Annotated in this window: 99 protein-coding genes, 7 pseudogenes and 1 CRISPR repeat array (1 of these 107 running past the window's edge); of the genes and pseudogenes, 55 read left to right on the top strand and 51 right to left on the bottom strand. The window is 65.5% G+C overall.

Annotated elements, in window-relative coordinates; translation table 11 throughout:
* The 3 genes in view from ABZ382_RS29500 to ABZ382_RS29490 are tightly spaced (at most 42 nt apart) and all read right to left on the bottom strand, a layout consistent with a single transcriptional unit that may run on beyond the window.
* A protein-coding gene (locus ABZ382_RS29500) for a peptidase (RefSeq protein ID WP_357095539.1) crosses the window boundary here: on the bottom strand, positions 1-977 show its 5' portion. 952 nt of this gene lie to the left of the window's left edge; only the first 977 of its 1,929 coding nucleotides appear in the window; it begins with the start codon at positions 975-977; its stop codon lies beyond the left edge, outside the window.
* Positions 978-1,019: 42 nt separating this feature from the next.
* Positions 1,020-1,958 (bottom strand): M56 family metallopeptidase, encoded by a 939-nt coding sequence (locus ABZ382_RS29495; protein ID WP_357095536.1) that lies wholly within the window; start codon positions 1,956-1,958, stop codon positions 1,020-1,022.
* On the bottom strand, positions 1,955-2,320 hold the full coding sequence (locus tag ABZ382_RS29490; RefSeq protein ID WP_357095533.1) for a BlaI/MecI/CopY family transcriptional regulator: 366 nt from the start codon (positions 2,318-2,320) through the stop codon (positions 1,955-1,957). Before ABZ382_RS29490 ends, ABZ382_RS29495 begins: the two co-directional genes overlap by 4 nt.
* A gap of 114 nt (positions 2,321-2,434) precedes the next feature.
* Between ABZ382_RS29490 and ABZ382_RS29485 the strand changes: the two genes are divergently transcribed.
* Positions 2,435-3,739: a family 1 glycosylhydrolase gene (locus ABZ382_RS29485; RefSeq protein ID WP_357095530.1), complete on the top strand. Its 1,305-nt coding sequence runs from the start codon at positions 2,435-2,437 to the stop codon at positions 3,737-3,739.
* On the opposite strand, the gene ABZ382_RS29480 is transcribed toward ABZ382_RS29485, so the two are convergent.
* From ABZ382_RS29480 to ABZ382_RS29465, 4 genes are all read right to left on the bottom strand, one after another.
* Positions 3,711-4,232: a hypothetical protein gene (locus tag ABZ382_RS29480; RefSeq protein ID WP_357095527.1), complete on the bottom strand. Its 522-nt coding sequence runs from the start codon at positions 4,230-4,232 to the stop codon at positions 3,711-3,713. The two genes, ABZ382_RS29485 and ABZ382_RS29480, sit on opposite strands and share 29 nt — an antisense overlap.
* A 62-nt stretch (positions 4,233-4,294) precedes the next feature.
* Positions 4,295-4,549: a three-helix bundle dimerization domain-containing protein gene (locus tag ABZ382_RS29475; RefSeq protein ID WP_357095524.1), complete on the bottom strand. Its 255-nt coding sequence runs from the start codon at positions 4,547-4,549 to the stop codon at positions 4,295-4,297.
* 297 nt (positions 4,550-4,846) lie between these two features.
* Positions 4,847-5,392: a hypothetical protein gene (locus ABZ382_RS29470; RefSeq protein ID WP_357095521.1), complete on the bottom strand. Its 546-nt coding sequence runs from the start codon at positions 5,390-5,392 to the stop codon at positions 4,847-4,849.
* Between the two features lie 93 nt (positions 5,393-5,485).
* A complete protein-coding gene (locus ABZ382_RS29465) occupies positions 5,486-5,872 on the bottom strand; it encodes a hypothetical protein (protein WP_357095519.1) in 387 nt (128 codons plus the stop codon).
* Positions 5,873-6,292: 420 nt separating this feature from the next.
* Between ABZ382_RS29465 and ABZ382_RS29460 the strand changes: the two genes are divergently transcribed.
* From ABZ382_RS29460 to ABZ382_RS29450, 3 genes are all read left to right on the top strand, one after another.
* The gene (locus ABZ382_RS29460; RefSeq protein ID WP_357095516.1) at positions 6,293-7,516 is read left to right on the top strand and encodes an oxygenase MpaB family protein; all 1,224 of its coding nucleotides are present in this window, start codon (positions 6,293-6,295) and stop codon (positions 7,514-7,516) included.
* A 125-nt stretch (positions 7,517-7,641) separates the two neighbouring features.
* Positions 7,642-8,337: a TetR family transcriptional regulator gene (locus ABZ382_RS29455; RefSeq protein ID WP_357095514.1), complete on the top strand. Its 696-nt coding sequence runs from the start codon at positions 7,642-7,644 to the stop codon at positions 8,335-8,337.
* 30 nt (positions 8,338-8,367) lie between these two features.
* Entirely contained in the window at positions 8,368-9,297 is a 930-nt protein-coding gene (locus ABZ382_RS29450) for a LysR family transcriptional regulator (protein ID WP_357095511.1), read from the top strand.
* Position 9,298: 1 nt separating this feature from the next.
* Here ABZ382_RS29450 and ABZ382_RS29445 read toward each other — a convergent pair whose 3' ends face one another.
* Complete coding sequence (locus ABZ382_RS29445; protein WP_357095509.1) at positions 9,299-10,459, bottom strand: hypothetical protein; 1,161 nt, start codon at positions 10,457-10,459, stop codon at positions 9,299-9,301.
* A gap of 102 nt (positions 10,460-10,561) precedes the next feature.
* Positions 10,562-10,858, bottom strand: a complete 297-nt coding sequence (locus ABZ382_RS29440) for a hypothetical protein (RefSeq protein ID WP_357095506.1) — start codon at positions 10,856-10,858, stop codon at positions 10,562-10,564.
* Positions 10,859-10,982: 124 nt separating this feature from the next.
* On the opposite strand from ABZ382_RS29440, the gene ABZ382_RS29435 reads away from it, so the two are divergent.
* Positions 10,983-12,047 carry a helix-turn-helix transcriptional regulator gene (locus ABZ382_RS29435; RefSeq protein WP_357095503.1) on the top strand — a complete coding sequence of 355 codons (1,065 nt, stop codon included), beginning with the start codon at positions 10,983-10,985 and terminating at the stop codon, positions 12,045-12,047.
* 64 nt (positions 12,048-12,111) lie between these two features.
* Positions 12,112-12,438, top strand: a complete 327-nt coding sequence (locus tag ABZ382_RS29430) for a hypothetical protein (protein WP_357095501.1) — start codon at positions 12,112-12,114, stop codon at positions 12,436-12,438.
* Between the two features lie 7 nt (positions 12,439-12,445).
* On the opposite strand, the gene ABZ382_RS29425 is transcribed toward ABZ382_RS29430, so the two are convergent.
* From ABZ382_RS29425 to ABZ382_RS29405, 5 genes are all read right to left on the bottom strand, one after another.
* Positions 12,446-13,705, bottom strand: a complete 1,260-nt coding sequence (locus ABZ382_RS29425) for a lipase family protein (protein WP_357095498.1) — start codon at positions 13,703-13,705, stop codon at positions 12,446-12,448.
* A 103-nt stretch (positions 13,706-13,808) separates the two neighbouring features.
* Positions 13,809-14,201, bottom strand: a complete 393-nt coding sequence (locus ABZ382_RS29420; protein ID WP_357095495.1) for a nitroreductase/quinone reductase family protein — start codon at positions 14,199-14,201, stop codon at positions 13,809-13,811.
* Between the two features lie 66 nt (positions 14,202-14,267).
* Positions 14,268-15,530 carry a GH25 family lysozyme gene (locus ABZ382_RS29415; protein ID WP_357095493.1) on the bottom strand — a complete coding sequence of 421 codons (1,263 nt, stop codon included), beginning with the start codon at positions 15,528-15,530 and terminating at the stop codon, positions 14,268-14,270.
* A 292-nt stretch (positions 15,531-15,822) separates the two neighbouring features.
* Positions 15,823-16,122, bottom strand: a complete 300-nt coding sequence (locus ABZ382_RS29410; RefSeq protein WP_357095490.1) for a hypothetical protein — start codon at positions 16,120-16,122, stop codon at positions 15,823-15,825.
* The gene (locus ABZ382_RS29405) at positions 16,122-16,694 is read right to left on the bottom strand and encodes an NUDIX domain-containing protein (RefSeq protein ID WP_357095488.1); all 573 of its coding nucleotides are present in this window, start codon (positions 16,692-16,694) and stop codon (positions 16,122-16,124) included. Before ABZ382_RS29405 ends, ABZ382_RS29410 begins: the two co-directional genes overlap by 1 nt.
* A gap of 206 nt (positions 16,695-16,900) precedes the next feature.
* On the opposite strand from ABZ382_RS29405, the gene ABZ382_RS29400 reads away from it, so the two are divergent.
* Positions 16,901-17,587, top strand: coding sequence for a DUF4253 domain-containing protein (locus ABZ382_RS29400; protein WP_357095485.1), 687 nt, complete (start codon positions 16,901-16,903; stop codon positions 17,585-17,587).
* Positions 17,588-17,617: 30 nt separating this feature from the next.
* Here the strand turns inward: ABZ382_RS29400 and ABZ382_RS29395 are convergent, their stop codons facing one another.
* Both ABZ382_RS29395 and ppk2 read right to left on the bottom strand, forming a co-directional pair.
* A complete protein-coding gene (locus ABZ382_RS29395; protein WP_357095482.1) occupies positions 17,618-18,145 on the bottom strand; it encodes an AAA family ATPase in 528 nt (175 codons plus the stop codon).
* A gap of 51 nt (positions 18,146-18,196) precedes the next feature.
* Positions 18,197-19,135: a polyphosphate kinase 2 gene (gene ppk2, locus ABZ382_RS29390; RefSeq protein ID WP_357095479.1), complete on the bottom strand. Its 939-nt coding sequence runs from the start codon at positions 19,133-19,135 to the stop codon at positions 18,197-18,199.
* Positions 19,136-19,302: 167 nt separating this feature from the next.
* Here ppk2 and ABZ382_RS29385 point away from each other — a divergent pair, with 167 nt between their 5' ends.
* Together ABZ382_RS29385 and ABZ382_RS29380 are read left to right on the top strand one after the other, a co-directional pair.
* Positions 19,303-19,881 carry a PadR family transcriptional regulator gene (locus ABZ382_RS29385; protein WP_357095477.1) on the top strand — a complete coding sequence of 193 codons (579 nt, stop codon included), beginning with the start codon at positions 19,303-19,305 and terminating at the stop codon, positions 19,879-19,881.
* Positions 19,881-21,341, top strand: a complete 1,461-nt coding sequence (locus ABZ382_RS29380; RefSeq protein ID WP_357095474.1) for a DHA2 family efflux MFS transporter permease subunit — start codon at positions 19,881-19,883, stop codon at positions 21,339-21,341. The genes ABZ382_RS29385 and ABZ382_RS29380 overlap by 1 nt, the downstream gene beginning before the upstream one ends.
* 65 nt (positions 21,342-21,406) lie before the next feature.
* Here the strand turns inward: ABZ382_RS29380 and ABZ382_RS29375 are convergent, their stop codons facing one another.
* Positions 21,407-22,525, bottom strand: a complete 1,119-nt coding sequence (locus ABZ382_RS29375) for a methyltransferase (RefSeq protein WP_357095471.1) — start codon at positions 22,523-22,525, stop codon at positions 21,407-21,409.
* 640 nt (positions 22,526-23,165) lie between these two features.
* On the opposite strand from ABZ382_RS29375, the gene ABZ382_RS29370 reads away from it, so the two are divergent.
* The 12 genes from ABZ382_RS29370 (at position 23,166) to ABZ382_RS29315 (ending at position 37,093) form a co-directional block, all read left to right on the top strand.
* Positions 23,166-24,311, top strand: coding sequence for a cytochrome P450 (locus ABZ382_RS29370; protein ID WP_357095469.1), 1,146 nt, complete (start codon positions 23,166-23,168; stop codon positions 24,309-24,311).
* 173 nt (positions 24,312-24,484) lie between these two features.
* Positions 24,485-25,486: a polyprenyl synthetase family protein gene (locus tag ABZ382_RS29365; RefSeq protein WP_357095466.1), complete on the top strand. Its 1,002-nt coding sequence runs from the start codon at positions 24,485-24,487 to the stop codon at positions 25,484-25,486.
* 18 nt (positions 25,487-25,504) lie between these two features.
* Complete coding sequence (locus ABZ382_RS29360) at positions 25,505-26,461, top strand: UbiA family prenyltransferase (protein WP_357095464.1); 957 nt, start codon at positions 25,505-25,507, stop codon at positions 26,459-26,461.
* A gap of 52 nt (positions 26,462-26,513) precedes the next feature.
* Positions 26,514-28,223, top strand: coding sequence for a prenyltransferase/squalene oxidase repeat-containing protein (locus ABZ382_RS29355; RefSeq protein ID WP_357095461.1), 1,710 nt, complete (start codon positions 26,514-26,516; stop codon positions 28,221-28,223).
* Positions 28,216-29,487 carry an NAD(P)/FAD-dependent oxidoreductase gene (locus tag ABZ382_RS29350; protein WP_357095458.1) on the top strand — a complete coding sequence of 424 codons (1,272 nt, stop codon included), beginning with the start codon at positions 28,216-28,218 and terminating at the stop codon, positions 29,485-29,487. Before ABZ382_RS29355 ends, ABZ382_RS29350 begins: the two co-directional genes overlap by 8 nt.
* A 25-nt stretch (positions 29,488-29,512) precedes the next feature.
* Entirely contained in the window at positions 29,513-30,475 is a 963-nt protein-coding gene (gene mvk, locus ABZ382_RS29345; protein ID WP_357095456.1) for a mevalonate kinase, read from the top strand.
* Positions 30,472-31,488: a diphosphomevalonate decarboxylase gene (gene mvaD, locus ABZ382_RS29340; RefSeq protein ID WP_357095453.1), complete on the top strand. Its 1,017-nt coding sequence runs from the start codon at positions 30,472-30,474 to the stop codon at positions 31,486-31,488. The genes mvk and mvaD overlap by 4 nt, the downstream gene beginning before the upstream one ends.
* The gene (locus ABZ382_RS29335; protein ID WP_357095450.1) at positions 31,485-32,594 is read left to right on the top strand and encodes a phosphomevalonate kinase; all 1,110 of its coding nucleotides are present in this window, start codon (positions 31,485-31,487) and stop codon (positions 32,592-32,594) included. Before mvaD ends, ABZ382_RS29335 begins: the two co-directional genes overlap by 4 nt.
* The gene (gene fni / locus ABZ382_RS29330) at positions 32,591-33,685 is read left to right on the top strand and encodes a type 2 isopentenyl-diphosphate Delta-isomerase (RefSeq protein WP_357095447.1); all 1,095 of its coding nucleotides are present in this window, start codon (positions 32,591-32,593) and stop codon (positions 33,683-33,685) included. Before ABZ382_RS29335 ends, fni begins: the two co-directional genes overlap by 4 nt.
* Positions 33,686-33,707: 22 nt before the next feature.
* Positions 33,708-34,787, top strand: coding sequence for a hydroxymethylglutaryl-CoA reductase (locus ABZ382_RS29325; protein ID WP_357095768.1), 1,080 nt, complete (start codon positions 33,708-33,710; stop codon positions 34,785-34,787).
* A gap of 5 nt (positions 34,788-34,792) precedes the next feature.
* Positions 34,793-35,959 (top strand): hydroxymethylglutaryl-CoA synthase, encoded by a 1,167-nt coding sequence (locus ABZ382_RS29320; RefSeq protein WP_357095765.1) that lies wholly within the window; start codon positions 34,793-34,795, stop codon positions 35,957-35,959.
* A 129-nt stretch (positions 35,960-36,088) separates the two neighbouring features.
* Positions 36,089-37,093: a ketoacyl-ACP synthase III gene (locus ABZ382_RS29315; protein WP_357095444.1), complete on the top strand. Its 1,005-nt coding sequence runs from the start codon at positions 36,089-36,091 to the stop codon at positions 37,091-37,093.
* 49 nt (positions 37,094-37,142) lie between these two features.
* On the opposite strand, the gene ABZ382_RS29310 is transcribed toward ABZ382_RS29315, so the two are convergent.
* Positions 37,143-38,513, bottom strand: coding sequence for a VWA domain-containing protein (locus ABZ382_RS29310; RefSeq protein ID WP_357095442.1), 1,371 nt, complete (start codon positions 38,511-38,513; stop codon positions 37,143-37,145).
* 27 nt (positions 38,514-38,540) lie between these two features.
* Complete coding sequence (locus ABZ382_RS29305; RefSeq protein ID WP_357095439.1) at positions 38,541-39,254, bottom strand: hypothetical protein; 714 nt, start codon at positions 39,252-39,254, stop codon at positions 38,541-38,543.
* Positions 39,255-40,078: 824 nt separating this feature from the next.
* On the opposite strand from ABZ382_RS29305, the gene ABZ382_RS29300 reads away from it, so the two are divergent.
* Positions 40,079-41,485 (top strand): selenium-binding protein SBP56-related protein, encoded by a 1,407-nt coding sequence (locus ABZ382_RS29300; protein ID WP_357095436.1) that lies wholly within the window; start codon positions 40,079-40,081, stop codon positions 41,483-41,485.
* A gap of 270 nt (positions 41,486-41,755) precedes the next feature.
* On the top strand, positions 41,756-42,358 hold the full coding sequence (locus tag ABZ382_RS29295) for a hypothetical protein (protein WP_357095434.1): 603 nt from the start codon (positions 41,756-41,758) through the stop codon (positions 42,356-42,358).
* Positions 42,359-43,085: 727 nt separating this feature from the next.
* Here ABZ382_RS29295 and ABZ382_RS29290 read toward each other — a convergent pair.
* The 5 genes from ABZ382_RS29290 to ABZ382_RS29270 form a co-directional block, all read right to left on the bottom strand.
* On the bottom strand, positions 43,086-43,457 hold the full coding sequence (locus ABZ382_RS29290; protein ID WP_357095762.1) for a Uma2 family endonuclease: 372 nt from the start codon (positions 43,455-43,457) through the stop codon (positions 43,086-43,088).
* Positions 43,458-44,038: 581 nt separating this feature from the next.
* The gene (locus tag ABZ382_RS29285; protein WP_357095431.1) at positions 44,039-44,245 is read right to left on the bottom strand and encodes a helix-turn-helix domain-containing protein; all 207 of its coding nucleotides are present in this window, start codon (positions 44,243-44,245) and stop codon (positions 44,039-44,041) included.
* A gap of 376 nt (positions 44,246-44,621) precedes the next feature.
* On the bottom strand, positions 44,622-45,044 hold the full coding sequence (locus ABZ382_RS29280) for a pentapeptide repeat-containing protein (protein WP_357095759.1): 423 nt from the start codon (positions 45,042-45,044) through the stop codon (positions 44,622-44,624).
* 521 nt (positions 45,045-45,565) lie between these two features.
* Positions 45,566-49,186 (bottom strand): hypothetical protein, encoded by a 3,621-nt coding sequence (locus tag ABZ382_RS29275; RefSeq protein ID WP_357095428.1) that lies wholly within the window; start codon positions 49,184-49,186, stop codon positions 45,566-45,568.
* Positions 49,187-50,145: 959 nt separating this feature from the next.
* Complete coding sequence (locus ABZ382_RS29270) at positions 50,146-50,364, bottom strand: hypothetical protein (protein WP_357095425.1); 219 nt, start codon at positions 50,362-50,364, stop codon at positions 50,146-50,148.
* Between the two features lie 134 nt (positions 50,365-50,498).
* Between ABZ382_RS29270 and ABZ382_RS29265 the strand changes: the two genes are divergently transcribed.
* A complete protein-coding gene (locus tag ABZ382_RS29265; protein WP_357095423.1) occupies positions 50,499-53,912 on the top strand; it encodes a hypothetical protein in 3,414 nt (1,137 codons plus the stop codon).
* 566 nt (positions 53,913-54,478) lie between these two features.
* Here the strand turns inward: ABZ382_RS29265 and ABZ382_RS29260 are convergent.
* Together ABZ382_RS29260 and ABZ382_RS29255 are read right to left on the bottom strand one after the other, a co-directional pair.
* A pseudogene (locus ABZ382_RS29260) lies at positions 54,479-55,373 on the bottom strand (Tn3 family transposase); the annotation flags it as partial.
* Between the two features lie 228 nt (positions 55,374-55,601).
* Positions 55,602-56,966: a serine/threonine-protein kinase gene (locus ABZ382_RS29255; protein WP_357095420.1), complete on the bottom strand. Its 1,365-nt coding sequence runs from the start codon at positions 56,964-56,966 to the stop codon at positions 55,602-55,604.
* Between the two features lie 384 nt (positions 56,967-57,350).
* Between ABZ382_RS29255 and ABZ382_RS29250 the strand changes: the two genes are divergently transcribed.
* A complete protein-coding gene (locus ABZ382_RS29250) occupies positions 57,351-58,226 on the top strand; it encodes a hypothetical protein (protein ID WP_357095418.1) in 876 nt (291 codons plus the stop codon).
* Between the two features lie 907 nt (positions 58,227-59,133).
* Here the strand turns inward: ABZ382_RS29250 and ABZ382_RS29245 are convergent.
* The 5 genes from ABZ382_RS29245 to ABZ382_RS29225 form a co-directional block, all read right to left on the bottom strand.
* Positions 59,134-59,472 (bottom strand): hypothetical protein, encoded by a 339-nt coding sequence (locus tag ABZ382_RS29245; RefSeq protein WP_357095415.1) that lies wholly within the window; start codon positions 59,470-59,472, stop codon positions 59,134-59,136.
* 147 nt (positions 59,473-59,619) lie between these two features.
* Positions 59,620-62,361, bottom strand: coding sequence for a caspase family protein (locus ABZ382_RS29240; RefSeq protein WP_357095412.1), 2,742 nt, complete (start codon positions 62,359-62,361; stop codon positions 59,620-59,622).
* Positions 62,358-62,723: a hypothetical protein gene (locus ABZ382_RS29235; RefSeq protein ID WP_357095410.1), complete on the bottom strand. Its 366-nt coding sequence runs from the start codon at positions 62,721-62,723 to the stop codon at positions 62,358-62,360. Before ABZ382_RS29235 ends, ABZ382_RS29240 begins: the two co-directional genes overlap by 4 nt.
* A 588-nt stretch (positions 62,724-63,311) precedes the next feature.
* Positions 63,312-63,668: a hypothetical protein gene (locus tag ABZ382_RS29230; RefSeq protein WP_357095407.1), complete on the bottom strand. Its 357-nt coding sequence runs from the start codon at positions 63,666-63,668 to the stop codon at positions 63,312-63,314.
* A gap of 257 nt (positions 63,669-63,925) precedes the next feature.
* Positions 63,926-64,135 carry a hypothetical protein gene (locus ABZ382_RS29225; protein ID WP_357095405.1) on the bottom strand — a complete coding sequence of 70 codons (210 nt, stop codon included), beginning with the start codon at positions 64,133-64,135 and terminating at the stop codon, positions 63,926-63,928.
* Between the two features lie 415 nt (positions 64,136-64,550).
* Between ABZ382_RS29225 and ABZ382_RS29220 the strand changes: the two genes are divergently transcribed.
* Positions 64,551-65,639, top strand: a complete 1,089-nt coding sequence (locus ABZ382_RS29220) for a hypothetical protein (protein WP_357095402.1) — start codon at positions 64,551-64,553, stop codon at positions 65,637-65,639.
* Between the two features lie 40 nt (positions 65,640-65,679).
* A CRISPR array of direct repeats spans positions 65,680-66,134; the repeat unit is 28 nt; unit sequence GTCGGCCCCGCGCCAGCGGGGATGGTCC.
* A gap of 212 nt (positions 66,135-66,346) precedes the next feature.
* Here ABZ382_RS29220 and ABZ382_RS29215 read toward each other — a convergent pair.
* Positions 66,347-66,922, bottom strand: coding sequence for a flavin reductase family protein (locus ABZ382_RS29215; RefSeq protein ID WP_357095399.1), 576 nt, complete (start codon positions 66,920-66,922; stop codon positions 66,347-66,349).
* 950 nt (positions 66,923-67,872) lie between these two features.
* Between ABZ382_RS29215 and ABZ382_RS29210 the strand changes: the two genes are divergently transcribed.
* The 6 genes from ABZ382_RS29210 to ABZ382_RS29185 all read left to right on the top strand — a co-directional run bounded on the left by ABZ382_RS29210 (position 67,873) and on the right by ABZ382_RS29185 (position 76,330).
* Positions 67,873-68,292: a CRISPR-associated endonuclease Cas3'' gene (locus ABZ382_RS29210; RefSeq protein WP_357095397.1), complete on the top strand. Its 420-nt coding sequence runs from the start codon at positions 67,873-67,875 to the stop codon at positions 68,290-68,292.
* A gap of 5 nt (positions 68,293-68,297) precedes the next feature.
* Positions 68,298-69,209, top strand: coding sequence for an HD domain-containing protein (locus ABZ382_RS29205; protein WP_357095395.1), 912 nt, complete (start codon positions 68,298-68,300; stop codon positions 69,207-69,209).
* A 365-nt stretch (positions 69,210-69,574) separates the two neighbouring features.
* Positions 69,575-71,506, top strand: a complete 1,932-nt coding sequence (locus ABZ382_RS29200; protein ID WP_357095393.1) for a WD40 repeat domain-containing protein — start codon at positions 69,575-69,577, stop codon at positions 71,504-71,506.
* 294 nt (positions 71,507-71,800) lie between these two features.
* Positions 71,801-72,670 (top strand): hypothetical protein, encoded by an 870-nt coding sequence (locus ABZ382_RS29195; RefSeq protein ID WP_357095390.1) that lies wholly within the window; start codon positions 71,801-71,803, stop codon positions 72,668-72,670.
* Complete coding sequence (locus tag ABZ382_RS29190; protein WP_357095387.1) at positions 72,660-73,022, top strand: caspase family protein; 363 nt, start codon at positions 72,660-72,662, stop codon at positions 73,020-73,022. The genes ABZ382_RS29195 and ABZ382_RS29190 overlap by 11 nt, the downstream gene beginning before the upstream one ends.
* An 8-nt stretch (positions 73,023-73,030) precedes the next feature.
* Entirely contained in the window at positions 73,031-76,330 is a 3,300-nt protein-coding gene (locus tag ABZ382_RS29185; RefSeq protein ID WP_357095385.1) for a WD40 repeat domain-containing protein, read from the top strand.
* Between the two features lie 463 nt (positions 76,331-76,793).
* On the opposite strand, the gene ABZ382_RS29180 is transcribed toward ABZ382_RS29185, so the two are convergent.
* A complete protein-coding gene (locus tag ABZ382_RS29180; protein ID WP_357095382.1) occupies positions 76,794-76,973 on the bottom strand; it encodes a hypothetical protein in 180 nt (59 codons plus the stop codon).
* A 168-nt stretch (positions 76,974-77,141) separates the two neighbouring features.
* Between ABZ382_RS29180 and ABZ382_RS29175 the strand changes: the two genes are divergently transcribed.
* From ABZ382_RS29175 to ABZ382_RS29165, 3 genes are all read left to right on the top strand, one after another.
* The gene (locus ABZ382_RS29175; protein WP_357095379.1) at positions 77,142-78,134 is read left to right on the top strand and encodes a hypothetical protein; all 993 of its coding nucleotides are present in this window, start codon (positions 77,142-77,144) and stop codon (positions 78,132-78,134) included.
* A 225-nt stretch (positions 78,135-78,359) separates the two neighbouring features.
* A complete protein-coding gene (locus ABZ382_RS29170) occupies positions 78,360-78,560 on the top strand; it encodes a hypothetical protein (RefSeq protein ID WP_357095377.1) in 201 nt (66 codons plus the stop codon).
* A gap of 1,091 nt (positions 78,561-79,651) precedes the next feature.
* Positions 79,652-80,428 carry an RNA polymerase sigma factor gene (locus ABZ382_RS29165; protein ID WP_357095374.1) on the top strand — a complete coding sequence of 259 codons (777 nt, stop codon included), beginning with the start codon at positions 79,652-79,654 and terminating at the stop codon, positions 80,426-80,428.
* A 229-nt stretch (positions 80,429-80,657) separates the two neighbouring features.
* Here ABZ382_RS29165 and ABZ382_RS29160 read toward each other — a convergent pair whose 3' ends face one another.
* Positions 80,658-81,446 carry a PaaX family transcriptional regulator C-terminal domain-containing protein gene (locus ABZ382_RS29160; RefSeq protein ID WP_357095371.1) on the bottom strand — a complete coding sequence of 263 codons (789 nt, stop codon included), beginning with the start codon at positions 81,444-81,446 and terminating at the stop codon, positions 80,658-80,660.
* Positions 81,447-81,547: 101 nt separating this feature from the next.
* Here ABZ382_RS29160 and ABZ382_RS29155 point away from each other — a divergent pair, with 101 nt between their 5' ends.
* Both ABZ382_RS29155 and ABZ382_RS29150 read left to right on the top strand, forming a co-directional pair.
* Complete coding sequence (locus ABZ382_RS29155; RefSeq protein WP_357095368.1) at positions 81,548-81,784, top strand: hypothetical protein; 237 nt, start codon at positions 81,548-81,550, stop codon at positions 81,782-81,784.
* Positions 81,687-82,136, top strand: a pseudogene (locus ABZ382_RS29150) (VOC family protein); the annotation flags it as partial. The gene ABZ382_RS29155 and the pseudogene ABZ382_RS29150, both read left to right, overlap by 98 nt.
* A 221-nt stretch (positions 82,137-82,357) precedes the next feature.
* Here the strand turns inward: ABZ382_RS29150 and ABZ382_RS29145 are convergent.
* On the bottom strand, positions 82,358-83,188 hold the full coding sequence (locus ABZ382_RS29145) for an enoyl-CoA hydratase-related protein (protein WP_357095365.1): 831 nt from the start codon (positions 83,186-83,188) through the stop codon (positions 82,358-82,360).
* A gap of 256 nt (positions 83,189-83,444) precedes the next feature.
* On the opposite strand from ABZ382_RS29145, the gene ABZ382_RS29140 reads away from it, so the two are divergent.
* From ABZ382_RS29140 to ABZ382_RS29125, 4 genes are all read left to right on the top strand, one after another.
* Positions 83,445-84,038, top strand: a complete 594-nt coding sequence (locus tag ABZ382_RS29140) for a TetR family transcriptional regulator (protein ID WP_357095363.1) — start codon at positions 83,445-83,447, stop codon at positions 84,036-84,038.
* 82 nt (positions 84,039-84,120) lie between these two features.
* Complete coding sequence (locus ABZ382_RS29135) at positions 84,121-84,405, top strand: hypothetical protein (RefSeq protein ID WP_357095360.1); 285 nt, start codon at positions 84,121-84,123, stop codon at positions 84,403-84,405.
* Positions 84,402-84,590, top strand: a complete 189-nt coding sequence (locus tag ABZ382_RS29130) for a helix-turn-helix transcriptional regulator (protein WP_357095358.1) — start codon at positions 84,402-84,404, stop codon at positions 84,588-84,590. The genes ABZ382_RS29135 and ABZ382_RS29130 overlap by 4 nt, the downstream gene beginning before the upstream one ends.
* Positions 84,591-84,691: 101 nt before the next feature.
* Positions 84,692-85,624 carry a site-specific integrase gene (locus ABZ382_RS29125; RefSeq protein ID WP_357095356.1) on the top strand — a complete coding sequence of 311 codons (933 nt, stop codon included), beginning with the start codon at positions 84,692-84,694 and terminating at the stop codon, positions 85,622-85,624.
* Positions 85,625-85,805: 181 nt separating this feature from the next.
* Here ABZ382_RS29125 and ABZ382_RS29120 read toward each other — a convergent pair whose 3' ends face one another.
* From ABZ382_RS29120 to ABZ382_RS29110, 3 genes are all read right to left on the bottom strand, one after another.
* Positions 85,806-87,494, bottom strand: a complete 1,689-nt coding sequence (locus ABZ382_RS29120) for an FAD-dependent oxidoreductase (RefSeq protein WP_357095353.1) — start codon at positions 87,492-87,494, stop codon at positions 85,806-85,808.
* The gene (locus ABZ382_RS29115) at positions 87,494-89,656 is read right to left on the bottom strand and encodes a molybdopterin-dependent oxidoreductase (RefSeq protein WP_357095350.1); all 2,163 of its coding nucleotides are present in this window, start codon (positions 89,654-89,656) and stop codon (positions 87,494-87,496) included. Before ABZ382_RS29115 ends, ABZ382_RS29120 begins: the two co-directional genes overlap by 1 nt.
* A gap of 64 nt (positions 89,657-89,720) precedes the next feature.
* On the bottom strand, positions 89,721-90,272 hold the full coding sequence (locus ABZ382_RS29110; RefSeq protein WP_357095348.1) for a DUF4334 domain-containing protein: 552 nt from the start codon (positions 90,270-90,272) through the stop codon (positions 89,721-89,723).
* On the opposite strand from ABZ382_RS29110, the gene ABZ382_RS29105 reads away from it, so the two are divergent.
* Positions 90,271-90,978, top strand: coding sequence for a TetR family transcriptional regulator (locus tag ABZ382_RS29105; protein ID WP_357095345.1), 708 nt, complete (start codon positions 90,271-90,273; stop codon positions 90,976-90,978). The genes ABZ382_RS29110 and ABZ382_RS29105 overlap by 2 nt on opposite strands.
* A 295-nt stretch (positions 90,979-91,273) precedes the next feature.
* Here the strand turns inward: ABZ382_RS29105 and ABZ382_RS29100 are convergent, their stop codons facing one another.
* The 4 genes and pseudogenes from ABZ382_RS29100 to ABZ382_RS29085 all read right to left on the bottom strand — a co-directional run bounded on the left by ABZ382_RS29100 (position 91,274) and on the right by ABZ382_RS29085 (position 94,173).
* Positions 91,274-91,705 carry a Tn3 family transposase gene (locus ABZ382_RS29100; RefSeq protein WP_357095343.1) on the bottom strand — a complete coding sequence of 144 codons (432 nt, stop codon included), beginning with the start codon at positions 91,703-91,705 and terminating at the stop codon, positions 91,274-91,276.
* 232 nt (positions 91,706-91,937) lie between these two features.
* Positions 91,938-92,105, bottom strand: a pseudogene (locus ABZ382_RS29095) (nitronate monooxygenase); the annotation flags it as partial.
* Between the two features lie 238 nt (positions 92,106-92,343).
* A complete protein-coding gene (locus ABZ382_RS29090; protein WP_357095340.1) occupies positions 92,344-93,687 on the bottom strand; it encodes a UbiD family decarboxylase in 1,344 nt (447 codons plus the stop codon).
* Positions 93,688-93,693: 6 nt separating this feature from the next.
* Positions 93,694-94,173: an SCP2 sterol-binding domain-containing protein gene (locus ABZ382_RS29085; RefSeq protein ID WP_357095338.1), complete on the bottom strand. Its 480-nt coding sequence runs from the start codon at positions 94,171-94,173 to the stop codon at positions 93,694-93,696.
* A gap of 123 nt (positions 94,174-94,296) precedes the next feature.
* On the opposite strand from ABZ382_RS29085, the gene ABZ382_RS29080 reads away from it, so the two are divergent.
* Positions 94,297-94,935: a TetR/AcrR family transcriptional regulator gene (locus tag ABZ382_RS29080; RefSeq protein ID WP_357095335.1), complete on the top strand. Its 639-nt coding sequence runs from the start codon at positions 94,297-94,299 to the stop codon at positions 94,933-94,935.
* Positions 94,935-95,531, top strand: coding sequence for a UbiX family flavin prenyltransferase (locus ABZ382_RS29075; protein WP_357095332.1), 597 nt, complete (start codon positions 94,935-94,937; stop codon positions 95,529-95,531). The genes ABZ382_RS29080 and ABZ382_RS29075 overlap by 1 nt, the downstream gene beginning before the upstream one ends.
* An 89-nt stretch (positions 95,532-95,620) precedes the next feature.
* On the opposite strand, the pseudogene ABZ382_RS29070 reads toward ABZ382_RS29075, so the two are convergent.
* The 5 genes and pseudogenes from ABZ382_RS29070 to ABZ382_RS29050 form a co-directional block, all read right to left on the bottom strand.
* Positions 95,621-95,863, bottom strand: a pseudogene (locus ABZ382_RS29070) (LysR family transcriptional regulator); the annotation flags it as partial.
* A 27-nt stretch (positions 95,864-95,890) separates the two neighbouring features.
* The gene (locus tag ABZ382_RS29065; protein WP_357095329.1) at positions 95,891-96,817 is read right to left on the bottom strand and encodes a LysR family transcriptional regulator; all 927 of its coding nucleotides are present in this window, start codon (positions 96,815-96,817) and stop codon (positions 95,891-95,893) included.
* On the bottom strand, positions 96,807-99,212 hold the full coding sequence (locus tag ABZ382_RS29060) for a CoA transferase (protein ID WP_357095326.1): 2,406 nt from the start codon (positions 99,210-99,212) through the stop codon (positions 96,807-96,809). Before ABZ382_RS29060 ends, ABZ382_RS29065 begins: the two co-directional genes overlap by 11 nt.
* A 31-nt stretch (positions 99,213-99,243) precedes the next feature.
* Positions 99,244-100,440: an acyl-CoA dehydrogenase family protein gene (locus ABZ382_RS29055; protein WP_357095324.1), complete on the bottom strand. Its 1,197-nt coding sequence runs from the start codon at positions 100,438-100,440 to the stop codon at positions 99,244-99,246.
* 2 nt (positions 100,441-100,442) lie between these two features.
* The gene (locus ABZ382_RS29050; protein ID WP_357095321.1) at positions 100,443-101,555 is read right to left on the bottom strand and encodes an acyl-CoA dehydrogenase family protein; all 1,113 of its coding nucleotides are present in this window, start codon (positions 101,553-101,555) and stop codon (positions 100,443-100,445) included.
* A gap of 276 nt (positions 101,556-101,831) precedes the next feature.
* Here ABZ382_RS29050 and ABZ382_RS29045 point away from each other — a divergent pair, with 276 nt between their 5' ends.
* The 6 genes from ABZ382_RS29045 to ABZ382_RS29020 all read left to right on the top strand — a co-directional run bounded on the left by ABZ382_RS29045 (position 101,832) and on the right by ABZ382_RS29020 (position 108,670).
* The gene (locus tag ABZ382_RS29045; protein WP_357095318.1) at positions 101,832-103,010 is read left to right on the top strand and encodes a thiolase family protein; all 1,179 of its coding nucleotides are present in this window, start codon (positions 101,832-101,834) and stop codon (positions 103,008-103,010) included.
* 31 nt (positions 103,011-103,041) lie between these two features.
* Positions 103,042-103,449, top strand: a complete 408-nt coding sequence (locus tag ABZ382_RS29040) for an OB-fold domain-containing protein (protein ID WP_357095315.1) — start codon at positions 103,042-103,044, stop codon at positions 103,447-103,449.
* Positions 103,446-104,237 carry a crotonase/enoyl-CoA hydratase family protein gene (locus ABZ382_RS29035; RefSeq protein WP_357095312.1) on the top strand — a complete coding sequence of 264 codons (792 nt, stop codon included), beginning with the start codon at positions 103,446-103,448 and terminating at the stop codon, positions 104,235-104,237. Before ABZ382_RS29040 ends, ABZ382_RS29035 begins: the two co-directional genes overlap by 4 nt.
* Positions 104,234-105,694, top strand: coding sequence for an aldehyde dehydrogenase (locus ABZ382_RS29030; protein ID WP_357095309.1), 1,461 nt, complete (start codon positions 104,234-104,236; stop codon positions 105,692-105,694). The genes ABZ382_RS29035 and ABZ382_RS29030 overlap by 4 nt, the downstream gene beginning before the upstream one ends.
* A gap of 13 nt (positions 105,695-105,707) precedes the next feature.
* Complete coding sequence (locus ABZ382_RS29025; protein ID WP_357095306.1) at positions 105,708-107,252, top strand: long-chain-fatty-acid--CoA ligase; 1,545 nt, start codon at positions 105,708-105,710, stop codon at positions 107,250-107,252.
* Positions 107,253-107,329: 77 nt separating this feature from the next.
* Positions 107,330-108,670: an oxygenase MpaB family protein gene (locus ABZ382_RS29020; RefSeq protein WP_357095304.1), complete on the top strand. Its 1,341-nt coding sequence runs from the start codon at positions 107,330-107,332 to the stop codon at positions 108,668-108,670.
* 140 nt (positions 108,671-108,810) lie between these two features.
* Here ABZ382_RS29020 and ABZ382_RS29015 read toward each other — a convergent pair.
* Positions 108,811-109,203, bottom strand: a pseudogene (locus ABZ382_RS29015) (short chain dehydrogenase); the annotation flags it as partial.
* A gap of 181 nt (positions 109,204-109,384) precedes the next feature.
* Positions 109,385-110,002 (bottom strand): TetR family transcriptional regulator, encoded by a 618-nt coding sequence (locus ABZ382_RS29010; RefSeq protein WP_357095301.1) that lies wholly within the window; start codon positions 110,000-110,002, stop codon positions 109,385-109,387.
* A gap of 84 nt (positions 110,003-110,086) precedes the next feature.
* Between ABZ382_RS29010 and ABZ382_RS29005 the strand changes: the two genes are divergently transcribed.
* Entirely contained in the window at positions 110,087-110,965 is an 879-nt protein-coding gene (locus ABZ382_RS29005) for an oxygenase MpaB family protein (protein WP_357095299.1), read from the top strand.
* Between the two features lie 98 nt (positions 110,966-111,063).
* Here ABZ382_RS29005 and ABZ382_RS29000 read toward each other — a convergent pair.
* Positions 111,064-111,228: pseudogene (locus ABZ382_RS29000) on the bottom strand (AMP-binding protein); the annotation flags it as partial.
* On the opposite strand from ABZ382_RS29000, the gene ABZ382_RS28995 reads away from it, so the two are divergent.
* Positions 111,188-111,553 carry an AMP-binding protein gene (locus ABZ382_RS28995; protein WP_357095296.1) on the top strand — a complete coding sequence of 122 codons (366 nt, stop codon included), beginning with the start codon at positions 111,188-111,190 and terminating at the stop codon, positions 111,551-111,553. The pseudogene ABZ382_RS29000 and the gene ABZ382_RS28995 sit on opposite strands and share 41 nt — an antisense overlap.
* 71 nt (positions 111,554-111,624) lie before the next feature.
* Here the strand turns inward: ABZ382_RS28995 and ABZ382_RS28990 are convergent, their stop codons facing one another.
* Entirely contained in the window at positions 111,625-113,049 is a 1,425-nt protein-coding gene (locus ABZ382_RS28990) for an amidase (protein WP_357095293.1), read from the bottom strand.
* Between the two features lie 293 nt (positions 113,050-113,342).
* Here ABZ382_RS28990 and ABZ382_RS28985 point away from each other — a divergent pair.
* From ABZ382_RS28985 to ABZ382_RS28975, 3 genes and pseudogenes are all read left to right on the top strand, one after another.
* Positions 113,343-113,560: pseudogene (locus tag ABZ382_RS28985) on the top strand (serine dehydratase beta chain); the annotation flags it as partial.
* Between the two features lie 229 nt (positions 113,561-113,789).
* Positions 113,790-114,482, top strand: a complete 693-nt coding sequence (locus ABZ382_RS28980) for a hypothetical protein (protein WP_357095290.1) — start codon at positions 113,790-113,792, stop codon at positions 114,480-114,482.
* Positions 114,483-114,496: 14 nt separating this feature from the next.
* Complete coding sequence (locus tag ABZ382_RS28975; protein ID WP_357095287.1) at positions 114,497-115,237, top strand: hypothetical protein; 741 nt, start codon at positions 114,497-114,499, stop codon at positions 115,235-115,237.
* Positions 115,238-115,343: the final 106 nt, after the last annotated feature.

Below are 115,343 nucleotides of genomic sequence, written 5' to 3'. Positions count from 1 at the left end.
ACCGCGAGCTTGCCCGACGCCGCCACCTGACGCGCCTGCGCGGGATCGGTGACGATGCGGAAGAAGCCCTGACCGGGTCCGCCCGCCTGGGCGTCGATGTAGTCCTGGAGGGCGCGCATGTCCGCGGCCTGGGTGCGCACGGAAGTCATGTCGTCGCACGGGTTCCGGCGATCGGTCATGATCGTGCAGAGCGACTCGTTGTCGACCAGGTCCACGGTCATCACCCGCAGGCCCGCCTTCCAGCTGCGCTGGATGCTGGTCCAGTAGGTGCCCTCGGTGCTGAGCTTGGCGGGTTCGGGCCAGTCCCGGAAGGTCGGCCACCCGGCGGTGTCGGATGTGCGGGGGCCGCCGTAGTCGAGGAAATCGGCGACCAGGCCGTTGGATCCGGTGCGATCGGACGCGCAGTCGGGCAGCGCGTAGGTCACGCCGTAGGGATGCCACGGGCGGCCGCAATGGAAGTCGCCGCCGAGGAATTCGAAGGCGGAGACGTGCACGTGCGCGTCGATGGTGCCGATGATCGAACCGTCCGCGCCGACGCTTCGGCCGGGGGTGCCGGTGGCGCTGTCCTGGGCTTCGGGGAAGTCCGCACAGCCGGTGTCGGGGACGAACGTGGCCGGGGTGCTGGTCTTGGTCGCGGCGTTCGAGAGCGTGAATCCGGTTGTGCCGGAACCCTCCACCTTCCAGACCGCGGTGACGGACGGATTCCTCGCGGGGTGGATCGAGCCCGCCGAGGCGTCGACGACCTCCTTGGTCCGTCCGTACAGCAGGTACTCGCCGAGCGTGGTCGCGTGCATCCGGAACGGTCCCGCCGACTGCGCCAACGGTCCTGCGGGAGTGTCGATGCGGTAGCAGCCGTCGACCAGTGAGTAGCGGGTCTGCGACGGATCGGGGGCGGGCTCAGCGGTCGCGAAACCGGTTCCGGGGCCGAGGGTTCCCGCGGCCAGCAGAACCGTGGCGAGGGCTGGTAGGTACTTCACGCGACGAAAATACTATGCAGCATAGTTTTTCGCGGATGAATCTCAGATCATGATCAGATAGGCGACCGCGGCGATCAATCCGATGGCGACGACCGACACCGCGGGAGCCAGCAGAATCGTCCCGACGACCAGGAGCAGCGCGCGGCGGCGCACGGCGACGCGGGATTCCGGTGGGGCCGAGAGACATTGCAGTCGCAGCTCCAGCGACTCGTCGACCAGGTCCAGCGCGGTGGTCGTGCGGGAGGCGACCGTCCGCAACGCGGCCGCGAGGGCCTGCGGGCCGGCCTCGGCCGCGGCCGCGCGATCGGCGGCGAGCTCGATCAGCGTGGTCATGGCCGCCGGCGCGGCGGCGAACAGCGGGATCCTCGGGAACGCGCGCGCGAAAACCTGGCAGACGCCGAGGATCTGATGATGGAATCCGCGCAGATGCGCGTGCTCGTGGGCGAGTACCGCCCGCCACTGCGCCTCGGTCAGACACCGCGCGAGACCGTCGGTCACCACGACATACCCGCCGCGCCCCGCGACACTGTAGGCCAGCGGCACCGGATGCTCGAGCCACACCAGGTCCGCGCGGGCGACGTCGACGCGGCCCAGCACCTCGACCAGCTCATTGTGCCGGCGGCGCAGGGCCGCTCCGCGTTCCCGATGCCCGAAGGCGATCCGCGCCAGCTGACCGGTGGGCGCCGTGAAGCCGATGGTGGTCACCGGCGCGACCAGCCCCGCCGTCCAGGTGACGACGATCGGTTCGAGTGCGCCCAGGCACGTCAGGGCGCTGCCGACGAAGGTCTCACCCGGTGGATAACCCGGCCACGCCAGCGCGATCAACGCCAGCGCGACATACCCGAGCGCGGCGGCGAACGCGCCCAGCCAGGCCGCCATCCCGATCGCGGGGGCGGCGCTGAAATCGATGCGGGACAGCGCCGCCGGGGTGGCCACCGCGACCGCGCCGGCGGCCACCAGCAGGGCCGCGATCAGAATCACCGGCGGTGCTCGTCGTCGGACAGGCCTTGCCGCAGCGCCTCGACCTCGTGGGCGCTGGCGGTGCGGGCCAGATGCAGGAGCACCGCCGGCGCGTCGGGGCTGGCGTCGAGGATTTCGCGCAGCAGGTCGGTGGTCGCCTCGGCGCGCGTGCGGCTGGGCCGATAGCGGTAGGAGCGCCCGACCTTCTCGCGCAGCAGCCACTGCTTTTCCCACAGGTGGGTCAAGACCGTCAATACCGTGGTGTACGCGGGAACTCGCTGGTCGTCGCTGAGCCGATCGACCACGTCGTGAACCGACAGCGCCTCGGAACTGTCCCACAGCACGGCCATCACCCGGCTCTCGAGTGCGCCCAGTCCTTTCATCACCCTCCTCGGTTCGACGGCCAATCTACTATTCGCCATAGTTTCCCGAGGCGTGATACGCATCCTCTATCGGAACGCCACGGAAACGGCTCTCCGACAGGTACTCTCGATGCGGTGGGACAACGTGTGCTGTTCTCGCTCGTATGTATCGTTCTGGCGGCCTGGGGTGTGGTCGTCACGCCCGGAAAGGCCACCGCCGATTCGTGGTTACCGCCGGTGGGCGGGAATTTCTTCTGGGGCGTTTCCAGCTCCGGATTCCAGAGCGAAGGCTTTGCGCCGGACAGCAATTGGAGCCGTTTCGCCGGGTCCGGTCGCGCCGAGGGATATGGGAACTCCGTCGACTTCCTGCATCGCTACGGCGAGGATATTCAGAATGCGGCCGACTTGGGTGTCGGCGTCTATCGCGTGAGCGTGGAATGGGCGCGCGTGCAACCCAGCCCCGGCGAATGGGATTTCTCCTTCTACGACAGCATGATTGCGCGGATTCGCGGCGCCGGAATGCGGCCGATGATCACCCTCGACCACTGGGTGTTCCCGGGCTGGGCGGTCGATCGCGGCGGCTGGCGCAATCCGGGGATGGTCGAGGACTGGCTCACCAATGCCCGTGCGGTGGTGGACCGTTACGCGAGCGCCGACCCGCTGTGGGTCACCTTCAACGAGCCCCTCGCCTACGTCGGCAAGGAGCAGGAGATCGGCGATATCGGCGCGGGCGACGTGGTGCCCATGATCGATCGGATGATCGCGGCGCACCGCGCGATCTACGACCACATCCACGCCCGGCAGGGCGGCGCGATGGTCACCAGCAATATCGCCTTCACCTCGGTCGGCGCGGACCAGGCCGACGCCTCCTTCATCGACCGGATCGCGGACAAGATCGACTATGTCGGCGTCGACTACTACTACGGCGGATCGCTGAGCAACCCGCCGAATGTGCTCGCGCAGCTCACCAATCAGCCGTCACCCCTCATCCTGGAGCCCGACGGCATCTACTACGCGCTGCGCCGCTACGCCCACCGGTTCCCGGGCCGCCCCCTCTACGTCGTCGAGAACGGCATGCCCACCTACGGCGGATCGGCCACCACCGACGGCATGACCCGCGCCGACAACCTGCGCGACACCGTCTACTGGGTGCAACGCGCCAAGGCCGACGGCATGAACGTCATCGGCTACAACTACTGGAGCATCACCGACAACTACGAGTGGGGCAGTTACGCACCGCGTTTCGGCCTGTACACCGTGGACGTGACCAGCGATCCCGGCCTGTCCCGCCGTCCCACGCCCGCGGTTCCGGCGTTCCGCGACATCGCCCTGTCGGGCGGCGTCCCCACGGGCTACGTACCCACCCGGGCCCCGGCCCTGTGCTCCCTCCAGGACCTGCCCTCCAGCTGCGTCAACCCCGTAGCTGCTCCGGGTCGCTGACCCGGTCCCCGTCGTGGGCGCTCAACTCGTGCCGCATCGTCTGCCGCAGCCGATCCAGGGCCCGGAGGAACGGCTCGTGAACCGCGTGCCACTCCGGTGAACCGGCGGGCCGTCGCCCGACGGTCATGCCGGTCTCGATCAGGGCCTCCCGGATATCGCGCAGCTTCCGATACGCCTCCGCGGCGTCCTCGCGGACCGCCCGGGCCGCCACCAGATCCAGCTCGTATCCCACCGCCACCAAGGAGAAGGACCGGAAGGCCGCGGTCACGGCCTCCCGGTCCAAGGGCGTCGGCTCGTGCAATCCCAACGCCTGCATGGCGGTATCGGTCTGCACGAGTGTGGTCAGGTACTTCACGTAGATCTCACGCTTGGTGTCGCTGAATCGCTGGGACTTCTCCCTGCGCGCCCGCGTCGTATCGATCGCGAGCGTGGTCGCGGCCCCGACGACCGCCCCTCCCAGCGTCCCGACGACCGCCAACCACTCCAATGCCACAACTGCCCCCGGTCGACTGGAATCGGGTGCCGGATCTCGGTCCGGCGCCCTCTCCGAAGAGTCTAGGCCCTGGTGGGGGTACGGAGCAGATCGTCGAGATCCATTGCGGCCGTGGCGTAGTCCATGCGTCGGTGCAGATGGCGTTCGGAGATCCGTTCCACCAGCAGCGGAATGAACTCACGGACACGGTGGCCCTCGAAATCGCGATGGACCCCGTGCACGACCTCCCCGATGAACCGCACCGTCAAATCGGGAAACCGAGCGGCCAACCGCGCGACGAGTTCACTGATCTGCTGTTCTTCGTCGGAATGCGTCATGCCTCCAGCCCTCCTGCATCGCGGTGTTCGATGCCGGCACCCGTACCGCCCTGCGGGTGACCAGCGAAGTGGACAACGGCCCGGAGCCCTGCAGCTCCGGACCGTGCCTCTCGATTGTTACGGCACCCAAACGAGCATTTCTCCCGCAAATCACTATTTGGCACTGGTTGTCAGCGACTAGGCACAGTGAAAGGAGCAAATGTAAGTACATCTGCAACAGTGACTTTCACGCACACTTCGCGCGGAATCGGGAATTTCCTCCGCAATGCCAGAAAAGGGCTGGTTAACGGCTGGTTCCTAGGACCGCTCGGGGTGGTTGGGGCCGATGGTGGGCGAGATTTTCCGCCATTCGTCGGCCCAGTCGGCACTGTGCCGCCGTGCCAGGAACCGGTCGGCGCACCAGGCGAGAAATGCCGTGCCGCAGGCGGTCGCGAGGACAATGAGGACCCCCGTGCTGACCCCTTGGGCCACGGCGTCGGAGTCGGACCGGGGCGGAGTGGTGTCCTGCCCGGTGGCGTCGACCCAGTGCACGACCTTGTCGCCCCGCTCGGCGGTCCCCGGCACGTCGACGAGCGCGATATTGGTCTGGCCGTGGATATTCCACTGCACCATGGCCTGCGGCGCACCGGGTGCCACGCTCTGGCCCGCGGCGCGGGGGAGCCGGATCGGATCGGAGACGACGGTCGCGGTGACCGAGGTCTTGGTCGCGTTGGCGGCGTGGATGCGGGCGGCGGCGGTATCGGCGGTGCGGAACCCGGCGATGACGGCGACCGGGACGCATGCCGCGACCAGCAGCGCCGCGAGCATGCGCCACGTCGCCTGGAATCGATCGGACCGTCGCATCAGCCGGTTCCGGCTCCAGGGAGCCGTCCGGCAGATGCGCCGCACGAGCTTCCGCACGTTGGCGCGTTACCCCGTGGCGGCCGCGCCAAACGGTCAGAAGCTGCCCAGCGGGTCCTGGTTGTCGAAGATGTATTTGTCGCCGTTGTACCAGGTGACGATGACCGAGGAAGCCTCCTCGGGCTCCTGTCGGCAATAGGAGACGCCGGGAAACGGGAGCGACGAGGATTCTCCGCATTGGTAGGCGTAATCGTCGGCGAGTTTCTGTGTCTCGAAGCGCTGGCCGAGGCCGCCGTAGCTGCCGGGGACCCAAATGGAGTCGGGGCCGGTGAACACCCACAGAATGCTGCCGAACAGCCAGGCGTAGAACAGATAGGTGGCGGCGACCGCGCCCGCGCAGAGCACGATGAACCGCCGGGTGCGGCGTCGGCGAGTTTTCTGTTCCCGGAACGGGTAGGAGCCTGAATCGGAACTGTCCATCATGTGGTCCTCCTCAGTCGGAGAGATGACATGTTCAGGCGTGTTGATCAAATCTACCGTGATCTGGTTCGAGAGTCTCCAATGAATTCGAATCGGCTGCCCGCGAGAGTATTTCGAACAGCGGTCGTCCGGCATTAATTCGGACGACCGATTTATTCGATAATCGCCGCGAGATCGGCCGGCCGCCCTACTGGCGCCGAAAACCGCTGAGCGGCAAGGCGACCGGTCCGCTGCTGCCCGCCGACCCCGTGTCGAGGTGGTTGAGCAGGTTCTGGATGACGACGTACGGGTTCATCGGCTGATCCTTCTTCCGGAGATCTACGGCAGGTGGTTGTGACTGCCGTCACGGTGTGGTCTCATCAAGATACACAGATACGCAAACTGTGTCTGTGTATCAGGCCCAATCGAAGAGGATTCACGGCTATGGATGCACACCGTCTGAGCAGGCGCGACGCATTGAGGACAGGAAGCGGCCTACTGGGAGTCGTCGGCGCCATGGCGTTGACACCGCGCACCGTGCGCGCGGAACCCTGGAAGTGGTCGCCCGCCGATTCGGTGGTCGGCGTCGGCGGCGGGGCGGACCCGATGACCGTCTACGACCCCGACGCCGACTCCGTGCTGGCCGACATCATCGACCACGCCGACGTCCCGCAGATCAACCGGCTGCTGGCGACCTGGATCTACAACGATCAACCCCTGCCCGCCGGACTGCCGAAGTCCTTGGCGGACTTCATCGAGGACGCGCGGCAGCTGCCGTCCTGGACCGATCAGGGCAAGCTGGCCAGCTCGTTCGAATTCACCAAGAAGCGGGGGACCTATCTGGGCGTGCTGTACGCGTTCGCCAGCGGCATGATGTCGACGGTCATCCCGCACGAGGCGCGGGCGGTGTACTACTCGCGCGGCGGCTCGCATCTCAAGGAGCGTATCGCCAAGACCGCGAAGTTCGGGTACGACATCGGCACGGTCAACGCCTACGGCGAGGGCGGCGAAATGGTCGTCACCTGCGTGAAGACCCGCATCATCCACGCGTCGGTACGGCATCTGCTGCCGCGGTCGCCGCACTGGCCGTCGGATGTCACGCCGATCAGCCAGGAGGACATGATGGTCACCTGGCACAGTCTCGCCACCACCATCATGCGCACCCTGACCGCGTGGAAACTGCCCATCCCGGCGGCGGAATCGGCTGGCTATCTGCACAGTTGGCAGTTGGCGGCCCACCTGCTCGGGATCCGCGACGAGTACATCCCGTCGACCTGGGACCAGGCCGACGCGCAGGCCGCGCAGCAGCTCGATCCGATCCTCGCCCCGACCGCCGAGGGCACCGATCTGGCGCATCAGCTGCTCAATCTGGGCGCGGATCTCGACCTGACGCTGCTCAGTCACGGCATTCTGGGCGCGTTCACCCGATTCATCATGGGGGACAAGGTCGCCGACTGGCTCGCCATTCCGCGGGAGCCGGTGTGGAGTCCGCTGCTGGAGGTCGCGTGGGGTCCGTATGTCGCGGTCCGGGAGGGCGTGTTGTCGGTGGCTCCGGTGGTCGACGCGCCCTACTGGATGTTCGACGAGTTCCTGCGGCAGTTCGTGCTCTGGTACATGGCCGAGCTGCGGATGCCGCTCAGTATCGAAATCCCGCTGACCAACCGGTGATTCGCCTGCCGATTCGGGGCGGCGGACACTGATGGGGACGGCGAGCCGTGGCTCGCCGTCGCCCACGAGCCTCCCGATCCAAGGAAACAGCTAACGTATCGCTGTATCGGCAACGATGTGGAGACGTGAAACGCGATCAGGAGGACGCCGTGGAACCCGCGCCGCGCGCGAAGGAACTTCCGCTCGGCAAGTCTCTGATCGAACGCGCCTACCTGCAAGCGGTCGAACAGGTCGACGACACCGACAGTATGCGGACCCGCATTCTCGACGCGGCCGACGAGCAGTTCCGGCGCTGGGGTGTGCAGCGGTCGACGATGGAGGATGTCGCGCGGACCGCGGGGGTTTCGCGGATCACCGTCTACCGGCGCTTCAGCACCAAGGAAGAACTGGTGGAACGCGTCATCCTGCGCGAATTCCGCCGGTACTTCGACACCTTCCTGGTGGATATCGCGGCGGCGGCCGATGTCGGGGAGCGGGTGGTCGTCGGGTTCGTCAGCTCGCTGCGCGCGCTGCGCGGCAATCCGCTGATCGGCGCCCTGATCACCGCCGAACCCGACTATTTCGTGAGTTCCCTGGTCGGCGACGGCGGCCGGGCGGTGGCCATGGTGCGGGAATTCGTGGCCCGCCAACTCCGGCAGGAACAGCGGGCGGGCACCATCTCCCCGGATCTGCGGGTCGAGGTGGTCGCCGAACTGATGGTCCGAATCTGCGCTTCCTTCCTGGCGATTCCGAGTCAGGTCGTCGATATCGACGACGACGAGCAACTCGCGACGATCGCTCGCCAATTCCTTCTTCCCATGCTCGACCCGCCGGGTCGGTAGCCCCGTACCGATCGATAGGGACTGACCCGTATGGACCCGCGCGATATCGAACTGCGCGATATCGAGATCTTCTTGACGCTGTCCGAGGAACTGCATTTCGGCCGCACCGCCGAACGGCTGTACCTCTCGCAGGCCCGCGTCAGCCAGGTGATCCGGAAACTCGAAAGCCGCATCGGCGGAAAGCTTTTCGACCGCTCCAGCCGCACCGTCTCGCTGACCCCGATCGGCCGCCGCCTGTTCGAGGACCTACAGGTCAACTATCGCGACCTGTGCGCCAGTCTGGGCCGCGCCGAGCGCTCGGCGCGCTACGGCGACGACGGCCTGCTCCGTATCGGCGTGACCAGCAGCAGCCTCGAGGAAATCCGGCCGCTGCTGGACATCTTCCAGGCCCGCCACCCGAATACGAGCGTGCACATCGAACACGTCCATTTCGGCAATCCCTTCGGCGCGCTGCGCGCGGACGAGATCGACATTCTGATCAGCTGGCTCCCCATCGAGGAACCCGATCTGATCGTCGGCCCGATCCTCTACGAGGAACCGTTCATGCTCCTCGTCGGCGCGAATCACCCCCTGGCCGAACGGGATTCGGCCACCTACGAAGACCTCGCCGACTACGGCGTCTTCGGCGCGGGCACCGACGCCGCCAACCAGCCCCCCGACTACTGGCAGAGCGCCATCACCCCGTTTACCACCCCCTCCGGCCGCGCCATCTCCCGCGTCGCCTACGTCGACAACTTCCAGGACATGATCCTCCAGCTGGCTGCGGGCAAGGCCATCACACCGGTGCACGCCCATGCCAGTCGCCATTACGCCCGCCCCGACGTCACCTATATCCCCATGCCCGATGCCCCACCCGCCCGCTGGGCTCTGGTCTGGCGCCGAGGCGCGGATTCCGACCTCACCCGCAGCCTCGCCGCCATCGCCACCGACTTCGTGAGAAACCGAGCGGCAGACCGCTGACTCAGCGGTGACCACCCGAGTGGTCGTGCGAGCAGGTGTCGGTGCGCCGGCCGTCGGGACTGGTAGCCGCCTGGCCCGCGCCATGACCCTCGAGCGCCGCGAACGGCCCGCACTGGTTCGCGGTGATCCACACATGAACCATCGGATTACCCGCACCGGGATTGATCGAGGCGGGCGGGCAATTGCCCTGGGCATCGGTGACTCCGGCGACCTGCGGGCCACCGTCGCCGGCCTTCCAGCAGAGGTTGTCGTGCACGTGCCACTGCATCAACGCCCCGCCGTAGTCCACCAGATCCGGGTCGTCGATCTTCTTGCCCTTCGCGATGTACATCGCCGACACCAGGGTCCGAGTGTCGCCGTCGACCCGATAGACCAGCGACTCAGGATGTTTGGCGTCGAGGAACAGGTCATCACGAATGTAGGCCGTATTGATGAAGTGCTCGTACCCGGTGACCGAATCGCCGATGGACCGGTAGCCGAGCGCGCCGATGGAACGCACATCGGCGAACGCGGGCAGGTCGTCCAGCGTGCTCCGAATCAACGCGATCGCTCGCTGCTCCTGCGCGGCGGTCACCCCCGGCACCCCGGACACATCGATCGGCTTCGCCGGATCCCACGCCCGCGGCCAAGCATTCCCGGTCCCGTGATCGTGCGAGGTGTGGTCGCCATCCGCATGCGAGTGATCGCCCCCGCCATGACTGTGCACGTGCCCGGCCCCGCCGAGCATCGCCGCCACCGCGAGAACACCCGCGAGTCCCGCGGCCGTCGCAGCCTGCGGTGCGGGAAGGTTCGCCTCCGGTCGTGCCAACGCGACCGCGGCCCCCGCGACCGCGAGCGCGCCCAGCGTCGCACACGTGCCATCCAAGAACTGCGGTGCCTCCGCTACCTCGAGCCCGTCAGGCCACGGCAACCCCGCGAACCGGGTGTACGCCCACACCCCCACGGCGACCAGATTCACCCCGATCACCATGGCCGGAACCGTCTTCCGCGCACTCACGAACGCCACCAGTCCGACCGCGCACTGCGCCGCGGCCAGCACGACCATCATTCGCGCGAGCGTCGCGTGCTCGGTGTGCAACCCGGCCGCGAACAGGTGCAACGCCCCGGCCCCTACCGCCGCCACGCCTCCGAGCAGCAGAAACCCATTGCGCCTACCGGCCATATCCCGGTCTCCTCTCATCCCGCGTGCACACTACGGGGAACAGACCGGCGCTGAACCCTGCCGCTCGTGAGGAATCTCTGTGGAATCCGCATTCCGGTGGGGCTAGGCCCGCAGGATCTGCTGTTCGGCGAGTCCGCGGAGTTCGGGTGCGCCGTGGCCGATCAGGACTCGCTGGGATTGGGGTGTGCGCCAAATACCCTCCAGCACAGTGGCGAACGCGACGGCCCGGTCGCGGCTGTCGAAGTCGAGGTCGACGTAGACCCGGTGGTTGTCGGGTTCGGCCCTGGTGATGCGGTAGGCGAGGACGCCGTTGTCGCGGCGGACCCGGTCGAACTTGTCGAACGCGGTCTTCCAGGCGTCGTAGTCCTCGACCTCGTTGGCGATATGCAGGGTGAACATGGGGCGCTCCTTCCAGGGCATCGGTGACGATGCCTTCAGCGTCCGCTGCGGCGATCGCGCATCCCATCCCGAATTCTGGGGATATCGGGGGCGGAGCCGACGTGGACCCGCCTACCCTGAACTCGTGTTCACACGGGCGGTGATGGCGCGGGAGAACATCGAGCGACTGTGTGACCAGTCCCTTACCGCGAAGGCGCTGCGCGAACAGGTGCTGGCCGAGATCCGGCGCGTTGTTCCCTTCGACGCCCACGTCTGGTTGCTGACCGATCCGGTGACCCGGGTCGGCACCTCGCCGCTCGCCGACATTCCCGGCCTGCGCTGGCCGGATCTGCCGAAGCTCGGGCGGGCGCGTTATCTGACCCAGGTCAACCGCTGGACCGACATGATCGACGCCGACACTCGGGTGAGCGCACTGCAGGCGGCCACCGGGGGAGACCTCGCCGCGTCCCTGATCTGGCGCGAATCGCAGGGCCCGCTCGGGGTGATCGATGTCGCGGCCGCGGTGTTCGCGGATCGGTTCGGCTGCTGGGCCTGGCTGGATTTGTGGCGGTTCCGCCCGGGCCCGCACTTCACCGCCGCCGAGATCCGCTTCCTGGCCACCCTCGCCGAACCGGTCACCGCGGGCCTGCGTCGCGCCCAGGCGCGCACCTTCGTCGCGGGCGGGCCCGCCGATTCGATCGGTCCGGCAGTGGTACTGCTCGGGCCCGATCTCACCGTGCGGGCGCAGACACCGATGGCCGTCGAGACCCTGTTCCGGCTGAATCCTCCCGATGAGCCGATGAGCGCGATCCCGGCCGCTGCCTACAACGTCGCGGCCGCGCTGATCGCCGACGAGGCCGGAATCCCGGTGGGGCCGCCCTGGTCGAGAGTGCATCTGGGACAGGGACGTTGGGTGACCCTGCGCGCGGCCCGCATCGGTCCGGTCGGCGACGGCGCCGGGGACATCACCGTCAGCATCGAAGCCTCGACCCCGGCGGAACGCCGCGAGGTGTTCGCGCTCGCCCACGGGCTGACACCGCGAGAACGCCAGGTCCTCGACGGTCTCACCGCCGGAATGGACTCGCGCGCGCTCGCGCGCCTGCTGGGCGTATCCGAGTACACGGTCAACGATCACGTGAAGGCGGTGCTCGCCAAGACCGGTTCGGCCACCCGGCAGACCTTGTCCTCCCGTATCGCGGGAATCGGCTGAGGCTTGACCGTGGTGTCGCCGGTGAGCGGGTCGAGTGTCCGACGGCCAGTAGTAGATGCCTATCATGAGCGACATGCCGGCCTGGGACTCGATCGACTACAACCTCGGATACTTCCTGCTGTGGCCGTTGTTCGTCGGCTTCCTGGTGGGGGGTTGGATCCGATTCCGTCAGTTGGAACGGGAATCCGCCGCACAGGAGCGGAACCGTTTGCAGGACAGCATGACTCGTGACCTGGCGGATGGCATGCCGCCGGCCCGCCCGGCCATCTCCATCGAACCCGACCCCGCGATGGACGCCTACAACCGCTACCTGGCCGACCTCAACGCCCGCGAACTCCGCCACCATCTGCGCTCGGCGGGCCTGGACGTCTTCGACTCGCCTTCCCGCTGACAGCAGATCAGGAGGCGGCGGCGCAGCCTCGGGTGGGTGGGCCGGAGGCGAAGCGGTCGCCGAGGTAGCGCAGGGCGCCCACGGCTTCGACCATGGCGGCGCCGCTGTGGCCGGGAATGTTCGAGAAGTGTTGTGTGAGAGTCGATCCCATCGAGCAGTAGCGGTTGATGAGGGCGTGGACGCCGGGGGCGGGGATCATTTCGTCGGCGTTGCTGTGGTAGAGGTACAGCGGGACGTCCGGGGTGATGGAGCCCAGTTCCTGGCGTTGGGCGGCTGCCACGATCGTCGGGTGGGCGAAGAGGTCGGCCGCGAGGGAGTAGTCGCGGACGTGGGTTCCCGAGTAGGTCTGTAGGAGGCCGGTTCCGCAGCGTTTGCCGACGTCGGCGAGCATACCGGTGCTGCGCTTGTTCAGCAGGACCTCGATCTTGGCCTTCGGCTCGTTGCGGATCAGCGCCGCCGTGATCAGCAGGGCCAGGGCCGCTTTCGGGCCGCCGTCGGCCGCGCGGGCGATGGCGGGGATGTCGGCGGGGATGCCGCCCGCGGCGATGCCGGTCAGCGGCAGCTCCGGAGCGTAGGTGGCGCGAAGTTGGCCCGCCCACAGTGCCGCGTAGGCGCCGCCGGAATAGCCCCAGATTCCGGTGGGGCTGTTGGCGAGTCCGGTGGACGGGAAGCGGCGTGCGGCGCGGATGCCGTCGAGCAGCGCGCGACCGGACATCACGCCGTCGAGGAATCTGGACTGCGGGCCCTCGTAGTCGGGGATCACCAGCGCATAGCCGAGGAGCAGCGGACCCGCGAGAAACGGCAGGTCCAAGGTGGTTTGGCTGTTGATGTTGATAGGGGCGCGCAGGGTGGCGGAGGGAGCGCACGCGGTGGTGAGAGCGTCCTCGGCGCTGGCGAAAGCCACCAGCGGACGAGGACCGGCGCCCCGCCAGGGCGCGGTCGGTTCGATCACCGTGGCGATCGTGGTGATGGGCTTGTTCTCGGAATCCGTTGTCAGATATTGGATTTGCCACACCGTGATGGGCAGCGGCGTCGACAACCCGAACAGCTTCACGCTGCGCCAGGCCAGCGGGTCCCCACTCTGGTGGGCGCCGAGGTCGGCGGGTGTGCTGTAGAACGGATCGGCTTCGGGCGCGGGCGCGGGCGCGGCCACCGCGGAGGAGATCGCGGTAGTGAACGCGAGGACAAGCGCGCCGAGAAACAGGGCGTGCCGGGCGGTCTTCTGCACAATGCCGCATGACGTGCGGCGCCTCATGGTCTTCCGCATCGCAAGCACAGTATCCGCTGTCTTGGCTGGTCAAGCGGTCCGGAAGCGGTGTGTCGCGCCTGGATTGTCCGGCGTGGGAGAGCCTCCCGGTCAGCCGCCGGTGTCAGTCCAAATCAATGCGAACGGTCATCAGATCGGTACCGACCACCCGCACCGCAGTGCTGTTCGCCTTCGGCAACGACCGCAGCCGAGCCACCGGATCGTCCTCCGGCATCAGGTGCGCGGTACCGGTGAACCACCGCCCGCGAATCCGCAGTCGAACCCGATTGTCGGCTTCGATGTTCCGGATGTACTGCGACCGCCGCCCGAACTCCGATACGAACCAGAAGGCACCGCCGCTGCGCCGCCCGCCGATCGGCGTGATCCGCGGCTGCCCGCTGACCCGGCCGGTCGTCTCCAACAGCGTCTGGATCGGCAATCGCCCCAGAATCGGGTTTCCCACTCTCCGTTGGAATCCCGTCACCACAGCATGTTGGATCTCGCGCCGGTCTGCCATGCCCCGACGTTAGCACCGCCGCAGCAGCCTGCGGCGGTGGCCGCAGGCTGCTGTCCGCGATCCGTGCTATCGGACGGGCAAGTGAGCACCGTCGGTATCCGGAACCAGGATCGGCGAGGTCGCCGGTTGACGCCGTCCGACCGGCCGGTTGAGTGCGACCGATACCGCCCGGGTGTCCGCCGCCGGCTGGGGTTCGCGACCGCACTTGCGGATGAGGTCGAAGAGGTCGCCGTCGAATTTGTCGACGCAGCAGGTGTGCTGATTGCCGACCACCCCGTCGGAGGCGAACTGCAGGATGGTGGGCTTGCGTCCGGACATCACGTTCCAGCCAACGGCATGGTCGCCGACGCCCTGGTACTGCTCCTTGAACGGGCGGGGCGCGCCGGAGCCGTTGTAATTGCTGGCCCAGATGTCGTAATCGCCGGGCAGCGAATCGCCGTACATCCAGAACGGCGTGTATCCGATGACGTACCCGGGGGCGCCCCGGTCGGCGAGCCGCTGTTTGGTGAGTTCCACGGCTTGGAGCACCTCGTCGGCGCTGGGCGGGCGCGGGGCATTCGGCGACTGCTCGGCGTCGACCTGCCAGATCCACGGCCGCTCCTTCCACCACGGCGTCTGCTCGTCGACACAGCTCACCCAGAAATCGACCTGCTCCTCGATGTCTCCCGGCCACAGGAAGTGGTAGCTGCCGAGCACCGGAATTCCGGCGTCGCGAGCCCGCTCGAGGACCGTCTGATAGTGCTGGGATCGCCAGTCACTGCCTTCGCTGGTCTTGTAGATGAAGAACGAGATCCCGTCGGTCTGAGCGGCGACCATATTCATTGGCCCACGGCCGAAGTCGAAGTCGGAGGCGTCCCAACCCCAGACCGGTGCCGTGTTGGCGACGGTCGTGGTGACGGCCGTGGCGGGTGTTCCGGTGATCTCGGGATGGACCCGGTCGGGCGCGGACCCGCCGGCGAGCTGCTCCAGCTGCGTCATCAGATCGGACGAGGTCGCCCAGTGGATGTGGTCGAAGTGGCCGATGGACGAGGGCGGGCCGTACGGGCCGCCGCCGGGGAACTTCTGCTGATTCTTGACGTAGAACCCGTCATCGTCGGCGAACGGCGTCGAATGGATGAGCTCGACGGTGTAGTTCCAATACCTGTCGTACATCCACTTGGCGAAGTCCCGCATCTTGACGTCATCACGATCGCAGCCGATATCGATGGCCGCCGTCGGCGAGCCCTCGTAGGACAACCCGTAATGGTGCGATTGCAGGCCGTGATCGCCGTCCATGCCACTGGTGATCCGCAACTCGTCGGCTCTCGGATAGGTCTCGAGAAACTTCACCATCCTCTTCCCCAGAGGACCGAGCACAACGCCCGGAAACTGTTGTATGGCCATGACTCTCTCCTCGGTACGGATGGTGTGAAAGCCCGCGGAAACCAGGGCGATTTCCGCCGCTCACGGCGACCGACGTGCTGTGAGAATCAAAGAATTGCATCGGGATTCAGCACTGTAACGAGTGCTCTACTACGTGCCTTCCGCCCGACCCGACCCGAAACCCCGGGCGACCGCCCAGCAAGCCCCCGCCACCCCGAACCGCACCCCCAGACACGCTGACGTCAGAGCAAGTAGTCCGCTACCTGCACCTAATGTCCTGTTCGACCCTGTCCACGATCGCGTCCAGCCCCCACGCGGCATCGATCCGGACTTCATCAACGAACGGGAGCGGCTGCCACCCGTGGTACCACTCCGCCATCTGCTCAGCCGTGAACTCCCGGGCCTGAGCCCGCCCGCCATGCCGCAGCACCGTTTCGTCGAAGGAGAGATCGAACCCGTAGTGCAGCGCACGGTCCGCCGATCGACCGAGGCGATCGAGCATCCCGCCATATCGATCAGCGTCGAGGATCCCCTCCACGATCACCACCAGCACACTCACTACAGACTCCGCGGCCGCAGAACGCTTTCGAGCTTGCGGATGAACCGCGGCAGGTGCGGATCGGTCGCGGGAAGCCGGCTGGGCTCGAGGTCCCACCACCGAGCACCATCGAACTCACCTGGATCGAGCGGATATCCACGATCACGATCCCCCCGAATCACGAACCAGAGCGACACGTCGACATGCCCGGCCGTCAGCCCGACCGTGGTGGTCCGAGTGAGAAACAGCGGACTCTCACCCACCACATCGAACACAGGCTCGATCCCGAGCTCCTCCCCGGCCTCCCGCCGCGCCGCCTCCAGCGGATGCTCCTGCGGCTCAACATGTCCGCCCATCGGCAAATGCAGCCCCGCCATCCGGTGCATCCCTAGGTAAACCCCACGCTTGTCCGGATCGACAAGGACCACGTAGGCGACTAGATGCGGCGAGGGCGTCGCGGGTTTCGCGCGCCGGAAGATGTCATCAGTCGACGCCACCCACTCCAAAGTCGTTGCAATATGCCGCCGTTCGAGATCATCGAACGGCGAGATACTCCCAACAAATTCCGACACCACAGCGGTCGCAGCCTGCATACCGGCGGACCCTACACCGCCGGACCGACAATCCGGCCACGTCGATGGGCCTCGAGCCAAGACGTCAACGCAGCGCCCAATCCTTGTCGGAGGGAACCCGTAGATTCTCAGTCGTGAGGGACTCATTCGTCTTTCCCGCAGTGCCCGACGGTCTCCCGCCTGGTGGTACCGTCACCGCTCGGGGTGGACGGTATGACGGACGTGAGGTGCTGTGGACCTCCGACGCCAGTCAGCCGGACGCTGGCCTGATCTGGAGTTGGCTGTATGACCTGCGCTCGACAACCGGCCTGTATCCGTTGCTTCTGGACGCCCCGAAACTTGTGGGCTCGCCGCCCCATCGCCCGTGGCACAGTGGGGAACTCGGGTTCGTGCCCAAGGAGAGTATCGACGAGCTCGATCCGAATCTCGAGCTGCGCGGATTATGGTTCGTCACCGATTTCGATATCGAGTACGACCCGCTGAAACCATTCGAGTGGCCGGGGTTGGCGGCTCCCGGTCTCGCGGACGAGGACGGACCGGATGACATCGCCCACTGGCTGGCGCAGGAGCTGGTAGGCGAGTCCGACTGGCTGATCGGCCTGGTCCCGGCAACGCGCGGAGCCGACGCGGTCACACTGTTCGGTTGGAATGGCGCGGTGAACTACTACGACAGCAGCGCAGTGATCTCATCGGTACTGCGATCATGGGAAGACCGCTTCGGGGCTCGTGTTGTCGGGGTCGGTTTCGACTACCTGGAACTGTCGGTGTCCGCACCACCCCGCACCCACGCGCACGCTGTGAGCCTGGCCATCGAGCATGAAGCATTGTGTCCGGACAACTTCGCGGATGACACCCTCGGCACATACGCAGACACGTTGATCAACCGCAGCAGTTGGCAGTTCTGGTGGGACTGACCATCGTGCGACCAGTAGGTCTCTGCGGTATCAGACCCGTGGTGCCCGAGTAGCCTCTGCTGCAATGCGCTCGGCGACCTGTGGGGGTCGCAGCTTGGTGGTGTCGACGACGTGGGCCTCTCGGCGGTGCCAGGAGCGGGCCTCGTCGTAGTCGTCGAGGTGTTCGAGGCGCCACGAGGAGTTCGGCATGATGGGGTCGGATTCGATGCGGCGCAGTAGCTCGCCCCGTTCCGCGTGTAGGACGAAGTGCCGCAGTGGGATTCCGGCGCATTCGAGCCCTGTACGGATCTCCTGCCAATACTGCTGGACGAGAACCGATTGGGGGATTACCAGCGTTCCGCCGACGTGGTCGAGAATCTGTGTTGCGGCCGCGACGACGAGCCCGCGCCAGGGTTGCCAGTCCTGGAAATCGCGAACCTTCTCGCTGGACAGGACGTGGCGCAGCATGAGCCCGACCTCCTCGGTATCGAAGAGGCGCGAGTCGGGCAGGATGGTGATCAATTCCTTTGCCGTGGTCGTCTTTCCGGCTCCGAACGTTCCGTTCAACCAGATGATCATGAGGCCCAGCGTATTCGGGCGGCCCGATCGTGTCGGTTTCCTCTTCTCTCGTCAGGAGCCGGCGACGTCGCGGGCGCGGCCGACGATGAGGGGGTCGGGCGGGGTGACGATTTCGGTGTCTTTGTTGTCGTAGTCGAAGAGGCCGAGGACGTGGCGCATGGCGTTGAGGCGGGCGCGCTTCTTGTCGTTGCTCTTGACCACTGTCCAAGGGGCGTAGTCGGTGTCGGTGTGGTCGAAGTTCTCCTCCTTGGCGGAGGTGTAGTCGTCCCACTTGTCCAGGGAGGCCAGGTCCATGGGGGATAGCTTCCATTGGCGGACGGGGTCGACCTGGCGGATGGCGAAGCGGGTGCGCTGTTCGAGAGGGGAGACCGAGAACCAGAATTTGACCAGGTCGATGCCGTCGTCGACGAGCATGCGCTCGAACAGGGGGACCTGGGTGAGGAAGCGGCGGTGTTGTTCGGGGGTGCAGAAACCCATGACCCGCTCGACACCGGCCCGGTTGTACCAGGAGCGGTCGAACAGGACGATCTCGCCAGCCGCGGGTAGGTGCTCGACGTAGCGTTGGAAGTACCACTGGGTCTGCTCGCGCGTGGTGGGCTTCTCCAGTGCGACCACTCGTGCGCCGCGCGGGTTGAGATGCTCCATGAATCGCTTGATGGTGCCGCCCTTGCCCGCGGCGTCGCGGCCCTCGAAAACGATGACCAGCCGACGACCCGTCGCCTTGACCCAGTTCTGCAGCTTGAGGAGTTCGATCTGCAGCAGCCGCTTGTCGGCCTCGTAATGGGTACGGAGTATGCGCTCGTCGTAGGGATACCCCTCACGCCAGGTGTCGACGACGAAATGTCCATCGGCGGTGAGCAGCCGGGGATCGTCGTCGTCGAGATCGTCGACCGTGAAGCCCGCCGTGTCGCTCAAATCGATCGCGGTCTCGAGATCTGCGATCTCGCTCAGGTCGCGCAGTAGTTGCTCTGGGGTCGCGAAATCGGTCATTCCCTCGACGCTAGGGACGATCCTCGACGGAACGGTGAACGCCCGCACTGTCTTCGGTGAACGGCGCGGCGGCGCACGCCGACTCGGGGAACCGATGAACAGATGATCGCACCAGGACGAGGCCGCCACCTGCTATGTTATTCTAATCTAGGTTAGGAGAACATGGCATGTACCTCAGCATCTTGATCCTGGCGGAGCTCACCCGTGGTCCCGCGCACGGGTATGAGCTACGCCGACGTGTGAGCAGCACGATGGGCGGGCGGGTGAATCTCAACGGCAACACCCTGTATCCGGCCCTTCGGCGGTTCGAGGCGGACGGGACGCTGATCAAGCGAGTCGAGCAGCAGAGCGGCTTCCCGGATCGGCTCGTGTACGAGCTGACCGAGACCGGTCGCGCGAAGTTGAACGACATGCTGCTGGACTTCGACGACACCTTGGCGCAGAGCGATGAGGAATTCCTCACGCGCGTCGCGTTCTTCAACCTGGTCGACCCGCCCGACGCCGTGCGGATCCTGGACACCCGGACGAATGCCCTCGAACGTCGTATCGCCTTCCTCGACGGACTCGAGGAATCCACTCCCACCGATCTGGACGGCGAAGGCGCCTACAGCCAGCGCGGGCGCATGTGGCAGGAGTCGGTCCTCGATTACAGCCGTGACCTGGTCAGGGCGGAGAGGCGTTGGTTGAACGACTTGCGTGGGCAGTTGGACCGGTCAATGCGAAACGCCAAGAACCCGAGAGCGTAATGGATATCAAATCGAGTTCGAGAACCACCGAACCCCCGTCGGCTCAGGTCGGAATGTCGTGGTTCGGTATGACAGGACTGCTTGTCGGACCTTTCCTTTCGATGGTGGACACCAATGTGCTCACGGTCGCCATCCCGAGTATCGCCAAAGCCATGAACTCCACGCCCGAGAACGTGCAATGGACGTTGTCGGGTTACCTTCTCGCCCTGGGCACCGCGCTGCCGGCTTCGGCCTACCTGGCGCGCCGCTACGGAATGCAGCGCACCTACCGGTGGTCCATGCTGGGATTCACCCTCACATCACTGCTGTGCGTGTTCGCGCAGACCCTGCCCTTGCTGGTCGCGGCCCGGGTCGCGCAAGGCGTCACCGCCGCGCCCCTGGTCCCGATGGCCATGGGAATCCTGTTCGGCGGCAAGGGCGTCGACACCGACCTCGGTGGCCGGTACGGCCGTGCACTGGCCGCCGTGCTGCTGTTCCTCGCTCCCGCGCTGGGCCCGACGATCGGCGGGTTCCTGCTCGGGATCTGGCCTTGGTGGACCCTCTTTCTCATCAACGTGCCGATCGGCATCCTGGGCTTGGCCGGAATGCGACAGGCCGCCAAGGCACTACCGCCCGACACCGTCGATCCACGGACTCGCCTGGATGTCGTCGGACTCGTCATGCTGGCGATCGGGCTCGCGCTCACCCTGCTGGCCCTGGGGCGAAGCGGCGAAACCGGTTGGCTGGCAATGGATGTCTGGCCGCTCTGGGTGGGTGGGTTGCTCGCAATCGCGGCGTACGCGATCTGGGCGCGCCGAGTCCCGTCGCCGGCGGTTCGGCTCGATCTGCTGACCATTCCGCAGAATCTGGTTTCGACGATTCTCATCACGATCGTGTCGGTGGTTCTGTTCGGAGTGCTGTTCCTGGTGCCGGTCGTACTCCGTGGCGCACAAGATGTTTCGCCGATCGGCGTCGGTCTGGCCCTGCTGCCACAGGGCATAGCGATGGGCCTGTCGAGCGATCTCGGCGAACGAGCCGGGCGAGCCGGGCACCTGAAGATCACGGTCATCGCCGGCATGCTGATCATGACCGTGAGCACCGCCCTGCTGCTGATCTATTCGGCAACAACCCCCTTGTGGCTGGTCGCCGTGATCCTTACCGGCCGCGGCGTCGCGGTGGGCATGGTGATCGGCCCGCTGATCTCCGCAATGCTGCGCGGCCTGCCGACCGAACAGGCGCCCGACGCCACCACCTTGTTCAATGTCGTCCAGCGCCTGGCCGCCGGAGTCGGAATCGCCGGCATCTCGAGCCTGTTCACCGCGCGGATCGTCCACCACCACACCGCCGATGGCACCGCCTCCGGGGCGGTGATCGCCGGCTTTCACGACATCATCGCGGTGCTCTCCGTGCTGTCGGTAGCCGGCCTGCTGCTGGCGCTGCTGGTACGAGCAGCTCGACCCGAATCATCCACCGCCGCTTGAGAACCGGCACGCGAATCGGCCGGCATCTCCCAGCCATGGGAGCTGCCGGCCGATGTCGCTCGTGATCAGGCGGGGGCACAGACGAACATCAGAGCGCCCGTCGCGGTCGCGTAGTCCCGTTCGATCGTCAGACCCGCGCTCGAGAACAGATCGGCCAGGTCTTCGGTGCGCCGGAGGCGGCCGCCGACCAACACCAGCGACAGCAGATCGGTGGAGGTGAAGTCGGCTTCGCGGGGCGGATGCCACTCGATGACGACGACCTTCCCGCCGGCCTCGGCGGCGCCGTGCCGACAGCCGTCGAGAATGCGAGACGCGTCGCTGTCGGGCCAGTCATTCAGCACGTTCGCCAGGAGGTACACATCGCCGTCCGCGGTGGGCAGTGGATCGAAGAAGCTCTGAGTCCGGACGCCGGCCCGCGTGCCGAAACCCGCCTCGGAGAAGGATGCGGCAGCCGCGGCTGTCGCGACCGGTAGGTCGACGAGTATGCCTGTGGTGTCCGGCGTCGCCTCGAGGATTCGTCGCAGGATGCTGCCGTTGCCGCCGCCGACATCCACGATCCGCCGAGCCGAGGCCCAGTCGTACTTCTCGATGACATCGGAGGTCCGCATCAGCGAGTATTCGGCCATGAAGGTGTCGAAGGCGTTGCCCAGGACGGGGTTTTCGGTCAGATCTTCCCAGAAGGTGCGTCCGAACCTCTGCGGATAGCCGGGCTTTCCGTGCCGAATCGAGTGCAGCACCTCCGCGGCCGCCTGTTCCAGGCGGCCGCTCGCGCCGTGTGGGTCGAGCCAGCTGGCCAGGCTGTGCGGATGATCCGTGCGCAGTACCTGTGCGCGTGGCGCCAGCCGGTACCGCGTCCCGTCCTGGCGGACAAGGACGTCGCGGGTGGCGAGGTAGTTCAACAGCCTTGCGAGGGTGGTGAATTCGGTTCCGGTGGCAGCGGCGAGCTCGGCCGCGGTGCGCCCGGCGTCGGCCAGCAGATCGGGTAGGCCCAGGCCGACCGCCGCGCGGACCGCATGGGGCCAGATGACGTCGGTCAGGTCTGTCAGGGAGGGGTGGGCGTCGGCGGGGAGTGCCTGGTCCTGCGCTCGTGCCGACTCGGAGCCGGTTTCGGTGCCGGCGCCGGGAACGGCTGTCCCGGGCTGGGTGGTCGACGGGCGCACGGGAGCTTCGATGTCTTGGTGCATGTCCGAACCTAGTGGGAGAGAGCCCGCAAAGGCGACTGGATGAAACTAATCTAGGTACAGATAATCTAGACACGCCTCATAGGTCGCCGCAATGGATCTGGGCTGTGAATTTGCCGTCGAATCGGATTTGCCTGCTCCGCAACCAGTCCGACGATTCCACCCCACGTGGCCGAACGCCAACGCCGTCTCGGTGTTTGGTCGGCGGCACCGGATCGTCTCGTGAACGACCGCGGCGTACGCCCCGGTGAAACCGGTTCTGACATCTACATTCGCAGCCTATCGGCTTGCTCTCGGGGCCGATCATGGTGAGGGATTCGGATTGGATGCTCTTGAAATCCATTGTTGCCGAGCGGGGGTGCACCGCGAGGGTGGATGTCCCGTTGCTGCGCAGATGATTTGCGATTAGTTTGCGGAAATCTATTCGGTGACAAGTAACGTGGAGGATCGCCACCCGTCGCCTTGATCGACCCGTTGACCAAGATCCACATGTGCAGTACAGTCACGGATAATTTAATCTACCTGCGACGGCGTCCTTCAGTGCGGCGGGGCGAAGTGCGACACCATTACAGGCAGAGTCCGTGGGGGTGCTCCAATGACCGGACAGCTTCTTCCTCAATTACCGTTCACCCGGGATGGCGTGTTGGATATCGCGCCGAAGTCCCGCTCACTACTCGGTGAACAGCCGATCGCCAGAGTCCGCACGGTCGCGGGCGGCGAAGCGTGGCTGGTCACTCGATACCGTTACGTCCGTGAGCTTTTCGCCGATCATCGCCTCGGCAGGTCACATCCCGAACCCGAGAACGCCGCGAGGATCAACAACTTCCTCCTGCTCGCCGGACCGCAGGGCGATATCGAGTCCGAGTACGCCGAACACAAGAAGATGCGGAATCTACTCACGCCGGCGTTCAGTCCGCGACGAATGCGCGTGCTACAGGGCCGAATCCACGAGATCGTGCACACCATGCTCGATGAAATGGCGAGGACCGCACCGCCAGTGGATCTGCACTCACGGTTCTCCTTTCCGCTCCCTGTTCAAGTCATCTGCGAACTGCTCGGGGTTCCTTTCGAGGATCGAGACAAGTTCCAGCAGTGGGCATTCGATCTGGGAAACATGTATGACGCGGAACTGTCGAAGACCGCGTATGAGCGCTTCGAAACCTACATGGCGGATCTGGTGGAGGCGAAGCGCCGATCGCCCGCGGACGACCTGATCTCGGATCTGGTCGGTATGGCGGACGACGACCAGCTGCTCACCACCGGCGAGATCGTCCGGTTCGCGGTGATCCTGCTGTTCGCGGGCCACGAGACCACCGTCGCCTATATCGATTTCGGCACCTTGTTCATGTTGATCAACCCGGAACAGCTGGCCATGCTGCGGTCACAGCCGGAGTTGCTCCCGCAAGCGGTGGAGGAGATCCTGCGGATAGTCGCGCTGGGCAGCACCGGTTTGCCGAGATATGCGCACAGCGATATCGAGATCGACGGCCACCTCATCAAGAAGGGTGAGGCCGTACTGCTGGCCGCGAATGTCGCGAACCGCGATCCCGACGCCTTCGAGGCGCCCGATGCGGTGGATATCACCGCGAAGCGCATGCAGCACATGTCATTCGGATACGGCCCTCGGCACTGTCTGGGTGCGGCCCTGGCGAGAGCCGAGCTCACCGCCGTATTCGGCACCCTGTTTCAGAAGTTTCCCGATCTGCGACTCGCGGTTCCCGTCGAGGAATTGGAACTCGGCCGCACCCACATGCTCGAGGGACTCACCCGGCTTCCGGTCGAATGGTGAACCGGCCCAACTTCTCCTGAGGCCCGTGTAATTCAACGCGCGGCCCTGCAGTGCTCGCCGAACAGTCGACAGTGTCGGTGTCATTCGTCGAGTCCGTCGTTGTCGACGGAGGCTGAAACAAGCCGAATTCTTGCGCTATCTTCTCGATGGGAACAAGCATGTCACGATCCTTGATGAACGATTCTTCGTTCAGTTCGAATGTCGATCCGTTCCGCAACCTCGAAGTTCTCGAATCACAAATAGTGCGTTGGTGGGACGGCCCGGATCGGCTCAGTTCGATCTGCCGGTACGCGCTGCTTCCGCCCGGCAAGATGTTCCGCCCCGTCCTGCTCGTGGAGGCCGGGCTCGCGGTGGGTGGCGAGTTGGATCACCTGCTGCCGGCCGCGGTCGGAACGGAATTCGGCCACGTGGCCAGCCTGATCCATGACGACATCATCGATCACGACGACTTCCGCCGGGGCCGGCCTTCGGTGCATGCGCAGCATGGTCTCGCGAACGCGATTCTCTCCGGCGACGCGCTGTTCTTCTCGCTGTTCGAAGGCTTGGTCCGATGCCACCGGAACGGCGCCCCAGCCGAGGCGGTCGTGGCCGCGCTCGATGTCGTCACCGAAGTGGGTGTAGCGCTGTGCCGCGGCCAGATGCGTGAAGACGAGATCACCGGCGACCTGAACGCCGATCCGGACGATTATCGAACGGTCATTCAACTGAAGACCGCCTCGCTGTTCCGCGGTGCGTGCGGCTCGGGCGCGATTCTGGGTGGCGGCGACGCGGAACAGATCCAGGCGCTCGAACGCTATGGCGAAAGCCTCGGCATGGCGTTTCAACTGGTCGACGACCTGCTGCCGTACACCAGTTCTCGCGAGACCACCGGGAAGCCGCTCGAGAGCGACATCCGGAACAAGCGGATCACCCTGCCGATCCTCGAGACCTATCGGCTGGCGGACGCTGGTCAACGCCGGCTGATCGAAGGCATTTTCGGCGCCACGGATCCGGATGAGGACGACGCACGTCGGATCCGGGTACTGGTCCATTCGGTCGGTGCGGTCGACTCGGTAGCCAAGCACGCGTTGGCCGAGGCGGAAGAAGCCCGCAACGCGCTTGTGGTACTGCCGAATTCGGGTAGCAAGGCCATACTCGAACGGTTTGTCGAGCTGGCGATCCTGCGGTTGGCTTGAGGCCTGGAGATGAAGACCGTGTTCGCGCATCTCGAGATGATGCGGCCGTATACCGCCTTCTATGTCGGGCTGGTGGGGCTGGCCGGGGCCTCGGCGTCGGGCAGTACCGATGCCGGGGGCTACCTGTTGTCCTGGCTGATACCGACATCGGCCTGGATCGCGGGTCTGTACGGTGGCGACTTCATCGACAGGGAACTGGACGCGCAGTCCAAGCCCCACCGGCCGATTCCGTCGGGTCGCGTGTCGGCGAGGACCGCGCTCGCCATCATGATCTCGATCATCGTGGTCGCAGCGTCACTCTCGGTGTGGCGAAATCCCTGGACCCTCGCGGTGGTCGGGGTGGCCACGCTGCTCGGAGTGTCGTACAACAAGGTCTTCAAACGGCGTGGCCTGAGCGGGCATCTGGTGCGCGGTTCGTTGACGGCCGCGGTGTTCGCGTACGGGGTGATGGTCGCGAACGCACCCTTCTCCTGGTGGATCGCGGCGGGCGCCTGCGCCTTCTGGCTGCAGGACGCCGCGTCGAATCTGGTCGGGGCGGTCCGGGACATCGATGGTGATCGTGCCGGCGGTTACCAGACCGTTCCGGTCCGGTATGGGATTGCGGTCTCCTCGAAGGTCGCGGGCGGATTGTCCGTCGGCTCACTCCTGATCGCCGGAATCGCCCTCTGGCACCGGGCGGGCGTCGATGTGGCGGTCCTGATCATTCCCTTCGCGCTCTGGATTCTGGCGCTGCGCCGGATTCCGACCAGCGCCGGCGCTGACAGGTTCCGAGCCGATGCCCTCGCCGCGCACGAGATCCTGGTCCTCGAGCGGCTGTTCCTCGCCGCGGCCTTCGTCATCGGCGGGATGGGCTGGATCGTCGGCACGGCTCTGCTGGCCGTGAGCGTCAGCGTGAGCCGCTTCGCTCAGCGAACCATGCGGGCTCGCTACGAATTCGGCGCCGACCCGATGACCGTCGACAGGGGAAGGCGATGAACGACCACACCACGGCGGCACTGCGCTGCAGCGAGCTGAAAGCGAGATTCCGATGACCGAACTGCTGAACCAGCACCCCGCGCTATCCGACAACGAAATCGATTCCGCCATAGCACGATCCGTCCAGTACTTGTTCGATCAGCAACGGGCCGACGGACTGTGGACCGATACCCTGCCTTCCTCGGCCGTCGGCACCGCACCGGCTCTGATCGCACTGCACTTCCACTCGCGCGAGCACGACGCCGCCGCCATCGCCGCGGGGGCCCAGTGGTTGCGCCGAACGCAGCTGGCTTCGGGCGGGTGGGGCGATACACCGGACGACCCGCCGAACCTGCACGGGACCGCATTCGCTGTGGGCGCGTTGGCGATCGTGGATCCGGACAACTCCGCGACGGCCATCGAGCGCGGTCTCGCCTTCATCGACGCGGAAGGCGGACTGGCCGCACTCTCCGACCGTGATCGGACCCCTTTGAGTCCGATCTGCCTGGTGTTCTGGGAATTGGCAGGTTTGTGTTCGAGCTCGGCGGTTCCGAGAATTCCGCTCGAACTCGCGCTGTTGCCACAGAGTCTGCGCCAGCGAATGTCCTTCACCGTGCCCGGCATCTTCGCATTGGGACTGATGCAGGCACGCACCCGGCGGCGTGCTCCACTGCGCCGGCTCCTGGACCGACTGGCCGAGCGGCCCGCCCTGTCGTACCTCGAACGGCTGCAACGCTTCGAGGGCTACATCGGCGGCTTCGAAGAGTCACCGATGCTGGTCGGCGTGGTCCTGCTCGGGCTGGCTCGCGCCGGTATCGACGACGACATGGTCCGGCGGTGCCGCGACTATCTACTGGCCACGCGGCGGGCGGACGGCTCCTGGTCGGTCAACCGTGATCTCGAACTGACCGCGAGTACCGCGGTGCTCATGGGGCTGCAGGAGGCCGGGTATACCGATGATCCGCGCCTGCGGATCTCGCTGTACCGGATCATGAGCGCGCAACGCGCCGAGTCCTTCCACGCCACCGGAGTCGGACCAGGGGGCTGGTCGTGGTCGATGCCCTCGGGGTGGCCGGATACCGACGACACGGCCTGCGCGCTGACGGTGATTCCGCCCTTCGCGGACCCGAAACTCGCCCCGCAGGTGCGACTGGGCGTCGAATGGCTGCTGCGGATGCAGCGACCGGACGGCTCCTGGGGTTGTTTCGTGACCAAGGGCATCGTCGGCTTGGATGCCCCGTGCCCCATGCTCACCGCACACATCATCGAAGCGCTCCAGATCAGCGCGGGCCTGGGGCCGCATGACCCGCCGGTCCGAAAAGCGCTCGATTACCTGGAATCAGCCCAGAATCCGGATGGATCGTTCACCACGATCTGGTACCGGAACCACGTGATGGGCACCGCGGCGGTGCTGTCCGCCTTCGGCAAGTTCTCACGGGCGCAGACGGATTCGGCGCGACGAGCCCGGGCGTGGCTGACCGCCGCTCAGCTCGACGACGGCGGCTGGGGCGACGGCGCGCAGGCCGCGGCATCGACGGAGGAGACCGCGTGGGCGTTGTACGCGCTGCTCCAGTCCGGCACGCCGGCAACGGAACCCAGCACAGCGTCCGCGGCGCACTGGCTCGCCGCGCACCAATTGGGGCACGGTGGCTGGACGCCGACGACGCTGGGTGTGTACTTCCCCGGTCTCTATTTCAACAGCGACCACATGGCCAATGGATTCGCTCTGCGCGCACTGGGCGCCTTCCAGCACCGCCGACTCCGGGACGGCGACGATGACTGACTACGACATCGTCATCTGCGGTGCGGGTCCAGGCGGACTGGTGCTGGCGGCGACGCTGGGCCGGCGCGGCCTGCGGGTACTGGTGTGCGAGAAGCAGAAGCAGCCGGTCGAGCAGTACAAAGGCGAAGTCCTGCAACCACGTTCCCAGCAGATCTTGCAGGAGCTCGGTTTGCTCGGGCGACTGACGAGCGCGGGAGTGGTCCACGCCGATGAACTGGAGTGCCGTGATGCCTCGGGCACCCGGCTGGTAGCACTCGATTACGCGCGGCTCAGCACACCGTTCAATCGGGTCTCGGTGCACTACTACCACGAGATCCAGCAAACGCTGGCGAACGAGCTGCCGCCCACGGTGCGGCTCGAATATGGCAGCGGAGTGCAGGAACTGGTGCGCGGCGAGCGGGGGAGGGTGATCGGGGTCCGAATCGGCAATGCCGGCGACGAGCCGCGCACCGTCTACGCCGCACTCGTCGTCGGGGCGGATGGGCAGGGGTCGCGATGCCGAACCCTGGCGGGGCTCGAGACGGGGAAAGTCAGTCGTTACGAACACGATCTGTTCGGATTCGACTTCCCGGACGAGGGCTCGCTACCCGCGCGGCTGACAGCCTACGTGACGACCGACGGTCTCCGGCTGCTGTATCCGATGCCGCACGGTCGCGGCCGGCTCTACGTGCAGGTGCCGATCGGGGCGTCGCGGGATATCCGGCGCGCCGGATTGAACGAATGGCTGGTGTCGGTCAGCGACGCGGTGCCCGACCTGCGTGATGTCGTGGCCACGCTGATCCGTTCGGATGAGCTCAAAGCCCAGACCTTGCCGGCGCGACGGTGCATTGCCCCGGCCTGGTGGACCCCGGGTCTGGTGATCATCGGCGACGCCGCGCACAGTGTGCATCCCATGGCGGGCCAGGGCATGAACTCGGCGATCGCGGATGCCGCGGCGCTGGCGGAGACCCTCACCGAGACCGACTGGGGCGCCGGAACAGTCCCGGATGCCCTGCTGGCCGAGTACGAGCGGTCCAGACGTCCTGGCCTGCAATATATCTCGCAGATCAGCCATCACTTGTCGATGGCTTTTACCTCGACGTCACCGACACTCCAGGCGATCAGCAAACGAATGATGCTCAGGAATGAGCACAACATCCGGCTCCAGCACATCCTCACCTACAACATGTCCGGTCTCGGCCTGCGCCCCATGACATTTCGGGACCGGTTCTATCAGCTCGGCGTGCTGTCCGATCCCCGCGCGAACACAGTGAGCCTGACATGACCCGCGCAGTCGAAAGGTGTGACCGATGAGATCCACGGCCGTCGGCGCCGCGCGGGCGCACGCCAAGGCGATCCTGTGCGGCGAACACGCCGTCGTGTACGGCGCGCCCGCCATCGCGATTCCGATTCCGCAACTGGAGGCGACCGCCCACGCCGAATGGGGGACCGGTCCGGCCGACACCGTCGAACTGGTCGGGGCGGATGGGTCGCTCGTGGTCGGGCCGGACAACCTGACGCAGATTCTCCCCGCCTTCCGCAGGATTCGCGTCCGACCTGCGGATGCCGCGCGGGTCACGGTGCGATGCGGTATCCCGAGCCGGCGCGGGTTGGGATCCAGCGCGGCCTGCGCTCGCGCCGCGGCGGCTGCCGTGGCGGAACTGTTCGAAACTCGTCTCACCGACGACGAGTGCTTCGAATTGATCCAGGCCGCGGAAGGCATCGCCCACGGCACTCCCAGCGGGGTCGACGCGCGAGCGACCGGCGCGCAGGTCCCGATCTGGTTCGAGAGGGGCACCGCGACGGATCTGTTCGTCGACGGGGACGGCGTGCTGGTCGTCGCTGACAGTGGTGAATCCGGTGATACCCAGACCGCGATAGCGCGCGTCGGTAGGCATTTCCGGGGGAATGCCGGGGCCCGGTCATCTTTCGTGAAGGACTCGGCCTGGATTACCGGCAGGATCCGGCAGCGTCTGGCGGTCGGTGACCTGTCGGCGGTCGGTGAGTTACTGACGCGGAATCAGCTGTTGCTGAGCGAACTCCGCTTGAGCACCGACCACATCGACCAGCTGGTGGGCGCGGCGGTGCGGTCCGGCGCCTACGGCGCGAAGCTCAGCGGAGGCGGACTGGGTGGTGTCGTGATCGCGCTCGTTGCGTCGCATTCGCGAGCGGATCGCGTCGAGGCCGCGATGACGAAGGCCGGCGCAGTCGGCACCTGGCGCGTGGAACTCCGGCGGCGAGTCGATTTCCAGCAGACGAGGGCCGCACGATGAACGGAGCCTTCGATCCGACGATTCGTACCGCCATCGCGCATCCGAACATCGCGCTCATCAAGTACTGGGGGAAATTCGACGAGACGCTGGCAATTCCCCGCTCGGACAGCCTGTCGATGACACTGGATGTCTATCCGACGACCACGAGCGTCCGACTGGCTCCCGGAGCGGTGCGGGATACGGTGCTGTTCAACGGATCCCCGGCCGAGGAGGCGGAGCGATCGCGCATCGTCGCGTTCCTCGACCACATTCGATCGATCACGGGGCGCAGCGAACCCGTCGCGGTTGAAACGGCGAACACGGTACCCACCGGCGCGGGGCTCGCCTCGTCGGCGAGTGGATTCGCGGCTCTGGCGGTCGCGGCCGGCTCGGTGTTCGACCTGGAGCTCGATCCGATTGCCTTGTCTCGGGTGGCCAGGCGTGGTTCCGGCTCCGCATCGCGGTCTCTCTTCAGCGGATTCGCGGTTTGGCACGCGGGTCCGCGCACCGGCCCGGACGCTGATCAAGGATGCTTCGCGGAGCAGCTGGACTGCACGGCTATCGATCCCGCCCTGGTGATCGCGGTGGTGAACGCGGGACCCAAGAAGGTCTCGAGCAGCGCGGCCATGCGGCGCACGGTGCGAACTTCACCGCTCTACCCGGCCTGGGTCGAGTCCAGTGCGGACGACATGCGTGAGATGAAACGGGCGATCGCAACAGGGGATCTGGCGGCAGTCGGTGAGATCGCCGAGCGCAACGCGCTGGGCATGCACGCCACCATGCTGGCGGCTCGGCCGGCGGTGCGCTACTTGACCGCCACGTCGCTGGATGTGATCGATGCCGTGGAGCAGCTGCGGCGATCCGGCATCCTGGCGTACGTCACGATCGACGCCGGGCCGAACATCAAGATCATCTGTGAGCGTGGCGACGCTGCCTCGATCGCCGGTCGGATCTCCGCCCTGCACGAGTCGATTCGAGTCGTGTGCGCATTCCCGGGTCCCGGCGCCCGCCTGGTCGAAAGTGGTGCAGCATGATCGAGCGCTGCGCCCCGGGAAAACTGTTCGTCGCCGGGGAATACACCGTGACCGAGCCGGGCACCGAGGCGCTCCTCGTCGCGGTGGACCGCTTCGTTTCTGTGACCGCGACCGCGGGCTGTGGAGCGGATCGGACGGTCACGGTCGAGTCCGATATCGATGGCGGTACCGCCGCCTGTTTCGTCTCGGGCTACGGCGGGCAGCTGGTCGCCGCGGATCCTCGGCCGGCCGACGATATGGGTCCGGTGCGCGTGGCGCTCGGCGTCGTACAGCAACTCGTGCACGAAATGCGGCTGGCGACGCCACCGCTGGAATTGCGGATTACCAGCGAATTGCACCGTGCCGGTGTCAAGTTCGGGTTGGGATCCAGTGCGGCCGTCATGGTCGCGGTCATCGACGCCGCATCGGCGTACTACGGCTTGCAGTTGTCGCGTCCCGATCGCTTCCGATTGGGACTGCTGGCGAGCGCGCGGTTGAACCCGCGGTCCTCCGGCGGTGACATCGCGGCGAGCACCTGGGGTGGATGGCTTGCCTATCGAGCTCCGGATCGCACGGCATTGCTCGAGGAATACACCCGGCGCGGAGTCCTGCATATGCTCGCTGCCGACTGTCCGGGCCTGTCCGTCCAGCCGCTGCCGTCACCGTCCGGGGTGGCCGTGGAAGTGGGCTGGTCAGGGACACCGGCCTCATCGAACTCTGCGATATCCCGGCTCGATTCGGCTCGCGCGGGCAGCGTGGACCAGTGGCATGACCTCGTGGGCCGGCACCACGACATCGTCCGGGACTGCGTGGACGCGATCGAGAACGGCGATCGGATCGCATTGTTCGCCGGTGTCGAGCGATCGGGAGAGCTGCTGCGCACTCTCGACACGCTGCTGCGGACTTCGGTGTTCACGCCCCGACTGAGTTCGCTGTGCGAAATAGCCGACGCCCTGGGCGGCGTCGCGAAGCCATCCGGAGCCGGAGGCGGTGACTGCGGAATCGCGTTGTTCGACGCGGACACCGGACCCGACACGGCCGAATTACACGCACGGTGGAAAGCCGCGGGCATCGAACCGCTCGCACTGCGCATCGCCGTCCATCCCGAAGGAGACGAAGGCCGATGATCGGGTCTCGCAAGGATGAACACGTCTCGCTCGCGATCGGCCAGCGTCGGAACCCGCCGCCGGCGAGCGACTTCGACGACGTCGTGTTCGTGCACCACGCATTGCGCGGCATCAATCGCGAAGATGTCGTTCTGGATACCGAATTCGCCGGCGTGCACTGGCGGGCGCCGCTCTACATCAATGCGATGACGGGCGGGACCGCGAGGACCGGTGCGATAAACCGGGACCTGGCAATCGCTGCCCGCGAGACCGGGCTGGCGATCGCCACCGGTTCGATGAGCGCGTTCTTCGCGGACCCGGACACGGCCGCAACGTTCCGGATCATGCGGGAGGTGAACCCGGCCGGCTTCATCATGGCGAACGTCAATGCGACGACCAGCGTCGAGAACGCCCTGCGCGCCATCGATCTGGTCGCGGCGGACGCGCTGCAGATCCATCTGAACGCCATCCAGGAGATCGTCATGCCGGAGGGCGATCGCTCCTTCGCGGACTGGTCCGAACAGATCGCGCGGATCGCGGCCGCGGCGCCGGTGCCGGTGTTCGTGAAGGAGGTCGGATTCGGGCTGAGCCGGGAAACCGTCACCCACCTTCGAGATCTCGGTGTGCGCGTGGCCGACGTCGGGGGTCGCGGTGGCACCAACTTCGCCCGCATCGAGAACGACCGCCGGACGGCCGGTGAATACCGATACCTGGCGGACTGGGGGCAGTCGGCGGCGCAGTGCCTGATCGAAACGTATGACGTGCGGGACATCTCACTGCTTGCCTCCGGTGGCGTACGGAACCCGCTCGATGTCGCCCGGAGCCTGGCGCTGGGTGCTGTGGCCGCCGGGGTCTCGGGGAGATTTCTACAGGTTCTGGTGGAGGAAGGTCTGCCCACCCTCATCACCGAGATCGGCAGCTGGCTCGAACAGTTGACGTCATTGATGACGGTGCTCGGAGCGAATACGCCTGGGGCACTGCGGGATTGCGACCTAGTGGTCGTCGGCGGGCTTCAGGTGGCCTGTGCCGCTCGTGGGGTCGATCCGATTCGGTTCCGTGACCAGCGCCGGTCAGATCCGACGGGCGCAACCGGGACGCGTAGCGAGTCCTGAAACTACACAAGGGAGTTCAATCATGAATCCGGTTGCGGAACATCCGACCGAATCATCCGCCACGGCGGGTATACCGATGCGCTGGATCGGGCCGATCCGCATCTCGGGCAAGACGGCGGCGGTCGAGACGGAGGTGCCTCTCGCCACCTACGAAAGCCCGCTCTGGCCCTCGGTGGGCAGGGGCGCGAAGGTCTCGATGCTGGTCGCCGAGGGAATCGCCGCAACCCTCGTCGATGATCGGATGTCGCGATCGGTGCTCCTGGAAGCTCCGGACGCGGCGGCGGCGCACGCGGCGGCCGGCGAGATCGAAGCCCAACTGGAGGTTCTTCGCAAGATCGTCGCGGACCACAGCAGGTTCGCGCGATTGCTCGGGATGCATCACGAGATCGTGGCGAATCTGCTGTTCGTACGATTCGAATTCACCACCGGCGATGCGTCCGGCCACAATATGGCCACGCTGGCGTCCGACCTGCTGATGGAACATCTGCTGGCGGTCATGCCGACGCTGTCGTACGGCTCCATCTCCGGGAACTACTGCATCGACAAGAAGGCGAGTGCCGTCAACGGCATTCTCGGTCGCGGGAAGAACGTGGTGGCCGAGATCGTGGTGCCACGGACTGTTGTCGCGGATGTGCTGCACACGACCGCGGACAAGGTCGCCAGGCTGAACCTGCGAAAGAACTTCGTGGGCACGACGATCGCGGGCGGGTTGCGCTCGGCCAATGCGCACTACGCGAACATGCTGCTCGCGTTCTTTCTCGCGACGGGCCAGGACGCGGCGAACATCGTGGAGGGTTCGCAGGGAGTGACCTTCGCCGAAGACCGCGACGGCGACCTGTACTTCTCCTGCACGATTCCCAATCTGATCGTCGGAACCGTCGGGAACGGCAAAAGCCTCGATTTCGTCGAAGCGAATCTCCGGCGGTTGGGGTGCCGCGCAGACCGGGACGTGGGCGACAACGCACGCCGTCTCGCGGTGATCGCGGCGGCGACGGTCCTGTGCGGCGAACTCTCGTTGCTCGCCGCACAGACGAATCCGGGTGAGCTCATGCGGAGCCACCTTCGACTCGAGCGTAAACCTGAAGGGAGGGAGGCCAAATGACGGGCATGTTCACGGTCGGGATCCACGACCTGTCATTCGCCACCGGAAACTACGTGCTTGCTCACACGGTGTTGGCGGACCACAGCGGCGTCGACGTCGGCAAGTTCCACATCGGGATCGGGCAGGAACAAATGAGCGTCACCGCGCCGGACGAGGACATCGTCACGATGGCGGCGAGCGCGGCGGAGCCGATTGTCGCCGAACACGGCACCGTCGGACTGCGGACGGTGGTGCTGGCCACCGAATCATCGATCGATCAATCGAAGTCGGCGGGCGTCTACGTGCACGACCTGTTGGGATTGCCGACCGCCACTCGCGTGGTCGAACTCAAGCAGGCTTGCTACGGCGCCACCGCGGCTTTGCAGTTCGCGCTGGGCCTGGTTTGCAGGAACCCGTCCGAGCGGGTGCTGGTCATTGCCAGTGATGTCGCGAAATACGATCTCGACACCTCGGCCGAGGCGACACAAGGCGGTGCGGCGGTCGCGATGCTGATCACCGCCGAACCTGCCCTGGTTCGACTCGACCACCCCTCGGGTGTATTCACCGCAGACATCATGGACTTCTGGCGCCCCAACTATCGAGCCACGCCGATCGTCGACGGAAAGTCGTCGATCACCGCGTATCTGGAAGCGGTCGAGGGAGCCTGGAAGGACTATTCGGTGCAAGGCGGCAGACCGGCGAGTGATTTCGCCGCCTTCTGCTACCACCAGCCCTTCACGAAGATGGCGATCAAAGCACACCGGCATCTGGCCGAGTGCGCTGGGCTCGAAACCTCCGATGCGAGCCTGCTCGCGGCCGTCGGAGACACGCTGAGGTACAACCGGCTCATCGGGAACAGCTACACCGCATCCCTCTACCTCGCCTTGGCATCCTTGCTCGACGGCGACAGGGACCTGAGCGGGGCCGCGGTGGCGTTTCTCAGTTACGGCTCCGGAAGCGTTGCCGAATTCTTCAGCGGCACAGTCGTTCCCGGCTATCGAGATCGACTGCGGACGGCTGCGAATCACGCTGTGATCGAGCAGCGCGAACCCGTCGAATACCAGCGATACCGCGAACTACACGAATACGCGTTGCCCACCGATGGCAGTGAACGGATGTTGGCTCGAACCACCCGCGGCCGCTACCGCCTTGCCGGGGTGGCCGACCATAAGCGAATTTACGAGCGCCACTAACGGATTCGACGAGGATATGAGATGTTCAGAAACAGCACCGAGCCCGTCGGAAGCATTGACGAGCCGCACTGCTATTGCGGTTGCGAAGTAGTCCACCCCGCCGGCGGCGAAGGCGTCACGCCACATCGGATGGCGAGGAGTCCACGAGCCCGCCCCCAACCGGGGGCGGCGATCATCGGGACCGGTTCGGCGGTTCCGGACCGTGTCGTCTCCAACGCCGAGATCGGTCCTCCCGCCGGGGTGGACGCCGACTGGATCGTTCGAAAGACCGCCATCCTCGAACGTCGATGGGCGCGGCCCGACCAGGCGACCTCCGACCTGGCCACCGAAGCCGCTGCGGCCGCACTGCGGGATTCGGGGATCGTCGCCGAACAGCTGACGGTGATAGTGGTCGCGACATCGACGCCGGACCGTCCGCAACCACCGACGGCGGCCTACGTGCAACAGCGGCTCGGCGCGCCCGCCGCCGCCGCATTCGACATGAACGCCGTATGCAGCGGATTCGTGTTCGCTCTCGGAACCGTCGAAGCCATGATCGCTCGCGGCGGTGGTTACGGATTGGTCATCGGCGCCGACATCTACTCGCGCATCCTGAACCCCGCGGATCGCCGCACTGTCCCGCTGTTCGGGGACGGAGCCGGTGCCGTGGTCGTCGGACCCGTTCGTGGCCGACACGGCATCCGCGACTACGCGCTGCACACCTTCGGTGACTTGTCCCCGCTGATCGAAGTACCCGCAGGCGGCAGTCGCACGCCCTACACCGCGTCAACCGTGTTGGCCGGCTCGCACTACTTCAGGATGGACGGTCGTGGTGTTCGCGAGTTCGTCACGAGCCGTCTGCCGCAATTGATCAAGGAGTTCCTTGCCGACAGCGGCGTGGTCGCGGCGGATATCGCTCACTTCGTTCCGCATCAGGCCAACGGTGTGATGCTCGACGAAGTCTTCGCCGAGTTGAATCTCCCGAATGCCACTGTGCACCGCTCGGTACAGAACTACGGCAACACGGGCGCCGCCTCGATACCGATCACACTCGACGCGGCGGACCGCGGCGGGGCCCTGCAACCGGGCGACCTGATACTGCTGGCCGCCTTCGGCGGAGGCATGTCCGTGGGGCTCGCTCTGCTGACTTGGTGACGGTGTACCCAGTCAATCCCGCCCGGGGGTAGCGTTCGTCAGTCGGCATTCAGCGCAGAATACCCGCGCGGCGAGCGGACCCGATCCAGGTCGGAAACTCGCCGAGCAGCAGCTGGTACAGCTCGGAATCGGCGAGGGTATCGATATTGTCGACGGCGAAGAAGCCCGCATTGTCGACGACTCGGCCGTTCAAGGTGTCGAGCTTGCGGAGGATGCCGAAGTCGTTGCGGCCCAGTCCGATGAACTGCCAGAACGCGGGCAGGCTCGACGCCCTGCGCATGAGTGCGCTGATCTGAGCGCGATTGTGGAATCCGCCGTCGGTGAAAAACAGCACGAGGGTAGGGCCGTCACCGGCCCGCAAGGAATTGAGAATGTCCGTCATGACGGGGATCTCGTCATTGAATCCACCGATCTGCCGGTTGTAGTCGATGCCGCCGTGGGTTCCGGACAGGTGCAGGAAGGTCGCGCCCCACGCATCGGCTGTATCGACCGCAACGTCGGGCAGCTTCGCGAATTTGTTGCCATACAAATAGGTTTCGAGCTTGCCGTCGTCATCGAGCTGGATGGCGACCGGAATCATGCGCTCCACCACACGGTGCACGACCTTCTTACGGAACATCGCGTTCATGCTCCCGGTCTTGTCGATGACCAGGATGACTCGGGCGCGAGCCGGGCCGGCGCCCTTGGTCAGCAAGACCTTGGCGACCTCCCGCTTACGCAGGTCGAGCGTCTGCCGCTTCTCGAAGGACAACGTCGCCTCGCCCGCGACCGTGCGCACCCCCGACGGGTCCGCCGCAGGCGTCACGGGTACCGCCGGGCTGGATGCCGGGGAGTCGTCAACGGTGACACCGTGGTCGGTGACCAAGGCGGCGAATCCCCCGGCATACCCCTGTCCAACGGCGCGGACCTTCCAATCGGCACCGCGGCGGTACACCTCGACAGCGATGACTACCGATTCCGGCCCGAGTTGGTCGATGCGATACTCACACAACACGTTCCCGGCCTGATCGGTGACGACGGCCATCGGCGCCGGAAACTGTCCGAAGCTCGTGCGCTGATCATCGAGGGTGATGACGGTCCGTATCTGGTCGATCCCAGCGGGCACCTGCGCCAACGAGATCCGCAGCGCCCCGGCGACCAGGTCGGATCCCGGCGCGTGTGGCTGGTTGTAGAAAATGAAATCCGCATCGGAACGCACCCTGCCCGCCGCGGTGACCATCAGCGCCGACAGATCCGAGGCGGCGCTCGTCCTCACGGAAACGATGACATCGGGGACGTTCAGTGGCATGTTCTGCCCCTTGAGCAGCTGAACCGGTGTCATGTCGAATGCCCTTGTCCGTAAGCGGTTCCGTGAATGGATCGGGGCCCACCCTACGGCCGGATCGTGCACCCGTACACGGACGTCCACGATCCGGCGCAAATGGTCAGCGTCCCGCCATGCTGAGCGTCACCGCTTCTTCCGGCAGTACCAGGTGTAGGCATTTCCGGTTTCACGCAGCCCGGACACCGCGTTCGAGCCGTACTGATGCCGACACTGGTCGTCGATATCGATGCCCCCGGCACTGGTCTTGCCGTGCACGCATTCCCAGGTGAACGCGTTGTGTTCGTCGCGCACATGGGCTGTGGCGCCGTTGAATTTGCGGGCGCAGTAGTCGTTGAGGTTCAAACCGCCCAGGCTCGCATCGTTGCTCGGCGACTTCGAGTTCAGGCCGAGGTCGATCAGCGCCTCGGCCGTGTTCTCGACACAGCCGACCGCGAAGATGACCGCGCCGGCACCGTACTTCATCCAACCCGGCGGGACCGCCTCGACGAGTTCGGCCTCCTTGACCAGCTCCAAACTCCCGTGCAGGGAACAACCGGCGATGAGATCGACAACCGGCTGCGGGAACGGCTGGGGCTCCTGTCCCGGACCGATCCATTGCGGAATCCCCCAAACATCGCACCCATCACCCTTGGGACCGCCCTTGGGGACCATCGACTTCACCACGCAACTGCTGTGCAGGTGGGCAGCTTTCGTAGGTGCTGCGTGCGCGGGGACGCCGGTGAGTCCCAGCGCCGTGAACACCAAGACGAACGTCACCAATGCGGCACGCAGAACGTGTCGTGTCGGACCTGTCATCGATAAGCCCCGTTCTCGATACTCCCGAACATCCAGGGCCACCCGACTACCCGGACCGCGACGATCGTCGCTCTGCTGAGAGTAGCGGGGTCATTGCTCTCGCGATGGGGTCGAAAGTCACTGGGCTGGAACATATTTCGTTAACTCGGCGAATGGCAAACGGGGCGGTCGGAGGCATTCGTGTTGCCGCGTTCTGATAGGCGCTCGACCGCGCCGCACACAACGGGGTGGACGCATCAGTCGACGTGGCGTCCACCATTGGCCGGCGGCCGCGGAACAACGCGCGCTGTGAACGCCACTGTCGGACCTCGAGTCGTCCGCGCTGGTTGCCAACCGGCGGAGTGCATGTATTCGGTATCTGCGGTATTCCAGCGGATCTGGCCATGCCCTGGTGCCGCGGTCGGCGCGGGATGACGAAGGGCCAGGGGCACTGCAGACTCCAGACAGGGGTGGACGTAGGCACCCCGCTGTAGGACGCCCTGTTCTCGTCCGCCCCGCCGTGGACGGCACCCTGCGGGTGCTGCGCGCGGCCGCCGGAAGCGGCGTCGAACGGGTCGTCGTCACCTCTTCGGGTCGTAGAAATAGACCGAGACGCCGGTTGAGAAGGGTGAAACGCGGCGTGTTCGGAAATCTCGTAGCCTCGGTCCCGGTCAGAGTGCGGCACACCTAGATACCAGTGCGGGGCGCTACCGAGTCAGTCGACGACTGCGGTTGCAGCACTAACTAGCTGGTGGATCTACGTCGAAAGGCCGAGACTGGTTACTACCTGTCCGCGCCATTGCGACCACACGGGTCGCCCCACCTCGGATCCGTCAGATCGGGCGACGTGCGTGAGTCTCCGCCTATCGACACGAAGGAGGCTGGAAATGGATCACTCAGACTTGGACCCGACCTTCTATCGGAGCGCAGCGGAGGCGGCTGCCGCGCCACCGGAGCGGCTCGCGTACGTTGTTGCGTTCGACCGGGCGGCACAGCAGCCGGATGCGCTGTCGGTAGTCGATGTGGATCCGGGCTCGGCCACCTACGGCAGGGTGGTGGGCTGGACCGAGGTGCCCCACCTGGGCAACGAGCTGCACCATTTCGGCTGGAACGTCTGCAGCAGCGCGCTGAAGCACGAGGGCCACCGCATCGACGGGATGGCTCGGCGCTACCTGATCGTGCCGGGTCTGCGCTCGTCGCACCTGTACGTGTTCGACACCCAGCCCGACCCGCGTCGGCCCACCCTTTCCAAGATCGTGGACAGCTCCGAGCTCGCGGCCAAGGCCGGCTACTCCCGCCCGCACACGCTGCACTGCGGGCCGGACGGTGTCTTCATGACCTGCCTCGGTGGGGCAGACGGATCGGACGGGCCGGGCGGGATCGCGCTGCTCGATCACGGCACGTTCGATGTGTTGCGGCAATGGGAGACCGACCGCGGGCCGCAATACCTCGCGTACGACGCCTGGTGGCATCTCAACCAGAACACCCTGATCAGCAGCGAGTGGGGCACTCCGTCCATGATCGAGGACGGGTTGCAGCCGGAGTTGCTGCTGGCCAACAAGTACGGCCACGCCATCCACTTCTGGGACCTCACCGCCGGTCGACACCAGCAGCGGGTCGATCTCGGGGAACAGAACCAGATGGCACTCGAGCTGCGCCCTTCGCACGATCCGGACGCCACCTGGGGTTTCGTCGGCGTGGTGATCTCGACTGAGGATTTGTCGGCCTCCGTGTGGCGTTGGCACCACGACGATGGTGTGTGGGCGGTCGACAAGGTGATCACCATCCCGGCCGAGCCGGCTGATCCCGACCTGCTGCCACCAGCACTGAAACCGTTCGGCGCGGTGCCGCCGCTGGTCACCGACATCGACCTGTCGGTTGATGACGCATACCTCTACGTCTCGTGCTGGGGCACCGGGGAGCTCAAGCAGTTCGACGTGCGCGATCCGGCCAGCCCGAAACAGACCGCGTCCGTCCGGCTCGGCGGGATCGTGGGCCGCGCCGCCCACCCGGCCGCGCCGAACCAGCCGCTCGCGGGTGGCCCCCAGATGGTCGAGATCAGCCGTAACGGTCAGCGGGTCTACCTCACCAACTCGCTCTACGGCACGTGGGACGACCAGTTCTACCCGGATGGGGTCGGCGCCTGGATGGCCGTGCTGCACACCGATCCCGACGGCGGAATGACCATCGACGATTCCTTCTTCCCACACGACGAGGACTTTCGAGGTCTGCGGGTGCACCAGGTGCGCCTCCAGGGCGGTGACGCCTCCTCCGATTCCTACTGCTACCGCTAGCTAGACCGCCCCGCCGCCGACTCAACCCGATCTGGGCACGGCTCACTCGCCGCAGAGGTTTCCAGCGCGGTCCGCTTCAAAGCTGGATGTAGCGAGCGAGTCGGACCGGCCCGGCTCTCGCGTGGTGGCCGAAGATCAGGCGGCCGAACCGATTTGAGGCCGACGGAACGTCCACAATTGCCGGTGGTTGCAAGGTCTACGGGTGTCGGTTGGCGCCGTTAGGTTGTCGGTGACCGAAGAGTTCGGTTACTGAAGTGTTTTTGGGGAGACGTGGTCGATCACAACTGGGAGCAGCTGCTCGAAGAGTTGCCGCTGTACCTGTATCCATACCCTCCCGGTGAGCATGAGGGTGCACTACTGCAGATCCGTGATGTCGAGACCGGGTATCGAGTGTTGTTCCGCGACAACGGTGGTGTCGAGGTCATGGTTCCGCTTCCCATCGAACCGGAAGAGAGACGGCGTTTGGTGGAGGTCCTCCGAACGCATCGCACGACCAATGTCGGGACGCTGTATCTGACCACCGGGGAGGTGATCCGCGCCGATGACAAACCTATGTGGGGCCCCTCTTCGGTGTTCGAGGACCCGGGTGACCCGGCGGTGTGCGAAGTCTCGACCGCGTGGACCGATATCGACAGATTTCGTAAGGAGGTGGCGGCCGCGTTGGTGGAGGTCTTCCGTGATGGCTGGGCCGCCTCCCCACAACGACTTCGCTACACAGTGGCGAACGAAGACGGTCCCGAGGACGCTCTCTACGGAATCACCCGGACACTGACTGCAGTGGCTCCGGATCGCCCAACCCACCGCAACGCGGCCGAAACGTGTACGAGCTGGGATGATTTCGCCGAACGGCTGGAATGGGCGATCACAAGCTGAATGGCCGGTCAAGGCGCATGCCGCGCTGACGGAAGCGGCCAGCGAGGTTGCCGAATGTTGCGCCAGATGCACTTCCGCTTATTTGGTCGTGACCGCCAAGGGCACGAGCCTGACCCATGCGCCGTCATGCCTGTTGACTGCACCACCAAATCCCGCGGCCGTCGTCCGGCGCAGGGCAGATGACCTTGCCCGAGGCCACGACGGCACGGATCGCCTGGTAGGTCGAGGCGGCGGGCCAGCGGTTCTAGGGGCGATGCAATTGGGGGCGGGTCGGAAGGACACGTTTCGGACAGTTTGTGAAACGTGAACATTTAGATTGTCGGTGCGGCGGGCGGTGCGCCAGCCGTGATCTGACGAAAGGTGTTCTGCTGTGCGTACTTTCATCATTGCCGCCGCTGTGGCCGGCGCGTTGTCCGTCGGAATCGGACCGGCGGTCGCTGCGCCGTCACCGCTGACCGATACATCGGCTGCCACAGAAGTGGCCTACTGGACAGGGTCATCGGGGAGCAGCGAGACCGGAAGTACATCGTGGCTGGCTCACCTGCCGGGGCCGAGCGGCCAACTTATCTGCATCCTGACCGGCGGGCCCAACTGCATCGTTGTCCCGTAGGCGCGGTCCGCGGCCACTTGTTATTCGCCGGTGAGGATCTCCGAGTGCCGGTTTCGAGTCGCAGTCGTTGGACGCGCTGTTTCGTGACGCAGCGGGCCGGTCGTCGCGCGGCAGTCGCTAGAGCTCGAATTCGATGTTGGCCACCCGGACGGGGGTGATGATCGGCTTTGTCGAAGTGACCTGGTATTCGCCGTCGGAAGGGCTGGTGTGGAGGGTCCAGGTTTCCCGGGCGGGGTCGACGATCAGGTATTCGGGGACGCCGGCTTCGGCGTAGATGCGAGCCTTGTCGATGTGGTCGGCCTCGATGCTGCTGGGGGAGACCACTTCGAAGAATGCGAGTGCGTTCTGGGCGTGCAGCGGCTCGCCTTTGCGGAAGATCGCAACATCCGGGGCTTTGTCGTTGTCACCGGTTCCGGCGATCTTCACATCCGATGTGGTGGCGAGGGTCGGGTCCGCGAGTCGGACCCGAAAAGCGATCTCCTGGATGATGTTCCAGTGCTCGGGTTATTGAGGGTATACGACGATCACATCGCCGTTCGCATCGGCGCGGAAACCCTCAGGAACGTCCATCCCGGCCGCTGTCTCCACGAGCTGGCGGTGCAGGTTCATCGCTGCCCCGTTCTCCGTCGCAGAACTGGAGGGTATGCAGACAAGGGTATGCAGACAACAGTAGAGCCGGTCCGAAGACCGGCTCTACTGTTCTGTCGGGCTGACAGGATTTGAACCTGCGACCACTTGACCTGGGTTCGAGTTGGCCGAACGCATCTCCGTGGTTCCCATCACTGCTGGTCATCCAACGTTTTGTGGTCTCGTTGTCCGGCGCCGGTGCTGAGCGTATCCCATCGTTTCCCGGTGAAAACGTGAGGTTTTCGTGAGGTGTGGGTTCTGGAGTGTTGGGACGCTGTCGAGTGGGCGTCTTGGAACCGTCCGCACGTCGAGCGTCAGCGTGTCGGATCGGACACGCCGGGGAACTTTTGCGCTGAGCTAACTGTCAGCATCACGGGTTGCGGATGCATCCGACGGGAAGCGGTCGGGCTGATGATCGACACGACTGTCGGCGGCCGCAGCGGTTACTCCGACGCTTGAGGTCGACCGCCCTCGTCCAGCTTGCTCTTCTCCCAGCTGAGGAGGTCGGACAGCCGATACCGCCTGTACCGTCCCATTCGAGCGAAGCGTGGGCCCCGACCGGCGCCGGCCCAGCTTGCCAGCGTCTTCTTGGGGATCTTCAGTCGCGCGGCGACTTCATCGGTGCTGAGCCACACTTCGTCATCCGCCATTGTGACCAATCTCCAAATGTCATGTCCAGGAGACCGATTGGGATCGTACGCTCTGGAACTTCACTCGCGACAATGGCCGCAATAGGAGGGCCACCCTCCATCGAAGTCGACTGCGGGATGCGGTGCCACAGAGTTACCGAACTGTGGCTCACGGTTTCACGTCTGGGCCGCCATGCCGCTCAATCGCCGCAGCGGCTCCGAACCTGAACGTACTCATCCAACTGTCTACCAGCTGGATGCTTCGATATCGTCCCTGCCCGGCCGAGTCCAGTCTCGTTCTCGACACGTTTCCGGACGCACTGCGCCGCGCCTTCGCGCAGCTTGCGTCACCTGCCGAGAATCGACCGATTCTCGGACAGTCACGCGGAAGTAGCAGTTATGGCGATGGCTGCGGCCAATCTTGTGGCTCGACATTTCGGGGCTTCTGGCTGGCGTCCTGGTCCCAATCGAACTCCGGGTCCGGCGGACCCCACCGCCTCGGACTGGCGAAAGATACAACCGCAGTAGCGAATTCGACCTCTCCGAACCCGGCGGTGCCGGAGAACGTCACGCCATTGAACTCGGCGGCGAGGAACGTCGCGTGCTGGAACCGGGCTCCGCTGGAGAACGACGTGCCTTCAAACCAGGCGATGCCGGAGAGTATCGCGCCGTCGAATGTGATGGTGTCGGGGAACGTCACCCTCGCGAACCAGGCGATGGGGCCGGCGAACCTCGCGCGTCTGAACCGGGTGACGCCGGAGAGTGTCGCGCCATCGAATGTGGTTGTGCCAGTGAACGTCGCGCCGTCGAACCGGGTGATGCCAGAGAACTTGAGTTGATGAAGTCAACGTTCTCGAGGTATGCGGCACGGAAATCGAAATCGCTTGTTGACCAGCTGTGTTCAGCCTTGCTCCCAAGGTGGTCTGCGGTGATGGTCACGCGTCCTTCTCGGTCGTTGTGCCGGCGCTGCGCGGGGCGGAGTCCCCGTTAACCATCGCTCATTCTTGCACTCTGGTGTAGGACGGGCACTTGAGGAAGGTTCACTGGCCAGATGGCGCCGCGCTCGCCGCAGGCTTGGTCCCGCCTGGCGGGCCTGTGCCACTGGACGATCCGGACATGCCGCATTCAGCGCGGAGCGGCGCGGCCACAGTCCACACGGCAGAAGCAGCCCGCACCATCCCTATCGGCCAACATCGCCAACGACGCAATCCCCTGGTAGCAACCGAATCTCAAAGGTCACCGACGAAACGGACCGTTTGGTGGTTCGGGACGAAGGGGTCGCAGATTCCTTGAACGTAGGACATTCAGCGCCTCGGAGGAGGCTGCCGGAAACAGGCAGGATCACCGTCTTCCAGGAAGTGACCCGCTCTCTTGGGCGGGTGCAAGCACACCTCTGTGCTCATTGATCAGATCAGAGACGAGGGAGTGCAGGACTACCTCGTCGACTGCAGGTAGCGCCTGAATCGGGGTATCCCAACTGGCGACCGACCACGCGAGTGCGAGAAAGCGTTTTCTCGTCTTACCGCTGGTGGCGGCTTGCGCGAGTTCCGTGAACGACTTGGCTCGCATATCCGGTTGGGGGATAGTGCCCGCAATCGTCTCTGCATGGTCGGTGAGTTGCGAAGCGCGCTCAGGATCCTCGTCCGCAACTGCCGCAGCGACACGGAGGGATGCTTCGGCCTGAGAGCCCGGGTGGATGATGTTGCGGGCGATGGCCTCGGCACGACGAGGTTCCTTGGCTGCCACCGCGGTAGCAATTCTTACCAGTGCTGTACTGGGCTCAAAGAATGGGTCGTTGATTGTGCGGGCGACTGTCTCGGCACGGTCGATGAGCCGCGCAGCGCGCTCGGGATCAGCCTCCGACACCACTTGCGCAATGCTGACAAGGACCTTGGCCTGCCAATATGGGTCTGTGATCGTGCGTGTGATGGCCTCTGCGCGGTCGGGGGTGGCGACGGCCGCCACCTCCGCGATATGACCAAGCATTTCGGCCCGAGTATCCGGGAAGGCGATGGTGCGGGCGACTGTCTCGGCACGGTCAATAAGTCGCGCAGCGCGCTCGGGATCAGCTGCCGACACCACCTTCGCGATACTGATAAGAGCCTCAGCCTGCTGATGAGAGTCTGTGACGGTGCGAATGCTGTCCTCTGCGCGGTCGGGATCAGTCGCGGCTCTCGCTGCAGCGAGAGCGGCACGTATGCCGTCCAGCTCGTCTGTGCTGGAAATGAGGCGAGCAATCTTCTCGGCGAGGTCGGCGAGCCGATCGGCACAGGCGGGATCGGTAGCCATCACCACCTGCGCGATTCCGATGAGTGCTCTGACCTGTCGACTCGGTTCGGAGATTTCACGGGCGAGGGCTTCGGCACGGGTGGCATCGACTGCGGCAACTGGTGCCGCGAGCGCGGCAAGCGCGTCGGCCCGTTGGAATGAGCCGGTGATGATGTCGGCGAGGGCTTTGGCATTGTCAGGATCTAAAGGCGCGACCGCCTTAACGATGACAGGGAGTGAGATTTCCTGGTTGTGGGTGTTGGCCAAGGTGTAGGCGAGGGTCTCGGCCTGGTCGGCGATCTGACGGGCATGGTCAGGATCAGTAGTTGCCACTACTGCCGCGACATCGGCAAGTGCGGCCACTCGCTCAGACGCCCGCGAGACGGCGCGGGCAAGCACCGCGGCATGGTGGGGATCAGTTAAAGCCACCGACGCGCTGGTCTTAGCGAGTGCAATATCTCGCTGGTATGTGTCGGTGAGTGTGTAGGCGAGGGTTTCCGCGCGGGCAGGATCACTGGCCGCCAGCTCGGGGATGACGGTCGCCGCGATCGATTGGTGTGACCGCGCGAGGGTCTCAACACGGGCGGTGAGCTGACTGGCACGGCTGGGGTCAGTAGCAGCCACTGCCGCTGAGATTTTTGCGAGCGCGATGGCTTGCTTGCCCGTGTCGGTAATAGTGTGTGCGAGCGTTTCAGCGCGGTAGGGATCAGCAGCAGCCAACGCGCCGACGAGGGTGACAAGCTGGCCTTCTCGCGAGCCTGGATCGGCGGCCACACTCGCAAGGATCTCGGCACGGTCGGGATCTGAGGCGGCCACGGTCGCGATGACCGCGGTGAGCGCCCTCGCTTGCTCATGCAAATCGGGGACGGTGCGGGCAATGGATTCGGCATCACCGATGAGTTGCGCAGCGCGGTCAGGATCAGTAGCCGACACCGCTTTCGCGATCTGGACCAATGCCACGACCTTTTCCTCCGGTCGGGAGATGGCCCTACCGATGGCCTCGGCGCGGTCGGGATCAACAACCGATACTGCCCCAGCGACCGCGGCGCATGCTTGAGCCCTATATGCCGTGTCGGCAATCGTGCAGACGACAGCTTCGGCGCAGTCGACGTCGATGGCCGCCGCTACCACTGCAACCATTGCGAGCATGAAGTCACGCCAAGTGGGTTCGGGGATGGCGCGAGCAATGGATTCGGCATCACCAATGAGTCGCGCAGCGCGGTCAGGATCAGTAGCCGCCACCACTTCTGCGATCTTGATGAGCGCAGTGGCTTGTTCGCGTAAACCGGAGAATGAACGGGCAATAGCTTCAGCGCGCTCGTATTGGCCGAGTATCGCCAGCACGGTCAACAGTTGGCTGGGGATGTTGTCATTGCGATTGTGGAGGTTGTCGCGATGACGAGCCAGGCGTGCGGTACTGAGCAGATCAGGGTCAGGCTGGTCACAGATACGCCTTTGGACAGAGCGTATCTCAGCCAACGCGGTCACATCACTTCCAGTATGTTCACGCATCCGGTCGTGGCGGGCGGCGTCAAGAGCCAAGGCGATCATTCGTGGCAGGTCGTCGTATTTTTCCAAGACGGGGAAGTAGCGACGCAACAGGAAGTCCGGAGTATCAACAGGCCAGCCAAGCTCACGGTAACGGTCAGCCCACGTATGCAACTTGCCCAGGCACTGCTGGATGTAGGCATCACCGAGTTGCTCTTCGGCTGTGCGCTGCAAGGTCTCGTGAGCGAGCGCGAAAACCAGAACCTTGACACGGGCGTGGGCGAGCGCGGCCAGCGAGCGGGTGCGCAAGCTGCGGCCGGCTACCGCATGCAACAGGTGCAGGATCTGGAACGGCGCCAAACCGGTGAGATCGGTGAGTTCGGAGGCGGTTAATCCATTGGCAGCGGTAATCAGCGCGAGCAGATCACGGTGTTCTTCGGCCCCACGCAACAGGGCGCCGAGCTCGGCAAGAGCGAGTCGCTGGATGTCAGCGGCGAACGGTGAAGACCTCAGCCGGTAGGGCTCGGTTCTGGCCAACGGATGACGTTGCGCGATGGGCAGAGTCGGGCCGTGCCGGCTGGCGACGATGACCCGCAGATTCGGGTCAGGCCGCGCTGGAAGCAGCGTCACGATCGGCGGCGTGCCGGTGTCCTCGTCCAGTCCGTCGACCACCAGTACAAGTCGGCGCCCAGCGTCGGCTTCGCGCCGCGCGGCGAGGGTGAGCAGTTCGTTGCGCAGCCCGTCGCGATTGATCGTCGCCGTCGCAATCAAGGTCCGTTTGTCCGGTAACAGCACTGCGAGTTGGTCCAGGACCGCAGCGGTGAACGCGGTGTGGTCGTTCTGATCGGCGAGCCGGTCGGTGATGAAGAACCCGATCACCGCCACGTCCGAAGGCGGAAACAGCGTGAACCACGACAGCAATGCTGATTTGCCTGCCCACGGCTTGGCCCGTATCCACATGTACGGCTGATCACCGCGGCAGAACCCGGCCACATCGTCGAGTTCGGTTTCTCTGCCGAGTAGCCCGTCGACCGGGGCGAGGAACTCACGCACCTGTGACACGTACAGTGACCGCCCTGAGAGAAGTGCCCCATTCGACACCACGCCGACGTCGAAACGATTGACGGTGTGGGAGACCGACAGATCGCGCCCGGCCTTCACTCGGTCGAAGTCGTAGATCGGCGCGGCCCGACGATCGTCGCTCATGACGGTGGAATACCATCGTGGCCGGCGTCGATGTCCTCGAAAGACATGTCGCCGCGGGAACGTACCTTGTGCGCTCGCACACCGGTACCTGACGCTCGAATTCCCTTGACCCGCAGCCCTCCTCCACTCTTGACGTTGCGAAGAACCATTCCGACGGCAGGCTCCGGAGAAGGTGTGGCCTGGACATGCTGTAGCCACATCGATGCCGCAAACGCACCTACGGTCAGCACCCCGACGGCAGTCCACGTCCACATCGAGTGATCCCCGCCGGTTGCGTAGTTCACCGCCACCGCCAACCCCGTTGTCATCACCGCAGTCACCGCCGTAGGCGCCACCACCCTCGACAGCGTCCGTCCTGACACCACGACAACCCCTCCCGCCAAAATAGGGACCTCTATCCTCACAGTCCGCCGCCCGGAAAACCAGTAGTCTCAGTTGCGAACACCAGCGACAACGGCCGTTGCAGAATCAAACTGACGCAACCCTTTTTGCCGAATCAGGCGGCTACCGCGACACCAGTGCGTTTAGACTGGTTGATTCCGGAGTCGAAAACCGATCTCCGTACCTGCCTGTCAATCCTGTGGTGGCCCTGGCGGATACAGGTCGAGCATCCGTCCAGCAGGTCGATCAGCGCCATTCGAATCCGCGGTGCAGGCACGGTTGGCGTATCAGGATGCGGAGATGACGTCGGGACACAGGATTTCGGCGGCCACCGTTGCAGCGCCCTGTGGGCTGCGGTGGTGGCCGCCAACGTCAGCAACTGGATCCTCCCGCTGCCGTTCCTGGGACTCGCGCTTGCGGGTGCGTTCGAACTCTGTGGCATCTTCGGTGAGCTCAAGCTGTGGCGGCCACCTCGCTGGGTAACCCGTTGGACGGGGTGCAGGAAACGATCCGGCACCAGCCGCAAGGCTGCGGCTGGTCGAAGGGAGCCCGGGGGAACGTGTGGTCGGCCTTCTCGATCAGGGGGTGAGGCTGGACGGCGGGTTGGTGTCATCGTGGGTCTCTTTGTCGGGGAAGGGATCCGGAGTGTCCTTGATGGCTGCAATCAGCGAGCGGGCGGCGTACACGACGAGCTGGGAGGCGGTGAGTAGTTCAGCGAACGCGGCCGGGACGCGGGCCGCGTTCTGGAGCACGAGGACAGTGAAGGCGATGAACGCGAGGAGTTCGGTTCCGGTCATGGGTCTACCGTCGTGGAGGGGTGCCTCCGGTGGCATCCGGTGGGGTGAACTCGCGCTAACCGCCTGTTAGGGCAGGCGGGCAGGCTTATCCTCCGAATGAAAACGACCACCGCTCTTGGGCAGATAGGCACGGCATGGTGGATCCCGCCGGTATTCACACCCGCCCCGAACTGCATGCTGCCGTGGGAAAGCTCGTCAGGGACTGCGGCGTGAGCTATCAATCGTTGTCGAATCGGGCGAAGGATGTCGCGCCGAACACGATCCATGATTGGGTGAGCGGGAAGACGTTCCCGCGGTGGACAAACTTGGCCTTACTTCTGAAGGCCTGTGGTGTCACGGACACCACGATGTGGCGTGCGGCGCATACGCGTGCACAGAACGACACCCTGACCCGGCAAGGGCGGCTGCTGGCTGAGGTCACCGACCCGTTCGAGATGGAAGTACACCGCCCCATCAGCGAGGGTCCGGTGAGGGGCTTACCACCGTTGCCGCCGTATGTGCATCGAGCCCACGACGAGCATCTCGCGAGGATTGTGCGCAGTGCCGCTGAGGGTGCCAGTGCGATGGCGGTGTTGCTGGCTGGATCGTCAACTGGCAAAACTCGCGCTCTCTGGGAGGCTCTGATACCGCTACGCGAGCGGGCCGGATGGAGGGTGTGGCATCCGCGGTCTCCCTCACGGCAGGAGGAACTGAGTGAAGGTCTGCGGCGGGTCGGCCCGAGAACGGTGGTGTGGCTCAACGAAACCCAACGCTACTTCCAAGGACAGACCGCAGCCGAGCAGGAACGCTCGGCCAACGCTCTACTGGGTCTGCTCACCGACTCCCGCCGCGCCCCGGTGCTGATCTTGGGCACCATGTGGCACGAGCACTACAACGCGTTGTGCGGTGACCCCGGCACAGCGACCCGTAGATTGCTCGATGGCGCGGTCATCACGGTGCCACCCGTGTTCAGCGGCGTCGATCTAGAAGCCATGCGCCGCGCCGCCGAGCAGGATCCGCGGCTGGCACAGGCGTTTGCTCGGGCCACCCGTTCCGGCCAGATCACCCAATATCTGGCTGGTGGACCCGAGCTGATCGACCGTTACGAGCACCAAGTGACCGAGGCGGCGCGGGTGGCCATCACAGCTGCAATCGATGCTGTGCGCCTGGGCCACCGCAATGTCTTGCCCCATGCGCTGTTGCACGATGCTGCAGCCGCGTACATGAGCGAGGACTTCTGGGATAGTTTGGCGGAGAACTGGTTCGAACTCGTCCTGGCCGAAACCAGCCAGCCGTGCAAAGGTGCTCGCGGACCGATTAGTCCCATTCGCGGCCGCCGCATTGGGCACACCGCCGACCGGCGAGGCCAGTCAGGGCCGGGGGTGCCGGTGTATCAGCTCGCCGACTATCTCGATCAGTATGGCCGCCGCCAACGTGCAGGCATCATCCCACCAGTCGAGTTCTGGGATGCTGCAGCCATATACGCCGCCGCCGACGATCAGCACGCCCTCGCCAAGGCCGCCTGGAACCGCGGACTCTACCGCTGTGCCGCGCAGTTATGGAAGAACGCGAGCGATCACGGCCATCCCGCTGCCGCGCAATACCTGATCGACTGTCTCGGCACGTTGTTCCCTCACGACTCGCGCCCGGCTGCCTGGGTCGCCGCCCGCGCCACAGTTGACGATCCGGACGCTGTGGTCCGGCTGCTGGAGAAGCTGCGGGCAGTGGGTGCGGAAGACCAAGCACAGCACCTTGCCGCCCGCGCCGCCCCCAGGGCCGCCGTCGACGATCCGGAGCGTGTGGTCTGGTTGCTGGAGGAACTGCGGGCTGTGGGTGCGGACGACCCGGCCCGGAACCTGGCTATCCGCGCTGCCGCCGAGGCCGCTGTCGATAATCCAGGCGTGGTAGCCAAGCTGCTGGACACGCTGCGGGCTGTGGGTGCGGACGACCAGGCCCGGAACCTGGCTATCCGCGCCGCCACCGACACCGCTGTCGACAATCCTCGCGTGGACAGGCTGCTGGACACGCTGCGGGCTGTGGGTGCAGACGACCAGGCCCGGAACCTGGCTATCCGTGCTGCCACCGAGGCCGCTGTCGACGATCCGTACGCAGTGGTCCGGCTGTTCAAGGCCCTGCGGGCCGTGGGTGCGGACGTCCAGGCCCGGCACCTGTCCACACGGGCCGCTAGCGACACTGCTCTCAACCGTCCGGGTGCGGTGGCCAAGCTGCTGTATGCACTGGTGAAAGCGGGTGCGGACAACCAGGCCCAGCACCTGTCCACCCGAGCCGCTAGCGACACTGCTCTCAACCGTCCGGGTGCGGTGGCCAAGCTGCTGTATGCACTGGTGAAAGCGGGTGCGGACAACCAGGCCCGGCACCTGGCTATCCGCGCCGCCTCCGAGGCCGCTGTCGACGATCCGGACGCAGTGGTGCGACTGTTCGAGGCGCTGAGGGACTCTGGTATGGACGAACAAGCTCAGCACCTGGCTATCCGCGCCGCCACCGACACCGCTGTCGACGATCCGGGTGCGGTGGCCAAGCTGCTGTATGCGCTGTCGAAAGCGGGTACGGACGCCCAGGCCCAGCACCTGGCCGCCCGCGTGATCATACGTCCGGGAGCGGTGGTCTGGATGCTTATGGCACTCCAGGAAGCTGGTGCGAAAGCCCAAGTCCAACAACTGGCCACCCTCGCTGCCATTGAAACGGCGCTCGACGATCCACGTGAGGTGATCTGGTTACTGGAAACTCTGCGCAGAGCGGGTGCGGACGTCCAAGCCCGGCACCTGGCCACCCGCGCCGCCGCCGAAGCCGCTGTCGACGATCCAGAGGTGGTCTCGCTGCTGGACGCGCTGCGAAAAGCGGGTGCGGACGCCCAAACTCAGAAACTGGCCACACGCCTCGCCGCCCACATCACCGCCCGCGCGGCCGACGTCGCGGTCGACCATCCGTGGCCGGTGGTTTCGTTGCTTGCCGCGCTGCGGGCAGTGGGTGCGGACGCTCAAGCCCGGCATCTGGCCATCCGTGCCGCCACCAATACCGCTGTCGACGATCCGGACGCGGTGGTTTGGTTGATGGACGAGCTCCGGAAAGCGGGTGCGGACGCTCAAGCCCGGCACCTGGCCACCCGTGCCGCCACCAATACCGCTGTCGACCATCCATACGCGGTGGCCAGGCTGCTGGACGCGCTGCGTAGAGCGGGTGCGGACGCCCAAGTGCGACACTTGGCGACCCGTGCCGCCGCCGAGGCCGCTGTCGATGATCCGGACGCGGTGGTTTGGCTGCTCAACGTATTGCGGGAAGCGGGTGTGGACGCCCAAACACGGCACTTGGCCACCCGCGCTGCTGCCGAGGCCGCTGTCGACGATCTGCAGGGGGCGGTCAGGCTGCTGAGCGCGCTGCAGGATGCAGGCGCGCACGAAGCTCAAGTGCTCATTGACCGGCTGCCTGCCCTAGGCATGTTCGATCTGTTCTTAAATTCAATCTCTGATCGATCAACGCAGTTTGGCTTCGGCCGAGAACCAGCGAGCGGCGCTCCCGCCGAGCGCTGGACATGGGAGGACCTTAACTAGCGAGGCATGCGGCGGAGCGCAGGTTCGTGGCGCGGATGACATTGCGTCCCCATCAGCGCCGGGTCGCAGCGGCAGCGGTAAAGACACTCGCTGCCGGGGGCCGCGCGGCAGGTGGTCGCCCATTTACAGGACCGACAAGACGTTCGTCGAGGCTGTGGTCGGGGTCAGCCTGGCGGCCCAGGGGCGCGCGGCGCGGCCGTCGGCACGGCGTAATCACGGCACACACCGCCGCCGCGACTGGCCCACCCGATCCCTGACCGGCTCAACGCCCCCGCGCCAGCGGGGATGGTCCGTCGGACAGCCAACTACAGCCGCGAGTACGAGGTCAGCCCCGCGCCAGCGAGCAAAGTCCCGCGCGAAACACCATCGTCCGACTGGCCCCTATAGTCGGCCCCGCGTCAGCGGGGTGGTCCGAGGTTGCAGTTCACCAGGATGTGCTTTCGAAGGCGACGACCGGATGGACCGAACCTGGACCCACCTCTGGAGTCATTTGATCTCGGCGCCGACAGGCGTCCCACAACCCGATCGGCCGGGCAGTGCACCTGATGTCGACGGGTGGGGCAAGGCTAGAAGAGCGTGTCCCGGACGCGGAGCGGCCGGTAGCCGGTCGGACCGAGTTGCGCGAGTTCAGCGTCGATATCGACCTCGATGGCGCCGATGAAGTTGATGTTCTCGCTGTGCGCCGGGCTGATGTGCGACAGCACGTCGTCGTCGATGCGGCGGCCCTCCCGGCGCATCTGCTCGACTGCCAGCCCGTAATACTCTGTGGTCCAGGCGATCACAGCGTTCGTCGCCAGCGTCAGGCACCAGGCCTGCTCGGTCTGCCCGTCCAGTTACCTGGCCCGGATCGTGCCCTCGTGCGCGTAGAGCAGGTCCCGGCGCAGCGCATGCAAGGACACCCCTTTGTTCAGTTGCCGCGCGATCCGGCGCCGGTAGACCGGGCCGGACAAATACCGTGCGGCATAGATCGAACGCCGTAGTGCTCCGTACTCCTTCAACGCCGCGGCGAGCGAGTTCTGCCGGCCGGAGGCGGACAGCTTCCCGACGAGCAGGGACGCGGTGGCGTGCCCGAACTTCAACGACCCCGCCAGCCGCAGTAGGTCATCGTAGTGCTCGGCGATCAGCCCCAGATTCACCTTCCGCGTGAACAACGGTCCCACGCACGGGAATCGGGACTCGATGTCGGCGCGGGGGCCCGGCCGGTACAGGGCGATACGGCCCAGGTCCCGGATCCGGGGCGACAGCTGCAACCCCAGCAGGTCGAACAAGCCGAAATTCACCAACGTCACGCCATGCGTATCGGTCCGCATGCTCGGAGATCGGCAGATCGGTGGCGTTGCCCAGGATCTCGTCGAGCACGTAGTACGCTTCACGTCTGATCGCGACGATCACCTTCGTGCCGTTGGTGGCGTGCTGGTCTGTGACGTGCGTATACGTCGATAGGCCCTCGTTGGCGAAGTAGCTGACGACGGACGACCTTGATGGCTTCGATACTGCGAGCTTGTAAGCCCACATGCGGCGGGCAGGGCGGTAGGCGGCATCTTGCATGCCTGCTCGACGTCGACACCGCCGGCGCAGGGGCCCGATATCAGGAGCGATCCGGCGAAGGTCGCCGTGGCGAGGATTTGGCGGCGTTCCATCCCTGCCGAGTCGGTCAGCACGAAGGGAGTCCGCCACAGCCATCCGTCCTTATAAGGGCGTTACCTCCGAGTTCTGACGTTGCAGCTCGCGTGCCCTCGCGAAGTCGAATGCGGACCTGATCGCAGACCATGCCAACAACCAGATGGCGATTCCCCCGAGTGTCAGGACCGCGTCGCGACTTAGCGTGCCAGCTTCTGTCTCGAAGATATCCAGCCGGCCGATTACCAGCCAGGCGATGGCGAATGCGACGAAGGCCGCCATCACGCGTACCATCGCGACGGCCAGCTTCCGTAAGGCCTGGCCGGCTTCGAATCTGGTCATGCGAGCCTCCTGCATGTGGAGCTCACGGGCCAACTGGACCAGATCGGACTTGGTGAGCGGGCTCTGCCCGGCACTGTCGAGCCCTCCGGGGAGTAGATCGCTCCATTGCTCGCGAATTTGCCTGAGCAGCTTGGGTGATGGGTGGTCGGTCCGTGCTGCAAGGATGGCGTCCCTCACCGTTAATAGTCTATCCTCCACCCGTTTGCCGCCTCGGGTCTGCGTGAGAGCTTCCTGCGCTGCCTCGGCGAGTTCGGTGCACGTCCGGAATCGCGATTGTCGGTCCTTCGCTAGTGCGGTGGTGATGACCGAGTCGAAGTGGTGCGAGATGTTGGTGCCTACGCCGCTCGGCAGCGGTATCGGGGCGCGCGAGTGATCGAATGCCAACTGTGCCAAGTTCGTCGACTGGTACGGAAGCTGACCGGTCAGCATGTAGAAGAAGGTGCACCCCAGCGCGTAGACATCTGCGCGGCGGTCGATGCGCCCCTCATCGTTGAAGCGTTCTGGCGGAAAATATTGGAAGCTGCCGATCAATTGCGCAGTGTCTGTCAGTGCGGTGCTTTCGTTGACGTCCTTGGCAATTCCGAAGTCGGTGAGGATTGCTACGATTGGAAGCTCTGAGCCAAGAAGGATGTTGGCAGGCTTCACGTCGCGGTGCAGGATCTGTCGCGCGTCACGCGCATAGTCGAGCGCTGATGCCACCTGTTTCACGATTTGGACTGCAGCCTCGGGATCCATAGCGCCGGAGCGGAGAACCTTGCCCAGGTCGGGGCCGTGAATGTACTTCATCGAAATCCAGAGTCGGCCCTCGTGCTCGCCGTGCCCATATACGGTAATGATGTTCGGGTGCACGAGCCTTGAAACGATCTCCGCTTCGCGTTCGAAGCGTCTGCGCAAGACCGGATCCGACGTGGCGCTGCGGTCGAGTAGCTTGAGAGCCACTGTGGTCGGGTACGAGCCTTCCGGATGGTTCAACGCAATGAGACCGTTCGGTTGCTTCTGTGCGAGATACACCTCGCCGAAACCACCTGAGCCGAGCAGCCTCACAACCTTGAAACCTGCAAATATCTCCCCAGGCTGCAGCGAAGTTGCCACCTGATTCCTCCCGATCCGGCGTACCGAAGAATAGGTATACCCGGGACTGTAGCGGTGTGCTTTCGATTAGCCCATCGGGGTTCATTGCCCGTGGTCGGGACGGCTGTGCGCCGTCCTGTTCCGTGGCTCGTCGGTCCAGCCGGTCTCGACGCCCAGCAACGTGGGATCGGTGCGGCATCTCGTTGCTCGCGCATCACGAGGAAAGGCTCCTCAGCACGCAGCGGCGAGAGAGTGGTTCCGGATCAATGTCGCCGATGGCGGTCGAGGCGGCTCCTCTGCGGTGGTGCTGATCTTGAAATCCCCTGATGCAGAGGGTATTCGCCGCCAGCAGGTAGAGTCCGTGCCTAGAATAGCTCAAGCCGAACACCGCACGTGGAGACCTAGATGGCCGATCAGCGCGAGAGCGATTCCGCGGACGCTTCATCCGAGTTGAGTGACGTGCGTTCCGCTCGCGATCTGGCGCTCGCGCTCGCCCGGCGTCAGGCCGTCGTGGGTGTTACCCGGCCGCAGCTCGTAGCTGCGGTCGGGGATCATGTCGTGGATGATCTCGACGGTGGGTACGTCCCCGGCGATCTGAGCACCTACCTGCATCTGATTCACGTGCTCGGGATCGTCAAACCGCGGGCTACGAATGAGTGGGCAGCACGGTACATTCGCGTGCTCGAGGGGCCACGAGGACAGATAGCGGCATTGGGCGATAATCGTGGCGTACAGGTCGGTGAGAACTCGAACGTCACGGTCAATCAGTTCAACTCCTATGGGCCCGCGCGCTTTCGGCGGCGGCCGATGTCGACCCGGCAGATCTTCTTCTTTGGTTTCCTGCGTGCTTCTCTGTTCCAGTCGAACTTCACGTTCCTGTTGAGCATGCTCTTCACGGCAGCCGGTGCGATCGTCGTGCTGTTCGGTGCGGTCCTCGCGTTACGTCATGTAGGCGAAGCCGACTACCGGGGATTGATCACCAGCGGCGCCGGTGCGGTCGTCACTACCTGCGGTGGAGCCTTTGCCGTCCAAGCGCACAAGGCACGAAAGGCAGTGACGGAGCAAGCGGATCGTGTTCGGGAGGAAATTAACAAAGACAACGACTTCCGGTGGGCAACTGCGCAGATCGACAAGATCGACGATCCTCAGCTCCGTGACTATCTACGTGCAATCGCCGCGCAGAAGAAGTTGGGGATGGCGCCAAGTCCGGTCAAGCAGGACGAACAACTGCGGTGGGCAAGACTGCAAGCGCTGGAGACGAAGCCCGACTCCAAATTATGACGCGCACTGTCGGGCGCCAGATCCAAAGGCCTCACCCCGCAGCGGCTTGCCGACCAGCTTGGAGAACAAGCCTGGATGTGATGTGGTGGCGCTGAGGCGAATTGCCGGCACCAACGTGACCAGTTGAGGGAGGCGGATTCTTGCGTGCTTGCCGGGATCGGATCTGGAACGGTTTTGGAGTCTCGCCGTTCTCTACCAAGTTGTGACCTGTTGATCGATGCTGCCGTATGCGTGCCGGGCAGTGCATGGGTCTTGCCCTGCCCAGAAGGCGAAGGTACGGCCATCTCGACCGACCCGTCAGCGATGCCCAGGCCTTTCGGGGAGGGCCGGCCAAGGTCGAAGGTGGATCGAACTCCACGTGTGAATCGTCGTTCTAGATTTCACCTAGTCACTGGAGGTTTCACTACACGTTTCACCTGTGTCACTGAATCTTTCACCGGGCAGGTCAGGGGCGGCATCGACGGGCAGCGCAAGCGTTGACTCGCTCGGACCCGAACGCATCAACTTCGATGGGTCCTGCATTCTTTCGGTGCCTCTCCGGATCCGAAGCGCAAGGATCCTGTAGGCGTCGGACGTCAAGCCACGGGCATCGCGCTTGTCGATGGCCTGTGGCGCCGGTTCGAATCATGCCAGGTGGCCAGAGTCGAACCGGGACTGACAACTCGCCAGGATCTGGCAGCGGGCATGCCCGCTCGGGTGGTCGATTTGCTGGGCGGCCGTATGCAAGTGGAAGGTTGGCGTGATGGTGGCGCAGTCGGAGGCGCCAGTCGGTGCGCGCACTGACAACGCGGAATGCCGGAATCTCCCGACCGCCGACCTCGAGCCTCACGACCGGCCGCGGTACCTGTATGGCGCTGGATACAACGATGCCCCAGGGCTCATCCCGGGGCATCCGTTGGGCTGCAGGCTATTTAGTGCCGCGCTCGTGTTCCACGTAGCATTTCGCGAGGGCCTCACTCAGCTTCCGCAACAGCGGCTGGTCCGGGTCGTCGTCCTCGTCGATCACCACGTACCGCGTCCCGAACAGGTCGGAAATGGTGCTGTTGGCCCGTTCGAACCGTTTCTTGGGCCGGATCAGCACCAGCTGGAATCCGGGGAACACCGCCATCCGCTGCGGCGCCTCCACGACGACTTCGTTGATCCGATCGACCGACCGCGCCTGCAACTGCTGCCGGGTCAATTCCTGCCAGCCGCGTATCTCGGCATCGCGGGGCGCGGCCGCAATCGCGTCGTCAAACCCGCTCATCCTCAGAACGGTAGCCCTGGCAACCGACAGCGCGGCTCGGATTGACCCACTGGTCCGCACCGACACCGGCCAGCCCAATGTCGTTGCCTGCATACATGTTCAGCTGTGGGAGGGCAACCTAACTACCACTACCCCGTGTACGGCAACTCAACTCAGCTCAGCTGGTGGGCTTTGCTCCCAGACTTCTTGTGGCAGCGAGCATTTGTCGTACCAACTCTGCGAACCGCCGATCATGCAGTCAAAAGGCACTGCCCGTAGTGGTATGAAGTCGAGTTCCCTGAGCACGTTCATAGCCCCTTGCTCATATGCGAATCGATACCACTTTTCGATTTCCTCGACTGTCTGCCCGGCAGCCTCTGCGAGCGCCAACGACTCGATCGCTCCGCCAAGCTGGCCGGCGAGCACCGAGCAGAGAAACAAGATCCCGAGAGGATTGCCATCCTCCGCGGCCCGCCGGAACCACATCTTCGCCTCCTCAGGGAAGCTCTGATCGCGTCTTCGCAATTTCAGCCCGAGGTTGCACATTGCAAGGCTGTCGCAGCTCGCGGCCGCGGCCCGCATCCATTCCTCATCTCGCCACAGGCTCAGCTTGAGACCCAGGTGAAGGCCTCCGTGGGCCATTGCGCGGCGGATCCAGCGGTCGGCTTGCGCCAGATCTCCAATCTCCGCACATTCCTGGCCGAGGCTTTCCATGGCAAAGGGGCTCCCCGCCTCAGCGGCTCGATCGAGCCAAGCGCGACCCAACTCCGGTTTGCCCCGGAACCGATACTCATCACCCAGCAGATACATCGCAACAGTGCTACCCGCCTGGGCAGCGCGCATGTACCACTGCTCTGCCTCGGTCCACCGCTCGCCGGCAGAGGGCGAGCCCAACAAGCGTGGCGGCCCTAGGCTGTTCGCCAACGCAACCATGGCACGAGGGTCCCCGCGTTCCGCCTGCTCTTGGAAATGATCCTGGATCTCGCGGGGCGACCGACTCGTGCTTCTGCCCCGTATGTCAAGACCCATACCATCTGGCGACGTGATCGCCCTCTCCACCATGTCGATGGTCAGCAGCGCCAGTTTTGCGGCGGCAGCGGGTACAGCGGCAGAGATGGCCCGTTTGTACCAGACCTCAGCCGCAATGAGGTCGCCGCGCTTCTCTCGGAGGGTGCCCAGTCGCATCAAGTCCGGGCCCCGCATCGATACATCAGCGGTGAGGTGGAGGTAGTAGTTTCCCGAGTCGTCTCCGATAAGGTCCGCGAGTGCGCTTCCACTCAGGCCTGTCGCGCGACGCCACCATCGCGTCGCACCGTCGAGATCGCTGGTGGCCTCGAGCTCAATCGACAGATTCCGCATCGCCTTGACGTCCCCGAAGTCGGCCGCCCTTCGAAGCTGCGCGATCTGCGAACCTTTTCCGAAGATCTTGGCCCTGCCTGCAGTTCCTGCCCCTCTCGGCCGCGGAAAGCTGTTGGCTACCAGTATCCTTTCGGACTCCTCATACACCTCCTGAAGAGTGAGCCCAGGCGAGTTCGCGGCGATCAGCAAGGCGGCGGTGAACGCCGTATTGCGATGCCCGGCCGGAGCGACGGACGGCTCGTTCCGGTCCGAGGAAGTCAGCACATAGCCTCCACGCAGATCGAGTTGCGCGCGAACGGCACTCGCCACATCGGACTGGAACACGAAGCCCTCAGGCAGCGCGCTACCCGAGAAGCAGCAGTCCAGGATCAAGATCCGCACTCGGGCCGGACTGTCCTCGAGCTCCTCGCGTAGTCGGTCATAGCCCAACGAGCGCAGCCGAGGAGTGCGACTCCGGCTCTTGGCCGTCGTGAAATACAGCTTCAGCTGTCGGTCGAGCAGCCCATGACCCGCGTAGTACACCAGCAGGACGTCAGTTGCGCTGGCCGCCGCTTCCTGGACCGCTTCATGGATCTGCGCGTCATCGACAGGATCGGTTACGACAGTGCAGTTCTCGGCATCGAACCCACCGCCCGCCGACGAAGTCACCACCTCGGCGAGGTCCCGGACGTTCTGTACCACCGCGGGGATATCGTCAAGATCCGGATCATCGAAATGGGCAGCCCCGATCAATACCGCTCGGGACCCGCCTTTGCGGTAGACCGGCATAGCTTCCCGCTGCGCGCGGCTGGCGGAAGCACCATGCACCGCCCGCGGCCTCCATGCACGAAACAGGGTGCTAGCGCGCGGGTCCATACCCCTGCCTAGCCACGTGTATGCCGGCGGTGGAGCTCCACCAGCCACCAGCAGCCGATTGATACCGGCGTACAGATCCTCGAGCGTCAGATCGCGATCCCTCTCGCTCTCGACCACAGTGAGGAGGGCACCGGTGAACGCAGAGTAGCGCTGTTCTGCATCGATGTAGGCAGCTTCAGCGGAGTCAGTGGAAGTCATGATGTACGTGACGCCAGCATCGATCTGCCTGCTGCCCATTGCGGTGGCCCACCCCGTGACATCAGCGGCGAGGCCGGAGTAGCTGCAATCCAGTAGCAGGATCTTCACGGCAGCCGAACTGCTGGCCAACGCGTCGCGCACCGTCTCGAACGGCAGTGCCGTCCATGGGATCTGAGCACGGTCGGAACCAGCCAACCCGAAATGGAGGTTGTCACGATCGTCGAGCAGGCCGTGGCCGGTGTAGTAGATGAGCAGCACATCGGCAGGTTCACGGCAGGCGCGCGAGATCACCTGGCCGAATGAGCGGGCGTCCGGATTGTGTAGGACGGTGCAGTCTTCACGGGAGAAGACTCCACGAACTTCATCGGTCAAAGCTGCGGACAACCCGCGTAGATCTTCCTCTGCAGCAGGAAGATCCGGCAACGCGTGATCCTGGTACGAGCTGACGCCGATAAGCACCGCCCGCGTGCCGTTCGGGTGCGATGGTGGCGAACTCATCGTGGTTCGTCCGGTTCCTCCAGCAACTCGCGCAGCTCGCGCAGTACTTCAGCCGACTTGACCCGTTTGGCATCCAAATCGACTTTCGTCCCATTGCGTTCCACTGTCACGGTGATATCCGAACGCAGTTGGGTCAGCCAAGTTGTCAGCGATCCGATCAGTGCTGGTGCGAACCCGGCCGCGCCGATCGCCGCGGTGAGGACGGAGTACACATCACCCATCTGGCCCGCGACGCCACCCGGTGGTGGTAGATGCACCTGTCCCCGCAAAAGATTGTCGCGGCGGAACCACTCCGCTAGCGCCAACAGATCTTTGACACCGCCGCTAGTGCGAATCATCAACTGTCCGTTCGATCCTGACATGAAGCCATCTTGCCGCAATCAGCTGCCGTATGACGGCGCGAATTCGTGTTTACGGACTGGCCACCGGCGCGCCCCCGGAGGGAAAGTGCCTGCTGCTGGTGCGCGCCACGCCTTTCGCGCATCCGATGGCCCGATCGGAATGTCTCGCACCAACATCGGTGCACCCGCCCGCCTCGGCCGTGATGCGGCCACGCCGACCGACGACGGCCTCGATGTCGCGCACCACACGCTCGGCCGGAGCGCCGCCCATGACCGCGGCAGATTGTCGGTCCTGGCTGGCAGTGTTGTGGTTCACCCATCGAAGGAGGTGTACTCCAATGTGGGCAGGGTGCCGGCCAGTCTTGAATCCGGAGTTCGCTCTGTATCTGGCTGATGCAGATGCTGTTCGCCGAGAACTGTGAGTACCTACACCGCTCAGGCGCGCCGGTTCTTGGCGTGGCTGGATGACAAGTTCTCTGTGGCTAGTCTGCGATATTCCTCGACGATCCGCCGCGGGTGATCGTGATGCCGAAGCCCTCGTCTCCCAGCTGCAGACTCCAGCAATTCGTCGATCAAGCTCTGCGGTGTCGCCGAGCTCGTGGTGGCGGCTCACGTGGTGACGGTGTACAGGGCCGAGTATCGGCTGCAGGACCGCGCGGGAGGGGGCCGCCGGAACCGTCGCAGGCGACGCAGTCCCTCAAGCAGCCCGCTCGTCCAGACGCGGGGGGATCCACCGGCCGAGGGTGTGGCGCGCGCTCGGCCGTAGCGGATCCGCAGTGACGTGGAGATGACATCGACGATGAAAGCGACAGCGATCGTGAGTTGCGCTTCCGGCTGAATCCACATGTCGCCCAGCGCGTCGTAGCGGTCGAGTAGCACCACGTCCAGACTCGCATGTCTCGGCTCCAATTTGCTCTTACCGTCCAGAACGGAAACATCCGCTGTGCCACCACCGTCGGCAGGCATGGATCAACCTGGGCCCACGGCGTCCATGCGAGCGACTTGGGTTCGAAGCCTTCCAGCATCCTGCATATGCAGTAGGTGACCAGCTTGGCGACGCCAACGAACCCAGAGAAGGCAACCCAATTGCCCATAGCGCGCGAGGTGCGGGCTGCAGCCATACCGACACGGACTACCAGCACGACGATGACGACTAGTGCCGCGTAGGCGAGCATCGTCCTCCATGGAGGTCCGGGTGTCGGCGGTGGCGGTCACAGCGGGTTCTACTGGAGAATTGCCTTGATGACATCGACGATCATCGTCAGAACTCGTTGGGCTGAGCGGCGCTGAGCGGGTTTGGGATGCGCGATGGCAACGAAGATCACACCGACGACGGTGAGGATGCTGATGAAAAGCATCGCCGCAACGAGGACGAAGGCGGCAAGGGGGAACTGATCGATGACCGAACTGCCCAGCAGCATGGGGGTTTTCATGATCGACTCTTTCCTGGTTGGCGAATCGGGAAAGAGCGTGCGGCAGAAGCCAGCCACAGTCACCAAGGCAGCGGCACGACGTCGCCCTTGCTGGCACAAAGGCACTGATAGATGGGCCTTTTTTGCTCGGTTGACCAGTGAGGGCAGCGGCACGCAGCGGCAGATGCTCGACGGTGTCAGGGGGCGGTGAGGCGCGGCAGTGGATGTCCGACAACGCTATTCGGCGGAGCTGCGCAAGCTTCGTGAGAATGCCCGATCGCTCACGGTGCAACAGATCGCAGAAGCCGCCAACGAGATACTGGAAGCGGTAGAGCACAGGCGCCGGACCGGACACCGAATCCGTCACGGGTCCCGAGCTACGCCCTGGCCCAACGAAACCCGCAAACCGATCACTCGCACCGCGGTGAACGGTTGGTTGAACGAGGGCAAGGTTCCCGAAACCTGGGACCAACTCTGGGCGGTCGTACGAGTGATGGCACAGCAGACCACCAACATCGACGACCTACGCACCCTGGAACAGCGATGGCGCCGCTACCGTGCCGAAGCGCTCAACACCCCTACCCAGCTCGGCACTGCGGAAGTCCTGCCCGCCCGGGTGGTGGTGGGGAAGATCCCCGATGAGCCGCCTTGCTTCATCGTGAGGCCACAGCTTCAGCAACTACGCGAAGAGCTCACACGATCGCGTATCGCCGTAGTCGTCACCGGGATGCGCGGTGCTGGCAAAACACAACTGGCTGCCGCTCACGCACGCGAAATCCTCAGCAGTGACGCCGAACTTGTGGGGTGGGTCAACGCGGAGAGCGCCGAGACTCTGTATGCTGGCCTCGCGGAGATCGCCATCCGGATGGGGATCGCTGAGCCGAATGCGGATGCGGTGGAGATGGCCCATCGCCTACGCGGCCACCTATCAGGCCGGACATCAAACGGTCTCTTGATCCTGGACAACGCAACCAATCCAGACCTGGTGCAGACCCTGATTCCCACACACGGCACCCATGTCGTGATCACCAGCACCGACCGGGCCTTCACCCGATTCGGCGCTGCCGTAGATGCTCAGCAGGGTTTCACCCGCCAAGAATCACTGGAGTACCTCGGGAACGTCACGAGGCTGAATCCCGAAACTGGCGCCGATCAATTGGCGCAGGAGCTCGGCGATTTGCCACTAGCCTTGGCCGCCGAAGCCGCCACGATCGTGACCCGACATCTGAGCTACGCCTCCTACCTCATTCTCCTTCGAGGGCCAAAGTCGAGATCCAGTCTTGGGTCCACCAGCCCGTCGGCAGGTGCGGTCACCTCGTCGTTGTCCTGCAACTCTTTTCGATTCGGTAGTGTTGTGAGCCATTCGAATTGGCACGGAGCCGGTCTTGATCGCGGCAATGCGGGTGCCATGTGTGTCGATTGTGGTGCCGTGGTTGGATGCGGAGGGCCCGGATCTGGTGGTACGGCATCCTTTGCGGGTTGTGGTGGTCGCGCCTTGGATGCCCGGTCGTATCCAAGTGAATGAAAACGTGGCTCTATGCTCGAAGATCAGCAGGTCAACAAGTGTCGGCCCCGCGCCAGCGGGGATGGTCCTCCGCGATCGGCGGATTCTCGGGAACCACCTTGGTCGGCCCCGCGCCAGCGGGGATGGTCCTACATCGACGACTTCTACTACCGCAGCACCAACGTCGGCCCCGCGCCAGCGGGGATGGTCCTCTTCGCGATCACGCCGGCCACCTCCACGCCCGGTCGGCCCCGCGCCAGCGGGGATGGTCCTGAGGCTATGCACCGACTCTCCCCCCACTTGATGTCGGCCCCGCGCCAGCGGGGATGGTCCCCGGTCGAGTTGGTGGTGATGACGGTTTCGCCCGTCGGCCCCGCGCCAGCGGGGATGGTCCGCGGTTGCTGATCTCCACGAACGCCGCAGGGTCGTCGGCCCCGCGCCAGCGGGGATGGTCCCAGCCAGTCGGTCAGGTCGTCTGCCCCGGTATCGTCGGCCCCGCGCCAGTGGGGATGGTCCGCCGGACAGGGCAGTGTCGAACCGCGGCGACGTCGACGGGTGCTCGAGCTACTCGCCCGCCGATGCTCGGCGGCGTCGCCGGGATGTACTGAACAGGGGCGGCGGCCGAGGTCGTGACAGCGCGGCTGCGGCAACTCGCCGATGCGGTCCGCGTGGTCGACAACGAGGAACTCGACGATCGGTTCTGATCCTTGTGACCGAGCACGGCTTGGTCAGAAGTACGGCACCGAGGTGAATTCGTTTGCCGTGGAGGTGAACTGGCTTCCAGTCTGCTGCATCACCGGGTGTGGGGTACCGCGTGGGGTGCCATCAGGGTCCAGGTAGTCGGGGTTGAACCACACGCGTTCGGTCTGCCCGATCACGATGCCGTGGTCGCCACCCAAATCGAGCCGCGCGATCACGCGGCAGCTCATCCATCCGATTCCGGCAGGGAGGACAGGGCCATAGTCGGAAGCTTGGTGGTCGAGTGTCAGACCGCTGGCCGCGAGCTTCTCGCTGGGGTTGGCGGTGGGGAATCGGGAGTAGCGGGCACCGAGCTTCCACACGGCTTCGAGCTGGTCGATCACCGGGACGGAAACGGTGAATCCCGGTGCGGTTTGGAGAGTTTCGTAGGTTGTCCACTGCTTGTACACCGCGAGCGCGACCTGCTGGGGCTGGGTGGATACCGAGGTCAGGTTCGAGACCGGGATCAGGTTTGGTGTCTTGTCCTCGCTGATGGTTCCGATCAGGTACGCGATGCGTGGTGCGAGCAGCCGGTGGGCGCGTTCGATCGCGTTGTCACTGCCCATGGAGTTCCTTCCTCGGGGTGAACGTGCGCACGGCCTCATCCAGGGTACGTCTGGCCGGTGTGACGGCCCAAAGCCGAGATCCAATGCCAGGTTGACCATCACGCCGGCGGTAGCAGTCACCATCGACTTGCCGTCGGCAGTGCGGTCAACTTGGCGTTGCTGCCCTGCAACTCTATGCATCTCGGCAGTGTTGTGAGACACCCGAATTGGCGGATGGGACGTGTCGCGATGGCGGCAATGCGGATGCTTGGCGTATCGATACTGTTGCTGTGTGTGGGCACGGAAGTTCGGAATTGGCGGTGTAGCAGGCATCGGTGGCCGGAGCTTAGTTGCACGGTCGGATCGATCCAAGTAAATGAAAACGTGACTCCGTGCTGGAAGATCAGCAGGTCAACAAGTGTCGGCCCCGCGCCAGCGGGGATGGTCCGCTGGAAGTCGCCGACGGACGCCCATGGTTGATGTCGGCCCCGCGCCAGCGGGGATGATCCCGGCGACTTGCCGTGTCCACGAGGGCGGCCGAGGTCGGCCCCGCACCAGTGGGGATGGTCCTGCGACTGAGATGAGGGTGTGTTCGAAGTCGGCGTCGTCCCCGCGCCAGCGGGGATGGTCCTAGAGGCACCGCATGACGGGCACCACCCTGACCGTCGGCCCCGCGCAAGCGGGGATGGTCCGAACCTCGACATTGAAGCCTCGGACCGCGCAACGCGTCGGCCCCCCAAGTGCCGGGGATGGGTCTTTGGCCTGCAAATTGGCAGATACAGCCCGACTGTCAGCCCCTGAACTTGCGGGACGGTCCGGCCGCAACCTCATGAGCGCCGCCGCTGAGACCGTTGACCACGCAAACAGGGGTTACCTGATCTACCCAAACGAATGCGTAGTGTCTGGCGAGTCCGACTGCTGCGCCCTGGATTTTTGGGTTTGTGTCGGTGGGTGGCCCTATGGTGTCGGCCATGGCGGCTGGAGACGTATCCGGGTGGGGTTGCTGGGCGTATTTGCCTGAGCAGCAGAGGGTTTGGCTATCGGTGTTGTGGGGCAAGTCGGCTGGTCGTGCGGGCGGTACGCCGAGCTTGTTGCTGTCGCACATGTTGGACACTGCGGCTGTTGCAGGGTTGATCTGGGACGAGTATCTGGCCGAGTCTGTTCGGTTGCAGATTTCCGACCTCGCGGGCGATGTCGTGGTTGGACGTCGATTGTTTGTGTGGCTGTGTGGTGTTCATGATTTGGGCAAGGCGGTTCCTGCGTTTCAGTCTGTGGATGCCGAGGGTGCAGCCGCGGTCAGAGCAGTCGGGCTGTTGTGGGATGAAGCTGTGGTCAAAGTCCATCGCTGGCGGCATGAACATGCTGGCGCGAAGGTACTCGACGAAATCTGAAACAGGTGGGATGGTCTGCTGCACAGCGTGGTTGGGTGTGGCCACTGGTGGCGGGACACCACGGCAGGTTCCCGTCCTTCGGCGATCTGCGGCCTAAGGCACGGACCGAGTCGAGGCTGCGCGGAAGTGGCGATTGGCCCGCAGCGCGTCTGGCTTTGCTCGAGGCGTTTACGAAGGCTGTGGGGTACGAGGATCTCCAATCGGTCGAACCGAAGACATCGCCGTCCCGCGCATTGCAGTTGCAGCTCAGCGGATTCGTCGTGATGGCCGACTGGATCGCCAGCGACGAGGATCACTTTCCGGGACTGGACCAGCTGGGTGGGGTCAGCGTGGAAGCAGCGCGCAACAGAGCAGGAGCCGCATGGGAGAAGCTTGGGCTGACCCGCGGTTGGGGGCGAATCGTTCAGCCTTCTGCGGCTGATTTCAGTGTGCGGTTCGGCGTCGAGCCACGGCATTCGCAGCGGCTGGCGATCGAATGTGCGGCCGGGATGGCGCGGCCGGGATTGATGATTGTGGAAGCGCCAATGGGGGAGGGGAAGACGAAAACGGCGTTGCTGTGCGCGGAGGTGTTGTCCGCGCGGTTCGGGTTCGACGGAGTGTTCGTGGGTATGCCGACTCAGGCCACGAGTGACCCGATGTTCACTGCTGTGCGCGCTTGGGTGGCGAAAATTGACGGCGATCTTGCTGGTCGGGTCGCGTTGCTGCACGGCAAGCGTCAGTTCAACAAGGAATGGCAGGGCCTGGTCGAGGACCGACGTGAGGCTGATACAGGATTCGCGGCTGTCGGTGAGGATGAGTTCGGGCTCGAAGATCTGTATGGGAGTGTGGATTTCGACCCTTGCTCTTGTGTCGGCCCCGAGCGCGGGTCGGCCCCGCACCAGCGGGGATGGTCCGAACGTGCCCTTGGTGTGGAGTAGCTCCTCGTCGGCCCCTCCATGCGGGTATGGTCCGGTGTACGACTGGACCGGCAAGAACCTCGGCCGGTCGGCCCCGCGCATGCGGGAATGGCCCGACGATCGGGCGCATCGAGACCGGCCAGTCGTCGTCGGCCCCGCACATGCGGGGATGGTCCGCGCCTGCGGGAACAGGCAGGCATTACCCGCAAGTCGGCCCCGCATTTGCGGGGATAATCCTGTTCCCTAGACCTCGCGCAGGATGCGGTGGTCGTCGGACTCGAATATTGGAGGCAGGGTCGGCCGCAACCCGGCGAGCACCGCCGCCGAGATCATCGGCCACGCATCTAGGGGCTACCTGATCTGCCCAAACGAATGCGTGGCGTCTGGTGACTTGGTCTGCTGTGCGCTGGGTCTTCCGGGTTTGTGTCGGTGGGCGGCTCTGGCGCATCCGGTGGGCCACCGGCGCTCTTGCCCATATCGCACACCGCAGCACCTTCACCGGTCACACAAATGGGGTTGTAGCGGTGGCGTGTACTCAGCTCGACGGCCAGCCGGTCGCCGTAACCGGAAGCACCGATGGCACGGTCCGGGTATGGGACCTCGACACTGGTGCTGAGCGGGCCGTGCTCACCGGCCACACCTGGTGGGTGAACGCGGTGGCATGTTCCGAGCTTGACGGGCGGCCGGTCGCCGTCACCGCCGGCTATGAGGCGGCGGTGCGGGTGTGGGACCTTGACACTGGTACTGAGCGCACCGTGCTCACCAGCCACACCGAGAGCGTTCAGGCAGTGGCATGTACCAAGCTCGACGGGCAGCCGATTGCCGTCACAGGCGGCTTTGACGGCACGGTGCGGGTATGGGACCTCCATACCGGTGCTGAACGGGCCGTCTTCACCGTCGATGTCAACGTCACGGCCGTGACTTGCACCGAGCTCGACGGGCACGCGGTCGCCGTCACCGGCGACGACGAAGCGGTGCGGGTCTGGGACCTCCATACCGGTGCAGAGCGGGCCGTCCTCACCGGCCACACCCACACGGTTGCAGCGGTCGCGTGTACTGAGCTCGACGGGCGGCCGGTCGCCGTCACCGCCAGCTACGACGGCACGGTGCGGATCTGGGACCTCGACACCGGTAACGGACGGGCCGTCCTCACCGGCCACACCGGCCACACCCCGTGGATCCACACCGTGGCATGCACAGAACTCGACGGCCAGCCAGTCGCCATCACCGGTGGCACCGACCACACGGTGCGGGTCTGGGACCTCGCTACCGGTACCGAACGGGTCGCCTTCGCCGGCCACACCCACACGGTTGCAGCGGTGGCATGTACAGAACTCGACGGCCAGCCGGTCGCCGTCACCGGTGGCACCGACCGCACGGTGCGGGTCTGGGACCTCAGCACCGCCGCTACTGAACACCACGGCATCCTCGCGGGCCACGCTCAACCGGTCACAGCGGTGGCCTGTACCGAGCTCGACGAGCGGCCGGTCGCTGTCACCGTCAGTTACGACGGCCCGGTGCGGGTCTGGGACCTCGACACCGGTACCGAACGGGCCGTCCTCAACGTCCACGCCGATACGGCGTCGGTGACGTACACGGTGCTCAACGGCCAGCCGGTCGCCGTCACCGCCGACCGCGCGCTGCGTGTATGGGACCTCGACACCGCACACGACAGCATCCTCATCGGCTATACCGAACCAGTCACGGCGGTGGCGTGTACTGAGCTGAACGGACAGCCGGTCGCTGTCACCGCCGGTTCCGACGGCAGGGTGCGGGTGTGGGACCTCGACACCACTGAACTCCACAACACCCTCGAGGGCCACTCCGGACGGGTGGATGCAGTCGCGTGTACCGCGCTCAAGGGACGGCCGGTCGCTGTCACCGGCGGCACCGACGGCACCGTGAGGGTGTGGGACCTCGACACAGGTACCGAACGGGCCGTCCTCACTGGACACACCAAATGGGTCCAAGCGGTCGCTTGTACCGATCTCGACGGCCAGCCGGTTGCTGTCACCGGCGGCACCGACGGCACGGTGCGGGTGTGGGACCTCGGCACCAGTTCCGAATGGGCCGTCCTCACTGGACACACCAACGGGGTCCAAGCGATCGTGTGTACCGATCTCGACGGCCAGCCGGTTGCTGTCACCGGCGGCACCGACGGCACAGTGCGGGTGTGGGACCTGACACGTTTGTCCGCGATCGAAGTGATCGATTGCCCGACGTGGGCACCCGTTGCTGCAAGTTCGGGGGCCGCGATTGTCGTCAGCATCGACAACGACATTGCTGTTCTCGACTTCAGTGCCAACCTGCTCGACTGACTCGTCACTGACAGCCCAAGACGGGCTGATCGCCGTCGACTACGGCCGTTGCCCACCTGACCTGCCGACCTTATCTGATCCGCGCCGTCATTGCGGACCCTGCTTCCGGCTGTTCTTCCCACCGAACCCATTACACCGCCGGCCGGTGTCAGGTCGACTGCGCGGATTCGCGGCGCGACGGGGGGTGGTCAGGTTAGATTCCTTGTGCCGCTGTGCTGTTCACCTCGCGGGTCGGTGCCGAAGCGGATCGTTTCCCGCAGGATAGGGCTGCGGTGAGAGAGCTGGGGGTGCTTGGTGGCACGGGTGGTGTGTGTGCACGGGATCGGGCAGCAGGTTTCGGGCAGTGAGGTGATGTTGAATGCGTGGTTGCCAGCGCTCAATAGCGGTCTGGCATTGGTCGGCACGGACCGCCTGGCCGACACCGATGTTTCGACGGGGTTCTACGGTGACTTATTCCGCCCGCCCGGACAGATGTTGTCCGGCCCGGAGCCGTGGTACGACGCCGACGATGTCGAGTCCGGCTTCGAGCAGGACCTGCTCACCTCATGGTGGGAAGCGGTCGCGGCAACCGACCCTGCTGTGGAGGTCCCCGACGATCAGAGCTTGAGCCGGACGCCGGTGTCGGTGCAACGCATGCTCGAAACGCTGGCTGATTCCCGGTTCTTCGCCGGGATCGCGCTGCGCGCGGCGGTCGGCGATCTCAAACAGGTCCGTCGCTATCTCACCGAGCCGGATTTGCGGGAGCAGATCCGCGGCCGGGTCCACGCGCAGATCACCGATGACACGCGTGTGGTGGTCGCGCATTCTCTCGGTTCGGTCGTGGCTTACGAAACCTTGTGTGCCACACCGGGACACTCGGTGCGGGCGTTGATCACGATCGGGTCGCCGTTGGGGATCCCGAACCTGATCTTCGACCGCCTTGATCCCGCTCCGGTCGAGGGGGTCGGGGTCTGGCCGGGGGGAGAGGAGCTGGTGTGGACGAACATCGCCGATGCCGGGGATGTGGTGGCGCTGGTCAAGCAACTCGCTCCGTTGTTCGGCGGCGGTTCGCGACAGGTGGGGGATGCAGTGGTGGACAACGGGGCTCAGGCGCATTCAGCGGTGCCGTACTTGACCGAGAAGCTGACCGGGCAGGCTATCGCGGACGGTTTGCGTGACCGGTGACGACGCAGATCAGGGGCCGCGCCGGTTCCTGATCGCTGTCGCGGTGGCCGAGCACACCATCGCGGGATCAGCGTGGGATCGACCCGCGTTGCGCCAAGCGCGTGAAGAACTGGTGCGGTTGTTCACGCGCCGGTTCGGCTACCGTGTGGTCGATTCGGTCGGGTTGAACCCGACCGCCGAGCAGCTGCGCGACGGCTTGGATCGTTTCTGCCGTGATCCCGACAGGCGTTCTGATGACATCGTGGCCGTGTATTTCACCGGTCACGGTGAACGCCTCGACGGGCTCGACCGGCCCGGGAATGGGAAGAACACGCCGAGCGACGCGACGTCGAATACCGTACCCGGCTGCTGATCCGAGCGATGGGCAACCGCGACGGCAAGGGCTGGTGGTTCTGCGGACGCCACGCCGCGCTGACCGACATCACGACCTGGCTGTCCCGTCCCGACCCGGCCCGGCCGCTGCTGGCGGTCACCGGCGACCCCGGCTCAGGCAAGACCGCGGTCCTCGGGCTGATCGCCAGCCTGGCCCACCCCGAATACTGGCGCACCGTGCCCACCCGCACCCTGGACCTGCCGCCCGAAGCCATTCCCGCCCCCGGCCTGGTCGATGTGGCGATCTACGCGCAGAACCTCACCGTCGACCAAGTCCGCGACGGCATCGCCGCGGCCGCGCACCTAGCCGTGAACACCGTCGGCGAGCTTGCTCTCGCGTTGCGGGAGCGTGAGGTGGTGTTGACCGTGCTGATCGACGGTCTCGACGAGGCCGCCGACCCTGCCCGGCTCACCCGTGAGCTGTTGCGGCCTTTGCTCACTCACGCCGGGAACGGGATCCGGCTGCTGGTCGGCACCCGCCCTTATCTGCTCGAAGGCCTGGGCCTGGATCGTGAGCGGGCGCTGGATCTGGACGCACCCTGCTACGCCGACCTGGCCGCATTGACCACCTACACCGTGCGCGGCCTGCTCGAAGCCGAGCCCGACAGCATCTACCTGACCTCCGGCTCTCGCACGATCCGTTCGGTCGCCATCGCGGTTGCCGAACAGGCCAACCCGTCGTTCCTGGTCGCTCGCATCGTCGCCGCGACCCTGTCCGCCGACTCCCACCTGCCCGACCCCAACGACCCCGCCTGGCGGGCCGGGCTGCCGGCCCTGCCCAGCCAAGCCATGCACCACGACCTCGAAACCCGCCTCCGCGGGAACGCCGATAAGGCGCGGGAACTGTTGCGGCCGTTGGCATTCGCGCAAGGCCAAGGCCTGCCGTGGGAAGACCTGTGGGCGCCGATCGCCTCCGCGGTGGCCGGAACCACCTACACCGACCTAGACCTGATGTGGCTGCGCCACACCGCCGGCTCCTACGTCGTGGAAGCCACCGAAGCCAACCGCTCGGCCTACCGGCTCTACCATCAAGCCCTCGCCGAATACCTCGCCCGCGACCACGACCCGACCACCGTGCACACCCACTTCGTGCACGTACTGCGCCAGCGGGTGCCCCTCGGCGCCGACGGGAAACCGAACTGGGCCCGCGCCCACCCCTACACCCTGCGGCACCTGGCCACCCACGCCGCCCGCGCCGGGCTGATCGACGACCTGATCACCGACATGAACTACCTCGTCCACGCCGAACCCGACCCACTGCTCGCCGCCCTCGTGCACATCACAACCAGCGAAGCCACGCTCACTCGCGCGATCTACCGCTGCTCGGCCGCTCGTCACCGACACCTCCCACCCGATCGACGCCGCCACGTTCTGGCCATCGACGCAGCGCGCTTCGGGGCTGGTGTCCAACAACACCAACTCGAAAACCCATTACCCTGGCGGATCCGATGGGCCACCGGCGCCCTCACCCACATCGCACACCGCAGCACCCTTACGGGCCACACCGAACCGTTGATGGCGGTTGCCTGCACTAGGCTCGACGGGCGGCCGGTGGCCGTCACCGCCGGCTTCGACCGCGTGGTGCGGGTGTGGGACCTCGGCACCGGCACCGAACGGGCCGTCCTCACCGTCCACACCGATCAGGTCTGGGCGGTGGGGTGTACCGAGGTCGACGGGAGGCCGGTCGCCGTCACCGCCGGCTCCGACCGCTCGGTGCGGGTGTGGGACCTCGGCACCGGCACCGAACGCGTCGTCCTCGTCGGCCACACCGATATCGTTCGGGCGCTGGCCTGTACTGAGGTCGACGGGAGGCCGGTCGCCGTCACCGCCAGCTACGACCGCTCGGTGCGGGTGTGGGACCTCGCCACCGGTACCGAATGGGCCGTCCTCACCGGCCACACTGGTCCCCTCTGGAATGTAGCGTGTACTGAGGTCGACCGGCGGCCGGTCGCCATCACCGTCGGCGAAGACGCTGTGCGGGTCTGGGACCTCGCCACTGGCGCTGAACGCGCGGTCCTCACCGATCGCATCCAGGCGGTGGCATGTACCAAGGTCGACGGGCGGCCGGTCGCCATCACCGCCAGCGAAGACGAAACGCTGCGGATCTGGGACCTCAAGACCGGACGCCACCGCGTCCTTGCCAGCGACATTGGTCAGATCTTTGCGCTGGCGTGTACCGAGGTCGACTGGTTGCCGGTCGCCGTCACCGGCGGCCACGACCGCACAGTGCGGGTGTGGGATCTCTCCACCGGTACCGAACGGGCCGTCCTCACCGGCCACACCGATTGGGTCCAGGCGGTGGCGTGTACAGAGGTCGATGGGCGGCCGGTCGCCGTCACCGCTGGCCACGACTGCATGACGCGGGTCTGGGACCTCAACACCGCACGCCACAGCACTCGCACCGGCCACACCGATCGCATCCGAACGGTGGCGTGTACAGAGGTCGATGGGCGGCCGGTCGCCGTCACCGCCGGCCACGACCGCGTAGTGCGGGTCTGGGACCTCGACACCGGCACCGAACGCTCCATCCCCACCGGCCACACCATTTTTCTTGTCCAAGAGGTGGCATGTACAGAGGTCGACGGGCGGCCGGTCGCCGTCACCGCCAGCGGTGAAGACGCTGCGCAGGTCTGGGACCTCGGCACCGGCACCGAACGGGCCGTCCTCGCCAGCCACGCCGAGTGGGTCTGGTCGGTGGCATGTACCGAGCTCAACGGGCGGCCGGTCGCTGTCACCACCAGCGAAGACGCTGTGGAGGTCTGGGACCTCGGCACCGGCACCGAACTCGTCGTCCTCGCGGGGCACACCGGTCCGGTCCGGGCGGTGGCGTGTACCGAGGTCGATGGGCGGCCGGTCGCTGTCACCGCCGGCCATGACCATACGGTGCGGGTGTGGGACCTCGGCACCGGCACCGAACGCGTCGTCCTCTACACCGGTCAGGTCTTGGCGGTGGCGTGTACCGAGGTTGATGGGCGGCCGGTCGCCGTCACCGTAGGCGAAGACGCTGTGCGGATCTGGGATCTCGGCGCCGGTGCCGAACGGGCCGTGCTCGCCGCGCACACCGGTCAGGTCGGGGCGGTGGCGTGTACCAAGGTCGATGGGCGGCCGGTCGCTATCACCGTAGGCGAAGACGCTGTGCGGGTCTGGGACCTAACAAGTCTGGTTTCGATCGCGGTGATCGATTACTCGGTTCGGGCGCTCGCTGTTGCGAGTTCGGGGGGCGCGATCATCGTCGTCATCGACAACGACATCGCTGTTCTCGATTTCGCTGCCAACCTGTTCAACTGACGGTCGTCCACAGTCCCAGACACAGCGACACCACCAACGACGAGTGCTCAGCAGCCCGAGCCACTCTCTGGCTGCACGGCTGCCTAAAGACACGAAATGTGTTCCCGGCCTTGCGCAGTCGGGCGCGGGTGCAATCAGATCGCACGAGAGGGGTCGTAGAAAGCGAGCGAGAACCGGCTCACCAGGCGGGAGAAGTTCGCCCCCTCGCCCGCGACACCCGATGGGACCCGTCATCGGGATGTCAGTGGTTCGTCACGGGATATCAGCGAATGTCTCCAGTTCTCTCTGACATGCAATGACGAGAGCCACGGACATGCGTGACGAGGCTGCAGGCCATTGCGACTTCCCACCGAAATGTCAGTGGCTGTTCCCGCTTCTATGTCAGTAGGGTCTCACCGTCACCCGGGCGTGGATGTGCCTGAGGTGACGGGACACACTCGCCTGATGCGCCTGCCCCGGCGGGCTATTCCGGTCTCCGAAGCAGTAGGCGCAGCACCTGCAGCGCGGTACGGCGGCGGGCGGGATCGCGGGTGCACAGTGCGGTCGCCGCGGCACCGGCGATCACCGTGCCGAACAGCGCGCCGCCGACACCGATGGCGGACGTACCGGCGTCGAGCAGGGGGTGGAGCACGGTGGTGGACATAGACGGGAATCTCCTGTCGATCGAGGTGGAACCGATGTCGACAGTTGTGTCGGATTGAAGGCGATCCGGCGAGATCCCAGCCCGCTACAGTTGCCGGAAACAGCAGTTCACCGAGGGTGGGACAGATATCTGTTCCGGATTCGAGGAGCGGGTCAAGGGGGAAACGGAATGGAACGGAGCACCGCGGCGAAACAGCGCCTCGGTAACGCACTGCACCGTTTATGGCTAGAGCACGACAAGCCGCAGGCCAAGACGATCATCAGCCGGGCACGCAAGCGCGATCCCAAGGTGCGGATCACTCCTTCGAGCCTCAGCGAGTGGCTACGCGGCAGGGCCGTGCCCAGCGAACTCCGCAAGTTCAAGCTCCTGGTATGGGCTATTGCCGACACCGACCCGGATCCGGAGTGTTTGCGTCTGTTCACTGAGGCCAGTCGGGAGAGCACCGCCCGGCGCGAAGGCGCGGCCACAACCACCGAGGTGCCCGAGCCGGGTACGGTGACCGTGGTCGAGCAGCGAGCGCTACCCAGGTGGTCAGTGATCCACTATGTCAGCGTGCAGCGGGTGGCACAGCGGCTGGCGTTGGCAGGATGCCAGGTGACCATGCCGGACTCGCCTCGTGCGAGTACAGACCCCTCGCGTAGGTGGCAGATGGAGCTAAAGATCATCGAGGCGCTGGCGAGGGTTTCGCTGCCGGTCAAGCGCCTCACCAATGACTTCGACCTGGGCACGCTGCAGCGAGGGGACCTGCTGGTCTTCGACCGTGAACTGTTCACTCACAACGGCCCGACTCCGGCGAGGCCGAGGCCGCTGACCGGCGACCTGGACCGCGACCCATTGGTCCATTTCCGGCGCGGTTGCGTACGGGTGATCATGACCGTGGATCCGGCATGCGTCACTACCGGGACCGCTTTTGCGGAGTTCCGTGGGCGCCGCACCCAGATGCTGGGTCTGTGCCTGATCAAACGGCAGCTCGAACCTTGCGAGGCCCCGCACATCGGGGTGGACGCGACGATCACGCGCTATCTGGCCACGCCGCTGGTCCTCGGAGTTCCGGACCCCGACCACCCCGACCCCGGAATCACTCCCCCGGTCTTCTTCAAGCTTCCAAGTACAGCCGAGATCAACCGGATGGCCGCGCCGCCCGACGGGCTCCCCTTCTGACCCTATACAGCGCCACGCGACGCCCTGACCAGTGCACTGCGCTTCTACTGACGGGATGTGTGGCGACACGAAATGTCAGCGGCAGGCGACATTTAGGTGTCAGTGCCCCCCTGGACTTAGTGGCCGACGACGAGATCGGCACCGCCCTCGAATCCCTATGGGGCAGCGCTGCGGTCAACGCCTGGAACGCGCGCCGCGCCGCGGTGAGCAAACGTTCTGGAGACCGTGTACTGGGACGCCGGCTCCGCCCGCCTGCTACCCAGACTGATCAAGGACCGCAGCGCCGGCCCGCTGTTCGTCACCTACCGCCGCCCCGGGCCCGGCAAGTACCTCGCCGACCGCGACATCTGCCCCGACTCCGGGCTCGCGCGGCTGTCCTACGACCAGGCCCGCCTCCTCGGCCCGGGAGCCGACCGCCGCCGCTGACCTGCAGCGGACCACGAACTTCATTCCTCCCCGCTCGCAGGTCACGACCATGCTAGCCACTGACATTGGCCGGGAAAGCCTACTGACATGGGTGGGAAGATCCCAGCTCATCGCACTGACATCCAGGCGGAACTCTCAGGTGGCAGTGGGGCTGAATATCCGGACATAAGCCGGCAGTCGCGCGCTGGTCCGTGCTCAGTCGGGTGGTTCTTGTTCAGGGCGTCGATAATGTCCCCTTATCGACGCCTTGATCACCGACCGTGCTGTAAGGAGCGAGCCGAAGTGCAGCGGCGGGGCCGGTGCGAAGAGGGACTGGGCGCCCAGGGCGCTGTGAAACAGGGGGAGCCGCAATGGATGACGCAATCGCCAGCCGGCTCGAACACGACGCCCTCGAGGGGTTTGCACGAACACGCATTGAGGCGCTACTCGCCGGCCGCCTGACACCCGAGGCGGTCTGGACCACGGTGTGCGCGGTTACTCACATCCCCGGCTTCGCCGATCGTCCGGGGAGACCGCCACCACGAGCGAGCGCTGGATTCCGAGCTCACCTGGGGCACTATCTGCACGGTGACGTTCCGGCGATCGGTGCGCTAGGACATGACCACGGTGACGTTCAGGCCATCCACAGGTGACAGCGGCAGCCCGCGCCGCTGGCGTCTGATCGCCCGCTGGGTCCGAAAGCGAGTCAATCTCGTTCGGTACGAACGATTCTCGCGTTCGGGGGCAAACTCTGATCCTCCTCGGACTTGAAACACTCGGGCAGGATGCCCTGGGCGATCACCACGACCGATGGCGATGCCCGGGTCCCGGCTGCGCACCATTGCGGAAAAGATCTAGAAATTTCGTGTAAAGAGAATTCTCACGACACGCCACTACCAGATGGACGACCGAGCCGACGGGGCTCGGTGGCAGATTCGTGGAAGGTTGGGTGGCGTCAAGGTGATGGATCCCGTGACCGCTTTCGCACTAATTACCCTGGTGGGTAGCCTCTCTCGATTGGCTGGAGCGCTGGCTCATCGGCTCGAAACGCCCCAGCGAGATGCCGAGGCCATCCAGCGGCGGCGAAAGCGGCCACGGCGGGCAGGTCGCCGGTGACGCCGGAGGAGCAGAACGCAGCCACAAGCGACGAATCCACCCGGACGGCACCCATCGGGTTCGAGGTGTTCTACGCCGACTACCGGCCGCGACTGCTGCGTTTCGTGCGGAAGACCGCGCGCGACAACAACTATTCGGAGTCGTGGCTCGACGCGGAGAGCGTCGTACAGGACGTCTTCGAGCAGGCCCTGCGCACATGGGACCGGATCGAGCAGCCCGCGCACTGGATCTTCCGTGTGGCAGGCCGGCAGATCCAGCGACACGCCACCGAGGAATGGAAAAGGATCGTCCGGCGCAACTACCCCGGTGACGCCGCGGAAATGCTGGTAGCCCTGGCGGATCCGGATCCGACCTACACCCATGTCGTGGCGCACCGTGCCATGGACGAGATCATGAAGCTCCCGACCAACCAGCGCATCGCCACCTACCTGGCCCACGTGGAGCAATGGACCGGGGCCGAGATCGCCGAGCTGCTCGGGGTGACCCCCAACACGGTCTACTCGCACATCCACCGAGGCGTCACCACCGTCCGCGCGCAGGGCTCCCTGATTATCACCAACAACGACATCCGCAGCAAAGTGGTCATCCGGTCCCCGGAACCCGCGTGGTACGGGTCCCGGACGCGGCGAGCCTTCGTCGTGTCGTGGATCGTATCCATGCTCGCGCTTGCGACGGTGTGCCCCAATGCGGGGCTGATCGCGATGATCGCGGCGGCTGCCGCTGTCGCCACCAGGTACGTGATTCGCCGGTACCTCGACGCCCGCAAGGAGTGAGCCTTGGCGGCTGCCGCGCGTCCGTGCCAGCCGCCAGGGTAGGGGTCAGTGCAGGTTAAGCCTGCGCAAGAGCGTGGGGTCGCGAACTGGCCGAGTCATGCCCAGCTTGTGAAATGACTGCCTTTCGCAATTGGAACCCACTTCCCCGAACCAGTTCAGGTTGGCGTCCGATAAGGCGTATTAACGGAAGGGAAACGCGCTGAATCCCATGTCAGAGGATTCGGCACCCCTACAGCGTCAAGGGCGATAGGCGCAGCGAGATTGGAGCGGTGTCATCGACCGCTCGCGCGAGCTGAGTCAGCTCGTTCTGAAAGCGTTCGTACGCCGTATACAAACGAGCTGCGGGCCAGTTGTCGGGCAGTAGCGCGTCCGGCAGAACTGGATCGGTGAGCAGGTGTCGGAAAATAGCCGCCGTAATGGTGAATCGCTCGGCGGGGTTGTCGGCAGAAGCGAAGCGGTGTAGTAGGTTTCGCCCGGTTTGTGCCCACTTCTGGATCGGCCACAAGGCTCGGGCCAGGTCATGTGAGTCCTGGTCGGGGCGCGCGATCAGCTTCTGCGTGAGCGTGAGGACATGCACTGGCCATTCGCGGTCCAGGTTGGCCGGGCGCAACCACACTCCTTCCCTCAGTTCCGCCATCCGCAATGCGGTCAGTTCGGCGCGGAGATCGGAGCGCTCCGCGGCGCTTCGGCCACTGACTGTGATGATCGCCAGTTCCCAGTCGCCACTCCAAGTCTTGACCTGCGGCCGCAGTGCGTCATCTTGGCGACGCTGACGTTGTGTCAGTCGCTCACTAAGGCGGTAGGTCGAGTCTGTGCGTTGCAGGTCGCCTGCTGCGACCATGCGGGTCAATGCGACTCGCAGCGTCGGTTGTGTGACGCCGAACGGCTCAACGCATCGAATGAGTTGGCGCACTGGAAGTTCCGGTGGATGGGTGCCGAGCAGAAGGCTCAACACGACAGAGCGCGCCGACAACGGGCGTAGGCCGAGGTCCAGATCTTGGTCGTATTCGGTGCGCATATCGCAATTTTGCCTATCGGCCTGCGCAGGGTCGGGGTTGCCCCCACCAGTGCAATGTTACACATTGCCGCCGATTGCTGGATTGATGTGATATTCGGATTGTGACGATCGTTCTATACGGGTGGTCGGCGACCCACACCGTCACCAATCAAGCATCACCACTGGCGCCCTACGATGCTGCCGAGGACCTAGCGCTGCTCAAGGGGCTGCGCCGTGAAGGCGGTGAATGGGCCGAGGCGGATGTGCGTCGTATCGGTCTTCTGGCTGGCGGGACCGAGGCGCAGCTGTGGGCGGATGACGCTAATCGGTACACCCCGCCAGCTTCGGAGTGCGGGTGAGGCTGTGCCGACGGCAACCGCTCCCATGATCAGCATCCACCATGCCCACCTGCTGGCCAGCGACATCGAGAACATGATCGTGTTCTGGCGCGATGGATTTCGCGGTGCGGTGGTCTACGACGTGACCTCCGCAGGGTCTCGCAATGTCCCCCTTCGGGTCGGCACCGATCGGATCCACATGTACGACCAAGCTCCTCAGATCGCCGGCCAGGGCACTGTCCACCATGTCGGCATACAAACCGATGAACTGGCCTCGGTGGTCGATCGGTTGAAGGAGATCGGCTACTCGGTGACCGATATCCGCGCCGAGCCGACTGCTTCGTACGCGATGGCGAAGGGTCCTGACGACTTGCTGATCGAGATCTTCCAACCGGACCCGTCCAGTGTGCCGCTGGAACCGCACGAATTCTTTGGGCTGTCCCAGCTCACTGAACCGACTGCAGCCCGAAGGGCCACGCTGCTGAATAGAGGAAAGGGCCGGTTCGTCCGCACTGACCGTGTGGGAGAACCGGCCCTGGCTCGATCGGCCGACCTATGGCCTGGTCTGTTGCGTCTGCATTCCCCGCCCGATGATCACTTGGGTGCCTTCAACCACGCTGACAACTGCGGCCAGTCGATCCGGGCAACGCTGGTGAACTTGGCGAGCCGTTTGGTCAGGAATGCCGTGATTCCCTCGGCGAGATCGTTGCTGCGGATAGCGTGTGGAATCGTCTTCCGGTCGAGAGCGAACGCTGCTTCCGGGCTGCCGTGTGCAGTCATTGCGGTCAGACCGCGGCGGACTACTGCGGCGGACCCTGGCGCGACGTTGGCTGAGATGTCGCGGGCGAGCGTGTAGACGGCCTCGAAGAGCTCCTCCTTGGGGTGGAGGCTTGTCACCAGGCCGGCCGACAGTGCCTCCTGGGCATCGATGAGGCGGCCGGTGAGCATCCACTCCTTCGCCTTTGCCAATCCGACCAATTGCGGGAGATACCACAAGGACCCGGCTTCGGGTACCAGTCCACGGCGTCCGAACACGAATCCGAACCGTGCGTCGTCCGCGGCGAGGCGGAAATCGGCGGGAAGCGTCATCGTGATGCCGACGCCGACGGCCGGGCCCTGGATAGCGACGATGATCGGCTTGTTGAGGTTGGTCATGGGGCGGGCGACCCGCGTGGCCCACTCAACCCAGTTCGGGTCGTCCATGTCCTCGTTATTACCGACGGTCATGTCCATACCGACGCAGAAGTACTTTCCCGACGCGGTGAGGACGACGACCTTCACCTGGTCGTCGAGATCCGCGGTGGTAAACGCTGTGGCGAGCTCGTTGGCCATGTCGGCGGTGAAGCCATTTCGGGCGTTTGGCCGGTCCAGGGCGATCGTCGCGATCGAGTCGGCCACGTCGTAGGTGATCGTGGTGTAGGTCATGGCCGGGCACCTCGCGCACGAGGTATAGCAGTCGTCATAGATTGATATTACAGTGCCAAGTCGAATGACTTCAACATGTAACACCCGTCCGTGGCGCCATAGGCAAAAAGTTGCATATAAAATGACTCGAGCTTTCCTGTGTGAACGAACTGCAACTCGCGCATTTGCGACCTTCCCGTGGGTCCAGGCCGCTTATAACGTCCGTTATACTGCGGCCGGTACTAGATGACGGCTGTCATGAACAAGGGAGATGGGGATGCCGGGCACAACGGCGAATCCTCAGGATTCGCGGCAGAAGCTGGTCGCCGGAGCGGCGGACATGATCCGGCGGCGTGGCCTCAACGCCACGAGTGTTCGCGAGTTGGCGAAGTTCGCGGACGCCCCGCTGGGGTCCACCTATCACTACTTCCCCGGGGGGAAGACCCAACTTGCGGCCGAAGCGGTTGCCTTTGCGGGCGACTTCACCGCTGCATTGCTCGAACGTGAACTCGCCAGGGGTCCGGTCGAGGGTCTGTGCGCATTCCTCGCAGGATGGCGTCAGGTTGTGGTCGACACCGAGTTCCGCGCCGGCTGTCCGGTTCTGGCGGTTTCGGTTGAAGACGTCCCTGATGCCGAAGGGGCTCCGCGAGAAGCTGCAGTGGCGGCGTTCACACTGTGGACCGAGCTGCTCGCGACGTCGATGACGCAGGCCGGCGCCGATCGTTCGGAAGCTGACCGTGTGGCGACCCTGGTTATCGCGGCGGTTGAGGGGAGTGTGGCGATGTGCCGGGCTGCACGCAGTGCCGAACCGCTCGACCGTATCTCTGACCATCTGGAAGCTCTAGTGCGGAGCGTTATTTCATGGCCGTGAGTGGCAGCGCACTCAGTGGGCTGCTCGAGGAGTTGGAATAGAAGGCCGAGACCGGCAAGGAGGCCGACAAGACTCCCGCGGCGTGCACGTCCAGACGTGCACGGAAACCTGCACGTCGTGGCGAGTCGCGGTGCTGATGGGCGCCGCCGCACGTATGACGCGGACCGCCCTCGGCGTAGCGATCTACTTGCCCCAGATGGTCGAGGCCCACCTCGAGTGCGAGCACGTCGTGCGTCGCGCGCTCGGTGAAGCGCGCTTCGACGCGGCATGGCGACGCGGCCAGGCAATGAAAATCAACGCCGCGGTCGCCTACGCGCTGGAGGAAGAAAAACTGGCCGCCGCACCACACGCCGGAGGAACGAATTGACCAAACGTGAACGTCAAGTGGCGGATCTGGTCGCCGAAGGGCTCACCAACAAGCAGATCGCCTCCCAGCTGGTGATCGCCCAGCGCACCGCGGCTGCCCACGTCGAGCGCATCCTGGCCAAGCTGGGATTCGGCAGTCGGGGAGCAGATCCGCGAAATCCGGCGCTAAGGATTTACGGCAGATAGTGGCATACTATCTGCCGTAACTCGCGAGCGGTCCTGCGGCGATGCCCGTCGAGGAGTGGGCGACTCGCGAAACTATCTGCCGTAGAGGTCGAGGTGGTTCGATGGGATCGGTGAGCGCGCTGCCCCCGCGAGCGGCCGGGGTCCGGTTGGCGGACGCGGTGCGGATCTTTCTCGGCACGATTCCGGCGGCGAACACGCGCCGCGCCTACGCCTCGGCGCTGGATCGGATGGTGCGCGACTTCGGCACGGACGGCGATGTCGGGCTGCTGAACCCGGACCGGGTGTCGGGTTGGTTCGACTATGTGTGGGGAGACAAGAGTCCCAAGACGTACAACCTCCGGTTGACGGCGGTGTCGGCGGCGTGCGCGTACTGGCGTGATCAGGAGTGGTTGACCGGGGATCCGGTGACGCGATTGCGAGCGCGGCCGACCGCGCCGGACAACAGCAAGGCGATGACCGCCGACGAAATCGACGAGCTGCTCGGCCTGGACGCGGCGGCGCTGCGCGAGCGGGTGTTCTGGTCGATGTTGTACGAGTCCGCGGCGCGGGCAGAGGAGATCCTGAATCTCGACATCGAGGATCTGGACACAGTGAACCGGTGCGCGACCGTGGTCCGCAAAGGTGGTGCGCGTGATGTGATCTATTGGCAGACCGGCACCGCGCGGCTGCTTCCCCGGTTGATCGCGGGCCGGAAGAAGGGGCCGCTGTTCCTGACCGATCGCAGGGCCAAGCCGTCGGTCGCCAAGGCCGACACCGACGACTCGACCGGCCGCGCCCGACTGTCCTATCGTCGCGCCGCGACGCTGCTGGAAGGACACACCGTCGGGATGCGGCGCGGGCCGTTCACGCTGCACCAGCTGCGGCATTCTCGGTTGACCCATGCTGCGGAGAAGGGCGCGTCCACGCCGATGCTGATGGCGTTGAGCGGGCATACCTCGGTGCGCAGCCTGGTCAAGTACGCGAAGGTGTCGGCTGAGGCGTTGGGCCGTTGGCAGGCCGAGACCGATCCCGCCGCGCGGCGGCGGTCACGCTGACCGGGTACTTCAAGGGCGGACGGGTCGGATGAGGTTGCGGCTGGAGAAAGCCGATATCTGTGCCCCAAGCGGAGTTACGCGCGGATCGTGCAGTGTCGAACGGTCGGGAAGTGCAGGGGGTGCTGTGAAGGTCGGACTGCGGCGACCCGCGCGCATTGGAGGCACCGGAGATGCGCGGGGGTCAGTCTTCGTCGACATCGAGGGGGATGCAATCAGTCGCGGCTGCGAGTAGGTCATCGGTTCGAGTGATCTTGCTACGTTGTTTGCCTTGTTTGTGGCCGCGTTCGCGTTCGCGGCTGTCGATCGTTCGCCACCCGCTGGCATCGACTCGCGCGGGTTGTCGTTGCGCGATGAGGTCGCTCATCTCTGCCGCGGAGCCGGTCGGTTCGTGAAGTCTGCCTGCGCGTCCGTCTTCGACGAGGGTGGCGACTGTGTCCTGAGCGCATTTCTTATTGGTGCCGATGACACCGCTCGGTCCGCGTTTGATCCAACCGGTCGTGTACACGCCAGGCGCGTTCACCACTCGACCGTCGATGTTCGGCACAGTGGACTGGCCCGAGTCGAACGGCACACCGGTGATAGGCCGACCGCGGAACCCCACGGATCGAATGACGAGGCCCGTCTCGACCAGTTCCTCGAACGTCGTAGCTCGGGCGGCGATCTCACCAGAGTCCTTGCGTTCCAATCGGTTGCGAACAAGTCGGAGTGCAGTCACTCGATCCTCGCCCAGGATTTCCACAGGTGAGGCGAGGTAGCGCAGCACGATTCGCCGATGCCCGGGCGTCGCCTCGCGCCGGGCATATTCGGCCGCGATCTGCGTCTTGTGCCGGACCGACGTAGGTGTCCCCGGATCGTCGAGTTGGCTACGGCTCACATCGTCGAGTTCGGTCTCCGCGCGGTCGGCCAGTGTATCGATCTGGGGGAGGTCGCCCAGTGCTAGAAGTTCGGGCGTCGTGTACCCGGCCTGCGCCGGTCCCCGTCTTCCGACGACGACAACTTCAGTGATGTTGCTGTTACGCAACGCGTTCACCGCGTGGTCGGCCATGTCGGTTGCTGCCAGCGTGTCGGCGTCGGTGACCAGAATCCGCGCGATGTCGAGTGCGACGTTGCCGTTCCCGATGACGACCGCCCGAGTACCGGAGAAATCGAACGTGCGCTCGGCGTAGTCAGGGTGACCGTTGTACCACTTGACGAACTCGCTTGCCGCGACGCTTCCGGGGAGGTCCTCGCCGGGAATACCCAGCTGTCGGTCGCCTGCGGCGCCGTACGCGTAGATGACGGCGTGGTGATGTTCGAGTAGCTCGTCATGGCTTATGTGCGTCCCGATCTCGACATTGAGATAGAAGCGGAAGCGGCCGTTCGCTGCTGTGCGTTCGAACGATTGGATGACCGCTTTCGTGCCCGGGTGATCCGGGGCAACGCCGGCACGGACGAGCCCCCAGGGTGTTGGCAGCCGGTCGAACATGGCGACTTCCACATTGGGGTACTCGAGTAATTCGGCCGCAGCGTAGCTACCGGCGGGGCCGGATCCGACGATCGCAACTCGCAGTGTCCCCTTCCCGACCGGGGCGTGCGGCGGCGCAATTGCAACGGGGTCGAGGTTCTGCCGGATCGGATTCTGTTGGTAGTAGCTGGAATTGAAATCGCGGTAACGCTCGTCGGTCCCGGACAATTGGTTGTCGGGCAGGATCGCGCCGACGGGGCAGGCGGACACGCAGACGCCGCAGTCGACGCAGGTAGCGGGGTCGATGTACAGCATTTCGGTGGTCTTGAAGCCTGGTTCGCCGGGATGCGGGTGGATCGCCCCGACAGGGCACACCGGAACGCACGATGCGTCGTTGCAGCACGGCTGGGTGATGACGTGGGGCATCACTGCACCGCCGGAAGAGGTTCGATCGCGACGTGCTGTCCAGAAAAGGCTGCCGTTCCGCACAGTTCGTCGATCCGCAGGGGGTCGGTGATGTCGTTGACGCTTTCGCCGGCGACCTTGGATGCGACAGTAAGCCGGACGCCCGGGCGGTTGTGGCCGAAGCCGTGCGGCAGACTGACGGTTCCCTCCATGATGTTCGTTGTCTGCTCGACGTCGACGCGGATGGCACCGATCCGCGAGCGCAGTTGAGCGGGTCCGTTTGCGACGCCGTAACGGGCAGCATCATTGGGGTGAATCAGGAGTTGATGCCGTGCCGGCCCTGCGACCAGTCGACCGGAGTTGTGCTCCCATGAGTTGTTGCTGCGCACGTTCCGCCGACCGATGAGGCGCAGCGGGAGATCGTCGTCGAGTGCGGTGTCGGCGGCGATTTCACTGCGCAATGACCGCAAACCGTCACGGATCAAGCTAGGCAGCAAATGAATTCGGCGATCCGCTGTCCGGAGCCGGTGTTCCATACCGGGCCGCAGTGGCCCCAGATCCATCCCGGACGGCGCGGCCAAAAGCTTCCCGACCGACAGCTTGTACCGGCCCGTGCGCAACGCGAGGTCGACGATCATTCGAGGCGGCAACCGTAGCTTCGCCTCGGCAACCACACGCCGGATATCGAACCGTCCCCTGATCGCTGCGAGCCCGGAACCAGCGCGGTAGTGCATGTAGGCCAGGCCGAGGTCGCGGAATATCTCCCAGTCATGTCGTGCGTCCGCGGACTTCGGAATCACGGCGGGAGAATACTTCGCTGTATTACGGACGGCCGTGGCGCGAAGCAGCAAGTCGCAGTTGTCCCGTTCCAGGGCACTGACCGGCGGCAAGATCACGTCTGCGTGTCGAGTCGTTTCGTTGAGATAGAAATCGATACTCACCATGAAGTCGAGTTGCTCGAGCGCCGCGTCCATCGCCCGGCCGTTCGGTGTTGACAGCACGGGGTTGCCTGACAGCGTCACCAAGCCGCGAATCTGCCCGTCGCCCGGCGTACTGATCTCCTCCGCCAATGCAACGACGGGGAATTCGCCCGACATGTCGGGCAGGCCACGGACCCGGCTGAACGATTTGCCGAAGTGGCCCTTCTCGGCAAACCTGAGCAAGTCCACTGCCGGGTCGGTCATCATCGATCCACCTTCGCGGCCCAGATTGCCGGTGACGATGTTGAGAACCTGAATTGCCCAGTGGCACAACGTGCCGTGCTTTTGCGTCGAGACCCCGATCCGGCCGTAGCAGACAGCCGCCTCGGAATCGGCGAAGTCCAGAGCCAGCCGCCTGATCGTCTCGGCGGGGACGCCGCTGACCGAGGCTGCGACGTCCGGCCCGAACTCGGCTACCGCAGACCGAAGATCGTCGATGTCGGCCACATAGCGCGGCAGCTCGAGCGAACGTTCGTTCAGGATGACGTTGAGCATGGCGAGCAGGACCACCGCGTCGGTACCAGGGCGGATGTACACGTGCTCGTCGACCACGGCGGCAGTTTCTGTTCGGCGTGGATCGAAAAGAACGACGCGGCCACCGCGATCCCGGATTTCCCGGAGTCGACGCCTCATGTCGGGCGCGGTCATCACGCTGCCGTTGGACGCCAGCGGATTCGCGCCGAAGATGAGTAATTGCCGTGTGCGGTCCAGGTCGGGAATGGGCAAGAGCGCGATGTGGCCGTACAAGAGAATCGAGACCACGTGCTGAGGCAATTGGTCCACCGACGTGGCCCCGAATCTGTTCTGCGTTCCCAACGCGGACAGAAAGGTAAGTCCGTGGGTAAGGCCACCGAGGCTGTGCGCGGTCGGATTGCCCATGTACGCGGCCAGCGAGTTTCGGCCGTGCTCTTTCTGGACACGCGCGAGCCCGCGGGCAGCACAGTCGATAGCCTCGTCCCAGCCGATCTCTTCCCACGTGTCGCCTCGTCGCCGCATGGGACGACGGAGTCTGTCCGGGTCGTTGTACAGATCGACCAACGACGTCGACTTCGGGCAGACATGACCGCGGGATAGTGGGTCGTTCCGGTCGCCCCGAATGTCTTCGACCTTCCCGTTCGCGACCGTTACTTCGATTCCGCAGATGGCCTCACACAAGTGACACGCGGAACGATGCACGGTCCGCTCCGAGGTTGTCTCGGACATGTCTACCACCTCTCGTCCGGCGAGGTGATCGCCGGAATGCTGCTGAACTCGATCCGGCACCCAGTCATCGCGTGCCGGCCTTGCGAGTGAGGACGAAGAAGTAGGGCTGGTCTACGTCACGCTGGTCCATGAGTCCAAGGACGGTGTCGTCGTCGACCCGGCGGAAGATGTCGATGATCGGTAGCCCGTCGTAGATCATGGCCGCGGTCATCACGCCGCGGTGTTCCAGATCACGAATCCGTGCGCGGTACTTCTTGGTCTTGAACGCGGGCTCGGCCAGGCCGCCGACTCGACGACGGAGTGACTCGACGGAACGAGCAGGCACGCGGCCGGCGAGTTTGAGCGGGATGCGTCGTGGCTCGCTGATCCAGACCTGCCCGTCGGCGTTCCGGAAGAGAAGCGGATGCACGGAGTCCGGGCCATCGAACTGCTTGCCGTACCAGCCGGAGGCGGAAAGCAGTCCATCGGACGGGTGCCCGGTGGCGAGTTCACGACCGACCCACGTTCCGCGAATATCGTCGGATCGGATGGCGGGGAGGTCGTCGAACAGTGTCATCGCCGCTTCGGTCGACGTCGCGGGCTCGAGCGTGGCGAGGCGTTCTGCGTAGGTGGTCATGCCGTTCCTTGCCTTGATCGTGCAGGATGCGCGAGCGTATGAGTTGATGAGACGCCAATGGTACGATAGTCTCATGCATATGACGTCACCGCAAGAGAATCTGGTCGATCTGACGTCGCGGTTCGCGTCACCGGGTGGCTCCCAGGGGGACGCAACCAGCGAGCGGATCCTCGACGCCGCACTCGAGCTCCTGGCTCGCGTCGGCATCAGACGCACGTCGATCAATGACGTGGCTCGGCGGGCCGGGGTTGCGCGTGCCACCGTCTTCCGGAAGTTCGCCACGAAAGAAGACCTCGTACGAGCCGTCGCCCTGCGGGAAGCCGCACGCGTCATGTCCGAGACTCAGGCTGCACTCGCCGAGACCGAGAACGTCGACGAGCGGCTGACTGAGGCATTCGTGCGCACCTTCAAGGCGGCCCGAAAGCATCCCTTGATCACGGGATTACTCGAGGTTGAGCCCGAGACTGTGGTGGAACTGCTCACCAAGCCCGGAGCGCCGATCGTCGCCCTCGGTGCCGCGATGCTTGTGCCCAGTCTTCGTACGGACTGGAACCGAGCCGATGCTGACCGTGTTGCCGAACTACTGGTGCGCATCGGTATCTCGCTCACTCTCGCGCCAACCTCCACGTTCCCGCTCGACACCGACCACGAGATTCGCGCGTTCGCCCGCACCTATCTCCACCCCATCGTCACAGCCCAGCCCTAACAGCAGTTGCCACGAAGGGTCCCCCCATGAAACAAGAGGCCGACGGCTACTTCCCGCCTGGTTCCGTGCTCCGCAGAGGTGCACTCAGAACGGTCGGTTGGCCTGCTCTACCGGCAACGCGCGCTGCTGGTCCTCCTGGAGGGCGGGGTACGTCGTGCGGGAACGGTGCCCGACCCAGATAGCCGAGGGACTCGGGTCGCGTTGCGGCGATCGCCCGTGCGAGCAGCCGACCGCAAACCCTCTTCGACCAGCTCCAGCGACGGATCGGCGCACTGAACGTTGTTGTGCCGGTGGGTTATTCGTCGTCGGTGGTGTCCGGGTCGCGCAGTGGGCGGTGGATGCCGCCGAGGTCGGGTAGCTGGAAGCTGTAGTGCCCGTCGATCCCGATGTGGGAGCGTACGAACGCCGAGAGCCGCTCCACGTCGGCGTCGAGGACCGGGTAGCCGTCGGTGCGCAGCGCGGCCAGGGCGCGGTTGGCGTAGACGGTGTTCCACACCACGACGCAGTTGAGCACCAGTCCCAGCGCCGAGAGCTGGTCTTCCATGCCTTCGTAGTAGGCGCGGGTCATCTCGCCCTTACGGCCGTGGTAGATCGTGCGGGCCAGGTCGTGGCGTCCCTCGACCAGGTTCGCCTGGGTCTTGCCTTCGCGGCGTTCACCCACACATCCGGCAACGAAGCCCGCGTCGCCGATCTCGGGCTGTCGGTGGCGGCGGTGCTGTGCGCGCACGCGATGAACGTCGGGTTCAAGCCGCATCAGTCACGACGACATGAAATCACCCACAGCGCACAGCGCTCACATGCGATCGCCTCTTAGCGCCGGATTCCGTCAATCTGCTCCCCAAGGGCCGATTCACCTCGCGCTCCCAGATCGCGGCCTGGATCGTGGACGCGGGCCGGCACGAGAGCTGATCGCGCGCCCTCTACGATGACGCGCCGGGGCCAACAGACCAACACGGCGCTCGGCGTACAGGACGTTGTGACTTCGGGCGCGCGTTCAGCGACGGGAACGAACCCACGATGCCGGCCTTGGACTGGGCAATCACCAGTTCGGGCCCGGACACGATGAACATGGGGGAGGCGACCGCAGGCAGGCGCCTGCGCTCGGACACGATGGGCGGCAGGCTCATGAACCAGATTCCTTCATCAGAGGGTTTGAAATCACTGGGGTGGTTGCCGCTCGTAGGCGAAGCCTCATGAATGCGGCAGCCCGGCCAGATCTCGTGAGATGGGCGGAAGGCCGTATGCCTCCCAGTTGTCGACGATGCGTCGACGAATCTCGGCCGGGTAGTTGTGACGGAACCCTGCTCGCGGCGGCCGGATAACGCCGGCGGGCGGGAGGCAGTTCTGGATCAGGCGGTCGGATGCCTAGCCGTCGGGGAAGGTAGTCGGGTCGGGGTTGACATACGGGGAGCCTGGCCAGCCGTTGATATTCGGTACACGAATCTGGCCGCGGCTGCCTCGCTCATTTCGCCCGTCAAGCGCCCAGACCAGTTCCCGCAGGTTGGTTGGGTCGATGTCATCTTCGACCACGATGACTGTCTTGATCATGTCGCCGACTTTCGTCGAGTAGAGGATCTGACCCACGCGGCGGCTGAACTCGTTCCCGTCCATTCCCAAGTCCCGCCAGGTGTCTGCGACGGCAACCACGAGCCAGCCATTCGACGTTTCGAAGGGGCTCCACGCGGTTGTCACCGGCAGGCCCGCCGCGCGGAACATATGTGTTGCTTCGGCGGACATCGCCACTCCCCACACGGTGTGGTCTTCCTCGGGAGGTTCGCCCGAGCAGGTGAAGGGATAGATCGCGTCGTCGCGGAAGGTCATCGCGTCGAAGTGGTAGACCGGCTGCGGGACCGGGTAGGCAGGATAGATGTAGCCTGCTTCCTCGGCGAACGGTCCTTCCAATTCGACATCACGAATCGACAGCCTGCCTTCGAGGACGATCTCGGCGTTCGCCGGTACTTCCAGGTCGATAGTCTCGCACCGCACGGTCTCGACAGGCCGACCGCGAAATGCGCCGACATAGTCGACTTCGTCATAGTTTTCGGGAAGCGGCATTCCCGCGGCGTACGTCGAGACCGGGTCCATACCGAAAACAAGGGCCACTGGCATGTCCTTGCGCAGCTTGCGCCACTGCGCCTGAACCTTTCCGATGTGCTGGAACGGCGCGACAATGCCCACGGCACGGCGGGCGTCGAGGGCCATTATTCGAGCGATCGACCACGAAGTCCACGCACCGTCAGGGGTCCGGGTGACGATCATCCCGAGCGTGTTCAGGTATCGACCTCCGTCGCCGTGATGCAGGAGGGGCAGCGGCAGCTTCATGATGTCGAGCTCGTCGCCACGCCGAATGTTCTGCTTGCAGGGCGCGTCGTCGACGATGACCGGTTTGATCGGAGCGCGGTTGCGCGCGGCGACCATCGTGTCGATGATCTCTGCCGCCGAGGCAGCGGCCGGGAGCCCGAGCGACAGAGCGATTCTTGCGAACCGCTGTCTCGGCACCGCACTCTCACTCATAGGCGCCGAGATCGCGCGCAAGCCGGCAGCGCCGCGCACGCTCTGAAACAGCGGTGCCGGCGCCCCAGTCTCGTAGCACCGTCGCGAGATCGCACCCATCTCGAGGTCCCAATCAACCTCCCGGCTGATGGTCGCCAATTCTCCTGCGGCATCGAGTAATTGAACGAAGGCACGGAAGTCTTTGGGCGGTGTCATCTCGAACTACTCCTTGGGCGGCTGGGCGCGGAACAGGACGGAAAAGCGTGCAAACAGATACGGATCGCCGGTGAGGGTGAGTCGTCCGCTGGTCCACAGCTGCGGAGGCGTTACAGCTCCCACGGCCATGCGGATCATGTCCGCCAGACCAAGCGAGGCCGAAGCATCCGGGTCGTCGTGAGCGACGCGATCGATCCTGCACCTTCCCTGCGCGATCCGAATGGTCATCGGGTCCTCGCCCTCGCCATCGGGCTTGCACAACCGGAACAGGAGGATCGCCTCGAGGTCGCCCGCGCGTGTGGGATCGAACTTCGTGCGCAACACGATTGGCAACAGGGCGAGGTTGAGTTTGCGGGTCGTACCGTGCTCGAACCTGTCGAGCGCTTCGGACCGGGCTGCGATCAGCTTGACCGCGCGCGCCTCGATCCGCTGCTGTGCCCGTGTGATCATGTGCGGCTGTGCGGCACCAATACCCGTGCGTCCCATGCTTTTTCCTCTCCCCCCGCGACTCTGTTGTAGTATGAGAAACGATTGTTGTCAATGCATGGAAACGGGGAATGCGTGGAGGAGTCGACCCCACTGTGGCGGGGCACGTCCGCGGAGATGAGAGTGGCAAGACGGCGCGAGCAGTTGCTTGCCGTGGCCTTCGAGATCGTCGGAACCGCCGGGGTCTCCGCGATCGGGGTTCGCGAGGTCTGCCGAAAGGCAGGGCTCTCCGCGCGCTACTTCTACGAGAGCTTCGGCGATATCGACGACTTGCTTGTCGCCTTGCTCGATTCGGTGTTGCTCGCTGCCGTGGAACCAGTTGGTGCCGCGATCGAAGCGGCGGAGCCCACCGCCAAAGCAAAAGCCCACGCCGCGATTTCAGCGTTCGTGACAAACCTGACCGAAGACCCACGGCGGATTCGCATCGCATTCCAGGAATCACTCGGCAACGCCGCCATGGCGCAGCGACGCCAACGCATCGTCAACACGCTGGCGGACATAGTCGAAGCTCAAGCCATCGCTTTCTACACTGCACCTACGCAGGCCAGTCCGCTACGTGAATCGACCGCCAGGTTCGTCGTCGGCGGAATGTTCGAACTTCTCATCGCCTGGCAGAGCGGGGACCTCACCCTGACCCCGGATCAACTGGTCGAGCATGCGGCCACGCTGCTCGTCGGTGCCGGAACTGCCGCGCGCACGGCCGCTCTCGCCGACTCGACTCCGCGCGACATTTCACCGCCAGCAGGCAGGACACTCGACTGATGACCGACCCGCGTCCGCGCCGACTGGTCGTGGGGATATCTGGAGCCACGGGCATCGCCTACGGGATTCGCGCGCTCGAATTGGCGCGTGCGGCCAGTGTGGAGACACACCTCGTGATCAGCAAAGCTGCCGATCAAACCCGCGCGTTCGAAACCGACCTCACGGCCGCCGACCTCCGATCCCTCGCAGACGTGTCCTATCCGATCGGCGATATCGGTGCGGCGATCGCATCAGGGTCCTACCCGGTGGATTCGATGCTGATCGCGCCCTGCTCGATCCGAACCCTCGCGGCAGTCGCCTATGCAAACTCGGACAACCTGCTCACGCGAGCCGCCGACGTCACGCTCAAGGAACGCCGACCACTCGTCCTGCTCGTCCGCGAAGCACCTCTGACGCTGACGCACTTACGCGCGATGACCGCTGTCACCGAATGCGGCGGCATCGTGATGCCCCCGGTGCCAGCGTTCTACACCCGACCACAGTCAGTCCGAGAGATCGTCGAACACACCGTCATTCGAGCCCTGCAATCATGCGGAATCCACATAGATGGCGCGCCGACCTGGGACGGGAACCGCGTCCGTCAACGCAACCGGTAGCCATCGATGAAACTCGCGGCCGACATGGCGTCTCCGTGCCGGTCGTGAGGGGGCAGCATTTTCTTTGTCACGCCGCTTTTCTGCGTCGATTCCTCGACCTGTTGCAGGATTGCGCGGACACGGTCGAGTAGTTGCGCGCCGAGCGAGGTCAGCTGTACTTCGTGGTGCTTGCGTTCGAACAGATCTCCGCCCGGCTGCTTCTCGAACAGCTTGATCTGTCGGGTCAGTGGCGGCGGGCTGATGCGTAGCCGGTCAGCGGCCCGCTTGAAGTGCAATTCCTCGGCGACGGCGACGGCGACGAAGCACTGAAGCCGGGTGATGTCGGCGCTCATGTGGCCGGACCTTCGAGATAGGGCACGTCAGTGCTCGGCGGTTCGGTCGAGGGCGGCCGCGAGTTCGTCGACGAGTTGTTCGAGTTCGGGGACTCGTTTGGCGCCGACGGCGGTCCATGCCAGGGCGATGGCCTGAGGTTTCCAGTTGCCGGTATCGATCGGCACCAGCTTGAACTGGGGCGGTGAGAACAACCGGCCGAGAAACGATTTCGGCGCGTAGGGGACCACGGCGACGAGTCGCCGGTTGAATACCTGCTGAGCGATCTCGAGTTCGCCGCCGCGGCCGGTGACCGCTCGGACTATCTGATGGATTCCGGCGCGTTGGAGAGCACGGGTGAGTTCGGCCAGCATGACGGGATTCGGTCGGGCGAGGTCGACGACGACCTGCCGATCGCGCAGCTCGTCGACGTGCACCAGCTCTTTGTCGGCCAGCGGATCATCCGCACGCACCGCGACCGCCCCTTGGTAGGTGCCGACGATCCGTCGGCGGATCCGCCGGTCGGTGCTGGGTAACTGGATGAGGCCGAGTTCGATGCTGCCCGCGATGAGTTTGGCGGTGACCTCGGCCGCCGACCCCTGGACTTCGAGGGAGGTGGCGACCGGCTGTTCGGCAACCGCCGTCTCGAACCGTTCGAGGAAGTCCGACGGTGCGTAGGCGGTGGCGCCGATCCGTACGGTCATCCCGCTGGAGGTGAAAGTCGATGCTGCCCTTTTGAATTCGTCGACCTGCTGCAGGATCGTGCGGGCGGGGCCGAGGAGATGCTCACCCAGCGGGGTCAGCCGGACCTCGTGGTAGTTGCGTTCGAACAGTTCGCCGCCGAGTTCGGTCTCGAGCAGCTTGATCTGTTTGCTCAGCGGCGGTGGAGTGATCATCAACCGGTCGGCGGCACGTTTGAAGTGCAGTTCGTCGGCGACCGCGACGAAGTATCGGAGTCGGGTGAAATCAATGTCCATCCGGTCGAACCCTACGCATCGTCGCAGATTCCAGGACGCCGCGGGTGATCAGCGTGTCGACCTGCTCGGCGTCGAGACCGAGCAGCTCGGCGGCGATCTCGTAGGTCTGCTCGCCGAGCAACGGCGCCTGCCGCACGGGGGGGTCGGCGACGGCGTCCGCGTGGATCTGCACGTTCTCCAGGACGTAGGGCCGGTCGTCGTGCGGATGCAGTTCGGTGCGGAACGCGCGCCGTTGCCGGTAGTACTCGAAGTCCTGCAGATCGGCGGCTCTGAGCATGGCACCGGCCGGGACACCTGCGTGCTGGAGGTCGATCATGGCGGTGTGCGGTTGCTGCTTGGAGGACCACTCGCGGACGGCGTCGTCGATGCGGTCGCCATGAGCGGCGCGTCCGGCGCGGGTGCTCAGCTCGGGGTCCTCGGCCAATTCGGGCCGGCCGATCACCGTGCACAGTGCGGCCCAGTCGTCGCCGTCGCGGGCGGTGATCGCCAGCCATTCATCGTCTCCCGCAGCCGGGTACAGCCCCCACGGCAGGTCGCGGTTCGGGTCCGCCACGCTCTGGCGACCACTGCGGGCCAACGCCCGTGCGGCGATGGTGGAGGCCAGATGACTCAGCATGACCTCGGACTGGGCGATGCTCACTGACCCGCCCGTTCCGGTGCGTTCTCGCCGGATCAACATGGCCAGCGCTGCTGCCACACCGATGCGCGCGCAGACATGGTCGGGATAGACGGTCATCGCGTCGCTGAAGCTGCCCGCTTCGCCTGGATAGACCCACTGATCGGTGACCCCGGCGGCGGCGCGCACCAGCGGTCCGTAGCCGAGTCGCTGCGCCCACGGGCCGGTGGGACCGAACGCGGAGTTGTCGACCACGACGATGTCCGGATTGATCGCCTCGAGCGTCGCGTAGTCCAGGCCCAGCGTTTCGATCACGCCGGGTTTGAAATTCGTCAGCACGATGTCGGAGCAGGCGACCAGCCGGTGCACCAGGCGTTGCCCTTCGGGGTCGCGCAGGTTGAGGCCGATGCCGCGCTTGTTGCGGTGCCCCGCGGCGAAACCCTGTGCCATCGGCGTGTGGAGGGCGGCGCGCGATCCGTCCGGAAACATTGAATTCTCGATCTTGATCACGTCCGCGCCCAGGTCGCCGAGCAGCCGGCCGGTGTCTCCGCCCACCACGATGACGCCCAGGTCCAGCACTCGGATGCCCTCGAGCGGGAGCCCGAGTCCGAGGCGTTCGCGGCGGGCCAGGATCGGGGCCTGCCGCACTCGGGAACCGGCGCTGTAAGCGGGGGTCAGAACGCTGGCACGGTGGCCGTCGATTTCGGCGATCCCGGCCGGCACCGGCGCGACCAGGCCGGGCACGATCTCGACCTCGCGCAGGAATTCCCGAGCCTCGAGCTGTTCGGTGCTCAATGCCTCCTCCAGGTCGAGCAGGGGGGCGATCGGCACACCGTAGGCCTGGCCCTGTATCTCGAGTTCGGCGCGGGTCCGGCCGGAGAAATGGTCCGCGATCGCTGCGAGCAAGGTCGGCGATCGGAAGCGTGTGACCAGGTGGTCGTAGGCGGGATCGGCGAATTGGTCCGGCTGCCCGAGCCATTCGAACATGCCGCGCCACTGCCGGGTCGCCAGCAGGCAGATGCGGACGTGCCCGTCGCGGCAGGCGATGATCGGGTAGCGGTGCCGTTCGTCGGCGCGCCCGCGCGGGAGCGCGCTGAGTTCCTGTCCGGCCGAGGCGCTTCCGACCATGCCGAACGGCGGGTCGAGAGCCTGCATCGCTCCGTGCAGGATGGAGAAGTCGATGCGGTCGCCGCGGCCGGTGCGCAGGCGGTCGAGGAAGACGCTGATCGTCATGGTCACCGCTTGCGCGGCGGCCACGTGGTAGGGCAGCTCGCCGGGCGGCAGGAGCGGTTCCCGTCCGGGCAGGCCGGATCGGGACAGTTCACTGGTGAGCGCGTGGTAGACCGGGGTGGTGGCTTGCCATCGGCTGTAGTCGTTGTCGCGGCCGAAGTCGCTGATCGACAGAACGACCAGGCCCGGATGCTGCTCGCGCAACTGCTCGATGTTCAGTGCGTCCTCGGCCGCGGATCCGGGTCGAGTCATCTCGATCAGGATGTCGGCGTCGGACAGCAGCACCTGCCACCGTCGCGCCCCCTTGTTGGTGGTGGTGTCGATGGCGACGCCCTCGATGCCCAGTCGGTCGATGACGGTGCCGAGGGGGATGGCGTCGACGACCGGTCCGGTCACCGCGTCGTCGCTGACGTTGCGGAGCATGACATGGGTGATCTCGGCGCCGAGATCGGCCAGCAGCCGGCCGATCGCGGTCATCGGGCCGCCGGTGAGGTCGACGATCCGGACACCGGCCAGGGGCGGGTCGTAGACGGGGGTGGTGAAGGGCACGGGAAAGAACCTCCTGAAAGTGTCGACGTGATCAGTTCCGGCGGGCGTCGCGGAAGGGGATGGCGCGGTCGGCTTCAGGCTCTTTGGGCAGGCCCAGGACGCGTTCGGCGATGATGTTGCGCTGGATCTGGTCGGTGCCGCCGCCGATGGAGGTGAAGAAGGCGTTGAAGGCCAGGAAGTTGGCGTCGTCGGCCACCGGACTGCCGGGTCCGGCCAGCAGTGTTTCCGCGCCGAGGATCTCGGTGCGCAATCGCGCTTCGGCGTGCAGGATCCGCGACATCGCCAGCTTGCCCAGCGACATGATCGGACTCGAAGTGCCTTGCGTGGCGGACGCTTTCGCGCGGGCGTTGTTGAGCGTGTTCAGTTCGCGCAGGGACAGTACGGTGGCCAGCGAGTCGCGGATGACCGGGTCGTCAAGACGTCCACGGCTGCGGGCGAGTTCGATGAGATCGTCGGCCAGGGAACCCTGGCGGGACTTGCGGGCCGAATCGCCCATGATCGATCGCTCGTAGGCGAGCGCGGTCTGCAATACCCGCCAGCCATTGCCCTCACCGCCCAACAGATGCCCCGCGGGTACCACGGCATCGGTGATGAAGACCTCGTTGAAATGGGACTCACCGGTGATCTGCACCAGCGGCCGGATCTCGATACCCGGCTGGTGCATCGGCATCAGGAAATAGCTCAGCCCTTGATGTTTGGGCACACCCCAATCGGTCCGGGCGATCATGAGCGCGTAGTCGGCGGTTCCGGCCCCCGACGTCCACACTTTCTGGCCGTTGACAATCCACCGGTCGCCGGCGCGGACAGCGGTCGTGCGCACCGCCGCGAGATCCGAGCCCGCGCCGGGCTCGCTGTAGAACAGACAGGTCCGGACGCGCTGGGTCAGCAACCCGTGCAGCAGCTCACCTTTGAGCTCGTCGGCGCCGAACTTCAGCACGGTATTGGCGGGAATGCTGTACTTGTCCTGCCGCGCTCCAGGTGCGCCGACCGCCGCGAACTCGCGCTCGACAACCCGGGCCAGAGTTTCGGTGTACCCGCGGCCGAACCATGCGCCCGGCCAGGTCGGCACGGCGTAACCGGTCGCGACCACCTGATCGAGCCAGGCGACGCGTTCGGGGTTGGTGCTCCATACATCGGCCGCCGCGGGCAGTCCGTTCCAGTTGCGAGCCAACCAGTTCCGGACTTCGGCGCGCAGATCGGCGGCCTCCGGCGAGGCGATCTCGGTCATGGTCAGGCGCCTTTCGACTCGAGGTAGCGCTCGCGATGCAGACGGGAGCCGCCGAACAACTGCTGGGCCGACCGCGCGCGCCGGGCGTAGAGGTGCGCGGGATGTTCCCAGGTGAAGCCGATGCCGCCGTGTAGCTGGATTGCTTGCATGGCGGCTGCCTCGAAGGTTTCCGCGCACACGAAACCGGCCAGGTCGACCGCGCCGCACACGGCAATATCGACGGCGCCGTCGGCACGCGCGGATTGCAGTGTCGTGGCGGCATTGCGGGCCGCCGAGGTCGCCGATTCCACGCCCGTCAGCAGGTCCGCGGCGGCGTGTTTGAGCGCCTGGAAACTGCCGATCTGCCGCCCGAACTGGATGCGTGTCTTGAGGTATTCGACGGTTGTGTCGAAGATCCGGCGCGTCCCGCCGACCTGCTCGCCGGCGAGCGCGACCAGTGCCAGATCCAGGGCCGTCTGCACCGCGCCCCAGCCTTCGGTGCCGAGGCGGCGGGCCGGAGCGGCGTCGAAGACGAAGGTGGACAGCCGCACCGTCGGGTCGAACACCGAGGCCGCAGTGCGCTCGAAACCGCGAGCGCCGGAGTCCATTTCGAAGATTCCGATGCCGTCCGCCGTCTGGGCGACAACGAGGATGACATCGGCGGCCTGGCCGAAGAGCACGAAATCCGCGCGGCCGGTGAGGGTGTCGTCCTGGGCGGCGCGGACCGCCACGCCGGCCGGCGTCCAGGAGCCGCGCGGCCCGGTCAGCGCCACCGTCGCGATGGAGGTGCCTGCCGCGAGGCCGGGCAGCAGACGCCGGCGGTCCTCGACGGTGCCCGCCGCCTGGATCAGCGCGGTGGCGAGGACGGCGCTGCCGAGGAACGGTGCGGGCAGCAGCGCCGCCCCGGTTTCCTCGGCGACCGTCTCCACCTCGACCGGGCCCAGGCCGGTGCCGCAGTCCTCGTCGCCGATGAGCATGCCGGTGACGCCGATGCCTGCCAGTTCCGCCCACAGGTCCCGGTCGAATCCCTCGGCTTCGGCCATCACGCGCCGTACCTGCGCCTCGTCGCACCTGGCGGCGAGCAGATCACGCACCGCGGCCCGCAGTGCCGCCAATTCGTCGAGCCTGATCGCCATCCCGAACCACCTTCCTACGCCGACGCGGGTGGCCGTCCGGGCGACCGGCACGTTTCCCGCGTCTTTCCGAGATCAGATTTCGTGGCGCGAAATGCCTTGTAAATCACGAAATTCGACATCCGTGGATGTCCCGACCGGAAACGCACAGCGGCGACACATGTCGCGATCGCTCACGTCCACGTGTGCGGATAGGTCGTTTACGGCGGTCATCGGTGAGTGCGAGCGTGAAAGCGGCCGAGCTCCCCGAGTCGGCAGATGATTCGCAGAGAGGTATCGATGACCAGCAGACGCGCAGCGTCCGCCGACCGCCGAGCGGTGATCGCCGGGCTCGGAATGACCGAACTGGGCCGGGTCTACGGCCGCACGGCACAGCAGTTCGCGGCGGACGCGGTCCGCCACGCCGCAACCGACGCCGGCTTGGAACTGTCCGACATCGACGGGCTGCTCGTCTCCGGCGGCGTCACCGATGGCGTCGACATCCGACTACAGGTCGAGCTGGGGCTGCGGAACCTGCGAGTGGCCACCCAGATGCAGCAATTCGGTTCCACCGCCGCGGCCATGGTGGCCTACGCCGCCCTGGCCGTCGAATCCGGCATGGCCGACACCATCGCCTGCGTCTTCGCCGACGCGCCACTGCGCGAGGGGCGTGATACCGGGGCGGCCTATGCGGGCCGCCGGGCGCTGACGGGGTTCAACGGCCTGCTGGGGGCCAGCGGCTTCGCGGGACCGAACACCTTCTACGCGTTGGCGGCTCGCCGCCACATGGCCGCTTACGGCACCACCAGCGAGCAACTGGGCGCCATAGCGGTCGCGCAACGGCAATGGGCGGCCCTGAATCCGTTGGCGCAGTTGCGTGAACCGATCGATATCGCCGACCATCAGGCGTCGCGCTACATCGCTGAACCCTTCCATCTGCTCGACTGCTGCCTGGTGTCCAATGGCGGCATCGCGGTGATCGTCACGACGGCGGAACGGGCGGAAAGCCTTGCACAGCCGGTGGTCTCGATTCTGGGCTGGGGCCAGTCCCACCCGGGTACGTTTATGCGCCGCGATGACGATTTCGGTTTGGTCAGCGGTGCGGCGCGATCGGGTCCGGCAGCGCTGGCCATGGCCGGAGTCGGGGTGGACGAGGTCGACATCGCCGAGATCTACGACTGCTACACCTTCACCGCCCTGCTGACCCTCGAGGACTACGGCTTCTGCGGCAAAGGCGAAGGCGGCCAGTTCGTGTCGACCCCGGGAGTGCTCGGCCCGGGCGGTTCGCTGGCCATGAACACCGGCGGCGGGCAACTGTCGTCCTACTACATGTGGGGCATGACCCCGCTGTCGGAGGCCATTATCCAAGCGCGGGGCCAGGCCGGAGAGCGACAGGTCGGCACACACGACGTGGTGCTGGTCTCGGGCAACGGCGGCATCCTCGACCATCACAGCACCCTCGTGCTCGGCGCGGCCTGAGTTCGGGCAGGCGCGGAAAGGGAACCATCAGGTGAGTGTTCAAGTGAAACCGGTAGTCCGGGACGAGTTTTCGGCTGTCTTCTTCGAAGGCGCCAAGGAGGGCAAGCTACTGGTGCGTCGCTGCCCGCGCACCGGTGACCATCTCGACCTGCGCAGCGACGACAGTTCGGTGTGGTGGGTCACGGCCAGTGGCCTCGGCACCGTCGTCTCGTGGGCAGTGGTGCACGGCAAGGACGCCGAAGGCCAACCCACCCGGGTAACCGTGGGCATCGTCGAACTCGACGAAGGTCCGTGGTGGTGGTGCCAGTTGGCCGACGTCGATCCCGACTCCGATCTGATGGGCCTGCGGGTGGCCACGGAATTCGTGAGCTCGGGCCCAGCTCCCGAACACGAGCCCATCCCGGTCTTCATGCCGTTTCCCGCGATGGGCGACCGATGACGGAGCAGAGCAGTGTCCTGGTCGAGCGGCACGGTCACGTCATGCTGATCACGCTCAACCGGCCCGCGGTGATGAACGCGGTGAACAGCGAAACCAGCAGCATGGTCGGGGAGCTTTTGGACGAAGCCGAGCAGGACCGCGGTGTTCGCGCCGTCGTGCTGACCGGGGCGGGGGACCGGGCGTTCTGTGCCGGCGCCGACCTCGCAGCACTGTCGCGGGGTGAGTCGCTGTTCGCATCGGGCCGCCAATGGTGGGGATTCGCTGGCTATGTCAGCCATCCGATCAGCAAGCCGACCATCGCCGCGGTCAACGGTTTCGCCCTGGGTGGCGGCACCGAGCTCGCTCTCGCGAGCGACCTGGTCGTGGCCGTCGAGTCGGCGACATTCGGGCTGCCCGAGGTCAAACGTGGCCTGTTCGCCGCCGCCGGTGGCGTATTCCGTTTGCCCGCGCAGATTCCGGAGAAGATCGCCTTGGAGATGATCTACACCGGCGAGCCCCTCGACGCCTACCGCGCCCACAGTCTGGGCCTGGTCAACCGTGTCGTCTCCGACGGGGCAGCGGTGACGACGGCGCTGGCGCTGGCCGAGCGGATCGCGGCGAACGCCCCGCTGTCCGTTCAAGCGAGCAAACGAGTTGCCAAAGGCATTGTCTCCGGCAAGGTTCCCGGCGAATCCGACGCCTGGCGCCGCACCGAACTGGAAGCCCGCAGCGTGATGGTCAGCGCCGACCTGCGCGAGGGCACCCGTGCCTTCATCGAGAAGCGTCAACCCGAATGGAGCGGAGAATGACCGAAGTCAAGCAGGTCGAAACCATGGAGCCCACACCGCTGTTCATCGGCGGGAAATCGGCCTTGTCGTCCGGTCCGGCCACCGAGGTCATCGAGGCCGCGACCGGTCTGGTGATCGGCGTGGCCGGTACAGCCGGGCTGTCGGATATCGATGCCGCGGTCGCGGCCGCGCGGGCAGCGCAACCGGCCTGGTCGGCCCTGCCCGCCGAGGAGCGCGCCGAGCACCTGGAGCGGTTCGCGGCCGCGCTCGCCTACCATGCTGAAGCCACCGCCACACTGGTGACGCGGGAGAACGGTATGCCGATCACGTTGTCACACAACGCGAGTGGACTGGTCCCCGCAGGGTTGCTGGCCATGTATGCGCAGCAGATCCGGTCGATCGATCTTGAACGGACCCAGCCGAGCCAGGCGGGGCGCACCACCGTGCGCCGAGTCCCGGTCGGCGTCGTCGCGGCCATCGCGCCGTGGAACTATCCCCAGACGCTGGCCATGATGAAGATCGCGCCTGCCCTGGCCGCCGGGTGCACGGTCGTGTTCAAAGCCGCACTCGAAACAGCGTTGGACGCACAGGTTTTCGCTGTGGCCGCCGTCGAAGCGGGGTTACCGGCCGGGGTGCTCAACATCATGCCCGGCGGGGTAGAAGCGAGCCGTCACCTGGTTTCCCACCCCGGGATCGACAAGGTCGCGTTCACCGGGTCCACCCCCGTGGGGCAGGCCATCGCCGAGGCCTGCGGAAGACTACTGCGACCAGTCACCCTCGAGCTGGGCGGAAAGTCGGCGGCCATCGTCCTCGATGACGCCGACCTCGACACCCTCGCCGAAGGGCTCTACGACGCCTGTTTCCCCAACAACGGCCAAACCTGCTACGCCAATACCCGTTTGCTGGTGCCGGCCTCCTGCTACGACCAGGTGGTGGACCTGGTCACCGCGGTCGTCGCCGACTACACCGTCGGGGACCCGCTCGATCCCGCCACACAGATCGGGCCGATGGTCACCGCCGCCCATCGCGACCGCGTACTCGGACACATAGCGCGCGGCAAGGCCGATGGCGCACGAGTGACCACCGGTGGCTACCCGGTCGCCGATCGGGACGGATTCTTCGTCAAACCAACGGTTTTCGCCGACGTCGACAATGCCGACGCCATCGCGCAGCAGGAGATCTTCGGCCCGGTGCTGTCGATCATCCGATACGACGGCGGCGACGCGGCGGCGCTGACCCTGGCCAATGCCAGCGATTTCGGTCTGGCCGGCACGGTCTGGTCCGCGGACGAGGAGCGGGCGATGTCGGTGGCCACCCGCATCCACACCGGCACGGTCGGGATCAACCACTACGCCCTCGATCTCGGCGCACCCTTCGGCGGCGTCAAGGCCAGTGGCTACGGCCGGGAACTGGGCCCCGAAGGGCTCGACGCCTACCTCACCTACCAGTCGGTGTACCAACTGGCTCAGCCTCGTTGACAAGGACGTTCCGATGTATGTGACCCAGGGATTGCACCGTGCCGTGCAACAGGATCCCGATGGCGTGATGACGATCTGCGGCGCGCGCACCCGCACCAACCGTGAGGTCGCGCAACGCGTGGCCCGGCTGGCCGGTGCACTGCGCGCCTTGGGGGTCACCGACGACGACCGGGTCGCGATACTGGGCATGAACTCCGACCGGTACCACGAGTATCTGCTGGCGGTGCCGTGGGCGAACGCGGTCCTCAACCCGGTCAACATTCGCTGGAGTCCGGCGGAGATCGCCTACTCGCTGGCCGATTCCGACAGCCGGATCCTGTTCGTGGACGACGTCTTCGCCGCGTACCTGCCGGCGCTGCGCGCGGATTTCGACGGGCTCACCACGGTGATCCATTGCGGTGACGGCCCGACTCCCGACGGCATGCTGTCCTACGAGGAGTTGATCGCGAACGCCGAGCCGATCCCCGACGCGCGCCGTAGCGGCGACGCCCTGGCCGGCATCTTCTACACCGGCGGCACGACCGGATTCCCCAAGGGCGTCATGCTCAGTCACGCCAATCTGGTCACCGCCGCGCTGGGCGCCATCGCGACCGGCTTCGCGGCCGGTCCGGCCGCCGTGTACCTGCACGCCGCGCCGATGTTCCATCTGGCAGACCTGGCCGGCTGGCACTGTGTGCTCCTGCTCGGCGGCACCCATGTGATGATCCCGTCCTTCGAGCCCATGGCCGTCTGCACAGCGATCCAGGATCACCGGGTGACCGCGACGCTGCTGGTGCCGATCATGATGCAGATGCTGCTCGACCATCCGCGAGCCGGCGAATTCGACCTGTCCGGCGTCCGCAACATCACTTACGGCGGATCACCGATCTCACAGTCCCTGCTCGAACGAGCGCTGCTGCTGTTCACTCGGGCCCGGTTCACCCAGGGGTACGGCATGACCGAACTCGGTTCGCTGGCAACGATGCTCGGGCACGACGACCACCGCGACGGGCGGTTGCGCTCGGCCGGACGCGCAACGCCCATCAGCGAGATCGCCGTCGTCGACGACGCGGGCGTCAAGGTCCCAGTCGGGACCGTCGGCGAGATCGTGGCGCGCGGCCCGCAGGTCATGCTCGGCTACTGGAACAATCCCACCGCCACCGCCGCCGCCATTCACGACGGCTGGATGCACACCGGCGACGGCGGCTACCTCGACGACGATGGCTTCGTCTACATCGTCGACCGCATCAAGGACATGATCGTCACCGGTGGCGAGAACGTGTACTCCGCCGAGGTGGAGAACGCCGTCGCCGCCCATCCCGCGGTCGCCGCGGTCGCCGTCATCGGTGTCCCCGACGACGAATGGGGTGAGCGGGTACACGCCGTGCTCGTCTGCCACCCCGGCCACGCGGTCACCTCGGACGAGATCCGTGACCACGTCAAGGCGCGCATCGCGGGCTACAAGGCACCGCGCACGATCGACGTTGTCGATGCGCTGCCGACCTCGGGCGCGGGCAAGATCCAGAAACAGCAACTGCGCCAACGGTATTGGGACTCGGCGGATCGGCAGATCAACTGACTCGCGGGTGGCCCATGTCCACAGCTGGGCCTCTCGCAACGTAATCCATTGCAAGCAATCAGAACGCAGAGGTTTCGATGACGCTCCATTATCCCGAACTCGCCGAACGGGTCCGCGGCCAGCGCGCGCAGCAGCCGGATCTGTACGGTGCGATCGATTTCGATCGGTCCCCGTACCGGTTCACCAGCGATCCCGAGGTCCGGTCCGCGCTTCGGCGAGGCAACCGCGAACCGCTGCTGGCCGACGACGGTCTGGTCGAATTGATCCGTACCGGGACGATGCTCGGTGACGTGGTCGCCGACCCCTATGCTGCTCTGCTGCCGCAGTACGGTCTCCACCGTCTGATGAGCATGTTGCGTCAGGCGTGCCGCGAAGGTATCGACGCGGTTGTCGACGCACCCGAGGAGCTGCGGGCCTTCATCGCGTCGATGGAAGCCACCCCGGCGTGGGTGGACATGGACCTGGTTGAGCAGGGCGCCCGGGCTCAGCGGGTCAGTGCCGCGTTCCTGGCGCCGTTCCTGATCCGGGGTGCCTTCATGGCCACGTTCGCGAACACCTATGCCGCACTACCGATGGCATTGACCGGGGCGTTGTCGGACCGCCGGGCCGAGCGGCGGGTCAACGAGACCGCGAACTTCTTCGCTGTCACCACGCTCCAGGGCGCCCTCGAACGGGACGGTCTCGGATTCGAGGCGGCGGCGATGGTGCGCCTGATGCATTCGATGGTGCGCTACAACGCATTACAGCGTTCGACGCAGTGGGACCCCGACGTGTATGGCGTCCCGATCCCGCAGGTCGACCAGATGCCGGCCGGGCTGATCGAGCCCTTCCGTCTCGCCATGGACGCATTGAGCAACGGGCGAACCGAATTCACGGCCCGCGAACGTGCTGTGCTCGAACTGTGCCGATACCGCTGCTTCCTGCTCGGTTTGCCCGAGGAACTGCTCCCGACCTCGGCTGCGGACACCATCCGCATGTTCAGCGCGCGATCTGCCATGTTGCGTGACGGATTCGACGACTCCACCTGCGGCGAGCTGATGCGTTCCACCATGGGTGCCTACTTGCGCCCCAGCCAATCCCGGTTCGATCGCATCGCTGATGCCGTGGAACGCAGCTGGAGCAAGGCGTTCTTCTATCTGCAGGTGTGTCGGCGGGACAAGAAGCTCGCGGCGAGCATGGGCGTCCACTTCGGCGGCGCTGACATGGCCCGAGTCGCCGCGACCGCGCCGTTCATCCTGGTCCGATTCCTCGGGGTGAGGTTCGCGTCCGGTCGATGCACGCTGAGCGGCCCGGCCGACCGATACACCCAGCGCGTACTCGAGCGTCGCCTCGCGACCTACGGCAACCCGGAATTCACCACCGACGCCCACGCCTACCCCACAACGCCGCCTGCAGTGCGGCAGGAGGCAGCCAGGTAGGTGGGTGGGATCGCCGCCTTCGCATACGGCCCGTCATCACGGGATGGGCGTTGTCGTGGGGGTGTCGGCGAGAATCGTGGCCGGGCGCGCAGGTGAAGCGGCCCGCCACGAAACCGCCGCGAAATCTTCTCAGCTGTAGGGAAGCCGACGTTGGTCAAGTCTTCAGAGATCTGCCATATGCGATGAGCGTCTTCGGTGCTGAGCAGGCGGGAGTAGAGCTTCTGCGATCCCGGTGGCCCGCCGAAGTACTCGAGCCCGCGTGGCCCGTAGAAGCCGCCCGGTGCGGCGTGGGGAGAGGTGGCGGCGTAGAGAGCGGGCAATTGCGCGGCCTGTAGTACCGTCCCGAAGAGAACGCCGCGGGCCGACAACATCCGGATCGCGCCTGCGAGCGTGGTGTCCTTGCCGCGCCCGACTTCGGGGCGTGCGCGCAGCAGGTTCGTCGGGGCGACGCCGGGGTGGGCCAGGGTGCTGGCCAGGCCCCATCCGTGGGCCTGGCGGCGACGGTCGAGTTCGAGGCCGAAGAGCCCGAACGCCTCCGGCTGAGTCCCAGTTGCGGACCATGGGCGCGTCGGTGACCTACTCGGAACAGCTCATCGCCAAGGGGCTGATCAGCAGTAGAAGTGAGGCCACGTTTAGTAGCTCTAGGCCGACTTGAAGCGCTCGATATGTGGTATGAGCGGATGTGCTGGCGGAGAGTGGGGTTCGTGGGCCGGGTCAGGATGGTCGGGTCAGCAACGTGAGGAGTCGGGTTGCGAATTCTTGGAGTTCGTTGTCGCTGGTGAGACGTGGGGGTGCATCGGGTGTCAGGACCAGGGAGTGGACGAGTCGGACCATCATCGTGGCGAGCATCTCGGTTTCGGTCGCGTCGCCGATCGCGCCGGGGCGGTTGATGATCTCGGTGAGTACGAAAGTGGTTGCCAGTTCCAGAATTTGACCGGCGTGCACGGTGAGATCGGCCAGGGTACGGTCGCGGTCGACGGTGAGCATCTTGACCAGGACCGGGTTGGTGCGCAACGTGGTGACGGTCGTGGCGAATCCGACCGTCACCCGTTCTTCGAAGCTGTCGGTGCGGTTGACCCGTTCCGTGATCTCGGCCAGCACGCGGGTGGTCTCGCGCAGCATGGCCGCGCGCACGACCTCGTCCTTGTTGCCGATGCGCCGGTAAAGGGTGGCACGGTTGATCCCCGCGTGGCGGGCGATGTCGTCGGGGCTGACCCGGCTGATACCGAGTTCGGCGAACAGCGCGACCGCGGCGTCGAGGATGCGGGCATCGGTGTCGTCGACCTCGGTAGATGGCAGGGACGACGACCAGGAATCGGCCTGTACGCGCATCACGCAAGTCTACCCCCCAGTTGCGACAATGCGACAAAGAGTTAAACTCGTCGCGTTGTTGCATCCCGACAAGGAGGTCAGACGATGACACACACCGATCCCGCCACCCCGGTCGACCCGCTGGGTCCCGATTCGCTGCTGTGGAAATACCTCGGCGACGCCCGCGCCATGCTGTTCATCGGGCGCAGCGGCACCCTGCAGAGCATGCACCCGGCCGTCAACGCTGCGCTGCAACAGCATTCGACCTTCTTCGACAACCCGTGGGACCGGCTACTGCGGTCGATCCCGCAGGTCCTGGGCATGATCTACGACGCCGACGCCCGCGAGGAGACCGAGCGGGTCCGTGACTATCACAAGCCCCTCAAAGGAATCGACGAGCACGGCCGCCGCTACCACGCCCTCGATCCCGAAGTGTTCTGGTGGACCCATGCCACCTTCGTCGAAACCTGCGTGGCCCTCAACGACTACTTCGGCACCCCGCTGACCGACACCGAAAAGGACCAACTCATCGCCGAAGGCGCGGCGTGGTGGCGTCGCTACGGACTCTCCGAGCGCGTCGTGATCGACAACTACGCCGATTTCCAACGCTATTGGGACCGCACCATCGACGAAGTCCTCGAATCCAACGCCACCACCGACTACGTCACCACCCTGCGCCACACCAAGATCCCGCCTCTGACCGGCATACCGCAACCGGTCTGGGACCTCATCTGGCGGCCGGTCATGACCGCCAACGTGTGGCTGGCCAATGGCCTGATGCCCACCCGCTGCCGTGACACCCTCGGCTGGCAATGGACCAGAACCGACCAGGCACTACTCGCCGCCCTGGCCACCACCATCCGCACGATCTGGCCGATCCTGCCCCAACGCCTGCGTTACCACCCCCGCGCCTACGCAGGCATCCGCCGAACCCGCCACGAATCGGCAACCCCCGCGGGCGTTCACGCCCACACAGCCGCCTGAGCATTACACCGAAACCCTCGACTACGAGACGATGGCCAACCCAGGGCGGACTCTGCCGCCCACCCCAACCCATTGCCATCTGCTCGGTGCCGACCATCCCCGTGTACGAGGATGTCGGAGGCCGTCCACCGCCACGCTTCCACGACCCCGTCGAGGGTGGCGCGAACGGCTCGGCGCGATAGCACGACCCCCTTCGGCGGGCCGGTGGTACCGGAGGTGTAGATGATCAGCGCGGGTGTTTCGTCGCTGGGTTCGGTGGGCCATGGTCCGGCGGGCGCGGCGGCGGTGATGTCGATGTCGATGCGCGGTAGCGACGTCAGCGCTTCGGGCAGAGCGGTTTCCGGTGCGGCGAGCACCAGTGTGGACCGATCACTGGATTACGCCGGACTGGCGGAGGCGGCCCGCGCGCTGGCCGCACGCATCAGCGACGCGACCCGGGTCGCCCTGTGGGCCACACCGACGACGGAGACGGCCGTGGCGGCGGTCGCCGCCCTGCTCGCGGGAGTGCCCGTCATACCGGTCAATCCGAACAGAGGCACCCGCGAACTGGCCCACATCGTCGCCGACAGCGACCCCTCGGAAGCTTAAAGCAGTTGCGGCCGAGCCAATTTCGAGCAGCGGGAACAGGCGGTGCGAGGCCGCCGGATCTGTCGTCGCACTCACCACGTCGGCTTGCGATCGGCGTAACGGGTGGCCTGCTCGAACGCGTAACCGGCTCGCAGCAACGTCATTTCGTCATGATGGGCTCCGACCAGCTGGACACCGACCGGCAGCCCGCCCGGGGTGAACCCGGCCGGCACGGCCAGCGCGGGGCAGCCGGTGGCGCTGATGTAATACGCCGACCGCATCCAATCCAGATAGTCGTGCATCGGTGCGCCCGCGACCTGCTCGGGGTATTCGAGGTCCACCGGGAACGGCGGCAGCTGGCTGACCGGAAGCAGCAGAATGTCGTAGCGGGAGAAGAACTCTCGCATCCGGTGAAAGAGCTCGGTGTGCAGGAATTCGGCGCGGCCCAGATCAGAGGCGGTGAGGCCGAGGCCATAGACGATGTTCCCGGCCAGCGTCGCCTTGATCTTGTCAGGATTGTGCCGCAGCATGTCGCCCAGCGAGGTGGCCATCTGCCAGCCGCGCAGCATGCGGAAGGCCTCGTCGGCTCCGCTGAAGTCGGGGCAGACCTGTTCCACAGTGCAACCCAGTTCGGCGAAGGTCTTCGCAGCGGCGGTGACGGCGTCGGTGACCTGCGTTTCCACCGGCAGCGTCCCGCCGAAATCGGGTGACCAGGCCACCCGCACCGACCGGAGATCGGATTCAAGGGACGTGGTGAAGATTCGCGGGCTCTCCTCGATCGAGATCGGGCAGCGCGAATCGGGACCCGCCATTACCGAAAGCAGCAGCGCCACGTCGGATACCGAGCGGGCCATCGGCCCCTGCACGATCTGGCGGGTCCACGGCATGAGGTTCGGCCACAGCGGCACCCGGCCGGGGGAGGGACGCAGCCCCACCACATTGTTGAATGAGGCCGGATTGCGGATCGATCCGCCGCCGTCGCTGCCATCGGCCAAGGCCACCAGCCCCGCAGCCAGCGCCGCCCCCGCGCCGCCGCTGCTGCCGCCAGCCGACCGAGTGGTGTCGTACGGATTGCGGGTGGGGCCGAACACCGGGTTGAAGGTGTGCGATCCGGCGCCGAACTCCGGCACGTTGGTCTTGCCGAGGGTAATCGCCCCGGCCCTACGGATCCGCTCGACGCTGACGTCGTCGTAGGCGGGAACATATTCGGCCAGGATCGGCGACCCCTGGCTGGTGCGTATTCCGGCCGTGTTGTGAGTATCCTTGTGCGCCACCGGAATGCCGTGCAAAGGCCGCAGCGGTTCGCCTTGCGCCAGGCGTTCGTCGGCCTCCGCCGCCGCTTCCAGGGCCTGTTCGGCGGTGAGCGTGACGATCGCATTGATTCTGGGATTGAGCTGCTCGATCCGTTCCAGATGCGCGCTCACGACCTCCCGGGCGGACAACTCCCGGGTGCGCAGCCGACGAGCCAGTTCCGTCGCGGGGGCATCGCAGATCTCCGGGTGGAGCGGAATTGTCACTGGGGGCCTCACTTCGATACGGGCGGGTGTACGCCTGCCACGATGGAGCGGGTTGGACGCAGGTCCGAGAATTCACCGGATTGCCGCGAAGATTGCGAAATTCTGCCGGAATCCATCACCTCTGACTCTGACCGGCATCGTGAACGACTCTCGCAGCGTGCCAATGCTGTGCCCCGGTCAACCGAGCGTGGTATCCGGTGTAGCCGAGGACTCTCTGGTCGTCACTCGCGACGTCGTGTGTAGTGCCTTCCTGCCGAGAAGAACCCGTGAGCAACCTGCCGAGCGTGTTCGACATGTTCAGCATCGGTATCAGACCGTCCAGCTCCCACACCGTGAGGCCGATGCGGGCCGCGCACATGTTCGTCGATCGCCTTTTCTTCCGCAGGCAATCAGAGCGGACGGCACGGATTTGCGTGGAGCTGCGCAGTTCGCTTGTCACTGGCTGAGGTCACGGCACCGACACCGCGGTGCTGCTCGGACTGACCGGGAGCGCCCGGAGTCGGTCGAGACCGACGCCGGGCCCGGCCTTGTCGACATTGGCGTAGAGATGACGGATTCCTGTGGAGAACCTGAGATCGTGCCGTTATCCGGCAAGTTTGAGGGAATGCCCGGTACTGAATGCATCGTCTTGTGACGGCCGTTACACAGACTCGGCTCGCCGTCGGCGGCGGGTCGGAACCTCGGCCGTTGGCCCGATCGCCATCCACCATGTTCGGGCTCGAGGATGATGAGGAGAATCCATGAGAATTCGCACCTGCGCGATGACGGCGGCCGTGGCGGCCGTGAGCGTCGTGGTCAGCGCGGCTTCGGTCGCAGCGGCGCCGGAGGCGGCGGCCGATGCGGTGCACTATCGCACCGCTCTGGCCGGGAATGCCGTGGTCGCCGAGCTGGAGGGCGGCACCTTCGCGATGACGGCGGATCAGGCGTCGGTGGCCGTGCGTGACGAGGCGGGGTGGCAGCTCGACGTGCTGCCGCTGGTCGCCGATGTCGACGGTCAGCGCGTGCCCATCCGGCCGGAGATCTCCGGCGACGGCCACAGCCTGAAGCTGACCCCCGACGCCACGGGCGTCGACCGCACCGCGCTGCGCCCGGTGGCCTCACCGGTGGAGAACCAGTTGGCCATGAACGATCTCATCAATGCGGTGAGCATCGGCACCTCGGTGGGCAGCCTGATCGGTTCCGCGATTGGGGGTGTGGTGGGAATCGGTGTCGGACTGGCGGTTTCGGGTGCGGCGTGTCTGGTGATCAGTCTGGGCTGCGTGGTGGCGGTGCTGCCGATCGTCAGCTTGGTCGGCGCTGTGGGCGGTCTGGCCGGGCTGGTCATCGGCGGCGGGCCTACGGCGCTGGCCGCCGCGTACAACTACTTCACCACGATGAACGCGGCGCCGGGAACCAGCATGTACTCCCAGTACGTGCCTGGCGCGGCGCACTGAGCGGGAGATTCGAAATGCGCATCAGTACAACGGTTCTAGCGGCAGCTGCGGTGTCGGCGGCGGTGACCGTCGCGGCGGTGCCCGCCGTCGCGGACGCCGACCCGGGCATGCGGGCGACAGTGACCGCGGACTCCGTGGTCACCACGGTGGACACGGGCGCGTTCGTGCTCGCCGACGACCTGAGGACGGTCGCGGTTCACGACGGCGCGGGCCGCGAGGTGGCGAGCGTGCCGCTGGCATTCGAGCTGGATGGCCGTGAATTCGCTGTGGCCCAGCAGATCTCATCGGACGGTCGCAGCCTGACCCTCACTCCCGACCCGGCCGCCCGGGCGACGGCCCAGCCGGTCGCCTCACCGCTGGAGAATCAGCTCGCGCTCGGGGAGCTGGCAGGGAACCTGAGCACCGCCACGCTGGTGGGCACAGTGGCCGGGACGGTCATCGGCCTGCTCGTGGGAGCGGTGATCGGGCTCGGGTCGTGCCTGGTGGTCGGCCCCGCGTGCCTGGCGACCGCCCCGGCGGCGCTGGCTGCCTTCGCCGGCGCGGGCGGGCTCGCGGGCACCCTGCTGGGTGGCGGAGGCGTGATTACCACGGGGTTGTGGAAGTACCTGTCCACCTTGCAGGCCGCACCGGGCGAGAGCCCGTACGCCAACAAGGACGGATTGCTCGACCCGGAGGGCACCGGTGTGCCGAACGCGATCCTGCGGATTCCCAAGATCAAACTCCCGACCGGGTCATCGAGCATGTCCGCGCACTGACCACACCGCCCGCAGCTGGACGGCCCGCGGAATCGCCGCGAATACACGCATTGGCCGGGGCGAAACATGAGAGCCGCCGACGTCCACGACGGCCGGGGCGGCTATG

It is taken from the genome of Nocardia sp. NPDC005825 (assembly GCF_040630175.1).
Classification (GTDB): Bacteria; Actinomycetota; Actinomycetes; order Mycobacteriales; family Mycobacteriaceae; genus Nocardia.
This window is presented reverse-complemented; position numbering and strand designations above follow the sequence as displayed.

Coding starts and splice junctions, on each gene's coding strand:
- ABZ382_RS29490 (WP_357095533.1), bottom strand. CDS start 2,320: ATGAAAGGACTGGGCGCACTCGAGAGCCGGGTGATGGCCGTGCTGTGG.
- ABZ382_RS29475 (WP_357095524.1), bottom strand. CDS start 4,549: ATGACGCATTCCGACGAAGAACAGCAGATCAGTGAACTCGTCGCGCGG.
- ABZ382_RS29470 (WP_357095521.1), bottom strand. CDS start 5,392: ATGCGACGGTCCGATCGATTCCAGGCGACGTGGCGCATGCTCGCGGCG.
- ABZ382_RS29465 (WP_357095519.1), bottom strand. CDS start 5,872: ATGATGGACAGTTCCGATTCAGGCTCCTACCCGTTCCGGGAACAGAAA.
- ABZ382_RS29460 (WP_357095516.1), top strand. CDS start 6,293: ATGGATGCACACCGTCTGAGCAGGCGCGACGCATTGAGGACAGGAAGC.
- ABZ382_RS29450 (WP_357095511.1), top strand. CDS start 8,368: ATGGACCCGCGCGATATCGAACTGCGCGATATCGAGATCTTCTTGACG.
- ABZ382_RS29445 (WP_357095509.1), bottom strand. CDS start 10,459: ATGGCCGGTAGGCGCAATGGGTTTCTGCTGCTCGGAGGCGTGGCGGCG.
- ABZ382_RS29440 (WP_357095506.1), bottom strand. CDS start 10,858: ATGTTCACCCTGCATATCGCCAACGAGGTCGAGGACTACGACGCCTGG.
- ABZ382_RS29430 (WP_357095501.1), top strand. CDS start 12,112: ATGAGCGACATGCCGGCCTGGGACTCGATCGACTACAACCTCGGATAC.
- ABZ382_RS29425 (WP_357095498.1), bottom strand. CDS start 13,705: ATGCGGAAGACCATGAGGCGCCGCACGTCATGCGGCATTGTGCAGAAG.
- ABZ382_RS29420 (WP_357095495.1), bottom strand. CDS start 14,201: ATGGCAGACCGGCGCGAGATCCAACATGCTGTGGTGACGGGATTCCAA.
- ABZ382_RS29405 (WP_357095488.1), bottom strand. CDS start 16,694: ATGCAGGCTGCGACCGCTGTGGTGTCGGAATTTGTTGGGAGTATCTCG.
- ABZ382_RS29395 (WP_357095482.1), bottom strand. CDS start 18,145: ATGATCATCTGGTTGAACGGAACGTTCGGAGCCGGAAAGACGACCACG.
- ppk2 (WP_357095479.1), bottom strand. CDS start 19,135: ATGACCGATTTCGCGACCCCAGAGCAACTACTGCGCGACCTGAGCGAG.
- ABZ382_RS29385 (WP_357095477.1), top strand. CDS start 19,303: ATGTACCTCAGCATCTTGATCCTGGCGGAGCTCACCCGTGGTCCCGCG.
- ABZ382_RS29380 (WP_357095474.1), top strand. CDS start 19,881: ATGGATATCAAATCGAGTTCGAGAACCACCGAACCCCCGTCGGCTCAG.
- ABZ382_RS29375 (WP_357095471.1), bottom strand. CDS start 22,525: ATGCACCAAGACATCGAAGCTCCCGTGCGCCCGTCGACCACCCAGCCC.
- ABZ382_RS29365 (WP_357095466.1), top strand. CDS start 24,485: ATGAACGATTCTTCGTTCAGTTCGAATGTCGATCCGTTCCGCAACCTC.
- ABZ382_RS29355 (WP_357095461.1), top strand. CDS start 26,514: ATGACCGAACTGCTGAACCAGCACCCCGCGCTATCCGACAACGAAATC.
- ABZ382_RS29350 (WP_357095458.1), top strand. CDS start 28,216: ATGACTGACTACGACATCGTCATCTGCGGTGCGGGTCCAGGCGGACTG.
- mvk (WP_357095456.1), top strand. CDS start 29,513: ATGAGATCCACGGCCGTCGGCGCCGCGCGGGCGCACGCCAAGGCGATC.
- mvaD (WP_357095453.1), top strand. CDS start 30,472: ATGAACGGAGCCTTCGATCCGACGATTCGTACCGCCATCGCGCATCCG.
- ABZ382_RS29335 (WP_357095450.1), top strand. CDS start 31,485: ATGATCGAGCGCTGCGCCCCGGGAAAACTGTTCGTCGCCGGGGAATAC.
- fni (WP_357095447.1), top strand. CDS start 32,591: ATGATCGGGTCTCGCAAGGATGAACACGTCTCGCTCGCGATCGGCCAG.
- ABZ382_RS29325 (WP_357095768.1), top strand. CDS start 33,708: ATGAATCCGGTTGCGGAACATCCGACCGAATCATCCGCCACGGCGGGT.
- ABZ382_RS29320 (WP_357095765.1), top strand. CDS start 34,793: ATGTTCACGGTCGGGATCCACGACCTGTCATTCGCCACCGGAAACTAC.
- ABZ382_RS29315 (WP_357095444.1), top strand. CDS start 36,089: ATGGCGAGGAGTCCACGAGCCCGCCCCCAACCGGGGGCGGCGATCATC.
- ABZ382_RS29300 (WP_357095436.1), top strand. CDS start 40,079: ATGGATCACTCAGACTTGGACCCGACCTTCTATCGGAGCGCAGCGGAG.
- ABZ382_RS29285 (WP_357095431.1), bottom strand. CDS start 44,245: ATGGCGGATGACGAAGTGTGGCTCAGCACCGATGAAGTCGCCGCGCGA.
- ABZ382_RS29275 (WP_357095428.1), bottom strand. CDS start 49,186: ATGAGCGACGATCGTCGGGCCGCGCCGATCTACGACTTCGACCGAGTG.
- ABZ382_RS29270 (WP_357095425.1), bottom strand. CDS start 50,364: ATGACCGGAACCGAACTCCTCGCGTTCATCGCCTTCACTGTCCTCGTG.
- ABZ382_RS29265 (WP_357095423.1), top strand. CDS start 50,499: ATGGTGGATCCCGCCGGTATTCACACCCGCCCCGAACTGCATGCTGCC.
- ABZ382_RS29250 (WP_357095418.1), top strand. CDS start 57,351: ATGGCCGATCAGCGCGAGAGCGATTCCGCGGACGCTTCATCCGAGTTG.
- ABZ382_RS29245 (WP_357095415.1), bottom strand. CDS start 59,472: ATGAGCGGGTTTGACGACGCGATTGCGGCCGCGCCCCGCGATGCCGAG.
- ABZ382_RS29240 (WP_357095412.1), bottom strand. CDS start 62,361: ATGAGTTCGCCACCATCGCACCCGAACGGCACGCGGGCGGTGCTTATC.
- ABZ382_RS29235 (WP_357095410.1), bottom strand. CDS start 62,723: ATGTCAGGATCGAACGGACAGTTGATGATTCGCACTAGCGGCGGTGTC.
- ABZ382_RS29230 (WP_357095407.1), bottom strand. CDS start 63,668: ATGCCTGCCGACGGTGGTGGCACAGCGGATGTTTCCGTTCTGGACGGT.
- ABZ382_RS29225 (WP_357095405.1), bottom strand. CDS start 64,135: ATGAAAACCCCCATGCTGCTGGGCAGTTCGGTCATCGATCAGTTCCCC.
- ABZ382_RS29215 (WP_357095399.1), bottom strand. CDS start 66,922: ATGGGCAGTGACAACGCGATCGAACGCGCCCACCGGCTGCTCGCACCA.
- ABZ382_RS29210 (WP_357095397.1), top strand. CDS start 67,873: ATGGCGGCTGGAGACGTATCCGGGTGGGGTTGCTGGGCGTATTTGCCT.
- ABZ382_RS29185 (WP_357095385.1), top strand. CDS start 73,031: ATGGGCAACCGCGACGGCAAGGGCTGGTGGTTCTGCGGACGCCACGCC.
- ABZ382_RS29180 (WP_357095382.1), bottom strand. CDS start 76,973: ATGTCCACCACCGTGCTCCACCCCCTGCTCGACGCCGGTACGTCCGCC.
- ABZ382_RS29175 (WP_357095379.1), top strand. CDS start 77,142: ATGGAACGGAGCACCGCGGCGAAACAGCGCCTCGGTAACGCACTGCAC.
- ABZ382_RS29160 (WP_357095371.1), bottom strand. CDS start 81,446: ATGCGCACCGAATACGACCAAGATCTGGACCTCGGCCTACGCCCGTTG.
- ABZ382_RS29145 (WP_357095365.1), bottom strand. CDS start 83,188: ATGACCTACACCACGATCACCTACGACGTGGCCGACTCGATCGCGACG.
- ABZ382_RS29140 (WP_357095363.1), top strand. CDS start 83,445: ATGCCGGGCACAACGGCGAATCCTCAGGATTCGCGGCAGAAGCTGGTC.
- ABZ382_RS29125 (WP_357095356.1), top strand. CDS start 84,692: ATGGGATCGGTGAGCGCGCTGCCCCCGCGAGCGGCCGGGGTCCGGTTG.
- ABZ382_RS29120 (WP_357095353.1), bottom strand. CDS start 87,494: ATGCCCCACGTCATCACCCAGCCGTGCTGCAACGACGCATCGTGCGTT.
- ABZ382_RS29115 (WP_357095350.1), bottom strand. CDS start 89,656: ATGTCCGAGACAACCTCGGAGCGGACCGTGCATCGTTCCGCGTGTCAC.
- ABZ382_RS29105 (WP_357095345.1), top strand. CDS start 90,271: ATGCCGTTCCTTGCCTTGATCGTGCAGGATGCGCGAGCGTATGAGTTG.
- ABZ382_RS29110 (WP_357095348.1), bottom strand. CDS start 90,272: ATGACCACCTACGCAGAACGCCTCGCCACGCTCGAGCCCGCGACGTCG.
- ABZ382_RS29090 (WP_357095340.1), bottom strand. CDS start 93,687: ATGACACCGCCCAAAGACTTCCGTGCCTTCGTTCAATTACTCGATGCC.
- ABZ382_RS29085 (WP_357095338.1), bottom strand. CDS start 94,173: ATGGGACGCACGGGTATTGGTGCCGCACAGCCGCACATGATCACACGG.
- ABZ382_RS29075 (WP_357095332.1), top strand. CDS start 94,935: ATGACCGACCCGCGTCCGCGCCGACTGGTCGTGGGGATATCTGGAGCC.
- ABZ382_RS29065 (WP_357095329.1), bottom strand. CDS start 96,817: ATGGACATTGATTTCACCCGACTCCGATACTTCGTCGCGGTCGCCGAC.
- ABZ382_RS29055 (WP_357095324.1), bottom strand. CDS start 100,440: ATGACCGAGATCGCCTCGCCGGAGGCCGCCGATCTGCGCGCCGAAGTC.
- ABZ382_RS29050 (WP_357095321.1), bottom strand. CDS start 101,555: ATGGCGATCAGGCTCGACGAATTGGCGGCACTGCGGGCCGCGGTGCGT.
- ABZ382_RS29045 (WP_357095318.1), top strand. CDS start 101,832: ATGACCAGCAGACGCGCAGCGTCCGCCGACCGCCGAGCGGTGATCGCC.
- ABZ382_RS29035 (WP_357095312.1), top strand. CDS start 103,446: ATGACGGAGCAGAGCAGTGTCCTGGTCGAGCGGCACGGTCACGTCATG.
- ABZ382_RS29030 (WP_357095309.1), top strand. CDS start 104,234: ATGACCGAAGTCAAGCAGGTCGAAACCATGGAGCCCACACCGCTGTTC.
- ABZ382_RS29025 (WP_357095306.1), top strand. CDS start 105,708: ATGTATGTGACCCAGGGATTGCACCGTGCCGTGCAACAGGATCCCGAT.
- ABZ382_RS29020 (WP_357095304.1), top strand. CDS start 107,330: ATGACGCTCCATTATCCCGAACTCGCCGAACGGGTCCGCGGCCAGCGC.
- ABZ382_RS29010 (WP_357095301.1), bottom strand. CDS start 110,002: ATGCGCGTACAGGCCGATTCCTGGTCGTCGTCCCTGCCATCTACCGAG.
- ABZ382_RS29005 (WP_357095299.1), top strand. CDS start 110,087: ATGACACACACCGATCCCGCCACCCCGGTCGACCCGCTGGGTCCCGAT.
- ABZ382_RS28995 (WP_357095296.1), top strand. CDS start 111,188: ATGATCAGCGCGGGTGTTTCGTCGCTGGGTTCGGTGGGCCATGGTCCG.
- ABZ382_RS28980 (WP_357095290.1), top strand. CDS start 113,790: ATGAGAATTCGCACCTGCGCGATGACGGCGGCCGTGGCGGCCGTGAGC.
- ABZ382_RS28975 (WP_357095287.1), top strand. CDS start 114,497: ATGCGCATCAGTACAACGGTTCTAGCGGCAGCTGCGGTGTCGGCGGCG.